Annotated in this window: 81 protein-coding genes and 1 tRNA gene (1 of these 82 running past the window's edge); 46 read left to right on the top strand and 36 right to left on the bottom strand. The window is 70.2% G+C overall.

Translation table 11 applies throughout. The features are described 5' to 3' along the window. Positions 1-130 precede the first annotated feature (130 nt). Positions 131-2,311, bottom strand: coding sequence for an Hsp70 family protein (locus ACZ60M_RS09155; protein WP_465416297.1), 2,181 nt, complete (start codon positions 2,309-2,311; stop codon positions 131-133). A gap of 102 nt (positions 2,312-2,413) precedes the next feature. Between ACZ60M_RS09155 and ACZ60M_RS09160 the strand changes: the two genes are divergently transcribed. Beyond that, positions 2,414-4,867, top strand: a complete 2,454-nt coding sequence (locus ACZ60M_RS09160) for an Hsp70 family protein (RefSeq protein WP_465416299.1) — start codon at positions 2,414-2,416, stop codon at positions 4,865-4,867. Between the two features lie 75 nt (positions 4,868-4,942). Here the strand turns inward: ACZ60M_RS09160 and ACZ60M_RS09165 are convergent, their stop codons facing one another. Then, positions 4,943-5,362 carry an SgcJ/EcaC family oxidoreductase gene (locus ACZ60M_RS09165; protein ID WP_465416301.1) on the bottom strand — a complete coding sequence of 140 codons (420 nt, stop codon included), beginning with the start codon at positions 5,360-5,362 and terminating at the stop codon, positions 4,943-4,945. A gap of 181 nt (positions 5,363-5,543) precedes the next feature. On the opposite strand from ACZ60M_RS09165, the gene ACZ60M_RS09170 reads away from it, so the two are divergent. Then, positions 5,544-6,587, top strand: a complete 1,044-nt coding sequence (locus ACZ60M_RS09170; protein WP_465416303.1) for a sigma-70 family RNA polymerase sigma factor — start codon at positions 5,544-5,546, stop codon at positions 6,585-6,587. 83 nt (positions 6,588-6,670) lie between these two features. Here the strand turns inward: ACZ60M_RS09170 and ACZ60M_RS09175 are convergent, their stop codons facing one another. From ACZ60M_RS09175 to ACZ60M_RS09205, 7 genes are all read right to left on the bottom strand, one after another. Then, positions 6,671-8,569: a beta-propeller domain-containing protein gene (locus tag ACZ60M_RS09175; RefSeq protein ID WP_465416305.1), complete on the bottom strand. Its 1,899-nt coding sequence runs from the start codon at positions 8,567-8,569 to the stop codon at positions 6,671-6,673. 131 nt (positions 8,570-8,700) lie between these two features. Beyond that, positions 8,701-9,543: a carbohydrate ABC transporter permease gene (locus tag ACZ60M_RS09180; RefSeq protein WP_465416307.1), complete on the bottom strand. Its 843-nt coding sequence runs from the start codon at positions 9,541-9,543 to the stop codon at positions 8,701-8,703. After that, positions 9,540-10,508 carry a carbohydrate ABC transporter permease gene (locus ACZ60M_RS09185; RefSeq protein ID WP_465416309.1) on the bottom strand — a complete coding sequence of 323 codons (969 nt, stop codon included), beginning with the start codon at positions 10,506-10,508 and terminating at the stop codon, positions 9,540-9,542. Before ACZ60M_RS09185 ends, ACZ60M_RS09180 begins: the two co-directional genes overlap by 4 nt. 5 nt (positions 10,509-10,513) lie before the next feature. After that, positions 10,514-11,794, bottom strand: coding sequence for an extracellular solute-binding protein (locus ACZ60M_RS09190; protein WP_465416310.1), 1,281 nt, complete (start codon positions 11,792-11,794; stop codon positions 10,514-10,516). Between the two features lie 219 nt (positions 11,795-12,013). Then, a tRNA-Gly gene (locus ACZ60M_RS09195) sits at positions 12,014-12,087 on the bottom strand. A 129-nt stretch (positions 12,088-12,216) separates the two neighbouring features. After that, on the bottom strand, positions 12,217-13,056 hold the full coding sequence (locus ACZ60M_RS09200; RefSeq protein WP_465416312.1) for a S1 family peptidase: 840 nt from the start codon (positions 13,054-13,056) through the stop codon (positions 12,217-12,219). Positions 13,057-13,259: 203 nt separating this feature from the next. Beyond that, positions 13,260-13,730: a GNAT family N-acetyltransferase gene (locus ACZ60M_RS09205; protein ID WP_465416314.1), complete on the bottom strand. Its 471-nt coding sequence runs from the start codon at positions 13,728-13,730 to the stop codon at positions 13,260-13,262. 457 nt (positions 13,731-14,187) lie between these two features. Between ACZ60M_RS09205 and ACZ60M_RS09210 the strand changes: the two genes are divergently transcribed. After that, on the top strand, positions 14,188-15,267 hold the full coding sequence (locus tag ACZ60M_RS09210; protein WP_465416316.1) for a PP2C family protein-serine/threonine phosphatase: 1,080 nt from the start codon (positions 14,188-14,190) through the stop codon (positions 15,265-15,267). A gap of 99 nt (positions 15,268-15,366) precedes the next feature. Here ACZ60M_RS09210 and ACZ60M_RS09215 read toward each other — a convergent pair whose 3' ends face one another. Further along, positions 15,367-15,510, bottom strand: coding sequence for a hypothetical protein (locus ACZ60M_RS09215; RefSeq protein WP_465416318.1), 144 nt, complete (start codon positions 15,508-15,510; stop codon positions 15,367-15,369). A 256-nt stretch (positions 15,511-15,766) separates the two neighbouring features. Here ACZ60M_RS09215 and ACZ60M_RS09220 point away from each other — a divergent pair, with 256 nt between their 5' ends. Then, positions 15,767-17,605, top strand: coding sequence for an acyl-CoA dehydrogenase (locus ACZ60M_RS09220; protein WP_465416319.1), 1,839 nt, complete (start codon positions 15,767-15,769; stop codon positions 17,603-17,605). A gap of 56 nt (positions 17,606-17,661) precedes the next feature. Here the strand turns inward: ACZ60M_RS09220 and ACZ60M_RS09225 are convergent, their stop codons facing one another. Continuing rightward, positions 17,662-21,585 (bottom strand): CHAT domain-containing protein, encoded by a 3,924-nt coding sequence (locus ACZ60M_RS09225; RefSeq protein ID WP_465416321.1) that lies wholly within the window; start codon positions 21,583-21,585, stop codon positions 17,662-17,664. A 129-nt stretch (positions 21,586-21,714) separates the two neighbouring features. On the opposite strand from ACZ60M_RS09225, the gene ACZ60M_RS09230 reads away from it, so the two are divergent. From ACZ60M_RS09230 to ACZ60M_RS09240, 3 genes are all read left to right on the top strand, one after another. Further along, positions 21,715-22,140 carry a hypothetical protein gene (locus ACZ60M_RS09230; RefSeq protein ID WP_465416323.1) on the top strand — a complete coding sequence of 142 codons (426 nt, stop codon included), beginning with the start codon at positions 21,715-21,717 and terminating at the stop codon, positions 22,138-22,140. Next, positions 22,137-22,934: a hypothetical protein gene (locus ACZ60M_RS09235; protein WP_465416325.1), complete on the top strand. Its 798-nt coding sequence runs from the start codon at positions 22,137-22,139 to the stop codon at positions 22,932-22,934. Before ACZ60M_RS09230 ends, ACZ60M_RS09235 begins: the two co-directional genes overlap by 4 nt. Before the next feature lie 160 nt (positions 22,935-23,094). Continuing rightward, entirely contained in the window at positions 23,095-23,409 is a 315-nt protein-coding gene (locus ACZ60M_RS09240) for a hypothetical protein (RefSeq protein WP_465416327.1), read from the top strand. Between the two features lie 93 nt (positions 23,410-23,502). Here the strand turns inward: ACZ60M_RS09240 and ACZ60M_RS09245 are convergent, their stop codons facing one another. Both ACZ60M_RS09245 and ACZ60M_RS09250 read right to left on the bottom strand, forming a co-directional pair. Then, positions 23,503-23,832, bottom strand: coding sequence for a hypothetical protein (locus ACZ60M_RS09245; protein ID WP_465416329.1), 330 nt, complete (start codon positions 23,830-23,832; stop codon positions 23,503-23,505). A gap of 18 nt (positions 23,833-23,850) precedes the next feature. Continuing rightward, entirely contained in the window at positions 23,851-25,389 is a 1,539-nt protein-coding gene (locus tag ACZ60M_RS09250; RefSeq protein ID WP_465416331.1) for a hypothetical protein, read from the bottom strand. A 204-nt stretch (positions 25,390-25,593) separates the two neighbouring features. Here ACZ60M_RS09250 and ACZ60M_RS09255 point away from each other — a divergent pair, with 204 nt between their 5' ends. Further along, complete coding sequence (locus ACZ60M_RS09255) at positions 25,594-25,917, top strand: hypothetical protein (protein WP_465416332.1); 324 nt, start codon at positions 25,594-25,596, stop codon at positions 25,915-25,917. A 9-nt stretch (positions 25,918-25,926) separates the two neighbouring features. Beyond that, positions 25,927-27,096 carry a hypothetical protein gene (locus tag ACZ60M_RS09260; protein ID WP_465416333.1) on the top strand — a complete coding sequence of 390 codons (1,170 nt, stop codon included), beginning with the start codon at positions 25,927-25,929 and terminating at the stop codon, positions 27,094-27,096. A 65-nt stretch (positions 27,097-27,161) separates the two neighbouring features. Here ACZ60M_RS09260 and ACZ60M_RS09265 read toward each other — a convergent pair whose 3' ends face one another. Beyond that, positions 27,162-28,637: an alpha/beta hydrolase gene (locus ACZ60M_RS09265; protein ID WP_465416335.1), complete on the bottom strand. Its 1,476-nt coding sequence runs from the start codon at positions 28,635-28,637 to the stop codon at positions 27,162-27,164. Positions 28,638-28,804: 167 nt separating this feature from the next. On the opposite strand from ACZ60M_RS09265, the gene ACZ60M_RS09270 reads away from it, so the two are divergent. Continuing rightward, positions 28,805-29,269, top strand: a complete 465-nt coding sequence (locus ACZ60M_RS09270) for a GNAT family N-acetyltransferase (protein WP_465416337.1) — start codon at positions 28,805-28,807, stop codon at positions 29,267-29,269. Positions 29,270-29,280: 11 nt separating this feature from the next. On the opposite strand, the gene ACZ60M_RS09275 is transcribed toward ACZ60M_RS09270, so the two are convergent. Continuing rightward, on the bottom strand, positions 29,281-29,979 hold the full coding sequence (locus tag ACZ60M_RS09275) for an NUDIX domain-containing protein (protein WP_465416339.1): 699 nt from the start codon (positions 29,977-29,979) through the stop codon (positions 29,281-29,283). 104 nt (positions 29,980-30,083) lie between these two features. On the opposite strand from ACZ60M_RS09275, the gene ACZ60M_RS09280 reads away from it, so the two are divergent. From ACZ60M_RS09280 to ACZ60M_RS09290, 3 genes are read left to right on the top strand one after another with little or no spacing between them, the layout of a single operon-like run. Then, positions 30,084-30,599 carry a DUF2975 domain-containing protein gene (locus ACZ60M_RS09280; RefSeq protein ID WP_465416344.1) on the top strand — a complete coding sequence of 172 codons (516 nt, stop codon included), beginning with the start codon at positions 30,084-30,086 and terminating at the stop codon, positions 30,597-30,599. Then, positions 30,599-30,814, top strand: a complete 216-nt coding sequence (locus tag ACZ60M_RS09285; RefSeq protein WP_465416345.1) for a helix-turn-helix domain-containing protein — start codon at positions 30,599-30,601, stop codon at positions 30,812-30,814. Before ACZ60M_RS09280 ends, ACZ60M_RS09285 begins: the two co-directional genes overlap by 1 nt. Before the next feature lie 21 nt (positions 30,815-30,835). Then, the gene (locus ACZ60M_RS09290) at positions 30,836-31,135 is read left to right on the top strand and encodes a hypothetical protein (protein WP_465416347.1); all 300 of its coding nucleotides are present in this window, start codon (positions 30,836-30,838) and stop codon (positions 31,133-31,135) included. Here the strand turns inward: ACZ60M_RS09290 and ACZ60M_RS09295 are convergent. After that, positions 31,132-32,763, bottom strand: coding sequence for a hypothetical protein (locus ACZ60M_RS09295; RefSeq protein WP_465416348.1), 1,632 nt, complete (start codon positions 32,761-32,763; stop codon positions 31,132-31,134). The two genes, ACZ60M_RS09290 and ACZ60M_RS09295, sit on opposite strands and share 4 nt — an antisense overlap. Beyond that, the gene (locus tag ACZ60M_RS09300) at positions 32,760-33,428 is read right to left on the bottom strand and encodes a hypothetical protein (RefSeq protein ID WP_465416349.1); all 669 of its coding nucleotides are present in this window, start codon (positions 33,426-33,428) and stop codon (positions 32,760-32,762) included. The genes ACZ60M_RS09295 and ACZ60M_RS09300 overlap by 4 nt, the downstream gene beginning before the upstream one ends. Before the next feature lie 168 nt (positions 33,429-33,596). Between ACZ60M_RS09300 and ACZ60M_RS09305 the strand changes: the two genes are divergently transcribed. Further along, positions 33,597-36,401, top strand: coding sequence for an AfsR/SARP family transcriptional regulator (locus tag ACZ60M_RS09305; protein ID WP_465416351.1), 2,805 nt, complete (start codon positions 33,597-33,599; stop codon positions 36,399-36,401). Positions 36,402-36,507: 106 nt separating this feature from the next. On the opposite strand, the gene ACZ60M_RS09310 is transcribed toward ACZ60M_RS09305, so the two are convergent. The 8 genes from ACZ60M_RS09310 to mqnB form a co-directional block, all read right to left on the bottom strand. Next, the gene (locus tag ACZ60M_RS09310) at positions 36,508-37,506 is read right to left on the bottom strand and encodes a hypothetical protein (RefSeq protein WP_465416353.1); all 999 of its coding nucleotides are present in this window, start codon (positions 37,504-37,506) and stop codon (positions 36,508-36,510) included. Positions 37,507-37,672: 166 nt separating this feature from the next. Further along, positions 37,673-43,321: a pullulanase-type alpha-1,6-glucosidase gene (gene pulA / locus ACZ60M_RS09315; protein WP_465416355.1), complete on the bottom strand. Its 5,649-nt coding sequence runs from the start codon at positions 43,319-43,321 to the stop codon at positions 37,673-37,675. Positions 43,322-43,635: 314 nt separating this feature from the next. After that, positions 43,636-43,863: a hypothetical protein gene (locus ACZ60M_RS09320; RefSeq protein ID WP_465416357.1), complete on the bottom strand. Its 228-nt coding sequence runs from the start codon at positions 43,861-43,863 to the stop codon at positions 43,636-43,638. 10 nt (positions 43,864-43,873) lie between these two features. Further along, entirely contained in the window at positions 43,874-44,179 is a 306-nt protein-coding gene (yidD, locus tag ACZ60M_RS09325; RefSeq protein ID WP_465416359.1) for a membrane protein insertion efficiency factor YidD, read from the bottom strand. Positions 44,180-44,484: 305 nt separating this feature from the next. Then, positions 44,485-45,351 carry an ATP-dependent sacrificial sulfur transferase LarE gene (gene larE, locus ACZ60M_RS09330; RefSeq protein WP_465416361.1) on the bottom strand — a complete coding sequence of 289 codons (867 nt, stop codon included), beginning with the start codon at positions 45,349-45,351 and terminating at the stop codon, positions 44,485-44,487. Positions 45,352-45,387: 36 nt separating this feature from the next. After that, positions 45,388-45,786 carry a cold-shock protein gene (locus ACZ60M_RS09335; RefSeq protein WP_465416363.1) on the bottom strand — a complete coding sequence of 133 codons (399 nt, stop codon included), beginning with the start codon at positions 45,784-45,786 and terminating at the stop codon, positions 45,388-45,390. A 112-nt stretch (positions 45,787-45,898) separates the two neighbouring features. Further along, positions 45,899-46,717, bottom strand: coding sequence for a 1,4-dihydroxy-6-naphthoate synthase (locus tag ACZ60M_RS09340; protein ID WP_465416467.1), 819 nt, complete (start codon positions 46,715-46,717; stop codon positions 45,899-45,901). A 47-nt stretch (positions 46,718-46,764) separates the two neighbouring features. Next, positions 46,765-47,379, bottom strand: a complete 615-nt coding sequence (gene mqnB / locus ACZ60M_RS09345) for a futalosine hydrolase (protein ID WP_465416365.1) — start codon at positions 47,377-47,379, stop codon at positions 46,765-46,767. A gap of 118 nt (positions 47,380-47,497) precedes the next feature. On the opposite strand from mqnB, the gene ACZ60M_RS09350 reads away from it, so the two are divergent. Beyond that, complete coding sequence (locus ACZ60M_RS09350; RefSeq protein WP_465416367.1) at positions 47,498-48,277, top strand: DUF3027 domain-containing protein; 780 nt, start codon at positions 47,498-47,500, stop codon at positions 48,275-48,277. Positions 48,278-48,294: 17 nt separating this feature from the next. On the opposite strand, the gene ACZ60M_RS09355 is transcribed toward ACZ60M_RS09350, so the two are convergent. Continuing rightward, complete coding sequence (locus ACZ60M_RS09355; protein WP_465416368.1) at positions 48,295-48,624, bottom strand: DUF2530 domain-containing protein; 330 nt, start codon at positions 48,622-48,624, stop codon at positions 48,295-48,297. Positions 48,625-48,844: 220 nt separating this feature from the next. Between ACZ60M_RS09355 and sepH the strand changes: the two genes are divergently transcribed. The 8 genes from sepH (at position 48,845) to ACZ60M_RS09395 (ending at position 60,240) form a co-directional block, all read left to right on the top strand. After that, entirely contained in the window at positions 48,845-49,867 is a 1,023-nt protein-coding gene (gene sepH, locus ACZ60M_RS09360) for a septation protein SepH (protein ID WP_465416370.1), read from the top strand. A 257-nt stretch (positions 49,868-50,124) separates the two neighbouring features. Continuing rightward, a complete protein-coding gene (locus ACZ60M_RS09365; protein ID WP_465416372.1) occupies positions 50,125-51,420 on the top strand; it encodes an MFS transporter in 1,296 nt (431 codons plus the stop codon). A 313-nt stretch (positions 51,421-51,733) separates the two neighbouring features. Beyond that, positions 51,734-52,393 (top strand): RNA 2',3'-cyclic phosphodiesterase, encoded by a 660-nt coding sequence (gene thpR, locus ACZ60M_RS09370; RefSeq protein ID WP_465416374.1) that lies wholly within the window; start codon positions 51,734-51,736, stop codon positions 52,391-52,393. Positions 52,394-52,519: 126 nt separating this feature from the next. Beyond that, a complete protein-coding gene (locus tag ACZ60M_RS09375) occupies positions 52,520-54,439 on the top strand; it encodes an outer membrane protein assembly factor BamB family protein (protein WP_465416375.1) in 1,920 nt (639 codons plus the stop codon). Between the two features lie 183 nt (positions 54,440-54,622). Next, complete coding sequence (gene glmS / locus ACZ60M_RS09380; protein ID WP_465416377.1) at positions 54,623-56,491, top strand: glutamine--fructose-6-phosphate transaminase (isomerizing); 1,869 nt, start codon at positions 54,623-54,625, stop codon at positions 56,489-56,491. Between the two features lie 146 nt (positions 56,492-56,637). Continuing rightward, a complete protein-coding gene (gene dacB / locus ACZ60M_RS09385) occupies positions 56,638-58,245 on the top strand; it encodes a D-alanyl-D-alanine carboxypeptidase/D-alanyl-D-alanine endopeptidase (RefSeq protein ID WP_465416379.1) in 1,608 nt (535 codons plus the stop codon). A gap of 137 nt (positions 58,246-58,382) precedes the next feature. Next, complete coding sequence (locus ACZ60M_RS09390; RefSeq protein WP_270115441.1) at positions 58,383-58,754, top strand: holo-ACP synthase; 372 nt, start codon at positions 58,383-58,385, stop codon at positions 58,752-58,754. Between the two features lie 28 nt (positions 58,755-58,782). After that, positions 58,783-60,240, top strand: coding sequence for an NAD(P)H-hydrate dehydratase (locus tag ACZ60M_RS09395; RefSeq protein WP_465416381.1), 1,458 nt, complete (start codon positions 58,783-58,785; stop codon positions 60,238-60,240). Here ACZ60M_RS09395 and ACZ60M_RS09400 read toward each other — a convergent pair. Beyond that, positions 60,215-60,706, bottom strand: coding sequence for a cysteine dioxygenase (locus tag ACZ60M_RS09400; protein ID WP_465416383.1), 492 nt, complete (start codon positions 60,704-60,706; stop codon positions 60,215-60,217). The genes ACZ60M_RS09395 and ACZ60M_RS09400 overlap by 26 nt on opposite strands. Before the next feature lie 341 nt (positions 60,707-61,047). Here ACZ60M_RS09400 and ACZ60M_RS09405 point away from each other — a divergent pair, with 341 nt between their 5' ends. Continuing rightward, positions 61,048-62,004, top strand: coding sequence for a C40 family peptidase (locus tag ACZ60M_RS09405; protein WP_465416385.1), 957 nt, complete (start codon positions 61,048-61,050; stop codon positions 62,002-62,004). A 53-nt stretch (positions 62,005-62,057) separates the two neighbouring features. On the opposite strand, the gene ACZ60M_RS09410 is transcribed toward ACZ60M_RS09405, so the two are convergent. Together ACZ60M_RS09410 and ACZ60M_RS09415 are read right to left on the bottom strand one after the other, a co-directional pair. Further along, entirely contained in the window at positions 62,058-64,085 is a 2,028-nt protein-coding gene (locus ACZ60M_RS09410) for a SpoIIE family protein phosphatase (RefSeq protein ID WP_465416386.1), read from the bottom strand. Positions 64,086-64,275: 190 nt separating this feature from the next. After that, entirely contained in the window at positions 64,276-65,559 is a 1,284-nt protein-coding gene (locus tag ACZ60M_RS09415; protein ID WP_465416388.1) for an LPXTG cell wall anchor domain-containing protein, read from the bottom strand. A gap of 255 nt (positions 65,560-65,814) precedes the next feature. On the opposite strand from ACZ60M_RS09415, the gene ACZ60M_RS09420 reads away from it, so the two are divergent. The 6 genes from ACZ60M_RS09420 to ACZ60M_RS09445 all read left to right on the top strand — a co-directional run bounded on the left by ACZ60M_RS09420 (position 65,815) and on the right by ACZ60M_RS09445 (position 74,337). Then, positions 65,815-70,284, top strand: coding sequence for a HAMP domain-containing protein (locus ACZ60M_RS09420; RefSeq protein ID WP_465416389.1), 4,470 nt, complete (start codon positions 65,815-65,817; stop codon positions 70,282-70,284). Continuing rightward, on the top strand, positions 70,281-70,835 hold the full coding sequence (locus ACZ60M_RS09425) for a response regulator (protein WP_465416391.1): 555 nt from the start codon (positions 70,281-70,283) through the stop codon (positions 70,833-70,835). Before ACZ60M_RS09420 ends, ACZ60M_RS09425 begins: the two co-directional genes overlap by 4 nt. A gap of 184 nt (positions 70,836-71,019) precedes the next feature. Further along, complete coding sequence (locus tag ACZ60M_RS09430; RefSeq protein WP_465416393.1) at positions 71,020-71,481, top strand: STAS domain-containing protein; 462 nt, start codon at positions 71,020-71,022, stop codon at positions 71,479-71,481. Further along, positions 71,478-72,830, top strand: a complete 1,353-nt coding sequence (locus ACZ60M_RS09435; protein WP_465416395.1) for a PrsW family intramembrane metalloprotease — start codon at positions 71,478-71,480, stop codon at positions 72,828-72,830. The genes ACZ60M_RS09430 and ACZ60M_RS09435 overlap by 4 nt, the downstream gene beginning before the upstream one ends. Positions 72,831-73,302: 472 nt before the next feature. Then, positions 73,303-73,809 carry a tRNA adenosine deaminase-associated protein gene (locus tag ACZ60M_RS09440; protein WP_392959860.1) on the top strand — a complete coding sequence of 169 codons (507 nt, stop codon included), beginning with the start codon at positions 73,303-73,305 and terminating at the stop codon, positions 73,807-73,809. Between the two features lie 12 nt (positions 73,810-73,821). After that, complete coding sequence (locus ACZ60M_RS09445; protein ID WP_465416397.1) at positions 73,822-74,337, top strand: nucleoside deaminase; 516 nt, start codon at positions 73,822-73,824, stop codon at positions 74,335-74,337. Between the two features lie 171 nt (positions 74,338-74,508). Here the strand turns inward: ACZ60M_RS09445 and ACZ60M_RS09450 are convergent, their stop codons facing one another. Continuing rightward, complete coding sequence (locus ACZ60M_RS09450) at positions 74,509-76,656, bottom strand: (Fe-S)-binding protein (protein WP_465416399.1); 2,148 nt, start codon at positions 76,654-76,656, stop codon at positions 74,509-74,511. A 241-nt stretch (positions 76,657-76,897) separates the two neighbouring features. On the opposite strand from ACZ60M_RS09450, the gene ACZ60M_RS09455 reads away from it, so the two are divergent. From ACZ60M_RS09455 to ACZ60M_RS09475, 5 genes are all read left to right on the top strand, one after another. Next, positions 76,898-79,933: an FG-GAP repeat domain-containing protein gene (locus ACZ60M_RS09455; protein ID WP_465416401.1), complete on the top strand. Its 3,036-nt coding sequence runs from the start codon at positions 76,898-76,900 to the stop codon at positions 79,931-79,933. A 166-nt stretch (positions 79,934-80,099) separates the two neighbouring features. Then, positions 80,100-83,735, top strand: a complete 3,636-nt coding sequence (locus tag ACZ60M_RS09460; protein ID WP_465416403.1) for an FG-GAP repeat domain-containing protein — start codon at positions 80,100-80,102, stop codon at positions 83,733-83,735. A gap of 203 nt (positions 83,736-83,938) precedes the next feature. Next, positions 83,939-87,007 (top strand): FG-GAP-like repeat-containing protein, encoded by a 3,069-nt coding sequence (locus tag ACZ60M_RS09465; RefSeq protein WP_465416405.1) that lies wholly within the window; start codon positions 83,939-83,941, stop codon positions 87,005-87,007. Between the two features lie 178 nt (positions 87,008-87,185). Then, the gene (locus ACZ60M_RS09470; protein WP_465416407.1) at positions 87,186-90,746 is read left to right on the top strand and encodes an FG-GAP-like repeat-containing protein; all 3,561 of its coding nucleotides are present in this window, start codon (positions 87,186-87,188) and stop codon (positions 90,744-90,746) included. A gap of 217 nt (positions 90,747-90,963) precedes the next feature. Beyond that, positions 90,964-94,569: an FG-GAP repeat domain-containing protein gene (locus ACZ60M_RS09475; RefSeq protein WP_465416409.1), complete on the top strand. Its 3,606-nt coding sequence runs from the start codon at positions 90,964-90,966 to the stop codon at positions 94,567-94,569. Between the two features lie 56 nt (positions 94,570-94,625). Here ACZ60M_RS09475 and ACZ60M_RS09480 read toward each other — a convergent pair whose 3' ends face one another. The 5 genes from ACZ60M_RS09480 to ACZ60M_RS09500 form a co-directional block, all read right to left on the bottom strand. After that, positions 94,626-95,699, bottom strand: coding sequence for a LacI family DNA-binding transcriptional regulator (locus ACZ60M_RS09480; protein WP_465416411.1), 1,074 nt, complete (start codon positions 95,697-95,699; stop codon positions 94,626-94,628). Between the two features lie 32 nt (positions 95,700-95,731). Continuing rightward, on the bottom strand, positions 95,732-97,156 hold the full coding sequence (locus tag ACZ60M_RS09485) for a GH1 family beta-glucosidase (protein WP_465416413.1): 1,425 nt from the start codon (positions 97,154-97,156) through the stop codon (positions 95,732-95,734). After that, positions 97,153-98,085 carry a carbohydrate ABC transporter permease gene (locus ACZ60M_RS09490; RefSeq protein ID WP_465416415.1) on the bottom strand — a complete coding sequence of 311 codons (933 nt, stop codon included), beginning with the start codon at positions 98,083-98,085 and terminating at the stop codon, positions 97,153-97,155. Before ACZ60M_RS09490 ends, ACZ60M_RS09485 begins: the two co-directional genes overlap by 4 nt. After that, the gene (locus tag ACZ60M_RS09495) at positions 98,082-99,023 is read right to left on the bottom strand and encodes a carbohydrate ABC transporter permease (protein WP_465416417.1); all 942 of its coding nucleotides are present in this window, start codon (positions 99,021-99,023) and stop codon (positions 98,082-98,084) included. Before ACZ60M_RS09495 ends, ACZ60M_RS09490 begins: the two co-directional genes overlap by 4 nt. Positions 99,024-99,277: 254 nt before the next feature. Further along, complete coding sequence (locus ACZ60M_RS09500) at positions 99,278-100,621, bottom strand: ABC transporter substrate-binding protein (protein ID WP_465416419.1); 1,344 nt, start codon at positions 100,619-100,621, stop codon at positions 99,278-99,280. Between the two features lie 518 nt (positions 100,622-101,139). Here ACZ60M_RS09500 and ACZ60M_RS09505 point away from each other — a divergent pair. Continuing rightward, the gene (locus ACZ60M_RS09505) at positions 101,140-103,752 is read left to right on the top strand and encodes a glycoside hydrolase family 48 protein (protein ID WP_465416421.1); all 2,613 of its coding nucleotides are present in this window, start codon (positions 101,140-101,142) and stop codon (positions 103,750-103,752) included. 298 nt (positions 103,753-104,050) lie between these two features. On the opposite strand, the gene ACZ60M_RS09510 is transcribed toward ACZ60M_RS09505, so the two are convergent. After that, positions 104,051-104,542, bottom strand: coding sequence for a DUF1349 domain-containing protein (locus ACZ60M_RS09510; RefSeq protein ID WP_465416423.1), 492 nt, complete (start codon positions 104,540-104,542; stop codon positions 104,051-104,053). Positions 104,543-105,047: 505 nt separating this feature from the next. Between ACZ60M_RS09510 and ACZ60M_RS09515 the strand changes: the two genes are divergently transcribed. From ACZ60M_RS09515 to ACZ60M_RS09560, 10 genes are all read left to right on the top strand, one after another. Continuing rightward, the gene (locus ACZ60M_RS09515; protein ID WP_465416425.1) at positions 105,048-105,479 is read left to right on the top strand and encodes a hypothetical protein; all 432 of its coding nucleotides are present in this window, start codon (positions 105,048-105,050) and stop codon (positions 105,477-105,479) included. 272 nt (positions 105,480-105,751) lie between these two features. Continuing rightward, the gene (dnaK, locus tag ACZ60M_RS09520) at positions 105,752-107,596 is read left to right on the top strand and encodes a molecular chaperone DnaK (protein WP_465416427.1); all 1,845 of its coding nucleotides are present in this window, start codon (positions 105,752-105,754) and stop codon (positions 107,594-107,596) included. Beyond that, positions 107,593-108,357, top strand: a complete 765-nt coding sequence (gene grpE, locus ACZ60M_RS09525) for a nucleotide exchange factor GrpE (RefSeq protein WP_465416429.1) — start codon at positions 107,593-107,595, stop codon at positions 108,355-108,357. Before dnaK ends, grpE begins: the two co-directional genes overlap by 4 nt. A gap of 40 nt (positions 108,358-108,397) precedes the next feature. After that, positions 108,398-109,528: a molecular chaperone DnaJ gene (dnaJ, locus tag ACZ60M_RS09530; RefSeq protein ID WP_465416431.1), complete on the top strand. Its 1,131-nt coding sequence runs from the start codon at positions 108,398-108,400 to the stop codon at positions 109,526-109,528. Between the two features lie 145 nt (positions 109,529-109,673). Further along, positions 109,674-109,967 carry a hypothetical protein gene (locus ACZ60M_RS09535; protein ID WP_465416432.1) on the top strand — a complete coding sequence of 98 codons (294 nt, stop codon included), beginning with the start codon at positions 109,674-109,676 and terminating at the stop codon, positions 109,965-109,967. A gap of 101 nt (positions 109,968-110,068) precedes the next feature. After that, positions 110,069-110,530, top strand: coding sequence for a heat shock protein transcriptional repressor HspR (locus tag ACZ60M_RS09540; protein WP_465416469.1), 462 nt, complete (start codon positions 110,069-110,071; stop codon positions 110,528-110,530). A 179-nt stretch (positions 110,531-110,709) separates the two neighbouring features. After that, on the top strand, positions 110,710-112,107 hold the full coding sequence (locus ACZ60M_RS09545) for a hemolysin family protein (protein WP_465416434.1): 1,398 nt from the start codon (positions 110,710-110,712) through the stop codon (positions 112,105-112,107). Next, positions 112,104-113,123 (top strand): hemolysin family protein, encoded by a 1,020-nt coding sequence (locus tag ACZ60M_RS09550; RefSeq protein WP_465416435.1) that lies wholly within the window; start codon positions 112,104-112,106, stop codon positions 113,121-113,123. Before ACZ60M_RS09545 ends, ACZ60M_RS09550 begins: the two co-directional genes overlap by 4 nt. 199 nt (positions 113,124-113,322) lie before the next feature. Next, entirely contained in the window at positions 113,323-114,675 is a 1,353-nt protein-coding gene (locus tag ACZ60M_RS09555) for a cell division protein DivIVA (RefSeq protein ID WP_465416437.1), read from the top strand. A gap of 215 nt (positions 114,676-114,890) precedes the next feature. Beyond that, positions 114,891-115,343 carry the 5' end (the start) of a beta-N-acetylhexosaminidase gene (locus ACZ60M_RS09560; protein ID WP_465416439.1) on the top strand. Its footprint extends 1,176 nt past the window's final position, so only the first 453 of its 1,629 coding nucleotides appear in the window; its start codon is at positions 114,891-114,893; the stop codon falls past the right edge of the window.

Genomic DNA, 115,343 nt, shown 5'->3' on the forward strand with positions numbered 1-115,343 from the left:
GACGGGGACCCACACCACGAAAAATGGTCCAGAGCAGGGCACCGCGGGAGAAAAAGAGGAAAAAAAAAAAAAAAAAAAAAAAAAAGGACACCCCCCCCCCCCCCCCCCCCTCCCCCCCCCCCCCCCGGAACTAGACGAAGTCCGCCAGGACCGTCGCGGTCTGGAGCAGCAGGTCGTCGCGGACCGCCTCCATGTCCTCGGCGCCGTGCTCCGACGGCGTCGCCAAGACCCAGACCTCGACCTCCATGCGGCCGATGGCGACCTCGGCGTGGAACTCCTGAGGTCCGTCGTTCCACGTGTCCCGCCGGTACGAGAACCCGACGCTCCCTTCATGCGGGAAGTCGTAGTCCTCCACCGACCCGAGCAGCCCGGGCACGAACTCGGACCTTCCGTTGTTGATGCGCGTGATGGCCTCGGACGCGGTGGGCCGAAGGTCGATGCTGACCGTCATGGAAATGTCGCCCGGGTAGTCCTCCGGCGGGCTCGCCGACCAGTAGCAGCCCAGTGTCGGGTGCGGGTTGTCCGGCTCGAACAGCGTGCCGTCGCCGACGTAGGCACTGGTCGACGCGGGATCGACGGCGGCGATGGCGCTCTCGAACAGCGCGACGCTGAAGTCATCGCAGTACGCCTCGACCAGCTCAGGCGCCGGCCCGCTGCTGGACGGCGTCGCCGAAGGCGTGCTGGAGGTTGTCGACGCCGAGTTCGGCTCAGTGTTCGACGTGGTCGTCGCGGGCTGGTCGCCGCCGGAGAGAAGCCTGTTGTCGAAGCCGGAGAAGATCGTGTAGGCGACGGCCGCGAGCAGCAGCAGGACGATGACGATGAGCGCCAGGCTCTCCTCTTTGAAGCGGCGGCGGCGCAGCGGGGCGAACTCGGCCGTCTCGGTTCCGAGAGGCTCAGCCGGGCCGGCTTCCAGGTCCGGTGGCGTCGGTACGCCTTCGGGCCCTTCCGGTTCCGGTTCCGGCTCGGGCAGGGCGGAGGGCGGCGGGGCGGTGACCGGCGCGGTCGCCGGTTCGGAGGCGGCCGGTGGTGTCACGACCGGCGGCAGCGCGCGGGTCGGGTCGGCATCCGGTACGGGAGGCGTCGGTGGAGCGACCGGACCGGGAGCCGACGCGGGCGGCGTCGGGATGTGCGGCGGTGTGGTCGCCGCCGGGGGTTCGGTCGAGTAGGGCGGCGCTGGCGAGTACCCCTGTGCGGGCGGTGTCACCTGCGGAGCCGCGACCGTGTCTACTCGGGCGGCCTCCGGCTCCTCCCATAGGACGCTCCCCTCCGCGACGGCCGTCTCCGGCTGCTCGATCGCGGTGGGCGGCACGCCGATCGCACGGTGCAGGAGGCTCGCGACGAGCGGCATCCGGCTCGCGCCGCCGACGAGGAACACCTCGGCGGGCGCATCCGCGACCCCGACGACCTTGAGCACGGCCTTCGTCAGCCGCACGGTCCGCTCCAGGATCGGGGCGGCCACGCGGTCGAGCTCCCCGCGAGTCAGGTGCGCCTCGATCTCCAGGAGCGGCACCGTGAAGTCGGCCTGCTGGTGCCGCGACAGGTGCTCCTTGGCGGCCCGGATCTCCTGCTGGAACTCCCTGAGCGCCCGCCGCTCGTCGAGCGTCTGCGGGCGCGTCAGGCGATCCCAGCCGTCCCGTTCGCCGTAGACGCCGCCGAAGTACTCGATGATCGCGGCGTCGAGGTCCAAGCCGCCCAGGTCGTTCCGGCCGTCGACCGCGACGGTCTCCAGCCCGGTCGCGGTCCGCCGGACCACGCTCACGTCGCACGTGCCCGCGCCCAGGTCGTAGACGACGATGGCCGCGCCCGGCTCCAGCCGGTGCCGCAGGGCCTCGCTGTAGAACGTCGCGGCGGCGACCGGCTCGGGCACCAGCCGCGCCTGCGGCAGCCCCGCGAGTTCCGCCGCTTCCTGCAGCACGAGTCGGCGGGCCGGGCCCCAGTCGGCGGGAACGGTCAAGGTCACGCGCCCCGGCGGGCCTGCGACGAGTTCCGCTTCGGCGAGCACCGCCCCGAGCACGGCCGCGATGAGCGCGGTGACCGCGTACTCCTCCTCCCCGAGCAGGATCGCCTCCGCGTCCACGTGCCGTTTCGGGTTGGCCTCCAAGCGCTCCGGACGCCACCGGCCGCGCTGGAGAGCGGTCTGCCCGCACACGACCTCCCCGGACTCGGTAGCGAACACCGCCGACGGCAGCAGCGGGGTCCCGCCGAACAGCAGCGGACGGGTCCGGCCGTCGCCGTGCCGGAGCACCGCGACCGTGTGCGAGGTGCCGAAGTCGATGCCCAATGCGGTTGTCGGCGTGAGGGGTACGCGCATAGTCAGATCGTAACGGCCGGTGACCGCCTCCGGGCCGGTGCGGCGCCGCGCTGTCCGTTTTCGCTCTCCCCCTTGCGGTCCTGCGTCGATATAGTGGGCTCCGTGACCCCTCGCCACCTCCTCGGGGTGGACTTCGGCACCTCCCATGTGGTCGCCGCGCTCCGCACCCCCGACGGGCGCACCCGCCCGCTCCTGTTCGACGGCTCCCCGCTCCTGCCCTCCGCTGTGTTCCTCGACGTCGCGGGGGAGACCCACATCGGCCGCGATGCCCTGCGCCTCGCGGTCGGCGCGCCCGACCGGTTCGAGCCGAACCCGAAGCGGCACGTCGGCGACGCCTCGATCCTCCTCGGCGACACCGAGATCGAGATGAGCGCCGTCCTCGCGGCGGTCTTCGCCAAGGTGCTGCGGGCGTCAGCGGAGGAGGCGCCGGTCCCGCCGCCGGTCGTCCTCACCCACCCCTCCACCTGGGGCGAGCGGAAAATCGGCCTGCTCCGCGACGCCGCCGCTACCGCCGGGTTCCCCTCCGTCGAGACGGTCAGCGAGCCGGTGGCCGCCGCCTGCTACTACGAACGCGAACTCGGCCAGCGGATCGGGACGGGCGAAGCCCTCGCCGTTATCGACCTCGGCGGCGGCACTGTGGACATCGCCGTCCTCGCCAGGCAGGGCGTCGGGCCGCCCGCTGTCGTTGTCGAAGGCGGACTCAGCGGCTTCGGCGGCATCGACATCGACGAGGCCGTTGTCGACCACCTGCGCAGCACCGCCCCCGAGAGCGAGGCCGCCTTCTGGGCGGGCGTCGACCAGCCCGAGACCGATCGCCAACGGCGCGAACGCAACCAGGTCTGGACGGAGGCCCGCGAAGCCAAGGAGATGCTTTCGCGCGCTTCCACCGCGCCCATCGCCCTCCCCGGCCGCGACACGACCGCTCACCTCACCCGCACCGAGCTCGAGGCCATCGCCGCACCGCTGCTGGTGCCCGTCACGGCCGAACTCGCCCGGGTTCGTGAGCGAGCTGCATCGGGCGGACACGAACTCGCCGCGATCTTCCTCGTCGGCGGCGCGGCCCGGATGCCTTTGGCCGCCAGCGTCATCCACCGGTCCTCGGGGATCGCCCCGGTCCTGATCGAACGCCCCGAGCTTGTGGTGGCCGACGGCGCGGCCCGATTCGGCGACTCGGACCCGGCCGTCGAACGCCCCGAGCTCGGAGCGACCACGGCCTCGGTTGGAGGCACGACCACCGCCCCGGCCGGGCATGGCGCGATCGGCACGGGCGCGGGCGCGATCGGCGCGGGCGTGGACACTGGCGCGGCGACCGCGCTGAACGGAGCGGCCTCGACCGGCTCCGACGGGGCGACTGCGAACGGCGCGGCCCTGACCGACCCCGGCGAGACCACCGCCCCGGACCCCGGAACCCCCGGACCGGTCACGCCCCTGAACCTCAGCCTCACCCCGCCTTCCACTGGGGCGCAACCGATCCTGCCCGCCCACCCCCAACGCCCACGCAGACGCCTCGCCATCGCGCCCGCCGCAATCGCGGCCCTCGCCCTCCTCGCGGCCGGCATCTACCTCCCCAACAGCCGCTTCTGGCCAGGCGCCGAACAGGGGCCGGTCTCGGGCGCCATAAGCACCACCGCGGGCACGGTCTGCGACGAGGCGGTCCCGGCCTTCCCCGAAGGCGCGACCGGCCTCCTGCGCGGCCCCCACTTCGAACTGCGGCCCTCCTGCGCCGGAACCCTCACACCCACCGAGGCCGAGGCGCTGGCCTGGCTCATCGAGGACCTCCCCGTGCTCGAACCCGACCAGCGCCTGGCCGTCGTCCACTTCGAAGCCGCCGAGCAGACGCTCGACCTGCCCGCCGACAGCGTGTACGAGGTCGTCACCGAGATCGTGATCGGCGACCGCACTTGGCAACTCGACGGCGTTCCCGCCGAGGACACCCTCTACTACGGCGTCATCCCCGACGGCGCCCCCGCCGCCGTGACGGTCACCGACGCGGACCGCGCGCAAACCGTCGACCTCGACACCGCTGAAGTCGGGAGCCCGATCCTCGCCTACTACAACGGAGTGTTCGGCGAGCGCCAGTTCACCGTCAAATGGGAGTACGAAGTGGAGTCCGAGGACGGCGAGTGGATCGACGGCAGATGGGATGCCGACGATCCCGCGACCATTACCCGGCAGGCCTTCGACGAGGACCGGGGTTGGCTCTGCGAACCCGAAACGGTGCTGGTGACCGCCGTGTTCGAGGTGCTTCTCGATGACACGGTCGACGAAATGCGATCGGAATTCGATGCGCAACAGCAGTTCTGGATCGTCACGGAGAACGGGCCGCTCCGCCCTGCGCACGTTGACACCGAAGAGCAGTTTCGCGAGCACCAGGACGACGGCTCCGAGGGCAACGTCGCGACCTACACCGCCGAGTTCGAGGTCCCGGCGGACATGACCGTGCTGGAATTCGCCTATGAACCGTCAGAGGCCGTCGAGTTCTACCGCGAAGGCGTATGGCTCTATCCGGTCGGAGGAGTCGATGTCCATTACTACACAGTGGACTACTCGGCCTAGGTCGGCGGCGCCGTCGACAGCCCCGCCCCTCGGCGCGAGGCGCCGGGGGCGGGGAGGGGCGGTGCGGCCGCCTGATCAGGCCATGGTCAGCTCGGCCGGGGTGTTCTGGTAGGCCTCGGCCAGCCAGGTGTCGTTGCGGCGCACCATGATCCAGGTCGCGATCACGAGCCGGTCGGACGGCACCTCGGTCTCGCCGGGGAACAGGATGCCCGACTCGGTGTAGACGATCGCGGTGTCGTCGCCCGGGAACCGGACGTTCAGCACCTTGTTCACAGTGGACGTGCCCTTCAGCGGACCGCCGAAGGCGGCCGACATGCTCTCGCGGATCTCCTCGCGCGAGCGCCGGTAGGAACCGGCCATGATCGCGGTGGCGTCCTCGGTGTAGTGGCCGGTGACGAACGCGTCGGCGTCGCCCGCCTCCCAGGCGTCGTAGACGCCCTTGAGCACCTGGAGGATCGCGGTCTCGTCGGCGGAGTTTGTCTGGTTCGCGCTCATGGTGTTCCTCGTTTCACGGGTTCACGGACCGCCGCTGTCTGCGGCGTCGGGGATACATACCGGCAGCGGGGCCCGAACTCATCGCGGCGGCGAAGATTTTCTGAGCGACTTTTTGAGCAGTGCCGTGTCGCACCCCCGCGGTACGGTCCAACGCGAGCCAACGGAGGGGAGGCGGGGCGGCATGGCGAAGACGAAGGTGCAGTCGGAGGATTTCGAAACGCCTGGTGGAGTGACCGGCGGGCAGTCCGGCAGCGTGCCCGGCCCGGAGCTGACGGCGGACTTCGACCGCGAGGCCGAGCCGTACCGGCCCGAACTGCTGGCCCACTGCTACCGGATGCTCGGCTCGGTCCAGGACGCCGAAGACCTCGTGCAGGAGACCTATCTGCGGGCGTGGCGCGCCCGCGAGCGCTACGACCGGACACGTAGTTCGCTGCGGACCTGGCTGTACCGCATCGCGACCAACGCCTGCCTTACCGCGTTGGAGGGCCGCAGCCGCAGGCCGCTGCCTTCGGGGACCGTGCCTGAGCGACGGCCGCTCGACCCGTTCGTCCACGGCGGCGACGCCACCTGGCTGCAGCCGATCCCCGATTCGATGCTGCGCCTTGACGACCCGGCCGGGGCGGCCATCGACCGCGGCAGTCTGCGCTTGGCGTTCGTCGCCGCGATCCAGCACCTGTCGGCGCGCGAGAGGGCGACTTTGATCCTGCGGGAAGTGCTCGACTTCTCGGCCGCTGAGACTGCGGATGTTCTCGGTATGACTACCGCTTCGGTGAACAGCGCGCTGCAGCGGGCGAGAGTGCGGTTGCGCCAGGCGGGGGTGCTGGAGGACGAGGTCGCTGAACCTTCGCGGGCTGACCAGCGGGACTTCGTCGAGCGGTACATGCGGGCCTTCGAACGGGCGGACCTCGTGGGGCTCAAGCGGCTTCTAGCGGACGACGTCATCATGGAGATGCCCCCGATGCTCAACTGGTTCACCGGCCGCGAGAACTATGGACAGTTCATGGACTGGATCTTCGACATCCCCGGAGTGCAGTGGCGGCTTGTCCCTATCGCGGCGAACGGCCAGCCGGGTTTCGCTGCTTACTGGGACGGTGAGGGTGTTGCCTTCCAGCTGCACACGGTCCAGTTCTGCACCGTTGGTGCGGTGGGCATCAGCCGTACCACTGTGTTTCAGGGCGCCGAGGTCTTCGCGGCGCTAGGTCTGCCCGACCGAATCGAACCCTGATTTCGCGCGAGAACCCAGGGGCCGCGCAGAGGGCCCGCACCGCCACCCGAAAGCAGTGCGGGCCCTGTCTGTGGGGGCGGGGCCTACCAGCCGACCCAGGCGGTGGACTCGTAGCCGCCGCCCAGGGTGTTGGCCTGGAGGCCCGCGTTCGAGAAGGTCCAGAGCTGATCGCCGATCACGACCGTGCGCATGATCTGCGTGTTGTACGGGTCGGCGCCAGCATCGCCGTGGTCGATCCAGGCGGCCTCGGTGAGGGTGTCGGCGCCGATCGCCAGGACCACCACGCCCGAGCCGTACTCCATGTCCCAGTCAGAGACCGGGAGGACCGCGATCGAGGCGTCCGCCCAATAGAGGAACGCGTGCGGGTCCCATTGGACCCGGGAGTCCGCGCCCTCGCGGTGGTACTGGTCCAGCACCGCCGCCTCGCTTGCGGCAGTGTCGAACAGGCTCACCTGGAGGCCCGTGGTCTGGCCCTCCGGCGTCGCCTCCTGGCCGACCCCGAGGAGCCGGTCCGGGCCGACCGGGTGCAGGTACCCGGAGTAGCCGGTGATCTTGAGTTCGCCGGTCACCACCGGGTTCGCCGGGTCGGAGAGGTCGATCGTGTACAGCGGGTCGGTCTGGCGGAAGGTCACGACATAACCGGTGTCGCCGATGAAGCGGACCGCGTAGATCTGCTCGTCCACACCGAGATCGGTCACCGAACCGGTCTCCTCCAGAGAATCGTCGCCGACCGCGAACACCGTCACCGTCGACTTCGACGGCTCGCTCGGCTCGTCCGGCGCGACCTCCCAAGCGCAGTCGTTCCAGAAACCGCAGTTCCCGCCCGTGGACTGCTCGGTCGTCGCCACCCGCAGGTGCCCGTCGAACTCGCTCAGCGAGTACTGGTTCAGCAGCGTCCCCGGGACGGCCGCCTCGCCGACCAGGCGCGCCTCGCCGCCGTCGAACACGAACCGGTAGATCTCGGTCTCGGCCGTCGCCTCGTTCGCGCCCTCGCCGGCCCACGGGTAGTCGTAGTGCGCCAGGTACAGGCTCTCGGCAGTGCCGTGGACCGTCTCGCCGTCGACCATCACCGTCTGCGGCGACGCCTCGGTCCAGTCCCCGTCGGCGGGCAGCGCGAGCACGCTCACCGAGGACCCGGTGAACCGCTCGGGGTGCGCGATCCGGGTGCAGTCGAGGTCCTGCGACTCGCCGTTCACCGAGAACGACGGCAGCCAGTCCTCAAGCTCGGTGTCCCGGAAGGCCTCCAGGATCTCGCCGTCACCGGCGCTGCCGGACGACAGCCGCTCCCACACCGGCTGGATCTGCGGCGCGGAACCGACCGCCAAACGCACCTCGCCGTCCACCAGCCGGGCGTCCACCATGGACCCTTCCATCGTGAAGATGTCGAGTACGTCAAGGGAGGTCGGGTCGAGCCTTTCGAGGCGGAACTCGCTCACCCACTCGCCGCCGCGCTCCGTCGACAGCGCCGACATCAGCAGCAGCTCGTCGTCGCCGAGGAACAGCTGGTGGTTCCACGCCTCCTCCTGGACCGGCCGCTCCGCCACGACCTCGCCCGAACGCGTGTCCACGACCCGCAGCGCGTCGTAGTCCACCACGGTGTAGATGAACGTCCCGTCGGTCTTCACGATGTCCGGTTCGTCAACGCCTGCAACGGCATTGTTCGTCCCTGAGAACGCGTCGTCACCGGCGGCCTGCGATCCGCCCGACTCTGAACTGGTCGCCCCCGCGTCGGCGGCGAGCTCCTCGCCGCCCCGGGTGAGCATGTCGAAGTCCTGGTTGCCGAGCGCGGTGACCGCCGCGTCCTGAATGCTCTGGAGGGCATCCTCGCAGTCGTCGAACGCGGTCAGCTGCGCGGACACGGGAACCCAAGGGGGCGTGGCGATGTGGATGTCGCCGTTGTCTGGCGGCGAGGAAGAGGTGCACGCGCTGGCGGCGGCGAGGGCCGCGGCCGCGGCGGAGGCGATGAGGAGTCTGGTCTTCATGTCCTTCGGACGCCGCGCCCCTCGGATCGGTTCCCGCCGATATGCGACGGGCCCGCGGGCGTCCAGTCACGGCGAAGCTTGCGAGCCGTAAATTGGCAGAGCGCCCCCGGGCCCGTCTGGAATCGGTCGGTTCACCCCTTGGTGCCGCCCGAGGTCAGGCCGCTGATGAGCTGGCGTTCGGCGAACGCGTAGAAGATCAGCGCGGGGAGCATGGCGAGCATGACGAACGCCAGGACCTTCGCGGTCTCGGTCGCGTACTCGCCCTGGAACTGGGTGACGCCGAGCGGCAGCGTCTGCCAGGTCGGTTTGCTGAGCACGACGAGCGGCAGCAGGTAGGAGTTCCAGGACCCGACGAGCGCGAGCACGGACACGGTGGCGAGCACCGGCCGCGACATCGGCAGGAGGATCTGGAGGAAGAACCGCCAGGGCCCGGCCCCGTCGATCGTCGCGGCCTCTTCGACCTCGGCGGGGATCTGCCGGAAGAAGCTGCGCAGGATGATGATGGTGAGCGGCAGGCCGAACGCGGCCTGCGGGAGGATCACGCCGAACGGGCTGTTGAGCATCTCGAAGGTGCGCAGGATGATGAACAGCGGCAGCACGGCCACCGCGAACGGGAACATCATGCCCGCCGCGAACAGCGTGAAGAGCCCTTCGCGGCCCCGGAACTGGAAGCGCGCGAACACGTACGCGACGGCAGCGGCGGCAGCCACGACGATGAACGTGGAGGCGACTGCGATGAACACGGAGTTGCCGAGCTGGCGCCAGAACGAGCTGTCGACCATGACGTCGGTGTAGTTCTGCCAGTTCCAGGGGTTCGGCAGCCCGAGCGAGTTCTCGCGCAGCTGCTGGTTGTCCTTGAAGCCGCCGAGGAGCGCGAAGAGGATCGGCGTGGCGACGAAGACCGCGCCCGCGAACGCGGCGATGTAGAAACCGGTGTTGCGCAGGAGTCTCCCGCGTCGGGTGTTGACGCTCATGCGCGGCCTCCGTTCGTGATGGAGCCCTGGAGGTCCCGGCCCAGCACGTACCGCTGGTAGATGAGGGCGAAGACGAGGCTGACGAGGAACATGGCGATCGACAGGGCCGAGGCGTAGCCGATCTGGTTGCGCACGAAGCCCTGCTCGTACATGGTGATCGCGAGCGTCTCGGAGGCGTGGAACGGTCCGCCCTTGGTGAGCACGTAGACGAGGTCGAAGAGCTGGACGGTGCCGATCACCGAGAGGAACACGGTGATGCGGATGGTGGGTCCCATGAGCGGCAGGGTGATGTGGCGGAAGAGCTGCTTCCCGGTGGCACCGTCCACTTTGGCGGCCTCGTAGAGCTCTTCGGGGATGTTCTGGCGCCCGGCCAAGTACAGGATCATGTGGAAGCCGAAGAACTTCCAGGTGAGAATCCCGAAGATCACGAAGATGACGATGGCGCGGTCGGAGAGCCAGCCGATGCGGTCGTCGAAGCCGAGCCCGGCGAGCAGGGAGTCGGCGAAGCCGCGCCGCGGCGAGAAGATCAGTCCGAAGAGGACGGCGGTGACGGCCTCGGTGAGGATGTACGGCACGAAGAACAGGAGCCGGAACGCGGTGCGGCCGGGGAAGTTCTGGTGCAGGAGCATCGCGAGGCCGAACGCGAGCGGGAGCTGCACGGCGATCGAGAGGATCGTGATGAGCGCGATCCGCCACATGTCGCCGAGGAACACCTCGTCGCCGAGCAGGGTCTTGAAGTTCTCCAGGCCGATGAACTCGGTGGGGAGCCCGCCGAGCCCGTTCCAGCGGAAGAACGCGGTGTAGGCCGCGAACAGGACCGGGAAGAGCACGAAGAGCGCGAACAGGATCAGGGCCGGAGCGATGAACACCGTCAGCGTCCCGGCGCTCGGCCTGCGGCCGTGCCGCTTCGTGCGGGGAGCGCCCCCGGCGCCGGTGGTCACCGGCGCCGGGGGCTTGGTGCCCACTGCTGTCACTGCTCGGCCGCCCAGGCCGCGTTGACCATGTCGACGAACTCCTGGGGGGTGAGTTCGCCGAGGATGAGGCCCTGCGAGGCGTCGTTGATGGTGGAGCCGATCGACGGCGGGTAGGCCTGGTCGAGGTACAGCTGCGTGTCGGTGGCGGTGGCCATCGCGTCGATCACGGCCTGCTGCTCGGCGTTCGGCTCGGGCAGCACCGCTTCAGGATTCGCGGCCACTGTGGACATGTTGCCGTCCTTGACCGAGCGCGCCTGGTTCTCCTCTTCGAGGAGGTAGCACATGAACTCCTCGATCTCCTCGGGCGCTTCGGCACCGGCGGCGAAACCGCCGCCGCCGCCGAGGAACTCGGTGGCCGCACCCGGAGCGCCCTCAACGGACGGGAACGGGAAGAAGCCGAGGCTGTCGCCGATGCCCTCGGTGCCGGAGGCGTCGCGCTGGACCTGCGGGCCCCACTGGCCCATGAGCTCCATCGCGGCGATGCCCTCGCCCATGTGCGCGGCCTGGCCGTCGGCCTCGCCGTACGTCGCGGACTCGTGGCCCTCCTGGAAGGGCTCCATGGCGGCGAGGTCGGCGAGCATCTGCCCGGCCTGGACGAACGCCGGGTCGGAGAAGTCCCCGGCCTCGGCCGCGGCGGCGAGGCCGTCGAGGCCAGCCAGGCGCATCACGAGGTACGTCCAGTAGTAGTGGATCGGCCACTTGTCGCCGCCGCCGAGCGCGATCGGGGTGATCCCGGCTTCCTTGAGCGCCTGGACGGCAGCGGTGAACTCGGTCCAGGTCGTCGGGGTCGCGGTGATCCCGGCCTGCGCGAAGAGGTCCTTGTTGTACCAGAACCCGACGACGCCCTGGTCGAACGGGATCGCGTACAGCTTCCCGTCGATCGTGTAAGCCTCCAAGGCGACCGGGTTGACGAGGTCGAGGCAGGAGAGCCCCGAGATGTCGCGCACGAGCCCCGCCTCGACCTGCTCGGCGAGCACGCCGCCGCCCCAGGTGTTGTAGAGGTCGGGGAGGTCCCCGGCCTGGGTCTGGGTGGCGAGGCGGGTCTTGAAGTCCTCGACCTCGATGGCGGAGGTCTCGACGGTGAGGCCGGACTCCTCGCTCCACTCGTCGGCCATCGCGGCCCAGGTGGATTTCATGGGGTCTTCGTTCTGGATGTGCCAGAAGGTGACGTCGGCGTCGCTCTCGCCGCTGTCGCCGCACGCGGCGGTGCCCAGCGCAAGCATGGCGGCCGTGCCGGCGGCCACCAGGGCCCGCGGCCGGAGCAGGGGATTTCGCATCGTTGCTCGTCCTATCGATGGATGAAGGGTGCTCCGAAACTTTCGGGGAAAGTATCGGAAATTATCGATGCGGTCATACTACCCGTGACCAGTCCGAATGTGAAGAGGGTCTCTGTTACCGCTCGCCTTTGCGGCACAAGGAACATCGATGCAGGTCAATGACGTGAGGGCGCGTGGAATGCGAAACGGCCGCCCGTGAACCGGACGGCCGTGAACTTCTGGAGCGGGTGACGAGAATCGAACTCGCCTCTCAACCTTGGGAAGGTCGCATTCTACCAATGAACTACACCCGCGAACTCTGGCGAACAGAGCCGCTCGAAGTATACAAGGCCGCGGCGGCGGAGCCCGGAGGCCCCGCCGCCGCGGCGTTCAACCAGTGAGACCCGCGGGCCGCCTGCTCTGCGGCCCTGGGCGTCTCGCCGCTACTCCCAACCGGCGATGACCTCGTCGATCGCGTCGTTGAAGTCGGCGACCTCGCCGTACACGCCCGGCTGGTTGGGCTCGGCGCAGCCGTAGCCCCAGCTGACGATGCCCACGAGGACCTGCTCGTCACCGGCGGGGGTCATGATCGGCCCGCCCGAGTCGCCCTGGCAGGAGTCCACCCCGCCGTTCTCCAGGTCGCCCGCGCACAGCATGGTCTGCGCGTCGACCTCATCCGGGTAGGCCGCCTCGCAGTCGGCGTCGCTGACGAACGGCACCTCGACCCACTGCGCGGTGGTCGGGAAGCCGTCGCCGGTGTCGCCCCAGCCGGCGGTCTCGAGGACGTCGTACTCCTCGGGTTCGGTGGCGAGCGCGATCGGCTCGACGTCGAGCGCCTCGTCGAGCTTGAGCAGCGCCCAGTCGTTCGACATCGCGATCGGGTCGTTGTAGTCCTCGGCGACGTGGACGGCCGCGACGGAGGTCTCGACGACGTCCTCGGACTCGAGGTCGATCGCGCCGGAGAAGACCACGAGCTCCTCGGGGTCGGTGACGTCCTCGACGCAGTGCGCGGCGGTGAGGACGATGTCCTCGGCGATCACCGTGCCGCCGCAGAACTGCCGCTCGTACGCGGTGCCGTCGCCGGGGGAGCCGAGGCCGACGAGCCAGGGGTACTGGCCGTCGGTGACGTCGCCGCCGCCGATGATCTGGGCTTCGAAGTCGCCCTTGGGTTCGGCGGGCTCCTCCGCGTTGGCGGCGACGCCCGCCCATGCGATGGCGGCCGCGCCGAGACCTGCGGCGACGCCGGCGCCGAGACGGATCAGGTGCTTCCTCTTTCTGTCCACTGTGCATCCTTTCGGGGTGGATGTGAGGGTTGGGCCGTTTGGCCGTCCTAGACCGAAAGACGCAATGAGTCAGATTCACGGTTGCGTGCGGCTAAAAGAACTTTTTTCACTGAATAGTGGCAAAGGTCGCTCAGGGATACGGGAACGGCCGGACAGGCGAACGCCTGTCCGGCCGCGGGCCGACACTTTTCTCTCTTGCTCGTCTACTGCTCGGCGGAACCGAGCTCCTTGCCGAGGTGGATCGAGCCCTCGGTGCACGCGTAGTGCCCGAACGGGGTGACGGGCGCGTACCCGAGCACGCCGTACATCGCGACGGCCTCGGGCTGGCGCGGCCCGGTCTCGAGGATGACCCGCTTGCATCCGGCCTCGGCCGCGGACGCCTCGACGGCGGCCACGAGGAGGCTCGCGAGGCCCTGCCTGCGGGCGTGCTCGCGCACGTACACCCGCTTCATTTCGGCATCGTCCTCGTGGGCGCGCCAGCCGCCGCAACCGGCGGGCTCGCCGGCCTCGTCGTAGGCGACGATGAAATCGCCGTTCGGCGGGTGGAAGTCGTCCTCGCCCAGCTGGGTCTCGTCGCCGCCGCCGTAGCGGCGGACGTACTCCTCCTGGATCTCGGCGCAGAGCAATTGCGCCACAGGGCTGTCGAACCGGGTCCTCGAAAGCGTGTACTGCACGCGTCCAATGCTGACATGGCGCCCTCAAGCGCGCCAGCGCTGTTGATCACGCGCACGGCCTGCGCAAACCCGCCGGAAACCGGCCGATCGGACGAGGTGTAGGAGGCCCGTTCGGCGGCGCGGGCCGACCGAACGCACAGACTTCGCGCTCACCCGCAAGGCGGCGTCCTCCACGGCCGGTATCGCGTTCGCGACCATTACGATCTTCACATCGGCGATGTGAAGACCAGTCCGGCGTCCCGGGCACTCCGTCGCCTCCGAACGCACGCGGGCGCGCGCATCCCTCCGGTTCCGGCCGGGCGCTCCCGGCGGCGCGGGCCCTGCCCGCGCCCGAACCCCCGTGCTGTCCGGAGCTTCCGCGTGCGGAGCTTTTTCGATCGTGCGGGAGACCCGGCCGCGATCCGGTAGGAAGGAGGCATTCACCCATATGCGCACTATGCAGCGACGGAGGCCGCAGATGGCCCGCGCTGACCGCTGGAACGGCTGGTCGGCGCCCTCGGTGCGGACGGCGTTCACCGCCGCGTTCGCGGTCGTGGTGGTCCTGGTGGGCCTGCGCCTGACCGTGCGCGACGACTCGCACGCGGTCTCGTGGCTGGCGCTGCCTCCCCTCGCGGCCTCGGCGTTCCTGCCGTGGCGCTGGGTGGCCGGGGTCGGGCTGGCGAGCATGGCGGCGGCCTTCGCCTACCTCTGGATTCTGTACGACTTCGCGATGGACGGCGTGGCCTCGCACGGCGTGGACTTCCTGGTCGTGGCCGTGGCGGTGGTGATCTCGGCGGCGGTGGCGATCGTCCGCGAACGCGACGACGAGCGCATGAAGCGGCTGACGCAGCTCGCCTCGGTGGTGCAGCAGGCGATCCTGCGGCCGATCGGGGAGCGCTTGGGGCCGTTCGACATCGCGGCGCGGTACGTCTCGGCGCGGTCGGGCGCGGAGATCGGCGGCGACCTGTACGAGGCGCTGAACACCGACTACGGGGTGCGGATCATCATCGGGGACGTGCGCGGGAAGGGCCTGGACGCGGTGCGGCTCTCGTCCACCGTCCTCGGCTCGTACCGGCATGTGGCGTTCGAGCGGTCGGACCAGCGGTGCATGGTGAACGACCTGGACCACGCGGTGGCGCGCAACGCGGGGGACGAGGACTTCGTGACGGCGATCCTCATGCAGGAGCGCGGCGGGACCCTGGAGATCATGAACTGCGGTCACCCGCCGCCGATGCTGGTGCGCGACGGCGTGGCCACCTATCTGGAGCCGGAGTCGATGGCGCCGCCCCTGGGGCTCAGCCCTTCGGCGCGCGAGCTGACGGTGCGGCTGCAGCCGGGGGACCGGATCTTCCTGTACACCGACGGCCTGGCGGAGGCCCGCAAGGACGGGGAGTTCTTCCCGATCCGCGAGCGGGCCTGGAGCCTCATCGGGCACGGCAACGTGGGCGACGGCCTGGCGTCCCTGGAGTCGGCGCTGCGCCGCTGGGTGGGCGGCCCGCTGACCGACGACATCGCGCTGCTCCTCTTGGACTACCGGCCCGACAGCGCCGGGAAGTAGCTCACTCGGGCCGGGAGAGGCGGCACCGGCGCAGGTGCCGCATCCGCGAGATCGACTTGCGGCGCTTGGTGAGGCGGACGGGCAGGTGGCGGCGGAACCTCACTGCGCCCCCTCCTCGGCGGGCAGGGCGAGCGGCATGGGGACGCGGAAGACGCGGTGCAGGACGGGCCTGGCGCGGCGGTGGCGGCCGATGTAGGCGGGCCGCGTGCGCGCGGCGAGGCGGTCGGCGACGGCTCGGATCATGGGGTGCTCCTGGTGGGTTCGCACAGGCGGTCGTTCACCGGGTTCAACGAAGCACGGGTGCGCAGGTTACGGCGGAAGGGCCGGGCGGCGGCGACGATCACCCGATCGAATGAGTGCCGCGTACCGGACCAGTCGGAAACCGGACTGGATTTTCCTGGTGAGACCACTTTTCTCGCGGGCTTCGGCGCGGCATACTTGAGCTAGCTACTGACGGGTAATATGATCAGGGTTACCACCGAGTAATGGAGGACCCGCAATGACGCACTTCCGCCACAACCTTCGAGACCTGGAGTTCAATCTCTTCGAGGTCTTCGGAGCGGACAAGATTCTCGACAACCCGGCCTTCGCGGACCTGGACGAGGCGACCGCCCGCGAGATCCTGGCCGAGCTGGCGCGCCTTTCCCAGGAGGAGCTGTCCTCCGGCTGGGTCGAGGGCGACCGCAACCCGCCCGTGTTCGACCCGGCGAGCCACTCGGTGACGCTGCCCGAGTCGTTCAAGAAGGCCTACAAGGCGTTCATCGACGCCGAGTACTGGCGCCTGGACCTCCCCGAGGTCCTCGGCGGCACCTCCGCCCCGCGCATCCTCTGGTGGTCCCTGGCCGAACTCGTGCTCGGCGCCAACCCGGCGCTGTGGATGTACGCCGCGGGCTCCTCCTTCGCGCACTCCGCCTACATCGAGGGCACCCCCGAGCAGCAGGAGTGGGCGAAGCTCTTCATCGAGAAGGGCTGGGGCGCGACCATGGTCCTCACCGAGCCCGACGCGGGCTCCGACGTCGGCGCGGGCACCACGAAGGCCTACAAGCAGGCCGACGGCTCCTGGCACATCGAGGGCGTCAAGCGGTTCATCACCTCGGGCGACCAGGACATGACCGAGAACATCATCCACTACGTGCTCGCCCGCCCCGTGGGCGAAGAGGGCGTCGGCGGGCCGGGCACCAAGGGCCTGAGCCTGTTCGTCGTACCGAAGTTCCTGTTCGACCCGGCCACCGGGGAGCTCGGCGAGCGCAACGGCGTGAACGTCACCAACATCGAGCACAAGATGGGCCTCAAGGTCTCGGCGACCGCCGAGCTCACCTTCGGCGAGAAGTCCCCCGCGAAGGGCTGGCTCCTCGGCGAGAAGCACGAGGGCATCCGGCAGATGTTCCTCATCATCGAGTACGCGCGGATGATGGTGGGCACCAAGGCCATCGCGACGCTCTCCACCGGCTACCTGAACGCGCTCGACTACGCGAAGAGCCGCATCCAGGGCGCGGACCTGCTCAAGTCCATGGACAAGACCGCGCCCCGCGTGCCGATCATCAAGCACCCGGACGTGCGCCGCTCCCTGCTCATGCAGAAGAGCTACGCCGAGGGCCTGCGCGCGCTCGTCGCCTACACCGCGTCCTGGCAGGACAAGTCCCGCCTGGCCGAGCTCGACGGCGACGAGGACGCGGCCGAGACCGCGAAGAAGGTCAACGACCTGCTGCTCCCGATCGTCAAGGGCTGCGGCTCGGAGCGGGCCTACGAGCTGCTGAGCAGCGAGTCGCTGCAGGTCTTCGGCGGCTCGGGCTTCCTCCAGGACTACCCGCTCGAGCAGTACGTGCGCGACGCCAAGATCGACACGCTGTACGAGGGCACGACCGCGATCCAGAGCCTCGACTTCCTGTTCCGCAAGATCATCAAGGACAACGGCGAGTCGCTCATGGTCGTCGCGGGCGAGATCATGGAGTCCACCCAGGACGGCCACCCGGCGCTCGAAGCGGTGCGCGGCAAGGTGCTGCGCGCGCTCGGCGACGTCCAGGGCATCCTCGAGGCGCTCCAGCCCGCGCTCATGGCCGCGATGGGCGACGAGCCCCGCGAGCTGTACAAGGCCGGCCTGCACTCGCGCCGCCTGCTGCTGGCCGTCGGCGACCTCATGGTCGGCTGGCTGCTGTTGCGCCAGGCCGAGATCGCCCAGGCCAAGCTCGACGCTGGAGCGGACGACGACTTCTACCGCGGGAAGGTCGCGGCCGCGACGTTCTTCGCGAAGGAAGTCCTGCCGCGCCTCACCGCCGACCGCAAGATCGTCGAGGCCGCGGACCTGACCGCGATGGACCTCCCCGACGAGGCCTTCTAGCCGCACTGCCTACGGCGGCCGCTCTCCCGAGGGCGGCCGCCGTTTCCATGTCTTCCTCAGGCGCCGTAGTGGATCCAGGACGCCCACATGTGCGGCGCCCGGCCCAGGCCCTGGGCGCGCAGGCCCGCCTGCGCTGCGTGGACCGCCCGCGCCGACTCGCCGAGGTCACCGTCGAGGGCCGTGTAGAACCGCTCCGCGAACTCCGGCGAGTGGCTGTCGAGGACCGGCCACAGGGTGCCGACCGCGTACGGGAAGCCCGCGACCTGGCACGCGGCGGCCAGGTGCAGCGACTCGTCGAGGAGGGTCCCCTCGGTCGCCTGCGCGGTGCGGCACGCCGAGAGGTACGCGAGGCGCCGCCGCTCCAGGCGCAGCTGCGACAGGTCGCCGACGGTGAGCGGCGCGGTGGCGTGGTCGTGGAGCACGAACCCGCTCGCGGCCGGGTTCTGGGCGTCGTTGTGCGCGTGGCACACGAAATGCGCGATGTCGCTGCGGCCCAGCAGCTCCAGGACGTTAATGCGGTTGGCTTCAGCGCCTGAGAGGACGTCTTCGAAGACGCCCGGCGCGGCCCGATGGAGCCGCGCGACCTCGTCCCGGGCGTACGGCAGCGGCGGGAACCCTTTCGCGTGCTCGACCGCCGCCACGAATCCTTGCAGCCCTGCGGCTCCGGTCTTCGCGGCCTGGGACCGCGAGTGCAGCAGGTGCCGGATCGTCGGCGTGTACGAGGACACGACCCGGTCGGCGGTGAGGACCGGTTCGGGCGCACCGTAGTCGGCGGCAGCGTGCAGCGGCAGCAGCCCGAGCATCCCGCCGGGCGCCCACCACAGGCGCGGGCAGTCCGCCGCTTCCGTTGGGCTGTAACCGAGGTGGTCGAGGACCGGGCCGGTGACGGCCTTGTGCAGCCAGGTGAGCGAAGCGAGCGCGGCCTGCTGGAACTGGTCGGCCTTGTCGAAGTCCTCCGCTTCGGGCCCGTAGAGCCCGTTCACCGCCTGCACGAACGCGTTGACGGCGAGGGTCGCGCCCGCGAGGGTCGCCTCGGGCAGGTGCAGCCGCTCGATGCCCCCGGGCCGGGCGATGAGGGCGTGGCTGCCGAACCGGCTGAGGTTCAGGGCCACGATCGGCCCCTCGGCGGCGGCCGCCCGCATCTGCTCCGCAGTCGGCGGGTCGCCGAACCCTTCGAAGCCCTCCACCGCTTTGACCTGCGCCGTAATGGCTTTCAGCTCCTCGGCGGCCTGGTGCCGCCACTCCCGGTCGGTCGCCGACGACCCCGCGGCGTCGTCGGCGGCGAGCGTCGCGGTCAGCTCCTCATAGCGGGCCGCCAGTTCCGGTGCGGCGCTGTGCAAGTCCGTGAGTTCCCGCCGGGAGTCGATGATCTGGTTCTGCAGCACCGAACGCCCGCCCTCAAGCAGCCGCAGCGCGTACTCGTCCACTGCGGCGCCCTCCTTCTCGGTGAGCGCCAAAGCGACCGCGTCAGCGGTGATCCCGCTGAACTGCTGCAGGTACTCCATGCGCCGGTCCGGCCGGACGTGCCGCGACGCCGCCGACGGCACGAGCCCCACCGCGATCGCCAGGAACGGCCGGGCCGCCGCCGGTCGGCGTGCCGCCTTCAGGAGGTCGACGGCGGTGAGCGCCGCCCTGATCCGCGTCGCGGGCGACAGCGACTCGTCGCCGATCGTCTCGAGCTGGCCCGCCAGTTGCGGTGCGAGGGAGGCGACCTGGGTGGCGTGCGCCTCCTGGTCGCCGTCGCGTTCGGCCATGATGAGCAGCATCGCCTGCGCCCGCGCCATCAGCAGCCGCAACGGGTGCTTGACGTTCGCGGGCAGACCGTCGTCTTCGAGCGCCGCACGGCCCCGCTCGATGAATTTCGCGATCTGCTCGGCGTCCTCGACCATCGAAGCCCGATGCCCTTCAAGAACCAGCTTCGCGAGCATCGTCAACCGGTGTGCGTACTCGCCCGCAGGGAGCAGCCGCTCCTGGCGTTCCAGCTCCGCGATGCCCTCGTCGATCCGCCGTGTATCGCCCGCCAGCGCCGCAGCCGGGTCGGCTTGCGCCAGCAGGAACGCATCGACGACGCCCTTGGGGATCATGCCGAGCCTTGCGACCGTCGCCTCGTCGGGCGCCTGCTCGGCGAGACCGGCCAACGCGCGCGCCCCCTCGAGCATCGAGAGGAGTTCGGCGATGGTCTGCCCGGTGGTCGACCCCGCGTCGAACCGGCTCGGCTGGGCGATGACCTCGGGAGGCGGCACCCGCTCGGCGGTGAGCGCTTCGAGCCGCTCCCGGATCTCCGCGGCGGTCGGCGCGGCGTCGAGGAGACCGGCGCCCGTGTCAGTCGGGAACTCGCGGCCGAGCGCCGCAGCATGGTCGAGGTCGGCCGGGTTGCCTATCCTGTTGTAGCGGAAGGTCAGCAGCAGCGCGAGCCGGGCGGCGGCCCGCCGCGCGTCCTCGGGTGCGGTTGCCAGCGACATCGCCTGGCCGAGCAGCGAGATCGACTCGTTGAGGATCTCGAACCGGGTCTCGTCCTCGGCGAACTTGAACGACAGGAGCTCGCCGAGCTCGATGAGCGTCCCGACCCGCATCTCGGCGTCGAACGCCTCGGATTCGAGACTGGAGCGCAGGAGCGCCTCCAACTGGGCCATCGCCGCCTCGGGATCGGGCTCCTCCATGACGCCGCGCATCTGCTCGAAACCGTCGATGAAGCCGCGCAGCTCCGGCACTATCTCCGCCAGCTCCGGGTCGCCTTCGGCCATGCCGATCAGCTCCGACATCAGATCACCCATGTGCTGGAAGTCGTCCTGCTCAGGGACGGTTTTCGAGGTCTGTACTGCGAACCGCTGCGCCTCCGCGAGCCGCACCAGCAGGCGCAGCCGCCCCCGCAACTCCTCGTCGAGCTCGGGGAGGCCGACGACCCGCTCGGCGAACGCCGCGAACGGGCCGACGGCCGCCGCGTCGTCTTCGGCGGACGCGGCGAGGACCGCGACCAGCTGCTCGACCGTCCCCCGGATCACCTCGGGCACCGCCGGGGCATCGCTGCCGGAAAGCAGCTCGAGCTCACCGGGGAGCGCCGCCAACGCCGCCTCGTCGCCGCCGGAAGCCAGCAGCGCCAAGGCGATCACCAACTGCTCCCGCAGCCGACGCGGCGGATCGAACTCCGCCGACGACTCGACCTCCCGGAACAACCGGACCGCCTCCGCCGCATCCGACACCGACTCCGCGTGCTGCGCACGGAAACTCAAAGCGGCAGCCAGCGCCGCCACGGCACGGTGCCGCTGCTTCGAACCCTCCGGTGCGTACTCGACAGCCTCACGGGCCCAGGAGACCGCCGTGTCGAGGTCCCCGTCCTGCGCGGTCCCCTCATGGAACCGCTGCGTCACGGCACCGCCCGCGAGCGCCAGCACCGCCGCCCGGCCCGGATTGTCCGGCGTCAGCGCGGCGACCGCCCCCGCCGCCACGGCCACGAGCGTGTCGAGCAACTGCGGATCGCCCGACTGCGCGAACGCCTCCTTGAGCGCGTCGCGGGCCGCGACCAGCCGCGGCAGGAAATTCGGCGAGAGCGGCGGCGTCACCTCCATCATCCGCAGGTGAACGGCCGCAAGCGCACGCGGATCGGACTCGTCCACCGGCACCCCGAACTCACGCCGCACCTCGACCGGATCGGCAATGCGCTCGGCGAGCAGCGACAGGGCCGCCGCAGGCAAAGCGCTGATGTCATCCGCCAACAGCAAGCAGGGCAGCAGCACCTGCGCCATGGCCACGAAATCGGCGTCACGATCCCCTTCAGCCCCTTGCGGCATCGTGCACACCCGCAGCCAATACCGCCATGCCAGCGCCGTCAGCGCCTCCATATCCTCCGACGAAAACTCGAGAAGGCTGAGCAGCCGCTCCGCCTCCCCGTCCGACCCGGAATCATTGGCGGCGGCGGCAATGCGCGCCGACTCGGCCCGCAAAGCAGCGGCGATCCTGTCGCGTTCAAGCGAGGAGTCCATCGAACCAACATAGCGGCGAGACACACGCGGCACAGTCCCCGGTAGGGCGAAACAAATTGGTGCGCAACCCATTCGCGACACACCGCTAAGATGATCAAGGATGCCCCTGTCTCCGGAATGCGAGCGCGCATGAGCGACAACGACGAACTGCTGCCCAAACAACTCGGATACGTCTGCGGAAACGCCGCCAAAATGAGCCGAAGACTCACCGAGAAAGGCGCCGAAGACTGGATCGCGAAATACCGCGAAGGCGCCATCGAACTCGAACCGATGCTGCAGCGCATCGGACACGACCTCGCACTCCACACCCATACGGCCTGGACCGGCAGCGGCAGCCGCGGACCCGCCGACACAAGCCCCGAAGCTATGGGCGGCTTCCCCCGAGGTACCGAATCGGGCCGCATGGAACCGCATTTCAACTGCCCCCGCCCCGAAGGCAGACAATGCACCCGCTCGGAACCGATGCGGTCTAAAAGCGACGGCGACCGGCCCCGATGCGCCCTCGCCGACACCGAGATGCGCTGGGGCGGAAACTTCGGACCGGTCCGGCCATGACGACCTTCCTCGGCGACCTCGCAGGCCGCATGAGCGAACGCTGGGTCACCACCGCGACCCTCCCCGGCCTGGCCTTCCTGGCCGCAGCGGCGACCGCGTTCGCCATGGGCCACCGCCTCGACGCGGCCGCCCTCCGCACCCGGATCGAAGCGCTCTCCCGACTCGAGCACCTGAGCGCCGGCGCGGCCGTCGTCCTCATCGCGGCGGTCCTCGGCGCCGCGCTGGCGGCCGGGGCGTGCGCGCTCGCGATCGGGCGGGCGCTCGAGCGGCGCTGGTTCGCGGGGAAGGCGCGGTTCCGTTGGCTGCCACGGCGTTGCAAGGCGGCGGTGCGGAGGCTGCTGCCGAGGTACGTGCCGCTGGTGCGGGTGTTCGATGCGGCTTGCGTCCGGCTCGAACGGGAGCGGGGCGTGATCCTGGCGCACGTGTGGCCGGTCCTGTGGCTGTCGCTCCCCGATACGGCGCGCGGCGAGGTCGTGCTGGCGCGGGGCAGCCTGCGCGGCGGTGCGGTCGCGCTCGGCTGGGGCCTCCTGTACTTGGTGCTCGGTGTCTTCTGGTGGCCCGCGCTGCTTATCGCGTCGGCCCTGTGGTGGATCGGCATTGTGCGCAGCCGAAGCGGCATGGCCGACTATCTGCGTGCGATCAACGCCGCGGTGGTGCTGCATTCGCCGGAGCTCATCGAGAAGTTCGGGTTGGGTCCGAGCGCGCCGCCCACTCGGGAGAGCTATGCGCGGCTCACTGCGTTCGTGCAGGAAGGATTCGCCTGGGAATGGGTGAACCGCGACCCGGAAAAGTGATCATGGAACAGTCCCGGCCAATTCATTTCCAGCGGGGATGAATGTGTGAGCGGCGGTTGCACGATCCTTTCGACACCGCCGGGAACGGGGACGGGCCCCCGACTCCGATAGCGCGATCCGGCGGACCGTCCGCATTCATTCGCGCGCGGAAAGGACCGTCATGAACCTCCGTGGCAAGCATTTCCTCATGGGCGTCACCGCTTTCGCCCTGATCGCCCTCGCCCTCCTCGGCCTCGCGGGAACCGGCGCCGCCCCGGCCGGCTCCGCCTGCGAACCGTCCGATGCGACGTGCGTTGACTGGACCGAAGCGTCCGACGTCGAAGCGCGCCGGGGCGGCTCGAACACCGACTCGGACACGGACTCGCGCGGCGGCGGGGTCGTCGTGGTCTTCGGCGTCGGCTGCGTCGGGCTCGTCATCCTGCTGATCATCATCGCGATCGTCAACGCGGCCTCGAACCCCGAACGCCGCGACTAGACCCGGCCGCGAGGAAAGCCTCCCACCGCTGATGCGGTGGGAGGCTTCCTCTTTGGCGTGCGGCCGGTTCTCGTACCGCCCGGCCGCCGCCGTCTAGGCGGTGCCCGCCGAAGGGTCGACCGTCCCGAAGTCGAAGTAGACGGCCGCGGCGTCGTCGCCGCTGGTCGTCTCGGCGAGCGCCGCGTCCAGGCCGTACAGGGTCCCGCGCAGGTACTGCAGGTTCCGCCACATCGCGGCGTGGAACTCCAGGTACTGGCCGAGCGCGTTCTCGGCCGCGCCGGGCGCGGTGCCGAACGCGGGGGCGCGGCTCAGGGTGCCGGTCGCCATGACCGGCAGCAGCTCGTTCTCGAGCTCCTCGATCAGCTCCACCAGGAACTGCCGGTACTCGCCGATCGCCTCGGGGTCGAACACGCGGTCCGCCATGATCTCGCCTTCCCTCGCCTAGTTGTAGGGGTCTTCGTTGGGTTTGACGTAGCCCCAGACGTTCCCGGTCTCGCGGCGGGCCAGGTCCTGCGGCTTGTCGTCGTCCTTCTCGCCGTCCTGCTTCTTGTCGGAGTCCGAACGCTCCGAGCCCTTCCCGGACCGGTTCGATGTCGAGCCCGCGGCCTGGCTCTGCTGGAAGAGCCCGCCGCCGCCACCGCCGCGTGCACCGCTGGTGGAGGCCGTCGTCGCCGTTGTGGTGGGAGTCGTGACGGCCGGCCCGAACAGCCCCTGCGGCACCGCGTTCCCGGTCGTCGGCAGCACGCCGCCGCCCGGGCGCCCGCCGCCGCCCGCCCCGAACGAACCGCCGCCGGTCCCGCCCCCGAGCCCGGAGCCGCCGCTCGCCAGACCGCCCGAAGGACCGTCCTCCTCCTCGGCTTCCTCAGCCTCCCAAGGGGTCTCTTCGGTTTTGACGGTTCCGTCGCCGCCCGGGGGCACCGGGCTCGGGTCCTGCGTCGTCTGCGGCTCCACGGGAGTCGCGGGCTGCTCCGCCTCAGGCACCGTCAAATCCATATAGGACGAATCGGCGCTGCTCGGGTACGGACGGTCCGCACCAGTCGTCTGCACCGCTGACAACTCCGCGCTCTGCCCGTCCCGCTTCTCCGCGATCGACTCGTCGATCGCCGCCTGCCGCTCCACGTACGCCGCCAACTCGGCCGCCACCCGCTCCGAGAAGACCTCCTTCGCCTCCTCGCCCACCAGCGCCCGCACGTCCGCGACCAGCGCACCCAGGCCCGACAGCTGCTGGCCCACGCGCTCCTCGATGAACTCCCGCACCTCCGTCGCCAGACCCGTGTCGGCGCCCGCCAGCTCCAAGGCCTTCTCGGCCTCCTCGCACGTCATCGTGATGCAGTCCCCGTGCCACCACGCCGGACGCACATGCAGCGCAACGAGACTCGACCACTCGCCCTCCGTCCCGACCAGCGGCGCCGGAAACGGGATCTCGCCCGAGTCCCCGCCCTGCAGCGTATAGATCGCCGACTCCCGGCCCGCCAGCTCGCCCACGGTCGCTTCGATATCGTCGAGCGCACCCTCCACAAGGGCCCGAGCCTCCCCGGCCTGCACCGCGAACGCGTCGAAATCCTCACCGGCCCAGTGCTCCGACAGCGCCGCCAGCTTCGACTTGAACCGCTGCGGCCACGTCCCGAGCCGCGACCCCACCTCCTCCGACCAACCGGTACGCAAGCGCTGCAACGAGAACGCGTCCGCATCCTCCGGCCGCACCGCCGACACCGCCGCCCGGAAATCCTCCTCCGTCGGATACGCCATGCCCTCGCAGCGCGGCTTGAACCGGTCCCGCTGCCCCTCCACCGGCACCGCCGACGCCAACTGCACCCACGCCTCCTCCGCCGGATGCGCCACCGGATGCGGACACGCCGCCGACGAACACCCGGCACGGTCCCCCGACGCCAGCGCCGACGTGTCGCCGAACGCGATCGTGAACTCGAACGACGGCAGCTCCAGAGAACCGTCCCCGTCCGCGAAAAGCCCATCGGTCATCGGCGGCGCACCTCCTCACGTGACGGCCCGGTCTCCGGGCCTCGATTGCGTGTGCGGCCCATACAAAACGCAGACATCACGAATCCGTCATGGGTTGATCAAGCCCGCGCCGGGACCGACCCGTGACGGGCCGCGCGACAGTACTCCTGACGCCGCCGGGCGTCCGCCCGCGAGGGCGTCGACACCTCGGAGAAGGAGGAGCCCATGACCGTGCACATGGACGTTGACGATGTGCGAACGGGCGGTACCGGCCTGCGCGGCCTGGCCCCGAACAGCCAGGCCGCGTCCAGGCGGGTCGAGCGCCCGGCGGCGACCGCAGCCGAGAACAACACCGGCTTCGCCACCGGCGAGGCCGGCCGCCGCTGGCAGACCGCGCTCGCCGCCGTCGCCACCGGCGTCGAGCGCCGCCTCACCTGGCAGGGCGACCAGGTCATCGGCAGCGCCGACGACCTCGACGCCGCCGACAAGGAGATGAGCGCCCGCTTCGGCGGCATCCAGAACCAGCTCAACACCACGCCGAAGGCCTAGGAGGACCCCATGCCCAGTTACCAGGACGCGCTCTCGGCGCACCCCTCGGAGTTCCTCACGTACGCCTCCGAGATGACCGCCGCCGCAACGGATCTCGCCACTCAGCAGACCGACTACGGCACCAAGGTCGCTGAGATCAACAGCCACTGGCGCGACACCGCGAACGACGCCTTCAACGGCGAGGTCGGCAACGTCAACGCCCACATCACCCAGGTCATCGGCGAAGTCACCGCGACCGCGAGCGGCCTCGCCGGGACCGCCGCGCAGATGCTCCTCGAATGCACCGGCCTCAAAGCCGCCGACGCCGCGCTCAAAGCCGTCGGGTTCAACATCCAGCCCGCCCCGATGGTGACCCTCGGCCCGGCGCAGCGCACCGCGATCGCGATGGCCGGCCCGTTCGGCGGCATCCTCGAAGCGGCCCTCCAGGCCCAGGCGGCGGCGGGGACGTTCGGGCTCCAGACCCTCACGTCCCTCATCAACGCCGCCGACGCTACGGCCGGAGCGGCCCTCACGCAGGCCGCCGAGCTCCTCAAGCCCCTGGAGGACAAGTCGAGCGGCGGCAAGGACATGGAGAACCACCAGGCCGCCGAGGACCACTCCACCAGCGGTACAGGCGGAGAGAACGAAGAAGCATCCTCCGAAGAAGACAAGAAGGAGGAGGAAGAGGAAAAGACCGAAGGAGAACAGAACCAAGACGAACAAGACCAGCAGCAGCAGGACCAGGCCCAGTCCCAGGACCAGCAGCAGCCGACAATGCCCGAGACCCCCTCCGGCATGGAGGACATGGCGCAGCCTGAGGTCCCCGAACTCGACAACCCCTGGGACGCTTCCGAACTTGAAGACCCCGAAGACCTCTCCGGCGGTCTCGCCTCCGGCGGAGGCGGCCTCGGCGGTGGCGGCATGGGCGGCGGCGCGGGCGGGCTCGGCTCAGGCCTCCCCGCGGGCGGCGCCCCCACCGGCGGAGGCATGGGCACCGCGACGATGCTCGGCGCCCCGGCCGGAGGCACCGCGACCGGCGCCGGCGCCAAGGCGGCAGGCGGCGGCATGATGGGCGGTGGCGGCGGCCGCGGCGCCGGAGGCAACCAGGACAACGAGGTCGAGCGGGAATCGTTCCTCACCGAAGACCCGGACGATGACGTCTGGGGCATCGGCAAGGAAGACGACAACCCCTACACCTAACAGCAACCCGCCCGTGGTCGACGGTTTTGAGGGTGTCGACCACGGGCGGCCCCTAAGCGTTCGCTTCAGCGCTCTACGCCAGCGCAGCTGAGACCGGCTGCCGGAACCTCCAAGTCAATGAAGTAGGCGTCGACGGCCTCGTCCAGGCACGGTGTCTTGAGCCCGTAGGCCGTGTGGCCGTAGCCCTCGTAGGTGACCAGGGCGCCGCCGGTCTGCGCGGCGACGCTCTCCGACCACGGGTACACGGTCGCGTAGTCGTGAACGGTCCCGACCAGCACGATCGGGGGCGCGCCCTCGATGTCCAGCGGCCCTTGGGGGTTCGTCGGCTCGATGCCCGAGCCCGAGCAGAACAGGGGCAGCCCGGCGTACGGGCTCCACTCGGTCACGGGGTACTCGTCCGCCAGGCGGTTCATCATCGACTCCCACTCGGCGAACTCGTCGATGCGGAAGTCCCAGTCCTGGCAGAACATCGGCATCTCCGGGAACTGCCGCACGGCGCCCGCGGCGGTGCCGGCCGAGTCGGTGAGCGCCGTGGAGGCGGGGGTTCCGTCGCGCATCGCCTTCAGCCCTTCGGCCAGGGAGGACCAGGCGGCGGGTTGGTTGGCGGCGAAGGCGACACGGGAGAGGCCGAAGAAGTCGAGCGGCGCGCCGCTGCCGGGGTCGGTCAGGTCGCCTGCCCGGGCCCGGTCCTGCAGTTCCTTGTAGACCTCGACCGTGCCGGACCCGTGGAGTGCGCAGGCCTCAGTGGTGTCGCACCACTCAGCGAACTCGCCGAAGTTCCGTTCGAACGCGGCGGTGCTGGCGCTGATGAACTCCCACATCGTCTCCTGGCTGTGGTCCTGGTTCCCGTCCAGCACCATCGTGCGGATGCGCTCGGGGTACCGCTCGGCGTACTGCTGGCCCATCAAGGTGCCGTAGGAGAAGCCGAGGTAGTTCAGGTCGCCTTCGCCGATGGCGCGCCGGATGCGTTCGATGTCCTCGACGACGTGCAGGTTGTCGGCGTGGTCGAAGAGCGGGCCGGTGAGCTCGCGGCAGGATTCGGCTGTGGCTTCGCTGCGGTCCAGCCAGGTCTGGAATGAAGACTCGGTCGTCGGAACCGGGGTGGCCTCGAATGCGGCCACGAGTTCGGCGTCGCAGTCGATCGGGGTGCTGTCACCGACGCCGCGCGGGTCGAAGCCGATGAAGTCGAAACGCTCGGCCGCGTCCTCGGCCAGTGCGTACTCGCCGTTGATGACGTCTTGCACGCCTGAGCCGCCGGGGCCCCCGGGGTCCATGAGGATCGTGCCGATGCGCTCGTCGGGGTTGGTGGCGAGGCGGCGGGCGAGGGCGATCTCGATCTGCTCGCCTCGGGGATCGGCGTAGTCGAGTGGCACTTCGATGGTGGCGCAGTCGAACTCGGGGGCTTCCGCGCACGGCTGCCAGTCGATGGACGGCCGCTTTCCGGTCCCGCCGGTCTCGGCGAGTGCCGCGCTCGGGAAGAGCGCGAGCGCTGTAGCGGCCGCGGTGCCCGCGGCGATAAGGAATCTGTTGGAATTTCGCATAGTTTGGAAGCTATGCCGGTCCAGTGCCCGGCGCATTGCGGCTAGCCCTACCAATCCTGTTGGTGCACACCGGAAAAGGCCTGGGTGTGCCGGAGACCGGCCGCCGCGTCGTCGGCGCCCGGGCGGGGTGGGTCACGCTGTGTGTCGGCTTCCGTAGACTTCGGTTGGTGGACATCGAGTTTCGTGCTGCTCGTGCCGATGAGGCGCCGGTGGTTTCAGCGTTGGCGATGCGGTCGAAGGCGTACTGGGGTTACAGCGAGGAGTTCCTGGCGGCGATTCGCGAGGAGTTGACGTACTCGCCGGAGGTGTGCGCGTCGGGGATGCTGGTGGTGGCCGAGGGGGCGGGCGGGCTGGTGGGGTTCTACCGCCTGGTCGAGGGTGTCCCGGAGGCCCGGCTCGAGTCGCTGTTCGTCGACCCGCCCGCGATCGGGACCGGTGTGGGGAAGGCGTTGCTGCAGCGGGCGCTGCTCGCTGCGGAAGCGCTTGGGGCCCAGACGGTCACGTTGGAGGCCGACCCGAATGCGGAGTCGTTCTACGCCAGGTTCGGGTTCATGCGGTCGGGGGAGTTCCCGAGCGAGTCGATTCCCGGGCGGATGCTGCCGCACATGACGTTCCACATCCCCCGGGGCTGAGCTCGGCGGGCCTACGCGAGCCTGTCGGCGAGGAGCGGGCCCGCTATGCGGAGGCTTTCGTTGCGGGTCAGATGGATTCGTGCTTCGGGGGCGATGGGCCCGCCTGCTGCGATCGTCGCGCCGGTGGCGGTGAGGGACGCGAAGGTCGCGCCTTCCCCGAGGAGGGGCCCTGATTTGAGCGGCATCCAGACCAGGGCGGCGATGTCGGGGTCGTCGGGCTCGAACCGGTCCGGTTCGCCGATGAACTCGGCGAGGAACATGCAGAAGTAGGTGAACGGCCCGGAGGGGAGGTCGGGCCGGAACGGCCTGGTCGGGTCGGGGTTGGGCGAGCGGTGGACGATGAACGGGGCCGGGGTGTCGCCGGTGCGGGCTTCGCGCAGCGTGTCGGTGTCGATGTCGTGCAGGAAGGTTCGCTCCGCCGCTACGAGCCGCACTTCCACGCCGAGTTCTTCACGGGCCTCGCGCAGGGCGCACTCCCAGGGGTCTTCGCCGGGTTCCTGGCCGCCGCCGACACCGCCGACGTACCAGTCGGTGCCGTCCGCGTCCGCCGCGTCGATGCCGTCGGCGCTCAGGGTCGTGAGGACGTTGCCGTCGCGGACGAGCAGGACGCCTGCGCAGAACGGCCGCCCGGCGGTGAGCCTGCGGATCTCGGCGGTTCCCGTGTCGGCCTCCTGCCAGAGCCGGTGTTCGGGCGAGTCGGTGTGCGTCATCGCGTTGCCTCCCTTGTCGAGTCATGCCGACCTTACCCTCCCGGGTTCGTGCCAACACTCCCTGATCTATTGATTTTCGATAGCTATCGATCGATAATCGATGCATGAATCGTTTTTCGGCAATCCTGCTGCAGCTCGCCATCGCCGCCGCCTTCCTCGCCGGTCTCTTCGGGCAGATCGTGGTCGCCCCCGGCGCCGTCCAGGAGGGCATGGCGCAGGCGGTCGAGGGCTCCTACGTCGAGATGCGCCCGTTCGTCATGGCCTACACCGCGATCGCGATCCTCGGGATCGCGTGCGTCCAGGTCGCGCTGTTCGCACTGTGGCGGCTGCTCGCGATGATCAAGTCCGGCGCCATCTTCTCGCTCAAGGCCTTCCGCTGGCTCGACGCGATCATCGGTGCCGCCCTCGGCGCGACCGCCCTCGCCTTCGGCGTCTTCCTGCATCTCACCTCCGGCGCCATGCCCTTCAGGCAGGACGCCAGTATGGACGAGCTGAGCCTCTGGGGCGGCGCGGTCGTCTGCGTCGGGGTCGGCCTCGCGTTCGCCACCCTCATGGTCGTCATGCGCGGCCTGCTCCGCAAGGCCACCGACCTCGAAACCGAGATGGCCGAGGTCGTCTGATGCCCATCATCGTCGACCTCGATGTCCTCCTCGCCCAGCGCGGCATGTCGGTCGGCGAGTTCGCCGCGGCCGTGGGGATCTCGCCCGCGAACGTCGCGGTGCTCAAGAACGGCAGGGCGAAAGCGGTCCGCTTCACCACCCTCGAGGCGATGTGCCGGGTCCTGGACTGCCAGCCCGGCGACCTCCTCCGCCGGGTCCCCGACGACGAGGACTGACGCGCGGGGATCATGGACGCCATGGCCGACACTCCGATCGAACTGTGCTGCCTCCTCCGCGCCCTCCCCGGCGCGGAGGAGGCCATGACCGCCTACGAGGACAAGGTGACCGCGCTCGTCCCCGAGCACGGCGGCGAGCTCGTCTCCCGCGCGGTCGGCGACGGCGCCGACGGCAGCCCGCACGAGGTCCACGTCTACCGCTTCCCCGGCCAGGCCGCCATCGACGCCTACATGGCCGACCCCCGCCGCCTCGCCCTCGCGGCCGAGCGCGACAGCACCGTGGCGAGCACCGTCCTCTTCCCGGTCCGCATCAAGTCCTAATAGGTCTCGATGTAGTAGCACTCCTTGTAGGCCGTGCCCGAGTCGAGGTCCCACACGCCGTAGTACGGGGTCACGTACGGGTCGGTGGCCTTGACGACCATCTCGTACTCGCCCGCCGGGAGCGACACGGTCTCCCACACCGCCCAGCCGTCGCCGCACTGGCCCGTGCAGTCGCTGCAACCTCCGATCGTGAAGCTCCCGGTCTCGGGCCCGTCGTAGAGGATCTCCAGCGTGTAGCCGGATGCGTTGCCGATCTCGAGCTCCATCGAGCCGCCGGTCCAGCCGTTCTCCTGCGGGTCGGCGAGGTTGTCGCCGCCGCTGCTCGCGTCGGCGATCTCGTCGCGGATCTCCTGGAGGCGCGCCTCCTCGGCGGCCTCCTCCGCCTCGCGCTGCCGCTCGGCCTCCGCTTCCTCCTGCCGCTGCCGCTCCTCCTCGGCCTCGCGGGCCTCCGCCGCGGTGATCGCGTCGAGGATGCCTTGCGCGTCAGCGAGGTTCGGGTCCTCGGACGCGTATGCGATGAGCCATGTCAGCAGCGACTTCGCGGTCGCGCGGTCGCCGCCCTCGTAAGCCTGACGGCCGCAGTCGAACAGCATCCCCGGGAGCTTCGCGGCGGCGTCCTCGCGGGCGGCCGCGGTCAACTCGTCGGCGACATCGGCGTACTCGGTCTCGGTGGTCCAGTCGCGCCCCTCGAAGTAGTCGAGCACCTCGATCTGCTCGCAGTGCCCGGCCGCTGCCGCGTCCGCCAACGCGTCGTCGTAGATCGCCTGCACTGCACCGGGTGCGGATGCAGCTGCTTCGGTGCCGTCGAACTCGGCGGTCAGGAGCGCGTAGATCCCGATGGCCTCGGAGTAGCCGGTGAGGACTGCGGCGGCTGGATCGGCTTCGGCCGTGGCGGCCTGCGCCCGGGCACGGTGGACGTCGGCGAGTTCATTGCGGGCGAGGTCTTCGGCGGGAGGGTCGGTGAGGTCGAGGTACGTGCCGTACGCCTCGACGGTGGCCGCGTAGTCGCCCGCTTCGGCGGTGGCGCGGGCCGAAGTCAGCAGTCCGCACTGCGCGCGGTCGCGTTCGGCGAGCGGCAGAGCGCCGCTGAAGGACAGCTGGTAGCGCAGGTCGAGCCGGTCGTAGTGGCCTTCGGCCGCAACGCAGTCCCCGGCCTCGTGCGCGGCCTGCGCCGCCTCGAGTTCGCCGTTCGCGGCGCCGCGCATGGCGCTGACGCCGACCACGAGCGCGGCGAGGAGCACCGCGCCGACCGCCGTTGCCGTCCATGAAGGACGCCGCTCGGGCGGTGCCGGTTCGGTCAGTTCGAGCGAGTCCTTGCTGATCCGGCCGAGCAGCGACTGCTCGATGTCCTCGACCGACCCGGGCTCGGGGCGCGGCTCTACCTCGCCGATCCGGTAGGCGTGCACCGCCATCCAGGCCAGCCACGCCACGGCCACCCCGAGCCAGACACCGGGGTTCCCGGCGACCGCCCCGGCGGCGAGGACCCACACCAGGGCCGCCGTGACCAGCAGGTGCACGAGCCCGCGCCGCCACCGGCGCAGGTGGAAGAAGCCGAGGCTCAGCCCGGAGAGGTTGAGCAGGGCGGCGTTCCAGCGCCGCCCCGGGCCGAGCCGGAGGCGGGCGTTCATCGGCCCGAGAGCAGTTCGGTGAGGCGGTCCACGGCTTTCCCCTGGGCGGCTTGGATGGTGGCGGTGGCCTGGACGGAGAGCTCTTCGCACTCGGTGTCGAGGGTGGCGTTGGGGACGAGGAACTTGAACTCCGTCAGCCGTCCCTCCACATTGACCTCGGCGGAGCACAGGTCGTCGTCCGTCGTGTGCTCGAACCGCTCGTGGGAGGCGCGGGCGATGCGGTCGCGCAGTTCGTCGCCGCTACGGTCGGGGACGCGGGCGGCCAGCATGTCGGCGTGCGCGCGTTCCAGGACCAGCACGTACTCGGAGCGGGCCGCCTCAGCGGCGGTCCATGCGGCCTGGATCGCGTCGGCCACAGCCGGGTTGCTCAACCGGTCGATGGTCGGGCTCAACGCGAGGGACTGCAGCCGCCCCAGGTAGTCCAGGCGCAGCCACGCGACCCGGTCGGCGTCGGTGCCGTCGAAGCCGCGCGCGGTCAGCTCCCCGGTGAGCGCCTCGGCCCGGTCGGCGAGGTCGGCGGCCTGCTCGTACCGTTCCCGGGAGGGCGCGGCGTCGAGGGCGCGGTCGACCCCTTCGCGCACGTCGCCGGCGGGGAGCCGCGCGGCGGCGTGGCGTCCGGCGGCCAGGCGGTCCTCGTAGTCCTCGGGGATCTCGATCCGGTGCATCAGTCTGCCTCCTCAAACGCTGTGGAACGGCATCGTCTCGGGTGCGCTCACGGATCGGTCACCGATCGGTCATGCCCCGGCCGCGGCCGCTTTGAGGAATGCGTCACTTATGGCGTTGTGGGACACTGGGTGTCCCCCTGTCCCGTCCCGGATCGAAGGCGGAACCACATGCCCCACCTCGACGTGCGCCTGCTTGGGCCCCTTGAACTCCGCGTCGACGGCGCGCCCGTCGCGGTCCCGCGCGGCAACACCGCGACGGTGCTCGCGATCCTCCTCGACGAGGCGAACAGCGTGGTCCCGCTCGACAGCATCGTGCGCGCCGTCTACGGCGTCGACATCCCGCAGGACCCTGAGACGCAGGTGCAGAACACGGTCGGGGTGCTGCGCCGCAAGCTCGGTGCCGCCCGCGACCGGGTCGAGACCGTCGGCCGCGCCTACCGGCTGCGCATCGACACGGCCGAGCTGGACACGCTGCGCTGCAGGGCGAACGAGGACCGGGCGCGCGCCCTGCGCAACGAGGGCCGCCTCGACGAGGCCGTCGCCGCCCTCAGGGAGGCCCTCGGCGAGTGGCGCGGGCCCGCGCTCGCGAACCTCTCCGGACTCACCGTGGACGCGGTCCGCCGCCGCTACGACGAGCACCGCCTCGCGCTCCTGGAGCGCCGCATCGACCTCGACCTGGAGCTGGGCCGCGCCGCGGAGGTCGTGGACGAGCTGCGGCAGATCGTCGCCGTCCACGGCACCCGCCAGAGGTTCACCGCCCTGCTCATGCGCGCCCTGCACCTCGGCGGGCGCACCGCCGAAGCGCTCGAAGCGTATGCGGCCCTGAAGGAACGCCTCGCCGACGAGCTCGGCGCCGACCCCGACCAGGGCCTGCGCGACCTCCACACCGCGATCCTCCGCGACGGCCCGCCGTCCCCGGGCCCGGCCGCGCCGCCCGCCCCGGAGGCGCCGTTCCCGCGCCGCGTCCCCGCGATGCTCCCGCGCGCCAACACCCGCTTCACCGGGCGCGGCAGCGAGATCGGCATGCTCGACCGGTTCCTCGACGAAGCCCAAGGCGCGGCCGGGCTCGCCGTCGTCACCGGCATGGGCGGCGTCGGCAAGACCGCGCTCGCCGTGTCCTGGGCGCAGCGCGTCGCCCACCGCTTCCCCGACGGGCAGCTGTACTTCAACCTGCGCGGCTTCGACCCGCTCGCGCCCGGCGTCGACCCGAGCGCGGTCCTCGGCGAGGCCCTGGTCGCCCTCGGCGTCGAATCCCACCAGCTCCCGGCGGGCGTCAACGAGCGGATCGGCCTCTACCGGACGCTCCTGTCGCAGCGGAGCGTCCTCGTCGTCCTCGACAACGCCAGGGACGCGGCGCAGGTGCGCCCGCTCCTGCCCGTCGCGCCGGGATCGTTCACGCTCGTGACGAGCCGCGACCGCCTCACCGGGCTCGACGCGACCGAAGGCGCCGAGACCGTCCCGCTCGACCTCCTCGCCGACGCCGACGCGTGGGCGCTCCTGGTGCGCCGCATCGGCATGGACCGGGCCCTCGACGAGGAACGCGCGGTCCTGCGCATCGTCGCCTCCTGCGGGCGGCTCCCCTTGGCGCTCACCCTCATCGGCGCGTGGGCCGCCGCCCACCCGCAGTTCTCCCTCGCCTCGCTCGCCGACCGGCTCGACACGACCACGAACGTGTTCCGGGTCCTCTCCGCCGCCGACCCGGCCGCCGACCCGCGCTCGGTGTTCGCCTGCTCCTACCAGGCCCTCGGTTCCCGCGCCGCCCGCGCGTTCCGGCTCTTCGGCCTCCACCCCGGCCCCGACCTCACCGTCCCGGCGATGGCCAGCCTCATGGGCGCCCCGCCCGCCGACGCCGAAGCGGCCCTGCAGGAACTCGCCGACGTGCACCTGGTCGACCAGCACCGCGAAGGCCGCTACACCATGCACGACCTCCTGCGCTCCTATGCGGCCGAACGCTTCCAGCAGGAAGTCGCGGAGCCCGAACGCGAGGCCGCGACCCGCCGGATGATCGAGCACTACCTCTTCACGGCCGCCGACGCGGAGAAGCTCCTCGACACCAGCGTCGAACGGTTCGACCTCGGCGCGGCCGCCCCGGGCGTCTCCGTCGAACCGGTCCGCGACGCGGTCGAGGCCACGGCCTGGCTCGACACCGAGGACGAGATCCTGCACGGCCTGGTCCGCCTGGAGCCAGCCTGGCCCGAACTGGAGGTCCGCATCTGGCAGCTCGGCTGGTGCCTGACCGAGTTCCTCGTCGACCGCTACCGCAAGATGCACCGCTCCGAGACCGCCGCCGAGGCCTTCGCCGCGACCGAACGCGTCGGCGGCGTCCTCGGCCGCATGACCTCACGCGGCTACCTGTCGGGCCCGATGCTCCTGGCGAGCACCGAGACCTTCGTCCGGGACGAGCTCACCCGGGTCCTCGAGTCGGCGGGCAGGGAGCGGAACCCGGGGGCGAAGGCGATCGTCAGCTACGTGCTCACCATCGGATCGGGCGCCGAGGACCGCGACAGCGAAGCGCTCGGCTATGCCCAGCAGGGTTTCGAGTACTTCGTCGAACACGGCAACCACTACTGGGCGAACCGCCTGCGGTACGCGGTCGGCTGGCACAGCGCCCGGCTCGGCGACCTCGACAGGGCCTTCGCGTGCTACACGCAGGTGCTGGCGGCGGCTCAGGAGCCGTGGCGGCTGCTCGCCAAGGCGAACACCGACATCGGCTTCGGGTACATCGCGTACGCCAGCGGGCGATTCGACGCGGCGATCGGCCACTACCTCGAGGCGCTCGACTGGTACGAGGCCAGCAACCTGGACGTGAGCGCCGCGTTCGCCCGCGAGCACCTGGGCGACGCCCGGCTCTCCCGGGGCGAGGAAGCGGCGGCGAAGGAGGAGTGGACCGCCGCGTCCTCGGTGTACGGCGCCTACCGCCTCGGGGCCGAGATCGAGCGGGTCCGCGCGAAACTCGCCGCGCTGGCGGCGTGACCCCCGACCCCGGCGACGCCCCGGACACGCGAAAGGCCGCTCCCTCCGGCCCGGGAACGGGAAACGGGCCGCGCCCGAAGGCGCGGCCCGCTGGAAACCTTGCGGCTCAGGCGGACTCGGCCCCGAAGTCCGTGGCCAGCAGCGCCTCGATCGCGGGCGCGTACATCGCCGTGCCCGACTCGGACACGGACGCGACCCCGATGAACCCGTTCACGCCGTCCACGTCCACGACCAGGATCGCCGTGTCCTCGTAGAGGTCGGTCGTGTCCGGCGACGCCGTCCACGAGTTCCGCCACTCCGCGAGCACGCCCGGCCGCCCGTCGACCTCGACCTCGGTGTACTTGATCTCGCCCTGCTGGTAGCCCTCCACAGTGGAGAACCCGTCGCCGAGCCACACCTCCGACGCGCTCAGCGCGCTGGCGGGCAGGTCGGCCGGGTCGAACACGGCCGCCGCGCCCGAGTAGAGGCCGACTGCGAACAGCGATACCCAGGACTCGGTGTGGTTGACCTGGTAGATCTCGGCGTCGGCGAGCGGTTCGGAGGAGACGCCCGGCCCGGCCGTGTACGTCCATTCGGCGCCGGGGATCGGCGTGACCGACCCGAGCGAGGTCACTGTCAGGTGCGTGCCCGAAGGCAGCGGCGCCTCCTCGGACTCCTCGCCGCCCTCGTCACCGCCCTCTTCCTCGCCGTCCCCGCCGCCGGGCGTGTTCTCGACCGTCGCGTCGTCGTCCCCGGCGTTCAGGGTCCCGCTGTCGTCGTTGTTCCCGCCGAGGAAGTAGTAGCCGCCGAACGCGCCGAGCGCCATGAGCAGGACCACGCCGATCACGAGGATCGCGGTGCCCGCGCTGCTTTTCGTGGTGGGCTGCACCGGCGGCGGTCCGTACTGGGCGTAGGGGACCTGGTAGCCGCTCGCCGGGTCGTACTGCGCGTACTGGGCCTGCGGGTCGGGCTGGCCCGGGTACTGGCCGGGGAGCTGCGTGGTCGCGTACGTCTCGGCACCGGCCTGTCCGGGGGCGTAGCCTCCCGCGGGCGGCTGCGCGCCGGGCTGGGAGGGCCCGTACTGGCCGCCGGGCTGCGCGGCGGGGTCTTGCGGGGGGTACGTCATGCAGCGATCGTATCCGGCACCCGCAGGGCCTGTCCCCCTCAGGTTTCTTGAGAAAACATTAAACCGGGACGGGTGCCGCACCCGTCCCGGCTTCAGGGATCCGAAACTAATCCCTAGTATTCCCGCCCTGTCAAGAGCGGTTTCGTTAGCGGATCGCTACGTCGGCTCAGCTCGTGAACACCGCCACGGTCCGGCCCGGGACGGTGAACGTCCCCGTCGCGTCCTCGAATGAGGCTTCGGCGAACGCGGGGTCGGCGGAGTCCTGGAGCACCGGGTGGAGCATTGAGCCCGAACCGGCCGCCTCGGCCACGGTCTGCGTGACCGCGTCCGGGCTCGCGTTGAACACCACCGTGACCGACTCGAACGCATCGTTCTTGCAAGCGCCGTCGAGGCCGCCCAGGTCGATGTGCATGGTGATCACGCCCGGCGTCTCGGCGTCAGTGCCCGAGAGCGGGAACGAGACCCGCGCCGCCACTTCGTCGGCGTCGCCGAGGTTGAACGCGCACGTCGACGCCGAGATCCGCAGCAGCTCCAGGTACCGCTGGTTCGCCAGCTCGATGTCCGCGCAGCTCGGCTGGTCGACCGCTGCGATCGCGTCCTCCGCGTACGGCCACTTGGCCTCCGAGGTCCACTGCGGCGGCAGGCCCGCCCCGAACCCGTTGCTGGACGACCCGAAGCCCTCGGTGCCCTCGCAGTTCCAGCGGATGGCGTTGAACCAGTCGCCGGAGTCGTACGAGTCGCGGTCCAGCGACTTCGACCGGAGCAGTTCCGAACCGGCCGTGGAGAACCCGGTGCCCTGGCTGAGCACCGCCGTCGCCATCGAGAGCACCTGCATCTGCGCGCGCTCGGTCCCGGTAACGTCGCCCAGCTTGTACGCCAGAGCATCGAACAGGATCTCGTTGTCATGGGCGTCCACATAGTTCACCGCTTCGCCGGGCTGGGCCGTGTAACCGGCGCCGGTCCCGTTGTAGTCCAGCTCGGCGCCCGTGGTCGCCGTGCCGTCCGAGGCCGTGAACTCGTAGTCGGCGAGGTTGCCGACCAGGCCCAGCTTCGTCAGATCCTGGGCGTGCAGCAGCGCCGCCAGTTCCGCATCCGTCGCAGTGCCGTCGTTGTCGTCCGTCCACGCGCCCGAGCCGAAGCCCTGCGTGGTCGGGTCCCCGTCGAACGGGCCGCCGCCGCGCACGGCGTCGCGCATCCGGTCGTTGAACGTCCCGATCCCGGTGCCCGCCATGTTCACCTGCGTGGCCTGCTCGAACAGGGCGTCGTTCGCGACCTCCCCGAAGTTCCAGCCCTCGCCGTACAAGAGCATGTCCTCGTCCAGGGCCGCCTGCACCGCAAGGAGGTTCGACTTCGGGTGGTGGCCCATGAGGTCGAAGCGGAAGCCGTCCACGTGGTAGGCGTCCTGCCACAGCTCGGTCGACTCGACGATGAACTTGTCGAACATCGGCCGCTCAGTCGCGGTGTTCGCGCAGCACGTCGACGTGTAGACCTCGCCGTCCGCGTCCAGGCGGTGGTAGTAGCCCGGCACGATCCGGTCGAGCACCGACTTGTCGGCGGTACCCGAAGCGGCCGTGTGGTTGTAGACCACGTCGTTCACCACGCGCAGACCCAGCTCGTGCATGGCCTGCACCATCTCCCGGTACTCCAGGATGCGCTGCGCCCCATCGGGATCGGTCGCATAGGAGCCCTCAGGCGTGTTGAAGTGCAGCGGGTCGTAGCCCCAGTTGAACGCGTCCTCGGAGCGCACCGCCCCGACGCACGCCTGCTGCTCGGTCGAGTTCGCCGCCATCAGGTCCAGGTCGCAGTCCACAGTGGCCTGACCGGTCTCCGGGATCGACGCGATGTCGAACGTCGGCAGCAGGTGCACGTGGGTGAGCCCGGCCTCGGCCAGCTCCGCCAAGTGCTGCACCGAAGTCGAGTCCTCCTGCGTGAACGCCGCATACGTGCCGCGCAGCGACTCGTCCATCGACTCGTCGGCGATCGAGAAGTCCCTGACGTGCAGCTCCCACACCTGCGCCGCGGCCGGATCGCGCGAGGCAGGCGCCTCCTCCTCGTCCCAGCCCTCAGGTTCGAGGTCCGAGGCGTCGAGGTTCACGATCTGGCTGTGCGTCGAGTCCGCCGCCAGCGACAGCGAGTACGGGTCGGTCACCGAGTACGACTCCACCGCTTGCGAAGCCGGGTGCCACACCTCCAGCGCGAACCGGTAGTACTTGCGGTCCCAGTCCTTCGCGCCCTTCACCGACCACACGCCCGTGCGCTCGGAGAACTGCATCTCGTGCACCGCAGGCTCAGTGTCCTCCGGCGAATCGAACAGCTCCAGCCGCACCGACTTCGCCGTGGGCGCCCACAGCGACACCGTCGGCTTCTTGCCCTTCCAGGTCACGCCCAGATCGATATGCAATGCGTCGTCGTAGACCGCGTCGATCACCCCGGCCGTCTGCACGCCCGTCGCGTACCAGGCCGCCCCGGTGTGGTCGCGTTCGACCGCGACGAGCTGCCCGCGCAGCGCCTCCCGGATCGCATCGCCGTCCGCGTTCACCTTGAACGCCTTATAACCCCAGTACTGCGGCCACGCCTGACGCTGCGCCTCGGTGAGACCCCCGGCCGCCGTCAGCGAGATCGTCTCGAAGCTCCCGGTCAGCGCCCCGTCCTGGGCCGCAATCGACCCGTCGGCGCTGGCGAGGAGTTCGAAGATCTTCCCGTCGGTCGCGTCGACGTCCATGGCGACGGTGTCGCCGTCGAGCCAGACCGCCTGCTCCGCAGCGAGGTCGAGCTCCAGCGAGCGGCCCGTGGAGGCCCCGGCCGGGCGCACGTAGCCCGGGGTCGCGGCGGTGATCCACACTTCCTGGCCGTACTCGGCGAAGTCGAGGCGTTGGTCGGTCGGGAGGTCCTTCTCGTCGCCGCGGTGGAGGATGTACGACAGCGCTTCAGCGCCATCGGCAAGCGGCACTTCGTACACCGAGCCGAAGGCGTCGGTGCGCACCGGCTGCAAGCCGTTGTTCCAGTCGGTCGGGGCAGCTGCGCCCTCCCAGGTGTGGAGGGTCCAGTCGTCGAGGTCCCCGTCGGGACGCTGGTAGTGGATGACGGCCTTGCCGTCGGCGGCGGCCTGCGAGGCGTGCGCACCGGAGGCGTTCACCCAGGTCTCGCCCATAGAAGCGGGCTTGAGGAGGATGTCCGAGCCGTACAGCTTCGTGTCTCCTGAGTGGACGATCATGCCCATGTCGGCGTTCACGTCGTCGACGGGCACGTGCCAGTACTTGCCCCAGGCGTCGGTCCCGTCGGGCGCGCGGGCCGCGTCCCATTGCGTCGCAACGCCATCGGAGAGCGCGTCGCCCCAGAGGTGCAGGCCCCAGTCGGTCCCGTCATCCGGCGCGTGCACGGTGACGTACCCGTTGGCCTCGGCCAGCGAGTACGCGACGTCCCCGGTCCCGGCGCTCAGCCAGATCTCGGGCGTGGCGTTCGGGTCGAACGTCCGGTCGGAGGCGTAGTCCTTGTTGCCGTCCCCGTCGATCACCAGGTACCCCACCGAACTCGCGTCCTCGGCGAGCCGCAGCGAAGCGAACGACCCGTAGGAGTCCTCGCCCGCGAACGCGTTCGAGTCGGGCCAGGTGGTCTGCGAGGACTCGGCGATGTCGCCCCACGCGTACACGCCCCACTTGGAGGCGTCCCCGTCGTAGTGGACTTGGGCCCAGTCGAGGGACCCGCCCGCCTGGTCGGGGGTGGCCACGGTGGTCGTCGCGAGCGCGGAGGCGGTGCGCCCGCCGCGGTCGACGACGACGGCTTTGAACTCGACCGACTTGCCGCCCGCGAGGCCGTCCAGGTCGTAGGCGATGCGGTGGTCCGGGCCGGGCGAGGTGCCCGCGTAGGTCCACTCGCCGCCGTCCACGGACACCGCGAAGGCAACGCGCGCAAGCGGATCACCCGAGACGTCAGCGGAGACGTAGGCGGTGGTCGCCGACTCCTCATCGACGTGGAGGCTCACGGAAGGAGCGGCCCCGCCGTCAATGGCATTGTCGGCCTTGAACACCACGGCCGACAGCGGCGGCACAGTGATCTGGGCAGTCCCGTCGGAGGCCTCGATTGAGCCGTCGCCGTACACCGGGGTGAACGTGTCGGAGTACGTCTCCACCGCGACCGTCTGCGCCTCGGTCGAGTTCGACACGGCCACAAGGTATTCCACGCCCTCAGCGCTCTCGATGCGCGAGAAGGCGAAGACGCCGCTCTCGGTCGAGCGCGTCACCTGGGTGCCGGTGGCGAGCGCCGGGTGCGCTTCGCGCAGCTGCGAGAGCTCGGCGATGGCCTGGTAGATCGGGTGGGAGGTGTCGTAGTTGTCGTCGGCGTGGGTCGCGTCGGTGCCGATCAGGTCGTCGTCGAGGTAGTCGCCCACCTGGGACGCGAACATGGTCTGGCGCGAGTAGTCGTCGCCGCCGGAGCCGGTGAAGCCCTGCTCGTCGCCGTAGTAGACGACGGGCTGGCCGCGGGTGAGGAACATGAGCTGCTGGGCGAGGATCGCCCGGTCGGTCCAGGTCGACTCGTCCGCGGTCTCGACGATGGTGCGGCCGACGCGGCCGATGTCGTGGTTCGAGACGAACGTGGGCATCGACAGGGCGTCGGTCCCGTCCGTGGTGAACAGGGCGTCCGAGTCGTAGAGGTTCGCGAGGCCGTCGGCCCCGGCGGTGCCGGACGCGAAGCCCGTTGCGGCGCCGTGGAACCCGAAGTCGAGGACGGCGTCGAGGTCGCCCTGGCGCACGTACTCGCTCGTCACGTTCGGGTCGCCGGAGTAGACCTCGCCGAACGCGAAGAAGTCGATGCCCTTCGCATCGGAGGCTTCGCGGATGCCTGCAAGAAATTGCGGCCAGAACTCGAGATTGACGTGCTTGACGGTGTCCATGCGGAAGCCGTCGACGCCGGACTCGGCGATCCACTCCGAGTAGACGTCGATCCAGCCGTCCACGACCTCGGGGCGCTCGGTCCACAGGTCGTCGAGGCCGGAGAAGTCGCCGTACGTCGAGGACTCGCCGGTGTAGGTCGAGTCGCCGCGGTTGTGGTACATCGTCGGGTCGTTGAGCCACTCGGGGGACTTCAGCGCGGCCTCGTCGTCCTCGAGCACCGGCGTGTAAGCCGACGAGGACGCGTCGACCTGGGGAAACTCGTCGGACTCGGCGTAGTTCGCGTCCTCGAAGGACCGCCCCTCCACGTCCGTGTAAGGCGAGTCCTCCTTCTCCACATACGTGTTCGAGCCCTCGGCGTACTCGACCGCGTCGGCCGTGTGGTTCACGACGATGTCGAGGTAGATCTCGATGCCCCGGTCGTGCGCGGCGTCGATGAGGCTCTGGAGCTGGGCGTCGTCGCCGAGGTGGGGGTCGACGGCGGTGAAGTCGGTGCCCCAGTAGCCGTGGTAGCCGGCGCCGGTCCAGTTGTCGGTGACCTGCACGGGCTGGTTGACGACGACGGGGGTCAGCCAGATCGCGGTCGTGCCGAGGCCCTCGATGTAGTCGAGCTGCTGCTCGACCCCGGCGAGGTCGCCGCCCTGGTAGAACATGCGCTTCGTGGGGTCGTAGCCAGTGGTGAGCGCGTCGCCTTCCAGGCCGCCGGTGTTGTTCGCGGCGTCGCCGTCGGCGAAGCGGTCGGTCATGACGAAGTAGAACTGCTCGGCCTCTTCGGCCGTGCCCTGGGCGAGGGACGCCAGTTGCGAATCGGTCGGCTCGTCGGTCCACGAGCCGCCGTCGCCAGGCGGTTGATCAGGGGATTCGCAGGCGGTCAGTAGCAGGGCGGAGCCCAGCACTCCCGCCGCGATGCGGGCGGTACGCGGCATTGCGCTTCTTCCTCCGGGGTTGAACGGGGGGACGGGGCGCGCGCCGCGGCGTGACGAGTGCACGACGAGACGCACACCCCGTGTGCGCAAGAACATACCACCTATGAAATTTTCTTACAACGTCTTGGTAATCCGTTGCTGCCCGGCGGGCTAGGGGGTGTTGAAGCATCCCTGACGGCCGCTATCCGGCCCGTTCGCCCGCTCGCTGCGTTGTCGGGGCTTTTGCATACAACACCGGTATGCAAAGGCCCCTCCGCCTTGCGAGCGAACGAACGGACTCGGATATCGACTCGCCACGGATGCTTCAACACCCCCTAGTGGCGCTCGTCCTCCAGGACGCGCGTCTCGACCTGGCCGGTGTTCTCGTAGTACACGGTGTTCGCGGGCAGCGGGAACGAGGCGGTGCCGAAGGGCGAGGAGGCGCCGATGTGGCCGGAGGTGAACTCACCGACCTCCAGGTGGCCGGGCTTGACGGCGCGGCTGCGGGTCTTGGGCGCGCTGTGGTCCAGGTTGTCGGACGTGGCGATGTTCGAGTCACTCATGCGCTGGATTTTAACGGTCGCGTCTGCGACCGGGCACCGGATCATGCGTGCCGGGTGTCACCCCGGGGCGGCAGCGCAGCACCCGCCCCAGCGCGAGCCGCCCGCCCGTCCACAGGCCGTACCGGGACACCGCCCGGTACCCGAAACCCGAGCAGCTCGGCACGAACCGGCACTCCACCTGCACGCGCGGCGACAGCCACCGCCGGTAGGCCGCGATGGCCCGCAGCCCGAACCGCCGCGGCCCGGGCCGGTGCCCGGCCCGCGCGGCCGCCAGCCGCTCCGGCGTCAACCGCCCGAAACCCAAGTGCCCCAGCATGGGCGAATGATACGGCCCCGCATCGCAGAACCGGCCGCCCGAGTGTCGATTGGGGATAATTCCGAGGCATCCGCCACATAAGACGCACACTGCCTGTTGTAAGGCGAACACTGCTATATCAGGGAACTGCCAGGGTCGGTTCAGGGCGCGCTCAGGCTCATGTCCCACGGTGGGGGCCTCGGGGAATGAGGGGTTCCCGAGGGGTTATGGACCCGGTGAGGCGGATCTTCGGACTCATCCTCCACTGACGATCGCCGCTGACCCGTCTCACCGGGCACTCTCCACCGCCAGGCGGGCCTTTCGGCTCAGCGGTAGCGCTCGGGGTTCGGCAGGAGCTCGTTCATCGCCCCGGACCGGAAGCCCTGCTCGTCCAGCCGCACTTCCGCGAAGCCCTCGACCGCCGCGAGCACGTCGGGCCGCCCCGCCACGGCCGCCACCAGTTCGGCGTCGATCTCGACCTTCGCCGCGTCGCCGCCCATGTCCCGCACCCGCAGGTTCCGCACCGGGATCGCCGCCTCGGCCAGCGCGCGCCGCAGCGCGTGCTCCGCGTCGGCGACCCGCTCGAGCCCGCCCGCGGTCACTTCGACGCCGTACGCGATGCGGCTCGCGAGGCAGGCCGCCGCGGGCTTGTCCCAAGTGGGCAGGCCCCACGCCAGCGACGCGGCCCGGATCTCGGACTTGCTGAGCCCCGCGTCGGCCAGCGGCGTGATCGCGCCCGCGTCCGCGGCGGCGCGGATGCCGGGCCGGAACCCGGCGCGGAGGTCGTCGGCGTTGGTGCCGGTCGCGACGGCGGCGATGCCGCGCTCGGCGGCGAGCGGCCCGACGACGCTCATCAGCTCGGTCTTGCAGAAGAAGCAGCGGTCCCCGGCGTTGGCGCGGTAGCCCTCGCGCGAGAGCTCGTCGGTGGCCGGGGCGTGGTGGGCGACGCCGAGTCCGGCCGCGAACTCGCGGGCGCGTTCGAGTTCGATGCGCGGCAGCGAGGGGGAGACGGCGGTCGCGGCCTCGACCCGGTTCGGGCCGAGCGCCCGCACGGCGGCCGCGAGCAGGAACGCCGAGTCGGCGCCGCCGGAGAACGCCACCATGAGCGACGGGAGCGACGAGAGCCGTTCGAGCAGCGCCGAGGCGGTGGCAGTGGATGCGTCGGTAGCCGGGGGAGTCGCCTGGGAGGTCACCTCTCAGAGACTATCCCGGTCGCCGCGCGCGGCCGCTTATTCGAGGTCGCCGGCGACGGCCCGGAGCATCTCGGCGATCTTCGCGCCGGTCTTGCGGTCCGGGCGGCGGCCGCGGGAGAGCGGCGGCATGACCTGCTGCTCGAGGACGCCGATCATGTCCTGCAGCAGGCTGTTCAGCTCCTCGGGCGAGCGCTTCGGCACCTCGGCCGCCGGGGCCGCGCCGGCCTGCGGGGCGGCCACGACGTGCAGGCCCATCGCCTGGACCCCGCGGCGCGTGTCGATGATGCTGTACTCGACCTTCGTGCCCTTGGCGAGTTCTTCGACGCCCTCGGGCAGCGCGTCGCGGTGCACGAACACGTCCTTGCCGCCGTCATCGCGGGAGACGAATCCGAATCCCTTCTCGGCGTCGAACCATTTCACTCGACCACTGGGCACCGCTGAACCTCGAACTTCTCGTCTGCAGGGAACTGATGAGTCCGTCAAGCCTAGCGTGGCATGAACCGGACGGCATGGACGCGCGGGTGACCGGACGGCTACGCGGGTCGCCCTACGGGACCGCGATCCGCAGTTCCGGGACCAGCCCGAGCTCGGCCGCGCCGCCCAGCAGCCGCTCGACCGCCGCGCGGCCCTCGGTGCCGAGGTCGCGCGAGAACTCGTTCACGTACAGGTCGATGTGCATGCGGCACACCTCGTCCGACATCTCCTGCGCGTGCTCGGCCACATAGGCGCGGCTCGCCTCCGGGTGCGCCCACGCGTGGTCGAGCGAGGCCCGGATCGCGTCGGTGACCGCGTCGGTGTCCAGATGGGACTTCGCGACGATCGCGCCGAGCGGGATCGGGCAGCCGGTGCTCCCCTCCCACCATTCGCCGAGGTCGACCAGCGACTGGAGCCCGTACTCGCGGTAGGTGAACCGGGCTTCGTGGATGACGAGCCCGGCGTCGAACCGGCCGCCCTGCACGGCGGGCATGATCTGGTCGAACGGCACGACCTCCCATGCCACCTCGGGTGAACCGAGGTCGCGCAGCCACAGGTTGAACAGCATGAACGCGGTGCTGCGGTCCGAGGGCACGGCCACGCGCTTCCCCGCGAGGTCGCCGATGCCCGTGCCGCCCTTGGTGAGCACGAGCGGACCGCACCCGCGGCCGAGCGCGCCGCCCGCGGGGAGCAGCCGCCACTCGTCGCCGAGGTACGGCAGGGCCGCGTACGAGACCTTCGCGACGTCGAACTCGCCTCGCGCGCAAGCGGTGTTGGTGACGTCGATGTCGGCGAACGTCAGCCGAGTCGCGGGGGCGCCGTCGATGAGGCCCGAGGTCCACGCGTGGTAGATGAACGTGTCGTTCGGGCACGGCGAATGCGCCAGGTGCAGGGCGCCACCCGGATCGACATCGAACGGAATGCCGAGTGCGGCCATACCTACAGCTCCCTGATCCCGGTCGTGAGCGTCTTCAGCGCGGCGGTCCAGTCCCAGTTCTGGACGTCGCGGTCGCCGATGTAGTTGGAGACGGCGCGGATCTCGGCGAACGGCAGCCCGGCCTGCTGCGCGGCCGTGGCGACCCCGAAGCCCTCCATGGCCTCCCCGATCGCGCCGGGGTAGCGGGCGGCGAGGTTCGCGGCGAGTTCGTCGGAGCCGGTGATCGAGGCGAGGGTGAGGATCTCGCCGCGCACGCCCTCGACGGCGACGGTGAGGACCGTGTTGCACCCGATCCGGTTGGTGCCGAAGCCGATCTCGTCGATCGGCTGGAACCGCTCCGGGAGGGCGACGCCGAGCTCGGCGGCGACCGAGTCGGTGGCGATGAGGAGGTCGCCGACGCGGGCCCTGCCGCGGAACGCGCCGCAGATGCCCGCGTTCACGACGACGTCGTAGGCGCGGCCCATCTGGCTGTTCTCGGCGATGGTCCGGGCGGTGGCGGCCGCGGCGGCGGCCGGTCCGACACCGCAGACGAGGACGTCCAGCTCGTGGCGGAGTGAGCGCCCGGCCTCGATGGCCTGGGCTTCCTCGGCGACCGCGCACACGACGAGTATTCGCATGGCGTCAAAGCTACCGGGCCGTTCCCGGCCCGTTCAGCTGCGGAGTGTGGTGTATTCCGCTTCCCACCCGGTGCACCGTCCGCCGGGTGCGGCCCCGAGCTGACCTATGCTTGAAAGCGTGCCTGACACCTCTACCGCCGCCGCCAAGACCCGCAGCCGCAAACCGCGCCTGGACCGGGTCCTCGCCGACGCCCTCGACCTGGCCCGCGAAGCCGCCGAGGAAGCGGGCGACGGGATCGGCGAGCACCTGGGCGTCGAGGCCGAGACCGAGCGGGTCGTCACCCACTACTTCGAGTGCACCCTGCCCGGGTACCGCGGCTGGCGCTGGGCCGTCGTGCTCACCCGCGCGCCGCGCGCCCGCGTCGCCACCGTGTCGGAGTCGGCGCTGCTGCCCGGCCAGGACGCGCTGCGCTCGCCGGCGTGGGTCCCGTGGGCCGACCGCCTCCAGGGCGGCGAGGTCGGCACCGGCGAAGTCCTCCCGACCGAGGACGACGACGACCGCCTCATGCCCGCCTACCAGCTCTCCGACGACGACGCCGTCGAGGACATCACCTTCGAGCTCGGCCTCGGCCGCGAACGCGTGATGAACCGCGAGGGCCGCGCCGAGACCGCGCAGCGCTGGTACGACGGCGACCGCGGCCCGACCGCCCCGATCGCCGAGGCCGCCCCGGCGCCCGCGCGCTGCGGCACCTGCGGGTTCTTCCTGCCGCTGGCCGGTTCGATGCGCCTGGCGTTCGGCGCCTGCGCGAACCTGTACTCGTCGGAGGACGCCCGCGTCGTCTCCGCCGACCACGGCTGCGGCGCCCACTCCCAGATCAGCGAGTTCGTCGACACGACCCCGCAGGGCGTCGAGAAGTCCGAGGTCGTCTACGACGACGAGGGCTCCGAGCTCCTCTAACCGGAAGCGGCCGGGCTTCAGCCCTGGACCTGTTTCGTCTTACCGAAGTGCCTCTTGTCGGCGAACGCCATCCCGGCGGTGCCGAGGAGGCCGATGATCACGCCGGCGAGCGCGCAGGCGCCCCACCATTCGCGGCCCGAGTCGGCCAGCTCGTCGCGGAAGATCTGCGTCAGCACGAGCGCGACCGCCCACAGTAGAGTGCCGATCGCGGCGATGGGCGTCATGCGCATCTTCACGGCCTCGGGGGCGGGCAGCTCCGGGGTCCGCTTGACGCGCTGGTACGCCTCGCGAGGGGACGCCGACGAGCCGGACGAGGCCGGTGGCTGCGAAGTTCCGTCGGTGGGCACGGTGCCAATGTACGCTGCGTCAGTGCCTGCGACAATCGGTCACGCCGACATGAAACGTCGTCGCGTCGGCGCGGGCGGGCCGGGACGCCGCGGGACTCCTTGGAGCGAAGGCGATCCGTTATCGGCACCCCGCCGGTTGTGGTCCGCCGGTAGGGTTGGGCGTACGCTCGGATGAGCTGGCGAAGCGGCGCTGACACACGAACGCGAGGGGTGGAAAGGCATGAGGCCGGTACGGTTCGTAGCCCTCTCAGAGGACGGTCATGCGCTGGTGCTCGCCGACGAACTCGGGAGGCTGCTCGCGCTGCCGATCGACGAGCGTGTCGCGGCCGTGGTCGACGTCCCCGAGGACGGCAAGGCCCTCCGGGCCAAAGTAGAGGGTGGGCCGAGCCGGCCCGAGTCCTCGCGCCGCCCGGTGCCGCAGCGCCCCGCCGCCGTCAGCCTCTCCCCCCGCGACATCCAGACCCGCATCCGCGCCGGTGAGAGCGCCGAGGACATCGCAGCGTCCGCGCAGGTCGCGGTCGACCGGGTCCTGCGCTACGCCGGTCCGGTGCTCCAGGAGCGCGCGATGCTCGCCCAGGCCGCCCGGCGTTCGAGGCTGGCGACCTCGGAGCGCGGCGAGCGCATGTCCAATGTGGTCGACGTGAAGCTCGGAACGCACGGGGTCGACCCCGAGGCGGTCTCGTGGGACGCCTGGCGCACCGAGGACGGCTCGTGGCTCGTGCAGGCCTCGTGGTCGTCGGGCAAGACGACCGCGCGTGCGCGCTGGAAGATGGACCGGGCCCGCCAGACGGTGACGCCGGACGACGAGATGGCGCAGTTCCTCTCGACGCCGCTGCCGCAGCAGGTGCCCGGCCACCATGAGACGGTCTCCGACCTCGGGGTGCGCCCCGGCGACCCGGTGCGGCCTTCGCGCGACCCGATGCACGGGCTGCGCGACCGCGACGACGACGGTTCGCACCCGGACCCGCTGCGGCGCGACCGCCTGCGGGAGGTGCTGGAGCGCCCGCTCGAGGACATGGGCGGACGCGGGAAGCGGACTTCGCAGCTGGGCCTGCCGGGCACGTCCGCGCCGGAGCAGCGCGAGACGCCGGAGGTGCCTTCGCTCGCGGTGCTGCGCCCGGGCAAGCGCTCGGCGGCCGAGGACGACATGAACACGCCGCCGCTCGCCGCCGCCGGATCGAAGCCCCGCAACCAGCTCCCGGGCTGGGACGACGTCCTGTTCGGCTCCGCCGACAAGAAGTAGAGCGGCTCCGCCGACAAGAAGTAGAAAACCTGAGCAAGGCCCGCATTCTGTTCGAATGCGGGCCTTTGTCGTACCCGTATGGGACGGTGTCCTTTTCACTGGTAGTGGTGAAGGTGGGACTGGGCGGGTACCCGGGGCCTCCCGTACGCCCGCGCGGCGCCGCCGCGCCGCCCGCCCCGCTCGGCCCCTCCCGGGATTGCGAGAAGTCGGTCACGGTTACTGGCTAGCCGACCGGTAAGTAAGTAGCCTTGCATGCGATGTCCCCGGTCATTCTCAGTCAGCTGCACCGCACCTTCCGTGCGCTCGCCTACCCCGGCTTCCGCGTCTACGCCGCCGGGCAGCTGCTGGGCACCCTCGCCTTCTGGCTCCAGACCACCGCCGTCAGCTGGCTCGTGCTCGAACTCTCCGGCAACTCCGGCACCGCCCTCGGCTGGACCCTCGCCCTCCAGTTCGGCCCCTACCTCCTCTTCGCCCTCCAAGGCGGCAAGATCGCCGACAGCTTCGACAAGCGCCGCGTCCTCCTCCTGTGCTCCCTCGGCTCCGCCGCGGTCACCGCCGGACTCGCCACTGTCGTGCTCACCGGGCGCATCGAACTCTGGATGGTCTACGTCGGCATGTTCGCCTTCGGCTCCGTCGCCGTCGTCGAAGGCCCCGCCCGCCAGGCCTTCTACTCCGAACTCGTCGACCGCGACGCCCTCCCCAACGCCGTCGGCCTCGGCAGCGCCATCTTCAACATGAGCCGCATCGCCGGGCCCGCGCTCGCCGGACTCCTCATCGCGCTCACCTCCACCGGGACCGTCATCGTCGTGTGCGCCTTCGCGTTCCTCGGCCCGGCCCTGTCCTGCGCGGTCCTGCTGCGCCGCAGCCTCTCCAACCCCGTACGCCGCGACGCCGCCAACGGCGGCATCCGCGACGCCCTGCGCTACGCCGCCGCCCGCCCCGACATCATCGCCGTCCTCATCGTCTCGCTCCTGGTCTCCGGGTTCACGTTCAACTTCGCGCTCACCCTCTCGATGCTCGCCCGCACCGAGTTCAACACCGGCGCCGACTCCTACGGCCTCCTGCTCACCGCGCTCGCCGTCGGCGCGCTCGCCGGGTCCCTCGCCTCCGGGCGCCGCTCGACCCGCCCGAGCCTGAACACGATGCTCGCCTCCTCGGCCCTCCTCGGCGTCGGCACGCTCCTCGTCGGCTTCGCGCCCTCCATCTGGTCGGCCATGGCGCTCCTCGCCCCCACCGGGTTCGCGATGGTCTACTACGCCCAGGCCGCCAACCAGCGCGTCCAGATGGGCGTCCGCGCCGACTTCCGCGGCCGCGTCCTGAGCCTGTACATGCTGGTCTTCCTCGGCTCCACCGCCGTGTTCGCGCCGATCGTCGGCGTGTTCATGGAGATGTACGGAGCCCGCGCGGGGTTGTGGCTCGGCGGTATCGTCGGCATCGCGACGCCCGCCGCGCTGGCCCTCGCCAAGCGCGCGCAGCTGAAGCGCCGCGCGGCCGCCCTCACCGGCAAAGCTGCGCCGATTTACGGCTCGCAAGCGTCGCCGAGCGGGCCCTAAACAGGACCTGACTTTTCATTCACTGTTGTCCGGTGATTCCCACTCCCTGAACGCAAGGGGTGCCGCCGTCGCCGCGAATCGTCCGAGTGCTCCCGCCATACCCGGAACCTCCTGCGCCTCCGCTGCATCAGGCGTCAACAGGAGTGTTACCCCGACGAAATTACTGTCCCGTCCCGTGGGATTTCACTGAATTAAGCGTTGGCGAAGCTGCGAGGATAGGTCACATCGTGACAGCCCCGACCACGCCGCGTCGATACACCTCTCGCCGCAGCGCGTGTCACTGACCCCGAGTAGAGCCCCTGGAGGGAATCCAGTGAGTGCCTCCGCCACCGCGGTCCCGCAGGCCGCGACCCAAGTGCGCACCGAGCGCCTTTTCGCCGCGCTCCCGCTGCCGGACAACGCCGTCGCCGACCTCGCCGAGGTCGTCGCCGACCTGAACATCGCCCGCCGCGGCGCTCCCAGCCGCCCCGGCGCGACCGGCCGCCGCACGCCCTCGACGCGGCTCGTCCGCTCCGAGAACTGGCACCTGACCCTTTCCTTCCTCGGGGACGTCCCCGTCGAACGCTGCGCCGAGACCGCCGAGGTCATCGCCGCCGCCGCGCGCGAGTCCGCGCCGATGCGGCTGTGCGTCTCCGGCGGCGGCCGGTTCGGCCGCGGCCGCTACTCCGTGGTCTACGCCGGGCTGGACGGCGACGTCGAGCCCCTCGTCGACCTCGTGCACCGCGTCCGCGCGGGGCTCCTCGCAGTCGGCCTGCCGGTGGACCAGAAGCAGTACCGCCCGCACGTGACCCTCGCCCGTCCCGGCGACCGCGTCACGAACCAGCAGGCCGCGCAGGACCTCCTGACGCTCCGCCGCTACTACGGTCCGAGCTGGACCGCGAACGAGGTCGTGCTCTACCGCTCGGACTTCGGCAAGGGCCCGGTGGGCGCGCAGCCGCTCTACACGCCGGTCGCCTCCGCGCCGCTCGGCTGAGCCCGGCGGGCCGGTCGCTGCCGCCCGGTGACACCGGGGCCCAAGCGTTCGGGCCCAAGGGAGAAACCGCCTCGCGATCTGCGCGAAAGCACCGCTCTGGGCAACGGTGACCGGTAGAAAGAGGGCATGTCCCACAGCGCCACCGGCACCGGCCGTTCCAATACCGCGACCCCGGGCGGGGAACCGACCCGGTTCGGCCGACCGCTCGCGCGGGTCTTCCTGCGCGCGGCCGGGATCACGGCCCTGGTGTGCTGGGCGGTGCTGCTCGTGTGGGCCTCGTTCGGGACGGGCGCGAGCTCGGGCTCCTCGGGTGTCTACATGATCATCGGGACCGTCGGGTCGGTCCTGCTCGTGGCCGTCGTCATCGCCACGGCCGCCACGCACGCGGGCCTGCGCACGATCATCGCCGCCCTGTTCACGGCCGTGTTCGCGGCCGGGGCCGGGTGGGCCGTCTACTCCTCGATGCCCGACGCCGGGCCGGGGCAGTTCATCACGCACCGCGCGGGCGTCGCGGCCCTCGCGTACGTGTTCGGCGTGGTCGGCGGCGGCCTGCTGGCGCTCTCGGAGTTCGTCGTCGAGGGCTACTCGGGCGGGCGCGTGCCCGCCCCGAAGCAGTTGCGGCGCAAGGTGGGCGTGCTCGCGACGGCGATCATCGTGATGATCGCGGCGGCGCTCGCGCCCGCGATGCAGCGCTGGGCCGAGCTGGCGAACCAGGACGTGCTCGTCGGCGACGCGGCCGCCACAGGCAGCATCACCGACCCCGGGCTCGACAGCCTCGCCGACCTCGCCGGGGTCGAGCGGTTCACCGACACCCCGTTCGGGCTGCTGCGCACCGACCACCCCGCCGACCCGACACCGCAGGCCGTGACCATGCTCGACCCGGCCACGGGCGCGGCCGTCTGGTACCACCGCCGCTGGAACTGGCTGGCCTCGCAGCCGCCGGTCCTCTCGCAGGCCCAGGACCTGGTGGCGCTCACCGGGCCCCGCGCGGACAACAACGGCGACTTCCAGACCCGGGTCCTGAACGCCCGCGACGGCGGCGAGGTCGCCACCGCGGACTTCGACGGCTCGCCGGGCGTGCTGCTCGCGCTCGCCGAGGACCGGCTCTTGTTCACGAAGGACAAGAGCGAGACGTTCACCGTGTACGACTTCGGCGGCGGCCGCGTGTGGGAGGCCGCGATGCCCGACGGCTGCGAGGGCACCGCCGCGCAGCTCGCGGGCGGGCGCGCGCTCGTGCTCGCCGACTGCGTGCCCGCGCCCGACCGGTCCGTGGCCCGCGATATCGTGCTCGCCTTCAACCTGGACGACGGCGCGGCCGCCTGGCAGCAGGAGATCGACAGGAGCGCCGTGGTCGTCCCCGAGTCGTTCCTGGTCACCGAGGACACGATCGTGCTCGACAGCCGCATCGAGCACCGCGTGACCGACGGGCCGTTCTCCGCGCGCCGCTTCGAGCACCAGCTGATCGCCTACGCGATCGCGGACGGCACCGAGCACTGGCGGGCGAGCGACCAGACGTTCGGTTCGACGAACTCCTCGGCGTGCGGCGGGACCCTGCACCTGTCGCAGCCGACGGACGCGGCGGCCTCGGGCGTCGCGGCGGGCGGGGAGTCGAAGGCGCAGGCCCCGGCGGCCGACCGGCGCACGGTGCAGATCATCGAGTGCTTCACCGCGAAGGACCGCGAGGGCTCCTGGCTGGGGGTCATGGCGTACGACGCGGACACCGGGGACCGCCTGTACCGCAAGGCGGTGCGGCTCGGTTTCACGCCGCTGGACCCGGAGGTCGCGCGCGGCTGGGCGACGGTGCTGCCGGACAACCGGGCGGTGCTCGCGGCCGACCTGTCGCTGGACCCGAACCGCCCCGAGTGCCGCCTGTACGAGATCGCGAACGGCACGGCCGCCGAGGTCCCGTTCGCGGAGGAGACGGCCGACGGCGAGCCGGTCCCGGCGAACTGGTGCCACGACGCGCAGCTCAGCCCGGTCGGCACCGGCGCGGCCGTGAGCTTCGTGGACGAGGACGGGACCCGCGGCATCGCGGTCGTCGAATGAGCGCTGCCGTGGCATAGCGCCGCGGTGCTGCCGAAGCCGTGGCGTGAGTGCTCCTCATGCTGCGCGAACACCCGGTGACGCGGTGGTGAACGGGCCGCGAACGGCAAGAATGATCAAACGGTGTGATCAGTACTAGGTCATCCGCGCATGAGTGATGCGCGAAACTGCTGTAGGGTTCTTCGCATGTGTGGAATCGTTGGATACGTCGGGGCGCGCAGCGTCGTCGACGTCGTGATCGACGGCCTGCGCCGTCTGGAGTACCGCGGCTACGACTCGGCGGGCGTCGCCCTCGTCTACGACCCCGAAGGCGCCGACCCCTATCTGGAGTTCGACAAGAAGGCCGGGAAGCTCGCCAATCTCGAGGCCGTCCTCGCCGAGCAGGACCGCCCGCTCGGGGCCGCCTGCGGCATCGGGCACACCCGCTGGGCCACCCACGGCGTCCCCTCCGACCGCAACGCCCACCCCCACCTCTCCGCGGACGGGCGCATCGCGCTCATCCACAACGGCATCATCGAGAACTTCGGGCAGCTGCGCGCCGAGCTCGAGGCCGCCGGGATCGAGTTCCAGTCCGACACGGACTCCGAGACAGCCGCGCACCTCCTCGCCCGCGAGTACGCCGTCGACGGCGACCTCACCGAGGCCATGACCCGCGTCTGCGCGCGTCTCGAAGGCGCGTTCACGCTCCTGGCCGTCGCGGCCGACGACCCCGACACCGTGGTCGGCGCCCGCCGCAACTCCCCGCTCGTGGTCGGCCTCGGCGACGGCGAGTACTTCATGGCCTCCGACGTCGCGGCGTTCATCGCCTACACGACCGAGGCGATCGAGCTGGGCCAGGACCAGATCGTCACCATCAACCGCGAGAGCGGCATCACCGTGCGCGGCTTCGACGGGCAGCCGTCCGAAGGCAAGCCGTTCTCCGTGGACTGGGACATCGCCGCCGCCGAGAAGGGCGGCTTCGACACGTTCATGGCCAAGGAGATCCACGAGCAGCCGCAGGCGGTCGCCGACACGCTGCGCGGGCGCATCGACGAGACCGGCCAGATCGTCCTCGACGAGGTCCGCATGTCCGACCAGGACTTCCGCGACATCGACAAGGTCTTCATCGTCGCGTGCGGCACCTCCTACCACGCCGGGCTCGTCACCAAGTACGCCATCGAGCACTGGACGCGCATCCCCTGCGAGGTCGAGCTCGCCTCGGAGTTCCGCTACCGCGACCCGGTGCTCGACCGCTCCACGCTGGTCGTCGTCATCTCCCAGTCCGGCGAGACCATGGACACGCTCATGGCCCTGCGCCACGCGAAGGACCAGAAGGCCCGCGTCCTCGCCATCTCCAACACCGTCGGGTCCACGATCCCGCGCGAGTCCGACGCCGTGCTCTACACGCGCGCCGGGATCGAGGTCGCGGTCGCGTCCACGAAGGCGTTCCTGACCCAGCTCGCCGCCTGCTACCTGGTGGGCCTGCACCTCGCGCAGGTGCGCGGCATCAAGTACGCCGACGAGGTCTCGGCGATCCTCGACGAGCTCGTGGCCTCGCCCGGGAAGATCGCGAAGGTCATCGAGAACCTGGAACCGGTGCGGCAGATGGCCCGCGAGAGCGTCGGGAAGGACCGCGTCCTGTTCATCGGCCGCCACGTCGGCTACCCGGTCGCGCTCGAAGGCGCGCTGAAGCTCAAGGAGCTCGCGTACCTGCACGCGGAGGGCTTCGCGGCGGGCGAGCTCAAGCACGGCCCGATCTCGCTCATCGAGGACGGGACCCCCGTGGTCGCGATCGTGCCGAGCCCGCGCGGCCGCTCGCTGCTGCACGACAAGATCATCTCCAACATCCAGGAGGTCAAGGCGCGCGGCGCGAAGGTCATCGCGATCTGCGAAGAAGGCGACGCGATCACCGCCTCGCACGCGGACTTCGTGATCGAGACGCCCGCGACGCCGACCCTGCTGGCCCCGCTGCTGACCACGGTCCCGCTGCAGGAGTACGCGATCGAGCTCGCCACGGCCCTGGGCCGCGACATCGACCAGCCGCGCAACCTCGCCAAATCGGTGACGGTCGAGTAGGACGTTCGCAATGACGGCGTGCGCGGTGCACCGCGCACGCCGTACGCGTACCTGCGACGACCCGGTTGCTCTGCGTCCCTTTAAGATTCACCACTAGCCACCCGTATCGGGCACCGTTACGCGATCGACACGCCTAGACTCGCGGCGTGAGAAAACGCACCCTGATCTCGAGCGCCGTGGCGATCACCGCCGCAGGCGCCATCACCATCGCGGGCACCGTTGTCGCCCAAGCACAGGAGACCGGCGACGAGGCGCTCGCCGCCGCGATCGACGCGATCCTGACCGACAAGCGCCTCACCGACTCGCAGATCGGCGTCACCGTCGCCGACGCGAACACCGGCGAGGTCCTGTACGAGCGGGGCGGCGCCAAACGCGCCATCCCCGGCTCCAACGACAAACTGACCACCACCGCCGCCGCCCTCCAGAACCTCGGCGGCGACTACACCTACACCACCGAGGTCGCGGGCGACCGCCCCGCGGACGGCGTCGTCGCGGGCGACCTCTACCTGCGCGGCTTCGGCGACCCGACCATCCTCGAAGCCGACTACGACCAGATGGCGAAGGACCTCGCCGCCCAAGGCGTGTCCACGGTCGACGGCGACCTCGTCGCCGACGACACCGCGTTCGACTCGGTCCGCTCCGGCACCGAATGGGGCTGGGCCGACCTCCAGTACACGTACGCCGCCGAGGTCTCCGCGCTCACCGTCGCCTCCGGCAGCGACTACAACGCCGGTTCCGTGCGCGTGTTCATCAAGCCCGGCGCGGCCGCGGGCGACCCCGCCCAGATCAGCATGGCCCCCGCGAACGACTACGTCGAGATCGTCAACAACGCCACCACCGGCACCGCCACGAGCATCGTCGCCGACCGCGACCCGCACGACAACGTGATCCGCATCAGCGGCACCGTGAAAGCGGGCACCTCCGGCACCTACGCGACCCGCTCGGTCATCGAACCGACGCAGCTCGCCGCCGACGTCTTCGCCGACTCCCTCGCGGAAGCGGGCATCACCGTCAACGGCGACGTGCGCTTCGGCGAGGCGACCCCGCAGGGCCTGGAGACCCTCGCGTCCCACCAGTCGATGACCCTCACCCAGCTCACGAGCGTGATCCTCAAGCCCTCCAACGCCTCCGTCGCCGAAGCCCTGTTCAAGACCCTCGGCTACGAGGCGACCGGCAAGGGCACCTTCGCAAGCGGCAAGGCCGCCACGTACGCCGGGATCGAGCAGTACGGCGTCGACACCGGGCCCATCCGCCAGGTCGACGGCTCCGGCATCTCCCGCCACAACATGATGACGTCGAACATGCTCACCGACCTCCTCGTCGGCGCCAAGAAGGCCCCCTGGTTCGACACCTGGTACGGCTCGCTGCCGGTCGCCTGCACCGACGGCACCCTCGCCAGCCGCATGTGCGGCACCCCCGCCGCCGCGAACGTGCGCGCCAAGACCGGCTCGATGACCAGCGTCTCGGCCCTCTCCGGATACGTCACCGACGCCGACGGCCGCGAACTCGTCTTCGGCATCGTCGTCAACGACTTCCTCTGGTCCACCGTGAAGGACATCGAGGACAAGATCGCGGTCGCCGTCGCCTCGCACAGCACCGCGACGACCGAAGCCGAGATCAGCACCTTCTCCTCCGAGATCGACACGCCCGACTTCGCGGAACTCGAAGCCGAAGCCGAGGAAGCGGCGTTCCCGGCCGAGGGCGAGATGCCCGCAAGCCTCGAATGCACCTGGTACGAACCCGCCATCTGCTAAAACGGCTGCAGCGCAACCGAACACACGACGAGGGCCCGGCCGGGCAACGGCCGGGCCCTCACCCGCGCTCCGTCACCCGTGGCGGTGAACCTTCAGATGCGGGGGCGGTACGCCCGATCCCGTGGCACTCTTGGGGGGTGATCGTCGCCGTAGGCATAGACGTAGTGGCAGTGGACCGGTTCGAGCGCGTGCTCGAACGGACCCCGCACGTCGCCGAGAAGCTCTTCACCGAAGCCGAACGCCGCACCCCCGACGGGCACGCCCGCCGCACCGAGTCCCTCGCCGCCCGCTTCGCTGCCAAAGAAGCCGTCGCCAAAGCACTCGGCGCCCCCGGCGGCATGCACTGGGCCGACTGCCAAGTCCTCTCCCTCCCCGACGGCCGCCCCACATTGACCATCACCGGAACGGTGGCTGCAGCAGCCGAGCAGCGTGGCGTCTCACGCTGGCACGTCTCGCTGTCGCATGATGGCGGTATCGCTACAGCGGTGGTGATCGCCGAAACGGCATGACGGCCCAACAGGCCTGAGAGGGAACACCATGGACGGTGCCTGGTCAGCAGCGGCAGTACGCCGCGCCGAAGCCCAGCTGATGGCCCAGCTCCCGCCGGGCACCCTCATGCAGCGCGCCGCCGCCGGACTCGCCGTCGAATGCGCCCGCATTCTCAAGCGGCGCAAGCACGGCGGCGTCTACGGCTCCACCGTCACCGTCCTCGCCGGACCCGGCGACAACGGCGGCGACGCCCTCTTCGCCGCGGCCCGCCTCGCCAAGCGCGGCGCCCGCGTCTTCGCCGTCCCGGTCATGGGCGAACGCGTCCACCCCGTCGCCGCCGCCGCACTCACCAGGGCCGGAGGCCGACTCGTCGCCCGCCCGCCCCGCCACTGCGACCTCCTCCTCGACGGCGTCCTCGGCATCGGCGGCCGACCCGGCCTCCCCGGCCGCGCCATCGACGCGCTCGCCGCCATCGACGCCGGGGTCATCGTCGCCGTCGACGTCCCCTCCGGAGTGGACGTCGACACCGGCGCCGTCCCCGGCAGCGCCGTCACCGCCGACGTCACCGTCGCCTTCGGATCGCGCAAACCCTGCCACGTCCTCGGCCGCGCCGCACTCCTCGTCGGCCGCCTCGTCCTCGTCGACATCGGACTCGGCCCCTACCTCGACCCGCACCCGGCCGTGCGCGTCGCGCGCGACGAGGACCTCTCGGATTGGTGGCGCGAGCCCGGCCCCGACGACGACAAGTACACGCGCGGCGTCGTCGGCGTCGCAGCCGGCTCGGAGCAGTACCCGGGCGCGGCCGTCCTCGCCGCCTCCGGCGCCCTCGCCGGGCCCGCCGGGTACGTCCGCTACGCAGGGACCGCCGCCGAGCACGTCCGCCGCCGCCACCCCGAAGTGGTGTGCACGCAGGAGGTCAAAGAGGCCGGACGCGTCCAGGCCTGGCTCGCCGGACCCGGCTTCGGCACCGACGAGGCCGCACTGGCGGAGCTGCGGCACGTCCTCGAATCGCCTGCGCCCGTGGTGCTCGACGCGGACGCTTTGACGCTCATCGGCGAGTACCCGTCGGTGCTGTCGCAGCGGGAGGCGCCGGTGGTCCTCACGCCGCACGACCGCGAATACGAGCGGCTGTACGGCTCGCCGCCCGCCGAGGACCGGGGCGCGGCGGCTGCCGCGCTGGCGAAGCGGTTGAACTGCACGGTGCTGCTGAAGGGGCACCACACGGTGGTCGCCTCGAGCGACGGCGAAGTGTGGGCGAACCCGACCGGGCGGCCGCAACTGGCGACGGCCGGATCGGGCGACGTGCTGGCTGGCTTCATGGCCTCGCTGCTCGCCTCGGGCATGTCGGGAGTGAAGGCCGCGGTCGCCGCTTCGTACCTGCACGGCCGGGCGGGAGGCATCGCCGCAGCGGGCCACCGCACCGTAACGGCGTCAGACGTAGCGAGGGCCCTCCCGCAAGCGGTAGGCGAGACGCTGTCGGCTACCAGTCCTCGCCCGCGCGCATGATCTTCGACGGCGCGAGGCCGGTCTCGTCGAGCAGGTAGGTCCGCATCGCCTCGAGCCCGGGCGAGTACACGTGGAGGCTCACGGCCGGGGCGTCGGAGAGGTTCCGCATCCCGTGCACCGTGCGGTCGTCGACCACCGACACCGCGCCCTTGCCGAGCGTCGTCCGCTTCAGGCCCGGGAAGTCGCCCGGCTGCACGGTGAACTCGGTCAGCTCGCCCGACACCACCGCGACCGCCGCAGCGGCGGGGCGTGCGACGCCGCCGTGGTCGTGGAGGTCGGTGCCCTGGCCGGGCAGCCAGGCGAGGAGCCACGCCTCATGGCCGGGCCCGGCGAGCACCTTCCGTGCCCACCGGCTGCCTTTCGTGAAGCGCGGGTTGAGGTGGAGGTTCGCGGCGTAGAACGCGGCGAGCGACTCGAGGCGCTCGGTGGCGAGGGCGGCGGGCGGCAGCAGCAGACTGGAGCTCATCTGGGTGAATCGTCTTTCGATGCGTCGGAACGGTTGTCGGCGAGGACGCGCCGAGCGGCACGGGGCGCTCAGCGCTGGTGACAGCGGCGACAGGGACACATCGGGGAGGTCATGCGGGCAATGGTACCAATTCCCAGCCAACTCACAGGAGCGACACACCATCGGTGGAATGCTCGTTACGCTGCGAATTTGTCACTCCCTGGGGCTACCCGCCCGTAATCTCGCGCGCTAGGCTCATGTTCGGCCTCCCGGCGGCGCCCCCAGCGCCGTGCATCCGACGGGCGGCCCCGTGCGTGTTTTGAGTGCACCCCGTCTTCCCATCCCGAAGGAGCGCCCTCCTCGTGAAGCAGTCGCCTGTTCGACGCAAGTGGATGTCCGCCGCCGTTGCCGGTGGCCTGCTGGTCACCGTCGGTTCGGGGCCCGCCTGGGCACAGGACTCGCCTGAGGACATCAACGCCGAGATCGAGGACCTGGACGTCGACCTCGCGGCGGCCGTCGAGGAGTACAACCAGCTCGCGTCCGAGGTGGACGACAACCGGGAGCTCATCGAGGAGACCGAGGCGAACCTCCAGACCGCCGAGGCCGACCTCGACGTGCTGCGCGACGAGCTCGCCGACTTCATCGGCGAGACCTATGTGGACCAAGGGGTCGGGGACGCGGCGCTGCTGCTCGAATCGGGCACGCCCGACGCGTTCGTCGAGCGCATGGACCGGCTGAACTCGGCCAACCTCTACAACTTCGACCTCATGGACGACCTCCGCGTCGCGACCGAGGAGTACGCGACCCAGCGCGACCTGCTCACCGACCTCCAGGCCGACCTGGAGGCCGAGCAGGCGAACCTGCAGAAGGCGGCCGACGACCTCACCGCGCGCATGGACGACCTCGAAGAGGAGTGGAAGACCGCCGCGGGCGAAGAGGTCCTCGAGTACGACCTGCCGCGCATGAGCGACGACCAGTGGGCCGTCGTGGACTTCGCGCTCGACCAGATCGGCGAGCCGTACGTGTGGGGTTCGGCCGGCCCGGACTCGTGGGACTGCTCGGGCCTCCTGCTCGGCGCCTACGACCAGATCGGGATCGGCCTGCCGCACAACGCGGCCGCGCAGTGGGACATGGTCGCGCACATCAGCGAGGACGAGCTGCAGCCGGGCGACTTCGTGTTCTACAACGGCCTCGCGCACGTGGGCATGTACATCGGCAACGGCCTGGTCGTGCACGCCCCGAACTCGACCACCGTGGTGAAGGTCGTCGACCTCCACCACGGCAACAGCTACTACGGCGCGGGCACGCTCCTGCACTAAGGCAACGGAAAAGGGCCCCGCGAGTCGACTCGCGGGGCCCTTTTCCGTTGCTGTTACCGGGGATCGCAGCGGACGACGAGGATGGCGATGTCGTCGCGCGGGGATTCGGGGGAGAACGCCTCGACGGCCTCCAGCAGGGCCGTGGCGATCTGCCTGGCGCCCTTGCCCGCCGCGTCCCGCACGGCCCGCTCGATGCGTTCGTGGCCGAACATGGCGGCGCCGTCGCGGCGCTCGGTGACGCCGTCGGTGAAGAACACGAGGGCGTCCCCGGCGTCGAGGCGGACCTCCTCGGGGTTGACCTTGACGTCGGGGAAGAGCCCGACGGCGGTGCCCTCGCGCCCGACCCAGGCGGTCTCTCCGTCGGCGCGCAGCAGCAGCGGCTTCTCGTGGCCCGAGAGGCACAGGGTCGCGTTCAGGGTGCCGTCGCGGCGCGGGTCCAGGAGCGCGGACGCGATGGTCGCGTACCGCATGTCGCCGGGCTGCTCCAGGAGCGTGGCGTTGAGCAGTTCGAGGGCGCGCGGCAGCGGGCGGCCGTCGCGGGCCATGACCCGCAGGACGTCGCGCACGACGCCGGTGACGGCCGCGGCCTGCGCGCCCTTGCCGCACACGTCGCCGATCGCGACCCACAGGCGGTGGTCGGCGAGCTCGGTCGCGTCGTAGAAGTCGCCGCCGACCTCGGTGCCCGAAACCGGGCCCGGCCCGGACCCGGGCAGGCGGCGCGCGGTCGCGGGCAGGTACTCGGCGGCGAACGACACGCCGGCGACGTCAGGCAGCGAGCCGGGCATGAGCGCGGCCTGCAGCTCGTTGGCGACGGCCTGGCGCTCGGCGTGGATGCGGGCGTTGTCGAGGGCGAGTGCGCTGCGCTTGGCGAGGTCGGCGACGACCGCGCGCTCCTCTGAGGAGTGCTGGCGGTCGAGGTGCTTGCCGACGGTGAGGACGCCGATCGTGGCGCCGCGCGCCGAGAGCGGCACGGCGATGCCGTCGAGGCCGCGCGGCACCGGCAGCTCCATGCCCGTCCAGCCGTCGGTGGCGAGCGCGGCGGCGAGCGCCGGGGCCGCGGTGTCGAGCTTGGCCCGCAGGTGCTCCAGCTCGCCTTCCTCGGCGTGCGTGAGGGAGGCGAGGCGCAGGTCGGGGCCGTCGCCGGTGAGGTGGACGGCGGCCCAGCGGCCGAGCTGCGGGACGACGAGCTGCGGGATGAGCGCTACCGTGAGGTGCTCTTCGAGGGAGTGGGCGAGGAGCTCCCCGGCTTCGGCGAGGTAGGTGAGCCAGCCGGAGCGGCGCTGCTCGTCGGTGCGCATCCGGTCGATCTGGATGGCGAGCGCGATGCGTTCGGCGACGAGTTCTGCCAGGGGCCGCCAGGACGGCTCGGGGTCTCCGGCGAGCATGAGCTTGCCGGTCGCGGGGGCGGTGAGCGGCAGGGGGACGGCGACGGAGACGGTGCCGACGTCGCCGAACTTGGCGAGGATCTGCGCCCCGGCCCCGTCCCCGGCGTCGTACTCGATGGCGCCGCCCGCGGCGGCGGTCGCGTCGTGGCAGCGGGCGAGGAGCTCGGTGACGATCTGGTCCACGGGCAGTCGCGACTGGATCGCGGGGGCGACGGTGAGGAGCGCGGCGAGCTGGCTGAGGTCGGGCAGGCGGGTCTCGGTGTCGGCGTCCGGGTCGGGGCGGGTGGCCGGGCGGGCGTCGGGGTCGCGGTCGATGCGGAACCAGATCGACTTGCCGGTCTGGTCGTGGGTGGTGCCCCAGGAGGACGCGAACCGGTCGACGAGGAGGAGGCCGCGGCCGCCTTCGGCGGTGACCTCGGGCATGGCGGCGTCGATCGGGTCGATGCCGCCGGAGCGGTAGTCGGTGACGGTGACGCGCACGCCGATGGGGTCGGCCGCGACCGTGAGGTTGATGTCGGTGCCGGCGTGGACGACGCCGTTGGTCGCCAGTTCGGTGGTGAGCAGCAGGGTCTCGTCGAGCAGCTCGGTGAGCCCGGCTTCGGTGAGCACCGCGCGGACGGCGGCGCGGGCGGCGGCGGGGGAGCGGTCGTCGGCCGGGAGCCGGAGGCGCCGGGCGAACCTCTCGGGGTACGTCACGGGCCCAAGTCTATGCCGGTCCGGTAACGGTGCGGGGGACCGTGTCGCCGCGTCGGGCCCGTCTGTCGGGCGGTGTTCGGATACGTTGCGGGGCAGGGGAAATGCGAAACGGCGGCCGTCCGGGAGGGCGGCCGCCGTTCAAGCGGAGTCGGTCAGGGTTCTCTCGTACCTCGGCAGACCCCTTAGGGATCTACTCCCAGGTGGTCGCGGCCTTGCGGCGGCGCAGCATGAAGAACACGACCGCACCGGCGAGCAGCGCGGCGGCGGCCGAGCTGATCAGGATGATCGAGGAGTTGCCGGTGGTCGGCAGCTGGCCGGAGCCGGAGGCGTCGGTCTCGACCACTTCGACTTCGGTGTCGCCGGGCAGTTCCTCTTCGCCGCCGAGTACGTCGGCGGTGAACAGCGCCATGCCGTAGCCGGTGCTGAGGTATTCCTCGTCGGCGGCTTGGTCGACCTCGACGAGCTCGAACTGGTTGTCGCTGGTGAGGTCAATGAAGCGTCGCTCGAGGTCGAGCGTGGCCTCGTTGAGGTCCCAGGCGCTGTAGTAAGCCCCGCCGAAGTCGGCGAGGTCGCCGTTGACGAGGTAGTCGACGGGCGTGTCGGGGCTGGCCTCGAACACGGTGCCCGCACCGGGGGTGAAGTCCTCGATGATGCACTTCACGCCGCCGATGTAGTCGATGCAGTTGTCGTACTCGGCGATCGCCTCGATGTCGTCGGTGTACTCCACGGTGCCCGCTTCGCTGAACCAGGTGTCGAGGTCGACCGAGTCCGAGAAGAACACCGCGGTGGCCGCGAACTCGTCGCCGAACTCGGAGTCGGTCTCGACGCGGAACTGCGGGGCCGCGGGGAGCACGGAGCCGGCGGTGGCGCCCTCATAGAGGTAGTTCAGGTGCGAGGCCTGGAAGGCGCCCTTGGCGCCGATCTCGGCCACGGGCTCCCCGCCGGGGAGCTCGACGGGGTCTTCGCCGCCGTCCTCGCCGGACCCGAAGTCCTCGCTGACGGTGATCTCGCCTTCCCAGTCGAGCTCTTCCGTGCCGTTGACCTTGACCTTCGCGAAGTAGAACGCGGTGTCGCCGGGCGTGCCGGCTTCGCCGAGCCCGAGTTCGAGGCTGAAGAAGTTGCCTGCGAGGTCGGCGGTCCCGTCGTCGACGCAGGTGAGGATGTTGCCGGTGAACTCGCATCGCTCGTCGTACGCGGCGGCCACCGTCACGATGCCGGCGGAGTCGGAGAGGTCGACGGTGACCTCGACGACGTCGCCTTGGAGGGGGTCGGGCCCTTCGACCGCGATGTAGGCCTCCTGGCCTTCGTACTCGAGCGTGCCGACCGCTTCGTTGGTGTCGACGAGGTTGAACCAGGCGTCGACGTACTCGTAGTCGGTCTGCGCGAAGGCCGGGGCCGCCGCCGCGAGCGTCAGAGCCGCTGCGGCAGTGCCGGCGCCCGCGATGCGGAGGCCGGTCTTACTGGGGGTAGACATGCGTCTCCTATGAAGGTGTCTTCGGTTTGGGGGGTGCGGCGCTCTCGCGGGCTCCACTGGCGCGTGACCGGCCCGCGGGGGCGCTGCGATAGATCACACGCACCACAGGAGACACCGGTTGCGAAATTCTGTCAGTTTTCTTTCCCTAACGTCGAGTGACCGAACACAATGCCCTGAGTAACCTGCCTTCACGTTTGCCGCCTTCATGTGACAACCTGGTACGGACGCCTGTCTCCGCAGCTGAGGAACCACGCCATGACGGACACCGTTTCCCGTACAGCGAGCCCGATCGACGAGTCGGACCTGCTCCGCAGCCTGGCCGACGCGCTCGGCGCCGTCGAGCGGGGCGACTTCTCGGTGCGGCTCCCGCGCGGCGAGGGCCTCGCCGGGGAGGTCGTCGACCGGTTCAACGCCGTGGTCGAGCAGGCCGACCGGCAGACCCGGGACCTCGCGCTCATCGCCCGCGCCGTCGGCCAGGAGGGCTCCTGGAACCACCGGCTCGTCATCGAGCACCTCGACGGCGGCTGGTCCGAAGGCGCCGCCAGCGTGAACCGCCTGGTCGAGGAGCTGGTGCGCCCCACCATCGAGCTCGGCCGCGTCCTCGAGGCGGTCGCCGCGGGCGACCTCACCCAGGAGGCCGTGCTCGAGATCGAGGGCAGGCAGCTCCGCGGCGAGTTCCGCCGCCTCGGCGAGACCGTGAACCAGATGGTCGGGCTGCTGCGCTCCTTCGCGGGCGAGGTCACGCGCGTGGCCCGGGAAGTGGGCACCGAAGGCCAGCTCGGAGGGCAGGCCGACGTCCAGGGCGTCTCCGGCACCTGGCGGTCGCTGACGGACGCCGTGAACACCATGGCCTCCAACCTGACCGAGCAGGTCCGCTCCATCTCGACGGTGACCAGGGCGATCGCCGCCGGTGACCTGAACCAGAAGATCACCGTCAAGGCCTCCGGCGAGATCGCCGAGCTCGCCGACACCATCAACTCCCTCACCGCGACCCTGCAGGTCTTCGCGGGCGAGGTCACGCGTGTCGCCCGCGAGGTCGGCACGGAGGGCCGCCTCGGCGGCCAGGCCGAGGTCCCAGCCGTCTCCGGCACCTGGAAGGACCTCACCGACTCGGTGAACGACATGGCCGCGAGCCTCACCGACCAGGTGCGCGACATCGCCAAGGTCACCAGCGCGGTCGCGCGCGGCGACCTGACGCAGAAGATCGCCGTCCCCGCGCAGGGCGAGATCCTCGAGGTCAAGACCACCGTCAACACGATGGTCGACCAGCTCTCCAGCTTCGCCGACGAGGTCACGCGCGTGGCGCGCGAAGTGGGCACGGAGGGCCGCCTCGGCGGCCAGGCCCAGGTGTTCGGCGTCTCCGGCACCTGGCGCGACCTGACGCAGAACGTGAACCAGCTCGCCTCCAACCTCACCGAACAGGTCCGCTCCATCTCCACCGTCACCGCGGCCGTCGCGCGCGGCGACCTGACGCAGAAGATCGCCGTCGACGCCCAGGGCGAGATCCTCGAGGTCAAGACCACGGTGAACATCATGGTCGACCAGCTCTCCAGCTTCGCCGACGAAGTGACCCGCGTGGCCCGCGAGGTCGGCAGCGAGGGCCGCCTCGGCGGCCAGGCGAACGTGCAGGGCGTCTCGGGCACCTGGAAGGACCTCACCGAGAACGTGAACCTGATGGCGTCGAACCTGACCGCCCAGGTCCGCAACATCTCCTCCGTCGCCACCGCGGTCGCCACCGGCGACCTGTCGCGTCAGATCACCGTCGACGCGCGCGGCGAGATGCTCGAACTGAAGTCGACGATGAACTCGATGGTCGCGCAGCTGTCCCAGTTCGCCGACGAAGTGACCCGCGTGGCCCGCGAAGTGGGCACCGACGGCCGCCTCGGCGGCCAGGCGAACGTGCAGGGCGTCTCCGGCATCTGGGAGGCCCTCACCGACAACGTGAACTCCATGGCCTCCAACCTGACCGCCCAGGTCCGCAACATCTCCTCCGTCGCCACCGCCGTCGCCCGAGGCGACCTCAACCGGCAGATCACCGTCGACGCGCAAGGCGAGATGCTCGAACTGAAGACCACCATGAACACGATGGTCGCCCAGCTCTCCCAGTTCGCCGACGAGGTCACCCGCGTCGCCCGCGAGGTGGGCACCGACGGCGTCCTCGGCGGGCAGGCCAACGTCCAGGGCGTCTCCGGCACCTGGAAGGACCTCACCGAGAACGTCAACTCGATGGCCTCCAGCCTCACCAGCCAGGTCCGCGACATCGCCTCCGTCACCACGGCCGTCGCGCGAGGCGACCTGACCCAGAAGGTCACCGTCGACGTCCAAGGCGAGATGCTCGAACTCAAGACCACCGTGAACACCATGGTCGAGCAGCTCTCCAGCTTCGCCACCGAGGTCACCCGCGTCGCCCGCGAGGTCGGCGTCGAAGGCAACCTCGGCGGCCAGGCGGAAGTCGCGGGCGTCTCCGGCACGTGGCTCGCCTTGACCCGCAACGTGAACTCGCTCGCCGCGACGCTCACACTCCAGCTGCGCGCCATCGCGAACGTCGCCCACGCCGTCGCCCGAGGCGACCTCACCCAGTCCGTCGACTTCGAGGCCGCCGGTGAGATCGCCGACCTCACCGAGTCGATCAACCAGATGATCACCGCCCTGCGCGACAAGACCCGCCAGAACACCGACGCGGACTGGCTCAACTCCAACCTCGCCCGCATCTCCTCGCTCCTGCAGGGCCGCAGGGGCGTCGAAGAGGTCACCCGCATGGTCCTCGACGAGGTCACGCCCCTCATCGACGCGCAGACCTCCACGTTCTACGTCCGCCACGAGGACGTCTCCGGGCACGTCACCTACCGGCTCAACGCCGTCTACGGCCACCCCAACCCCGGCGAGAAGAAGCTCATCGAGGACAACGAGGGCATGGTCGGCCAGGCCGCCGCGTCCAAGCGCACCATCCACCTGCACGACATCCCCGAGGGCTACCTGGAGATCTCCTCGGGCCTCGGCCAGGCCACCCCGACCGACCTGATCATCCTGCCCGTCCAGTTCGGCGACAAGGTCAGAGGCGTCATCGAGTTCGCCTCGTTCAACACCTATTCGGGACTGCACAAGCGGTTCCTGGACGCGCTGGCCCCGAACGTCGGCGTCACGCTCGCCACGATCGAGGGCAACGCGCGCACCGAGGTGCTGCTGCGCGAGTCCCAGCGGATGGCGCAGGAGCTGCGGGCGCAGTCGAACCGGTTGCAGGAGACCAACGTCGAGCTGGAGGAGAAGGCGCAGCTGCTCTCGGCGCAGAACAAGGCGATCGAGCTGAAGAACGAAGAGGTCGAGACCGCCCGCAAGGACATCGAGGAGAAGGCCGAGCAGCTCGCGCAGGCCTCGAAGTACAAGTCGGAGTTCCTCGCGAACGTCTCGCACGAGCTGCGTACGCCGCTGAACTCGCTGCTGCTGCTCGCCCGGCTCCTGTCGGAGAACTCGGACGGGAACCTCTCGGAGCGCCAGATCGAGTTCGCGCGCACCATCTACAACGCGGGCACCGACCTGCTCACGCTCATCGACGACATCCTCGACCTGTCGAAGATCGAGGCCGGGCGCATGGACGTGTCCGTCCACCCGGTGGACCTCGCCGAGATCCTCGGCGACATCGAGGCGGCGTTCCGGCCGCAGGCCGAGGACAAGGGCCTGGACTTCAAGGTCGACGTGGGTGCCGGTGTGCCGCAGCTGATGCAGACCGACGGCCAGAAGTTCCAGCAGGTCCTGCGCAACCTCCTGTCGAACGCCGTCAAGTTCACGCGGGTCGGGTCGGTGACGCTCGCGGTGCGGCGCGTCCCGGCGGACCTGCGCTTCGACGCCCCGCACCTGAACGCGGCGGGCGAGCGGCTCGCGTTCAGCGTCGTCGACACCGGTATCGGTGTGGCCGAAGGCAAGAAGGGCATCATCTTCGAGCCGTTCCAGCAGGCCGACGGCACCACGCGGCGCACGTTCGGCGGCACCGGGCTGGGCCTGTCGATCTCGAAGTCCCTGTCGCTCATGCTCGGCGGCGACGTGTTCATCGAGCACACCGGCGACGCCGGGTCGAAGTTCACGTTCGTCGTACCGGTCGAGATCGACGCCGACGGCGACTACACGCCCGTCCGCTCCGAGCTCCCGGCCGTGCGCGAGCCCTCCCCCGGCATCCTCACGGGCGCACCGGAGACGCCCTCGTCCTCGGCCGCGGCCCAGCACCTCGAAGGCGCCACCGTCCTCATCGTCGACGACGACATCCGCAACGTCTTCGCGCTCACCGCCGCGCTCGAGCTGCACGGCATCGACGTTCACTACGCCGAGAACGGCGCGGACGGCATCGACGCGCTCCAGCACCACCCGGGCATCGACATGGTGCTCATGGACTCGATGATGCCGGGCATGGACGGCAACGAGACCACGCGCGTCATCCGCCGCATGCCGCAGTTCGCGGACCTGCCGATCGTGTTCCTCACCGCGCAGGCCCTCGCCGAGCAGCGCGAGAAGTCCGTCGAGGCCGGCGCGAGCGCGTACCTGACCAAGCCCGTGGACCTCGACCTGCTGCTGGACACCATGTCGCAGTGGATCGTCACGGCCCCGGGAGGGAACGGGCGCCACGCTGCGCGAGGCGGCGCACACGAGGCGGCCCCCACGGGCGGGCGGGCCGCGTCCGAACGCGACAATCCCGTTCGCGACAATGACGGACCGACCGTTGGAGGCACCGCATGAGCACCGCCCGCGTCCTGCTCGTTGACGACCGTTCCGAGAACCTCCTCGCACTGGAAGCCATTCTCCAAGGGTTGCCGGTGAACACGATCGCGGTCACGTCCGGCGAGGAGGCGCTGAAGCGGCTCCTGTCGGAGGACTACGCGGCGATCCTGCTGGACGCCCAGATGCCCGGCATGGACGGGTTCGAGACGGCGCGGCACATCAAGCAGCGCGAGAAGACCCGGCACACGCCGATCATCTTCCTGACCGCGGCCGACCGGGACGCGCACCTGGCGATGCGCGGGTACTCGGTGGGCGCGGTCGACTACATCACGAAGCCGTTCGACCCGTGGATGCTGCGCACCAAGGTGAAGGTGTTCATCGACCTGTGGGCGCAGGGGCAGGCGCTGCGGCAGACCTCGGAGCGGACCAGGGACCTGCGCGAGCGCGAGGGGCACCTGACGCGCCGCCTCGACCAGGCCCGCGACGCCCTCGCCGCCTGGCAGGACGGCCGCGACGCCGACCCCGAGATCGCCCGCATCCTGGGCCTCCTGGAGCCGGGTCAGGCTTAGCGGGCACGCTGAAGAGGTTCGACCGCGGATTGGGCCCCCCGTCTCAACCCTGACATGTGGGTGAGACACCGGGGCCTCACCCGCTGGTCGAACCGAGGACTCGAACCCCAACTCCGACAAGGTTTCGCGTTCTATCCGGCGCCGGAGGTCCTCCTTTCGTGGGAAACCGGTTAGGGTTGTCCTCGTGACGCACCAGAAGCTCGACATCTCGGTACACCGCGAGGCGAACGAGACGATCGTGGTGCTGACCGGCGAAATCGACCTGCACACCGCGCCGCGGCTCTCCGCGGCCGTCGACGCCGCCCTCGTGGACGACCCCGTGCGCGTCGTCCTCGACATGCGGGGCGTGACCTTCTGCGACTCGCGCGGACTGGGCACGCTCGTCATCGTCGCGCGCGCCGCCGCCCGCGCCCGCGCGGTGCTCGTCCTCGCCAACCTCGGCGACTTCCTCAAGCGCCTCCTCGCCGTCTCCGGCATCGGCGAGCACTTCGTCATCCGCGAGCCCGCCCCCGAGGCCGAGAGCCCCGTGCTGGGCCTCAGCGACATCGAGGAGACCGGCACCGACTCGGGCCAGACCCTCGGCCGCCCCGGCCCCGCACCGCACCCCGGCGCCCAGTCCGACCCCGGCCAGGAGCCCCCGCGATGAACCTCACGACCACGGCGCAGGCGATCCTCGGCGCCGCCGCCATCCTCGCGCTCGGCGGCATCGCGCTCGCCTGGATCGGCCTGGCCCGCAAGGCCAAGGGCGTCCTCGCCTCCGGCGTCGCCCTGCTCTTCGCGGGCGGCGCCACGGTCCTCGCCTGGGCCATCGTCGAAGGCGCCGGCGCCCAGGCCTTCGCGGTCGGCCTCGCCGCCGCCGTCGTGCCCGCGCCCCTGCTCGTCGGCACGTTCCTGTGGCTCGGCCGCTACCGGCGCCGCCCCTGGCTCGTGCTCGCGTTCTGCTTCGGCTGGGGCGCGTGCGTCGCGACCGCGATCTCCCTGGTCGTCAATACCGGCGCCTCGATCCTCCTGGAACGCAACGACCTCGACCCGAATCTCGCGGCCGTCGTCTCCGCCCCCGTGATCGAGGAGATCTCCAAGCTCCTCGGCCCGCTCCTGGTCTACTGGACCGCCCGCCGCCACCTCACCGGCACCCTCGACGCCCTCGTCTACTGCGGACTCGCCGGGGCCGGGTTCGCCGTCGCCGAGAACGTCCTCTACGCCTCCGGCGCGTACCTGTACGGCGCCGAGTCCCTCGACGCCGCCGCCGGGATCGCGCAGGTCACCATCCTCGTCGCAGTGCGCGGCCTCGCCACCATGTTCGCCCACCCGCTCATGACCGGCCTCTCCGCGATCGGCCTCGGCAAGGCCGCCCGCAGGCCCGGCCGCAAGGGCCTGCAAACGGTCTGGATCATCGGGATGCTCCTGTGCGGCATGGGCCTCCACGCCCTGTGGAACGGCTCCTCCGTCCTCGGCGTGAACCTCGACATGCCCGCGCTGTGGTTCGCGCTCTACCCGGCGTTCCTGGCGCCCCTGTTCTTCACGATGGTCGGCGCAGCCCTGTGGCTGCGCGCCGCCGACGCCCGCCGCACCCAGACCTCGCTCGCCCCCATGGTGGCCGCCGGGCAGGTCTCGCCGCCCGAGCTGGCGTCCCTCGCGACGTTCTCGCGCCGCGCCGCCGCCCGCGCCTGGGCCCACCGCCACCGCGGCAAGCCCGGCGAGAGCGCCATGAAGGACTTCCAAAGGGCCGCCTCCGATCTCGCCGAGCAGTACGACCTGGCCTCCATCGGCAGGCCCTGGGACGAGCGGCGCATCGAGCACGCCGTCCACACCATGCACGCCGCCCGCGCCGTATACGCCGGGGCCGACCCGCAGACGCCCCCCGCGCTCTGGGACGGCCGCCGGTACCACGTGACCTTCCCCGACGGCCAGGTCCGCCCCGTCGAGCCGCCCCCGCAGCCGGTGATGCCGCTACCGCTGGCGCCCCTTCCTGCGTACCCTGTCCCGTATGCATGAGGGACCCATCGGGCCCACCTCCTGGGCCAGTCCCGAGGCGCACCCGCCGCGCTCGGGGCGGCCGCGCTGGAGGGAGCCCCACCAAGTCCGCGTCGGGCCCGTAGCGGCCGGCTCGGCCCTGTCCGGGCTGTGGGTGCTCCTGTGGCTCTTGGCATACGCCAGGAGCACCGGCGAGGCCCTGCCCACAGGGGCGGGCTTCGCCTGGGTGACTTTGGCCGCGAGTACGATCGGAGCGGTCGCCGCCGCGCTGCTGGCGCGCTACGGTGACCGCGGGGCAGCGGTCGGCGTAGCGGCGGTCGCAGGGACGGCCGCTGGCGTCACGGGGCTCTCATGCGAGCTGTATCTTTTGCTGACCGGCGACTGGATCCTGTGGTTACATCAACCGCGGGTCGCCACATCCTTCAGTAGGTCGTATCGAACGGCTGCCCAATCGGGCCGCAGGTTCCATTGAATGAGAAGACGGGGACGGATCGTGTCGTATTTCGCTGTGGCTGTGGGCCGCGAGGGCGACGAGTGGGAGGCCGCGGAGGTCGACCTCGACGCTGTTGCCGACGTCGAGGACGCGGCTGAGGCCATGCGTGAGGCTTTCCCTGACGCCGACTTGACGCTGCTGTTCGTCGACGCCGACGACGAGTACCTGACGGTGATGCGCCTCGACAACGGTGACGACCTGCGCACCTTCGGCTCCGACGCCGAGTACGCGTCGCAGTCGCGCCTGGGCGAGGCCCTCCTGGGAGACCTCGAACCCGAGGACACCGAGGAGATCGACACCGAGGACGAGGAGTCCATCTCGGCCCGCCCGACCGAGCTCGACGCCGAGCCCGTCGGCGAGGCGGACGTGCTGGGCGACCTGGGCGTGCCCGGTTCGACCCTGCTGGCCCTGTGCGCCAAGGAAGGCATGATGCCCTCCGACGTGGTCGCCGAGGTCGCCAAGACCATCGGCTTCGCCGAGGCCCTGGAAGACGCCACCGGCTCCTAGAGCCGCAGCCCCATGCAGTCCCGCCGCGAGGTCCACGAGCACTGGATGCGCCGCGCCCTCGAGATCGCGCGCACCGGAGGCCTCCCGGCGGACCGGCAGCCCCAAGCCGACACCCCGAACCCCGAACCCGCCGCGCCTCGCGGCGACCTCCCGGTGGGGGCGTTGGTCATCGGCCCGGACGGGCGCGAACTGGCGGCCGCCTCGAACGCCCGCGAGGCCCTGGGCGACCCGACCGCGCACGCGGAAGTGCTGGCGCTCAGGGAGGCCGCTGCGGCCCACGGCGACGGGTGGCGGCTCGAGGACTGCACCCTCGTGGTGACTCTGGAGCCGTGCACGATGTGCGCCGGGGCGGCGGTGCTCGCCCGGGTGGGTGAAATCGTGTTCGGCGCTTGGGAACCGAAGACGGGCGCGGTCGGCTCCCTCTGGGACGTCGTCCGCGATCCCCGCCTCAACCACAACCCGGACGTCTACGGCGGCATCCTGGAAGCCGAGTCGGCGGCACTGCTGCGGCGGTATTTCGGGCGCTAGCCTTCAAATCGGACACCCGGGGACCCCCCAATTTCCATGCTCCCACGGGGGTCCGACATCGCTTGGAGCGCTGGGCGTTTCCCGGCGTCAGCCTTCAAAACGGACATGCGAAGGACCCCCGATACCTAGGGTGGCACGGGGGTCCGACATCGTTCCTGACCTGGTCGGCCGCTATTCCGCAGCGACCGCCTTCTCCTGGCGCTTCTCCTGCGTCCTCGCGAGCAGCTGCGCGATGTCGATGACCTCGACATCTTCCCGGCCCGCGTCGGCGACGCCGTCGCGCAGCATCGTGGAGCAGAACGGGCAGCCGACCGCCACCGTCTTCGCGCCGGTCGCGACGGCCTCGTCGGCCCGTTCCCGGTTGACGCGCTTGCCGAGCGGCTCTTCGAGCCACATCCGCGCACCGCCGGCGCCGCAGCAGAACGAGCGCTCCTCGGTGCGCGGCATCTCGGTGACCTCTGCGAACGAACCGAGCAGTTCCCTTGGCGGCGTGAAGATCCGGTTGTGCCGTCCCAGGTAGCACGGGTCGTGGTAGGTCAGCTTGCCCTCGTGCTCCTCGACCGGCGTGATCTTCCCGGCGTTCACGAGGTCGTTCAAGAGCTCCGTGTGGTGCACGACCTCGTAGTTGCCGCCGAGTTCCTTGTACTCGTTGCCGACGGTGTTGAGGCAGTGCGGGCAGGTCGCGACGATCTTCACGGCGCCGACCTCGTTGAGCGTCTCGACGTTCTGCTCGGCGAGCATCTGGAACATGAACTCGTGCCCGATGCGCCGCGCCGAGTCGCCCGTGCACGTCTCGGCCTCGCCGAGGACCGCGAACTTCACGCCCGCGTCGTGCAGGAGCGTCGCGACCGCGCGGGAGGTCTTCTGCGCCTTGGGGTCGTAGGCGCCCGCGCAGCCGACCCAGTACAGGTACTCGAAGTCCCCGCCCGCTTCGGCGATCGGCACCTCGAAGTCGAGCGGTTCGGCCCACTTGAGGCGGTGGGCGGGGTTCTCGCCCCACGGGTTGCCCTTGTTCTCGAGGTTGCGGAGCATGGTCTGCGCCTCGTCGGGGAAGTCCGACTCGATCATGACCATGTTGCGGCGCAGGTCGAGGATGTGGTCGACGTGCTCGATGTCGACGGGGCACTGCTCGACGCAGGCGCCGCAGGTGGTGCACGACCACAGGACGTCGGGGTCGATCACGTTGCCGATGATGTTGATCTTCTGGTGCGGGTCCTCGCCGCCGCGCTCGGCCGCGATCGCCGCCGCCTTGAGGTACGGGGCCTGCTCGTACAGGTGGTCGCGCAGGTCCGTGATGAGCTTCTTGGGCGACAGGGGCTTGCCGGTGTTCCATGCGGGGCACTGGGACTGGCAGCGCCCGCACTCGGTGCACGTGGAGAAGTCGAGGAGGCCCTTCCACGAGAAGTCGGCGATCGTGGCGACGCCGAACGGCTGCGTCTCGGGGTCGGCGGTCTCGAAGTCGGCGGGTTCGCCGTCGATGAGCATGGGCTTGGCGGCGCCGAGGCTGGCCGCGCCGTCGGCGCTGCGCTTGAAGTAGATGTTGAAGAACGCGGTGACGCGGTGCCAGCCGATGCCCATGGACGGGATGAGCGCGAGCATGAGGAAGAACGTCCAGGAGACGAGGATGTCGAGCCCGGCGACGAGGGTGACGGCGGTGTGGAGGGACTCTGGGGAGGCGCCGCCCCACAGGTCCGCGATGAGCACCGAGACCGGCGAGGTCCATTCGTGGTCGATCTCGCCGAGCGCGACCTTGAACGAGCGGATCGCCATGTGCGACACGACGATCGTGAAGATCGTCGCTTCGATGTAGAAGGCCATCCACTGCCGGGAGCCCTCGAACCGCGACGACGACCGACGCTGCCCGTCCTCAGACGCGGTGCCCTGCGGCTCCACCCGGTGCGTGCGGGGCTGCCTGGCGAGGCGGATCGCGAACAGGGTGACGATGGCGAGGCCGGTGAGCACGGTCAGGATCTCCGAGCCGAGCAGCCACAGGCTCCAGTGCCCCACGATCGGCAGGCTCAGCTCGGGGTTGATCACCTCGAAGTAGGACTGCAGCAGGGCCGGGAACAGCAGGAAGAACCCGAAGAACACCGCCCAGTGGGCCAGGCCGACCCAGGTCCACTTGAGCATCTTGGTGTGCCCCAGCGTCTCCCGCAGCATGGTCTTGATGCGCGCGTCGCGTTCGCCCTTCCGGGTCTTGTCGGCCGAGCCGAGCCTGATGAGCTCGAGCATCCCGAGCCCGGCGCGGACGAACAGCCCGATGGCGACCGCGGTGTACGCGAACGCGACCGTGGCCGTGACGATTTGGACGACTCCCATGGCGACCTCTCGACGTGCTGTCTTCACGACAGTGCGGTGTTCCCGATCACGATACATGTTACTGATCAGTAGCCACCCGGTCCAGGCGGCCCCGCCGTAGCAGTCCTGCCGGACCCGCACGTGAGGTGGCGCTCAGGTGGATTCGGTTGCAACCGGTCTCCATCAATGCGCGTGTAGTCAGCACCGGACCCTCCCGGTCCCCATAACCCCCAGCTCAACGGCTAACTGAACAAGGAGCCCCATGTCCCCTGATTCCCCCAGGGCCCGCCGGGCAGGCCTCCGCCTGCTCGCCGCGACAGCGGCGGGAGCCACCGCGGCAGCCGCCTTCGCGGCCCCAGGTGCGGCGGCAGATATCCCCGGCATCTACGGCGACCCGGTCGCCGCGGTCTCGCTCTCGCCAGACCTCGACAACACCGAGATGGCCCCGAGCTCGATGACCGTGGACTACACCTACGCCGTCACCGGCGACACCACGACCCACACGGTCGTCACCGAGCTCGCCTTCGACGACCCCTACGGCGTCCTCGACATCACCACCGCCGACCCGGCCTGCGACGTCTCCACCCCCTCGAAGATCGTCTGCTCCGCCGACGCCGGGGAGCACACCGAGTTCCTCTTCGAGGTCGTCCCCGCCGCCAGTGCAGAGGACGAGGTCTTCGACTACACGTTCAAGGCCACGGTCGACGGCTACGACGTCCCGGGCAGCACCGGCGGCTTCGGCGTCGCTGCCGACTACGACGTCCACAACCCCTATGCCCACGGCGACTTCGTGCAGACCAACGTCGTCGAGGACGACAACATCCTGGTGAAGCCGGTCTTCTATCAGGCCTTCGACCTGGCCCCCACCACCGAGGCCGTCGTCGTCCGCTTCGCCGACCCGGTCTCCGGCGCCGAGCTCGACACCACCGGGCTCGCATCCGTGAGGGACCTATACGACAACTGCAGGGCCACGATCGACGCCGCCGGCGCCACCGGACTCGAGTGCGTCATCACCGACTTCTCCGATGCCAAGGGCCAGTTCCTGACCCTCAGCGCGGGGGTCGCCTACAAGATCGCTTCGGACGTAGTCGGACCGCTCGACGTGTGCGGCTGCCAGTACAGCGTCGAGACGATCAACGCCGCCACGCTCGCCGAGGAGTACGACAACCTCTCCTGGGCCACCGGCAACGGCACCTCGGTCGGCCTCGCCACCGCGCCCGAAGGCTGGACCGGCGCGGAGGAGTCCAAGGCCTACTACTGGGGCGGCGTCACCCTCACCACCGCGGCGAACGACTACGACCTGGCCGTCGAGGAGATCTTCCTCGAAGGCGGCCTGAACGCCACGACGACGGTCACCACCACGGTCACCAACGGCGGCCCGGCCGCGGCCGACGACCTCTACCCGGCCGACGGCTCCTACCTGGTCCGCGCGCAGCTGCCCCAGGGCACCGAGCTCGTGCGCGTCGACAGCGACGGCAACGGGACCTGGGACTGCTACGGCGCCGACTCGCTCGACGCCGTCTACGCGCAGACGACCGGCACCGCTCTCGAATGGTTCGACTTCGCCTGTGCCATCGACGGGTTCGAGCCCGGCGAGTCCGCGGACCTCACCCTCACCGTGAAGCTCACCGATACCACTTCGTACCAAGGCGCGATCGAGATCGGCGCGGTCTACGGCGAGGGCGAGTACGAAGGCGACTTCGCCAGCGACTTCCGGCTCATCTACAACGAGGCCGTCGAGTACCGGTACGACTACAACCGGGACGGCTACGAGGACCTCCTCGTGATCCGCAAGTCCGACGGCGCACTGCGCTTCTACGCGGGGCACAGCGGCGGGGCCTACAACGCCGCCGTCACCGTCGGCACCGGCTGGGGCCACATGGACATCGTCATGGGCGGCGACCTCACCGGCGACGACGTGCCCGACTTCGTCGCCCGCGACAACAAGACCGGCATCCTCTACACCTACCCGGGCAACGGCGAGGGCGGCCACGGCGCCCGTATCTCGAACGGTCTCGGCTGGGGCAAGCTCGGACAGATCTCCGTCGGCCAGTACGACGGCGACGGCAGCCCCGATATCGTCGCGACCTCGTTCACCGACGGGAACATGTACCTCTACGAGGGGCTCGGCAACGGCAAGTTCGGCGCCCGAGTGCTCTTCGGCACCGAGTGGGACGGATACGACGTCATCACCTCGGTCGGCGACCTCGACGCTGACGGCATGGACGAGTTCCTGACGCGCTGGAACACCACGGGGATGCACTACATCCTCACGTCCCAGGGCGAGGTCCACGAGTTCAAGCAGGACCTGGAGGAGTACCCCTACAGCACCGACCGCCGCTTCGAGCAGGTCGTCGGTGTCGGCGACTTGAAGCGCGACGGCAAGAACGACATCGCCGCCGTCGACGTCAGGAACGGGCAGCTGGTGGCGCGCACCTTCGACCCGGCGCAGGGCCCCACGGTCGACACCAGGGTCCTCGGCAGCAGCGGCTGGAACACCGTCCGCCTGCCCGTGGTCATGCTTGACCGGACCTACGACTATGACGGCGACGGCTTCAGCGACTTCATCGCCCAGCGCAAGTCCGACGGCGACGTCCGCCTCTACTACGGCACCGGCAAGGGCCACGCCACGCCCTGGAACTTCTGCGAGGACTGCGACGGCATCACCGCGATGGCCGCGGGCGGCGACTACACCTCTGACGGCCGAATCGACCTGGTGTACCGCAGTTACGACGGCGGGCTGTACGTGATCCACGGGATCGACGACGGCGTCCACTACGGCTTCGACGGCGAAGACGTCTACGTCGGCTCCGGCTGGAACGGCATGAGCGACATCAGCGGCGGGCACGACTACACCAGCGACGGCAGGGACGACCTCGTCGCCCGCCACACCTCGACCGGTGTCCTGTACGTGTACCCGGGCAAGGGCGACGGGACCTTCGGCGCTCGCATCAAGGTCGGCACCGGCTGGAGCGGCATGCGCGAGACCAACGCGGTCGGCGACCTCGACCACGACGGCCACGCCGACCTGCTCTCGATCGCGAAGTCCGACAGCTGCCTGTACCTCTACAAGGGCAACGGCAACGGCACCTTCAAGTCCCGCGTGCAGGTCAGCTGCGGCTGGAAGTCCTACGAGGCCATCACCGGCGTCGGCGACTTCAACCGCGACGGCCACGCGGACTTCCTCTCCCGCCGGGTCACCGACGGCATCCTGTTCCTCTACCCGGGCAACGGGGCGGGCGGCCACGGCTCGCGCGTCCAGATCGGGACCGGCTGGAACGCGATGAACATCGCCTAACGGCGCGGTTCTGCAACAGCAGTGAATGAGGGGAGCCCCGCCGGTACGGGGCTCCCCTTCTCCTTTTCGGACCGAGGATGCAACCGGTTCCACATGAGGCGCGTGTAACCGGAGCCGGTACCCGGCCTAACAACTCAAACCCCCTAACACCCCCCAGGACTTCTGCATGAACGACGCTCCCCGCGAGAAGCCCCGCCGCCGCGGTCCCGCCCGACTCGCTGCCGTCACCGCGGCCGCGCTCGGTGCGACCCTGCTGGCATATCCAGGCGCCGCAACCGCCCAGACCGGCGTCGACTGCGACGCACTCGGCGACAACCCCATGGAAAGCGGGCTCTCCGACACGCTGGACGCCGCGGTCGAATGCGGCGTCGAAGTGCGGCTCGCTTCGCGCGCCTGGCCCTACGCCACCGTGTATGTGACACCGCAGGGCCAGCTCCACCTGGTCGCGACTGCCGATGCGGTGCAGGAGTACCAGGACTACGGGGTCCCGGACCCGACACTCGTCGATTACGAGGGGTATCCCGCCCAGGCGAACTCTCCTTGGGGCTTTCACCCCGCTGGCGACCCGCTGGAGCCGCTCATCTGGGGCGTCAATGCCGGTCTCCACTTCACCGGCGACAACCCGGCGCCGACCTATGAAGGCACTGTCGCCCAATACGACGGGATCGCACCCGGGCTCGACTTCAGCGTCGACGCCGGGGTCGCTACCTCGAGCCTCCTCTTCACCGCCGCTGATGCGACTGCCTGGGAGTCGCTCGCGACCGGACTGACGGTCGTGACCGACAACGGGGCCAGGGGCGAGATCGTCGACGGGGCACTGCGATTCGACGACGGGGAGGACACCCTCCACGCCTCCGAGTGGACCACCCCGTTCATCGCGCGCGACGCGGCAGGCCAGGTGACGCCGCTGACGATGTCCAGCGCCGGGGGCAGCGCACTGACGCTGAGCCTTCCCGACGGTGCCCTCGAAACGGCGGCGTTCCCGATGGAGGTCTCCGCGCAGTGGGCACTTCGCCAGTACGGGATTAGTGAATGGGGGGCGGTCACCTCGGCCGAACCGGACCTCGCGGCGTACCGCGGCGAAGCCGGGCTCGACAAGCCGTACTTCGAAGCCGCAGGCGAGCAGGGCGACGCGCTGGTCGGCGCCTTCTGCGACGGACTGGCGGCACCCGACTGCGCCGTCCAGAGCGAGTCGGAGGCGTTCTGGAAGTTCCAGTGGCCGGAACTCCAGACCTACGGGGTCAGGCCGTCCTCGGAGTTCACGTTCGATTACCCGGTCACGTCGGCCTCCTTCCAGGTCGACGCGGCCGATGGAACCGGCTGCGTAGCACCGGAACTGCAGCTTACGGGCGAATACACTCCGGCATCGACCTGGAACCAGCGCCCCGCCGTCATCGCCCCAGCCGCGACCGGGTCCTGCACCGACGGCACCGCGTCCTACGACGTCACCGAGACGATGCGGGACGTCTGGTACGAGCAGCGCGACCCGCAGGCAGTCACCTTCGGCATGACCGAGAGCGACACGACCGCCCGGTTCGACGGCGGCACCGCCAGGCTCGACGTCTACATGGACATCGTCGGATACAGCTACACGCGGCCGTCGTCGGAGCTGTGCGAGCACTGGACCTACGGCACGGTCCCGACGTTCGCCGACGCGACGCCCACTTACGGCGGCTTCCTGTTCGACACGTGGCGACCCGAGGTACTCGACCACGGCATCACCTGGACCGCGGCCTTCCTCGAAGGCGCCTTCACCGAGGACTTGCCGCAGGGGGACCTCGTCACGCAGACCGCGCCCCGCCCGGTCGCCCTCGGATCCAGCCCCGTGTACAGCCTGAGCGAGCCGCTCCCGGACGACTTCTACGACTTGAGCTACCAGTTCACTTCCGCGAACGGGGCGTTCGAACTGCAGCGTTCGTGGTGCAGCCTGGCGGTCGACACCTCCAAGCCCGAATTCCGCGACGTCGCGGTCGAAAGCGGCCCGCTCGAAGTCGGCGATCTCGCCACCATGACGTTCACCATCGCGGACGGCGACTTCCCCGCCCCCCTCAGCAACCTCGTCCTCGAATGCCTGGGCGGCGCCGTCTGCGGCGACGGCGGGCCCGTCTCCCTGCACTCCACCGAGGTCACCTACGACCTGCGGTTGACGAAGCGCACCGAGCAGGTGGTGTTCATGCTCACCGACGCCGCCGGAAACACCGCCGCCACCGCGACCGTCACGATCCAGGCGACGGCCGCCCGCAGCGACTTCGACAGCGACGGCCGCAACGACATCGTGGCGGTCTACACGCGCGACGACATGCTGACGCTCAACATGGGCCAGAGCGACGGGACCTTCCTCTTCGAGACCGGGTGGAGTCCGGGCTGGGGCCGCCTGGACCTCGCGCTGGGCGGCGACCTCAACGGAGACGGCAAGGCCGACCTGCTCGCCCGCGACCCCAGGACCGGAACGCTCTACACCTACCCCGGCGACGGCAAGGGCGGCCTGCTCCCACGCATCACCGTCGGCACCGGATGGAACGGCATCGGCGCGTTCACCTCCGCGGGCGACTTCAACGGCGACCGCAAGACCGACCTCTACGCCATCAGCAAAGCGGACGGGAATCTGTACCTCTACCCCGGGCTGGGCAACGGGAAGTTCGGCGCCCGCGTCGCAGTCGGCTCCGGCTGGGGTTCCATCGACGCCCTCGTCGCCGTCGGCGATCTCGACGACGACGGGAACGCCGACCTCCTCGCCCACGATTCGCGCACCGGCCAGTACAACCTGTACAAGGGCGACGGCACCGGCACGCCCGGCGGCCGCATCACGGTCCCGGCGTCGCTGGACGGCTCCGGTTCCGACCGGTACAGCCAGATCATGGCCGTCGGCCACGTGGACGGCGACGGCAAGGACGACTTCGTCGCCCTGAACGCGCGCACCGGGGTCCTGGAGCTGCACTCCCTCGACGGCGACGGCATACCGGTGCACCGAGGGCTCCCCGTCGAGAACCGCTGGGACGGAACCTGGGGCGGCTACCGCCTCGCGGCCGTCAACGAGCAGCGCACCTACGACTACAACGGCGACGGCGCCACCGACGTCGTCGCGCGCAACTCCGACGGCGCGACCTACCTGTACCCGGGGACGGGCACCGGCACCTACGGGACCCGCGCCTCGTGGGGCACGGCATTGAAGGACATGACCCTCATCGCGACGGCGGGGGACATGACCAACGACGGCTTCGACGACGTCCTCGCCCGCACCTCGGACGGCACGCTGTACCTCTACCCGGGCACCGGATCCGGCGGGCTGAACACCGCGGCCCGCGTCAGCATCGGCGCCGGCTGGAACGCGATGAGCTCGATCACCGGCGGCCACGACTACAACTCCGACGGGAAGGCCGACGTCATCGCTGTCGCCTCCAATGGCACCCTCTGGCTCTATCCCGGTCTGGGCGACGGCAAAGTCGGCGCGCGCAAGTCGATCGGCACGGGCTGGACCTCGATGAAGGAGGTCACCGCCACCGGCGACCTCGACCACGACGGCCACGCTGACATGGTCGCGGTCAGGAACGCCGACGGCTGCCTGTACTTCTACGGCGGCTACGGCGACGGCACGTTCAAACCGCTCGTGAAGATCGGATGCGGGTGGGGCGCCATGGACGCCATCACCGGAGTCGGCGACTTCAACCGCGACGGCCACGTCGACTGGATGGCCCGCCGCAAGTCCGACGGCGCGCTCTTCCTCTACCCGGGTAGCGGGACCGGGAACCACAGCGCTGCCAAGCTGGTCGGCACCGGCTGGAACGCCATGACCATCGCCTGACAAACGCCTGCGAGCCGAGGCCGCGACCGGATTCCGGTCGCGGCCTCGGCCGTCCTCCAGGAACGCTGACTTACTCCCGAAGTCTCAGTGGTGGTGCCCCTATTCGCTCAGGCGCGGTGCAACCGGTTACTGACGGTGCGCGTGTAGCTCAAGCCGGTCCCCGCCGGCGACCCCTCCCCGTCCCCAACTCCATAAGGAGCGCAATGCCCCCCGAAGCCACACCGCCGCGGCGGCTCGGCGCCAGGTTGGCCGCCGCCGCGACGATCGGCCTGCTGGCCGCCGGTGCCGTGGCGGCCCCTGCGTCGGCCGAGATCATCGGAATCGCGGACTCGTACACCAACCCCGTCATGCCGTACTCGGTCACCCGGGGCGAGGCGCCCGCCGAGGCGACCGTCGAGATCGGGTACACCCCGAGCGCCGGGTACGAGCACTTCGACCACATGGTCTCGATGGACCTCGCATTCGAGACGAACGCGTTCGATATCGTGCCCGGCGACGGCTGCGAGGTCTTCGCCGGTTCACACGTCACCTGCAACGAGCCCTCTTTCACGGACTACTGGCGGTTCGACGTGGATCTCTCCGCGTCCGCGGAGGACTCCGACTCGGCGGGCACCGTCGGCTACACGCTGTCCGTCGCCATCGACGGCGAGGAGATCGCCCGCGAGACCGGCGCCGTCTACCTCCTCGACGATGGCTACACCAACGATCCGTTCCTGCACGGCGGGCTTGAATTCACCGACATCGCCCCTGGCAGTACCGTCGCGGTCAATCCGACGTTCTACCAGCAGGAGAACCTCGTCCCTGGTACCGCTGCGCTCGTCGCGACCTTCACCGACTCGTTCTCCCGGATCGGCCTTCACCAGGAGGGCGCGAAGGCGACTGCGGCATACGACAACTGCGTCGCGGCGCCCGAAGACTCCATTCAGGGCGGCGTCACGTGCGTTATCACCGACTTCACCGACCGGCCCGCGACCGCGCTGACCTTCACCGACCCGATCAGCCTCGCGATCGGCGCCGACACGCTCGGACCGTTCCAGATCTGCGAGTGCGTCTACTACGTCGACCCGGTCAGCGCCGCCACCCTCGAATCCGAGTTCGGCGACCTGACATGGGACCCGACCTCCACCAACCTCCTCGGCGTGACCACCGCCGACTCGTGGACCGAGCCCGCTGACCCTGAACTGAGCCGCTACGGAGCGGACATCAACGTCACCACCTCGGCGAACCCCGCCGACCTCACCGTCACCGGCACCGCGCTGGAAGGCTTCACCGGGACGAAGGACTCGGCCACGGTCACCGTCGCGAACAACGGCCCGGCCACGGTCTACAACCGCGCTGACGACTACGGCAGCATCTCGATCCGGGCCGAGCTGCCCTCGGGCACCACGGTCGCCTCCGTCCCGGCCTCGGGCTCCGGCTGGTCCTGCCTGAACAAGGCCTCCCTTGCGATGGAGTACTCCCGGACCACCACCACCCTGAGCCGGTACGACCTCTACTGCTTCCTCATGACGCCCCTCGCCGCCGGCGAGTCGGTCGACTTCGCGTTCACCGCGAACCTCGTCGACGATCTCGGCGGCCTCGGCAAGATCGAGATCGCGACCCTCACCACCGGACCGAACGGCGAATCCCTCGAATCGACGCTCGACAACAACGTCGGCACCGTCGAGAACCGGGCAGAGGAGAATCCGAACCCGGCGATCAAGGCCCGCAACGACTTCAACGGCGACGGACGCGAAGACCTCATGGCGGTCCGCGCCTCCGACGGCACCTTGGTCTTCTACCAGGGCAAAGGCGACGGGACCTTCGCCGCGGGCGTCGCCAAGGGCACCGGCTGGGGCCGCATGGACGTCGTCATGGCGGGCGACCTGACTGGTGACGGCAAGACCGACCTCCTCGCCCGCGACACCAAGACCGGGACGCTGTACACCTACCCGGGCACCGGCTCGGGCGGGCTCGGCACCCGCATCACCGTCGGCACCGGCTGGAACGCCATGGGCCCGTTCACTTCCGGCACGGACTACAACGCCGACGGCAGAGCCGACCTCTATGCCGTGGGCAATGCCGACGGCAAGCTCTACTTCTATCCGGGACAGGGGAACGGCACGTTCGGGGCCCGTACGGCGATCGGCACCGGCTGGGCCGGCATCGACGCCCTCGCGTCGGTCGGCGACCTGAACGCCGACGGCAAGGCCGACCTCCTCGCCCACGACTCCCGCACCGGCCAGTACCACCTGTACCCGGGTGACGGCACCGGAAAGCTCGGCGGCCGCGTCGCCGTCGCAGCCTCGCTCGACGGCACCGGCGCCGACCGCTTCAGCCAGATCGCCGCAGCGGGCGACCTCGACGGCGACCGCAGGGAAGACCTCGTCGCCGTCGACTCCCGTACCGGCGAGCTCGAACTGCACTCGCTCAACGGGAACGGCACCCCCGTCCGCGAAGGCAGGGTCGTCGCGACCGGCTGGGGCGGCAACCGCCTTGCGGCCGTCAACGAGGAGCGGACCTACGACTACGACGGGAACGGCACCTCGGACTGGATCGCCCGCCGCGCCTCGGATGGGACGCTCCGGTTCTACCCGGGCAACGGCTCCTCCGGGCACGGCACCAGCACGCAGATGGGCACCGGCTGGGCCGGCATGGGCGTCATCGCCACCGCCGGCGACATGAACGGCGACGGCTTCGCAGACCTCCTGGCGCGCAAGGACTCCACCGGGGAGCTGTTCCTCTACCCGGGCGATGGCAAGGGCGGTTACGTCCTCTCGGCGCGGGTCCTCATCGGCCCCGGCTGGAACGCCATGAGCACGATCGTCGGCGGACACGACCACAACTCCGACGGCAAGGCCGACGTCATCGCGGTCCACGCCTCGACCGGGAGCCTCTACCTGTACCCGGGCAAGGGCGACGGCACCCTCGGGGCCCGCATCACCATTGGTTCGAGCGGCTGGAACGCGATGCGTGAAGTGACGACGGTCGGGGACCTCGACCACGACGGCCACGCTGACCTCCTGGCCATCGGCAAGTCGGACGGCTGCCTGTACCTGTACGGCGGCACCGGAACCGGTGCGCTCAAGAGCCGCGTCAAGGTCGGCTGCGGCTGGGGCGCCATGGACGCCGTCACGGGCGTCGGCGACTTCAACCGCGACGGTCACGTCGACTGGATGGCCCGCCGCAAGTCCGACGGCACCCTGTTCCTATACCCGGGCAACGGGGCCGGGAACCACACGTCGAGCAAGTCGATCGGCACCGGTTGGAACGCGATGAACGCAATCGCCTGACGCACGCCGAACACCGAGGGGCCCGTCTCAACAGAGACGGGCCCCTCGGCCGTATGGTCCCCGATCGATCGGCAAGGTTTCCTTGCGGTGCCTGCGCAACCGATCGCACACGGTAAGCGTTTTACTCACGGCGCTGCTGTGCCCATAGCCCGAACCCCTTGAAACCCAGGACATCTGAATGAACCGAAGCCCCCGCATGGGAGTCCCCCTCAAACGGATCGCCGCCGCGACCGCGGTCGCCGTTTGCGCCGCGCTCCTCGCCGCACCCGGCGCCGCCACCGCCCAGGACTCCGCAACGGACGTCGACTGCGCCTCATTGGGCGGCAATCCGATCGCCGCCGGGCTCGAGGCCGCGCTGGAAGCCGCCATGACCTGTGGCGTCGAAGTGCGCATCGAGAACCGCAGCACCCCCTACACCACTCTCGCCGCCACTCCGGACGGTCGTCTCCACTACATCGGGACCGCGTCGCCGAGCCAGGACAACGGCAGCTCGGGCGCCGCCGACCCCGCACTCGTCGAATCAGGGGGCACCCTCGTCCAGGGGAACACGGCGTGGCCGTTCACGGTGAGCTACACCGACACCGCCGAGCCGCTCGTCCAGGCCGCGCGGACCTCGATCGACTGGGCCGGCGAGAAGCCGGTGCCGACCCACTCCGGCAACGAAGCCGTCTACGACGACCTGGCCCCGGGCCTCGACCTCGCCGTCGAAACCGAAATCGCGACCGCCGACCTGACGTTCACGATCGACGGCCCCGACGCCTGGACAGCACTGTCGACCGGCCTGACCTTTCAAGCCGATACGGCTGTTACAAAGGGCCGCAACATGATCGGCATAGGCTCCAATTCCACCGGCAGTGCGGAGCGGTCAGGTGCCTTCACCGTGCGGGACGCCGCCGGAGCGCTGACACTCGCCTCGCCGACGATCACTGGCGGCGCACTCACCCTGACCCTCCCGGCCGAGACGCTCGCGGCCGCCGAGTTCCCCCTGACGCTGACGACTGCCTGGCATTACCTCGACCGCAACGTGACCAACCAGGCGTCGATCACCTCCGCCTCCCCGAACCTCTCCATCGTCCGGGGCGACGGCGGCCTCGACCAGCCTTACTTCGAGGCGGCCGGCGAGACCGGGACCGCTCTGGCAGGCGCGTACTGCGACCGCCTCGTCGATCCCGAATGCGAGACGGAGCACCAAGCCGTCTCATACTGGGCGTTCTGGAATCCGGGAGTAACCGGGCTCACGCCGAGCGACGCTCCCTGGCTGACCTATCCGATTGAATCAGCGGTCCTCCAGATCGACGCCGCGGAAGGGACCTCTTGCGTCCCCGCCGCCGCCTACTACGGCCAGTACGGCCTGTTGCCCGATTCGAGCTGGAACCTTCCGGTGAACTACGGCTCCAGCCCCATCGCGGGCACGTGCACCGGGGACACGGCCGCATACGACGTCACGTCCGCGCTCAAGAGCGGCTGGAAGTCGAACGTGCCCTTCAGCATCCCCGGCGGTACGGAGACCGTGCGCTTCGACGGCGACTCCGCGCGGCTCGACGCCTACTTCGACATCGCCAACTACCGCCTTACCCGGGACTGCCCATCGGAGTACCGGACGCCGCTCGACGAGCCGGTGCTCAGGTACGGTCAGTTCTCCGCCGATGTGTGGCGCGGCGACCTCATCGACCCGGGCCTCACCTGGACCACCAATGTCCGACGCGGCGAGGCGGGAGCCGTCCTCGCGTCGACGAACCCCGCTCCGGTCGTCGACGGCGGCACCACGGCGCTGACGCTTAGCGGCGTCGCCGACGGGTACTACCAGGAGTATCTGCGAATCCTCAGGGCCGATGGCACGCAAGCCCAATACTTTGAATGTTCGACCCTGATCGACACCGTCGCCCCCACGGTCGACGTCACGATCCCCGACGGACCCCATTACGTCGGCGACAAAGTCGACATCGGCGTCACCGTCGACGACGGCGACTGGATTGATGCGACCGTCACCTGCGCCAACTACCCGGGCTGCTCCCCGCGGACCGAATATCTCTACGAACAACGCGAGACGAGCTTCAACATCCCGTTGAACTCGACCTCCAACACGGCGGAGATCACCGTCGAGGACAGGGCCGGGCACGCAGCCGTCCAGCAGATCGACATTCCCGCCACCCACTCCCGCAACGACTTCGACGGCGACCGGAACCAGGACCTGCTCACGATCCGCCGCACCGACGGCGCCCTGGTGTTCTACGGGGGCAAGGGCGACGGCACGTTCAAACGGGGGGTCACCATCGATACCGGATGGGGCGGCAGGGACATCGCCATGGCCGGCGACCTCACCTCGGACGGCGATGCCGACCTCCTGGTCCGCGACACGAAGACCGGGACGATGTACACCTACCCCGGCTTCGGGTACACCGGCCTCGAGTACGCGGTCTTCGGCACGCCGATCAAGGTCGGCGACGGTTGGAACGCCATACGCCTCTTCACGTCCGCCGGGGACTTCAACCGTGACGGCAAGCTCGACATGGCCGCGGTCAAGCAGGACACGCTCTACTTCTACCCTGGTGACGGCAAGGGCAAGTTCGGCTCCCGCACCGCCTCCGGCACCGGATGGGCCGACATCAGCTCGCTCAGTTCCATCGGCGACCACAACAAGGACGGATGCGACGACCTCCTGGCGACAGAGGCCCGCGGTTTCGGCTACATGCTCTACGCTGGCGAGTGCGACGGCACCTTCGGCAACTACCGTTCGATCACCTCGAACCTGTACTCGGGGGGAGACGACACGATCTACGGCCAGGTCGCCGGGGCAGGCGACCTGAACAGCGACGGGTACGTCGACCTTCTCGCGATCAACCAGGCGACAGGCATCCTGACCCTGCGCACGTTCGACTACCAGGCACTCGGCCTCGATGAGTACCAGACCGTGGGTTCCGGCTGGCAGAACATGCAGCTCCCCGCCGTCGTAGACGCCAACGCCTACGACCACGATGCGAACGGCACCTCCGACATCATCGCCCGCAACGCGGCGTCCGGCTACTACTACCTGTACAAGGGCGACGGAGCAGGCCACCTGTCGACCCGCACGCTCTTCGACAGCGACTCCTTCATGGTCGGCATGAACCTCGTCGAATCCGCCGGCGACTTCGACGGCGACGGCGCCGCCGACCTGTTCGCCCGCAACGCCTCCGGGGTTCTCTACCTCGTGCCCGGCTACGGCAGCCTCCGCCCCGACAACGACTGGTCGCTGGTCCGGATCGGCTCCGGCTGGAACGCCATGAGCGCGATCCTCGGCGGCCAGGACTACAACGGCGACGGCAAGCCCGACATCATCGCCCGCGAGAAGTCCACCGGCTACCTGTGGTTCTACCCGGGCACCGGAGAGGGCGGCCACGGCACCCGCGTCAAGATCGGCACGGGCTGGAACGGGATGCGGGAGATCACGACCGTGGGCGACCTCAACCACGACGGGCTCGCCGACATGGTCGCGATCAGGAACGCCGACAGCTGCCTCTACTTCTACGGCGGCAAAGGCAACGGCACGTTCGAACCCCTGGTGAAGATCGGCTGCGGCTGGAAGGACTACGACCAGCTCACCGCCGTGGGCGACTTCAACGGCGACGGTCGGACCGACTGGGTCGCCCGCCGCAAGACCGACGGCATCCTGTTCCTCTACCCGGGCAACGGCGCCGCCAGCCACGGCACGCGCGCCCAGCTCGGCACGGGCTGGAACTCGATCGCCTACCTCGCGTAGCGGCCTACCGCACAGGCCCGCCCGACGTTTCGCGTCGGGCGGGCCTGTGCGGTAGATGTCTCGTGAACGTTGCTCAATTGCGGCCGAATCCGCTGTGGACTAGTCGCGCTGAACTGCCTATACTCCATAACGCGACGAATCTTTCACAGAACGTGCGCCGTTTATGCCCCAATATGCCCTATCGCCCGATCCCCGTTAACACCCACAGGACACCTGAATGAACCGCAACCCCGCCCGGGGCCGCCTCCTCAAGCGGATCGCCGCCGCCACCACCGTGGTCTTCGGCGCCGCACTCATCGCGTACCCCGGCGCGGCCGGAGCGCAGGACGCCCCGGCGACCGGCACCGACTGCGCCGCCCTCGACGCGGACCCGATCGCAGGCGGGCTCGAAGCCGCCCTCGAAACCGCGGTCGCCTGCGGCGTCGAGGTCCGCATCGAGAGCCGCGCCACCCCATTCGCAACGGTGTACGCCACCCCCGAAGGGCAGCTTCACTACGTCGGGACCGCCGACCCCTCGCAGGCCAACGGCTCGCAAGGTCCCGTAGACGCGAACCTCGTCCCGTCAGGCGGCACCCTCGCCCCTGCCAACACCTCTTGGCCTATCGCCCTGAGCGGCAGCGACACCGCAGCGCCGCTCCTGCGGACCGAAGCCGCATTCGTGGACTGGAGCGGCGCCCAACCGGTTCCGGCCCACACCGGAGGCACCGCTGAGTACAGTGAGCTCGCGCCCGGTCTTGGCCTCACCGCCGAGTCCACCGCCACGGCCGTCGATCTCACGTTCACCATCGCAGACGCCGCGGCTTGGGACGCCTTCGACACAGGGCTGACGGTGACCCGCCGAGGAGCGACAAAACCGCAGATCGGGCAGGACACGATCCTCGCCTACGAGACCGACGATGACGGAAAACTGACCGGCTACGACCGCTCCTCGCCGTTCATGGTTCGCGACGCCACCGGCACCGACTTCCGAGCGGCCCTCGCGCTCGGCGAAGACGGCGCACTGACGGTGAGTCTTCCCGAAGGCGCGCTCGTCGCCGCCGCGTACCCGCTTACCCTCACGACCGCCTTCACCGATCTCGGGCCGGGCACGGTGAACTGGGGATCGGTCACCTCCGCCTACCCTGATCTCTCGCTCTACCGCGGCGAAGCCGGACTCGACCAGCCGTACTTCACGGCCGCTGGCCAGTCGGCCACCGCTGTGGCAGGCGACTACTGCGACACCCTCGCCGATCCTTCCTGCACGGGCACTGCCCAGGCAGCCTCCTACTGGTCGCTCTGGTCGCCGCTGCTCAGACAACTCACCCCGACTGACGCTTCCTGGCTCGCCTACACCGCGGAATCGGCGACTTTCCGCGTCAACGCGGCCGCCGGCGCCACATGCGTCGCGCCGGACCTGTACCGCGGATCGTCGACGTACAACCCGGGGCACTCCTGGAACAACCAGGTGCCCGTGAGCTCCGACGCGATTGCAGGGACCTGCCAGGACGGGACCGCCGTGTACGACGTGTCAGGCGCCGCCACGACATGGGACCAGTTCCTGACGCTCGCGATGCCCGACAGCGCCGAGACCGCCCGCTTCGACGGCGGTTCCGCCCGCCTCGATGCGTACTTCACTGTCACCAATGTTCGGTTGCCCGCGCACCACTGCAACACCAGCGCGACCGCCCCTGCTTTCACCCGCACCGCGAGCCTCTCCTACGGCGGCTTCACCGCTGGAGTCTGGCGCCCCGACCTGTTCAGCCACACCATCACTTGGGCGACCACGATCTTCAACCGCGACACGGGCGAGACCGTGGCCGCGACCGGTCCGACCGACCTCACCAGTACCCCCGTCCCATCGACGAACGTCTCCGGTCTGCCGGACGGACACTATGAGACACGCCTCGAATTCGTGTCCTCGATACCGGCTCTGAGCAGTTACAAGACCTGCCACACCGTCATTGATAGGACCACTCCCGACCTGCTCGACGTGTCGACCGTTTCCGGCACCAGCTACATCGGCAAAACGGCCACCGTCGAAGTCGCCGTGTCCGACGCGGGCTTCCCCGACGGCGTGAACGCGCTGACCGTCGTCGTCGAGCACTGGGAAGGCACGACGAACCTGTCAGAGACGATCACCGAAGGAAGCATCGCCACCTTCGAGATCCCGATGCAGGACCTGCAGACCCGGATCGATGTGAGAGTCCAGGACAAGGCCGGCAACATCACCTCCAGGGAGGCCCACTACATCGAGGCCACCCACTCCCGCAACGACTACGACGGCGACGGCCACCAGGACCTCATGGCGGTGCGCAAGACTGACGGGCACCTGATGTTCTACGCCGGCAACGGCAACGGCAGCTTCAAGACCGCGGTCTCCCTCGGCTACGGCTGGGGCCGGATGGACATCGTCATGGCCGGCGACCTCACCGGCGACGGCAAAGCCGATCTGCTCGCCCGTGACGCGAGGACCGGAGTCATGTACACCTACCCGGGCAACGGCACCGGGGGCCTCGGTGCCCGCATCTCGGTCGGCCCCGGCTGGAGCAGCATGATCTCCTTCGCCTCCGCGGGCGACTACAACGAGGACGGCAAGATCGACCTCATGGCGCTGCGCTCCTCAGACCGGAGGATCCTCTTCTACCCCGGCCGCGGCGACGGCACCTTCGGCGCCCGCTCGGCCCCCGCCTTCAACTGGATGCAGATGTGGGACACCCACGACGCCATCACCACGTTCGGCGACATCAACCGCGACGGCCACGACGACCTCCTCGGGCACAGTCCCGGAGACGGCGCGTACTCGGTGTACCTGGGCGACGGCAAGGGCGGATTCGACCTCGACGACAGCGCGCACCTCGGCTGGAACCTCGCGGACACCGATGTCAGCCTCCGCTTCGACCAGGTCGCCGGAACCGGCGACTTCGACAGCGACGGCTACTGGGACCTTTTGGCGCTCAACGGAAAGACCCGCAACCTCGAAGTCAGGTCGTTCAACCCTGTGAACACCGACCTCAACGCGCGGACCGTGGTCGGCGGCGGCTGGAACACGATGCGGCTGCCCGTCGTCATCGACGACTGGACCTACGACATCGACGGCAACGGCAGCTCCGAGGTCGTGGTCCGCAACCCCGCTACAAACACCGTCCGCACCTACTACATCGGCGACACCGGCAAGCTCGACGGCGCCTGGGAGAGCCCGATGAGCGGCTCCGGCTGGAACCTCCTGGAGACGGCCGGGGATCTCACCGGCGACGGCTACAGCGACCTCCTCGCCCGCCAGGCCTCTACTGGCGTCCTCTACGTGTATCCCGGCTACGGGAACTTCGGAGACCTGCCGCGAATCAAGGTCGGTACCGGCTGGAACGCCATGAGCGCCATCGCCTCCGGGCACGACTACAACAGCGACGACGAAGTCGACCTCTTCGCCAGGGAGAAGTCCACCGGGTACCTGTGGTTCTATCCCGGCCGGGGAGACGGGACCTTCGGCACCCGGCTCAAGGTCGGTTCCGGCTGGAACGCTATGCGGGACATCATCGCGCCCGGCGACCTCGACCATGACGGGCAGGCGGACCTCCTCGCGGTCCGCAGCTCCGACAACTGCCTCTACTTCTACGGCGGCCGCGGCAACGGCACGTTGAAGTCCGGGGTCAAGATGAGCTGCGGCTGGGCGCCCTACGACGCGCTGGCCGCGGTCGGCGACTACGACCACGACGGGCACGAGGACTGGATCGCGCGCCGCAAGACCGACGGAGCCCTGTTCCTGTACCGGGGCAACGGTGCGGGCGGCTACTCGTCCCGCCCGCAGATCGGTTCGTCAGGCTGGAACGCGATGTACATCGCCTGACAGGCAATGGGAAAGGGCCCGGCTTCGAACGAAGCCGGGCCCTTTCCGTATGGGTCTTAAGCGGATTCGCGGACCACGATTCTCGTTCCCAGGATGGTGACGAGGGGGCCGGCCTCTTCGCCGCGGATGCGGCCGCAGAGGAGGCGGGCCATTTCGCGGCCCATGGTCTCGGTGGGCTGGTGGACGGTGGTGAGGGGCGGTTCGGCGACTTCGGCGAGGGGGGAGTCGTCGAAGCCGACGAGGGCGAGGTCCTCGGGGACGCGGATGCCGCGTTCGCGGGCGACGCGGAGCGTCGCGATCGCGAGGGGGTCGGAGTGGGCGAAGACCGCGTCGAGGTCGCCTGCGGTGTCGAAGAGGTGGCGGGCGGCCTTGATGCCGCTGGCCTCGTCGAAGCCTTCGGCGACCGAGACGAGGGCCTCCTCGACGGGGAGGCGGTGGCCGCGGAGGCCGTCGCGGTACCCGTTGAGGCGGTCGACGCCGACGGCCATGTCCTGCGGCCCGGCGATGAGGCCGATCCGCTTGTGGCCCTTGCCCGCCAGGTACTCCACTGCTTGGCGCGCGCCGGAGCGGTTGTCGCAGTCGACGTACGCGACGGGCCGGAACCCGGCGGGCGTGCCGCAGAGGACGATCGGGATGCCGGCGTCCTCCAGGAGTTCGGGCAGCGGGTCGCCGGAGTGGCTGGAGACCATCATGACGCCGTCGACGTGCTGCCCGAGCAGGTACGACTCGAGGTCGGCCCGGCTGCCGTCGCGCGGGGCGAAGGTGAGCATGAGCCGCATGTTCTCCTCGGCGAGCTGCTCGGTGATACCGCGCAGCACGCCGGCGAAGAACGGCTCCGACCACAGCCACTCCTGCGACTCGGTCACCACCAGTGCCACGGTGTCCGTGCGCTGGGTGACGAGGGTCCTGGCCGCCTGGTTGGGGACGTACCCCAGTTCCTTGATCGCGGCCAGGACCGCCGCCCTGGTGTCCTCGGCGACTTTCGGGGAGCCGTTGATGACGCGCGAGACCGTGCCCCGGCCGACGCCCGCGTGGCGGGCGACGGTGTCGAGGGTCGGCCGACCGCCGGAGCGGCGGCGGCGTTCGCTCTTCAAGGGCTCGCCGGGCGCCTCAAGCTGGGTCTCGGTCATCGTGCATCACCTCGGGCAACGTTTGTGTGGATCTATTCTGCCTCACGGTTCGCACGGGCCCGCCGCACCAGGTCGCCGTACCAGCGCCCGGAGTCCTTGACCGTGCGCTCACCGGTCTCGAAGTCGACGTACACCAGTCCGAACCGTTTCGTGTAACCCCAGGCCCACTCGAAGTTGTCCGCGAGCGACCAGGCGAAATACCCGACGAGCGGGACGCCCGAGGCGACGGCGTCGGCGCACGCGGCCAGGTGGGCGCGCGCGTAGTCGAGCCGCTCGGGGTCGTGGATCTCGCCGTCCTCGATCTTGTCGGGGAACGCCGAGCCGTTCTCGGTGACGGCGAGGGCGACCTCGGGGTAGGTCGAGGCGAGGCGCCGCAGCGTCTCGGTGAGCCCGGCCGGGTCGATCTCCCAGCCCATGTCGGTGACGGGCAGCCCGGAGGAGACGAACCCGATGTGCTCGTTGGCCGGCCACGCCGATCCGGCGCCCGTGGGGGCGGCGGAGGCCGAGGTCGCGCCCCCGTTACCGGTAACTGTGAACCGGCTGTAGTAGTTCACCGAGAGCACGTCGACGGGCGCGTTGATGGTCTCCATGTCGCCGTCCTCGACGAACGCGAAGTCGCTGATCGCCTTGAAGTCCTCGACGATGTCCTCGGGGTAGGCTCCGCGCAGGGCCGCGTCGGTGAACCAGCGGTTCTGGACGCCGTCGACGCGGCGGGCCGCGTCGAGGTCGACGGGGGTCTCGGTGGCGGCGTGGATCGGGTAGAAGTTCAGCCCGACGCTGACGGTGGCCTCGGGGTCGGCGGCCTTGATGGCGCGCGCGGCGAGGCCGTGCCCGAGCATGAGGTGGTGCGCTGCGGCGATGGACGCGGCCGGCTCGCGCCGCCCGGGGGCGTGCTCGCCGGAGGCGTAGCCCAGGAACGCGGCGCACCAGGGCTCGTTGACGGTGATCCAGTGCTTGACGCGGTCGCCGAGCGCCGCGTGGGCGATCGAGGCGAACTCGCCGAAGCGCTCGGCGGTGGCCCGCACGGGCCACCCGCCGGCGTCTTCGAGGGCTTGCGGGAGGTCCCAGTGGTAGAGCGTGATCCAGGGGGTGATGCCCTCGGCGAGGAGGGCGTCGACGAGGTCGGAGTAGTAGGCGAGGCCCGCCTCGTTGACGCGGCTGTCGCCGTCGGGGCAGATCCGGGGCCACGACAGGGAGAACCGGTAGGCGTTGAGGCCGAGGGCCTTGATGGTGGCGACGTCCTCGGGGATGGAGCGGTAGGAGTCGATCGCGGTGTCGCCGTTGGAGCCGTCGACAACCCGGCCGGGTTCGTTGACGAACGCGTCCCAGATGGACGGCCCGCGGCCGTCCGCGCCGGTCGACCCCTCCACCTGGTAGGAGGAGGTGGCCGCGCCCCAGGTGAACCCTGCCGGGAACCGCGCCGCGAGCGCGGCTGCTTCGTTTTCGTTGGTTGTCACTTGCCAGAACCTTCCATGATGCCGTGCACGATCTGCCGTCCGAACACGACGAACAGGATCGCAATGGGAATGATCGAGATCAGGGTGCAGGTGAACACCATCGACATGTCCGCGGCGAACATGGCCGTCGACGCCTGCTGGATCGCGAGCTGGATCGTGGGGTTCTGCTCGCTCAGGACCATGAAGGGCCAGAGGAACTCGTTCCAGTTCAGCATGAACGTGAGGAGGCCGAGGACGACCATGGCCGGGCGCAGCGCCGGCATGACGATCCGCCACCAGATCCCGATCGTGCTGGCGCCGTCGATGCGGGCGGCCTCGATGATCTCGTCGGGGACGGCCTGCTCCACGTACTGGCGCATGAGGAAGATCCCGAAGCCGTTGATGAGGAACGGCAGGATCACGGCCTGGAGGGTGTCGAGCCATTCGAGCTCGACCATGATCATGTACAGCGGCACGATGCCCAGCTGCTGGAGCGGCACCATCATGGAGAACAGGACGGTGCCCATGAGGATCTTCGAGCCGCGGAACTTCAGCTTGGCGAACGCGAACCCGCCGAGGGTGGAGATGAGCACGACCGAGAGCGTGACGGTGCCGGTGATGATGAACGAGTTGCGCAGGCCCAGCAGCAGGTCGGCCTCGGGGTGGGCGAACGCGGCCTGGATGTGCTCGCCGAGGTTGCCGCCGGGCAGGAGCGCGGGCGGGAACCCGGCGGCGTCGGCGGTGCTGCGGGAGGCGATGACGACCATCCAGTACAGCGGGAAGACCGACAGGACCGAGACGCCGATGAGCCCGATGCGGGTCATCATGGTGGGGGCGAAGACACCCGCTGACTCGTTGTGGCCCTGGTGCTTCCGTTTGCGCGGCGGCTTGGCCGGGCTGGCCTTCGGGGACGCCGGGACGGTGCCGCGCGGCGCGGTGGCGGTGCTCATTTGTTCCCCTGGATGCGGTTGACGACGAGGAAGTTGACGGCGGCGACGATCCCGATGACGAGGAACAGCAGCCAGCCGGCCGCCGAGGAGATGCCGTAGTTGCCGTGGGTGCGCAGGATGTCGACCAGGACCATCGCGGTGGTCTGGAACTGGCCGGTGGTGCCGCCGCCGAGCGCGCCGGTGCCGGGGGCGAACATGAGGGGTTCGACGAAGAGGGTCATGCCGCCGACGGAGGAGACGAAGACGGTGAAGATGAGGATCGGCTTGAGCTGGGGGACGGTGATCTTCCAGAACTGCTGCCGGGGCGAGGCGCCGTCCACGGTGGCCGCCTCGTAGAGGCTCTTGGGGATGGTCTGCATGGCGGCCAGGAAGATCAGGGCGTTGTACCCCATCCAGCGCCAGTCGACCATGGAGGAGATGGCGAGCCAGGACTCCAGCCGCCCGCCCTGCCAGTTGACCGATTCGAGGCCGATGAGCTCGAGGGCGCCGTTCACCATGCCGTACTCGTTGCCCCAGATGCGGGCGAAGATGACGCCGACGGCGACCACGGAGGTGACGATGGGGGCGAGGATGAGCATGCGCCACAGGAGGGGCCGCTTGAGGCGCTTGTTCAGGGCGTTGGCGACCATCATGGCGCACACGATCTGCGGCACCGTGGCCATGACGAACATGCCGAGGGTGTTGACCACGGACCAGTTGAACCGGTCGTACTCGGTGAGCAGGAACGTGTAGTTGTCGAGCCCGACGAAGGTGCGCTCGGGGTTGCCGATCTTCCACTGGTGGAGGGACGCGTACAGCGTGTAGCCCATGGGGAAGACGCCGAAGACGGCGAAGAGGATGAAGTACGGCGACACCAGCGCGTACGGCATGGCCTTCACGTCGGCGCGGGTCAACCGCTCGCGCCAGGTCAGGCGCGGGGCGGTGTTCTGGGTGGTCATTGGGTGCCTTCCTGGCCGCGGGGCGGGACGGTGGGGGGAGCCGGCCCGCCGCGGGTTGGGGCGCGGCGGGCCGACACGGTGCCGCCTGGAGGGACCGGGTCCTGGGGGGTTCGCGCCGAACGGATGCTGGGAGGCGTTCGGCGCCGGTCCCTCGCTGGGCGGCACTGGATCCGGGGGAGCGCCCGGCGAGGGCGGGTCCGGACCTTCGGCCCGGCCCGGCGGAGGCAGGTTCCGCCGGGCCGGGCCGCCGGGGGCTACATGCCGGCGCCGGCCAGGGCGATCGCTTCTTCAGCGGCCGTCTTGATGGCGTCGCGGGCATCGGCGGCGGGGATGGAGCCGTCGACGATGCCGTTGATGGTGGTCTCGACCGCGCCCTTCACCGGCGGGTGGAAGTACGAGTACTCCAGGGCCGGGAACGACTGGATCGAGGCGGAGAGGATGGCGCCGACGGGAGCGTCGCTGAAGTAGGCGCTGGTCTTGTCGGCGACCCGCGGGTCCGCCTGCGCGGCGGGCGAGGACGGGAAGTTGCCGACGGCTTCGTAGACGAGGATCTGCTGCTCGGGCTGGGTCAGCCAGTCGGCGAGCGCGGCGGCCTCCTCGGGGTGCGGGCCCGCGGCGGGGACGGCCAGGAACGAGCCGCCCCAGTTGCCGGCCACGCCGGGCGCGGCGGCCATGTCCCACTTGCCGGCGTTGTCCGGGCCGGAGGTGGGCTCGATGATGGCCGAGGCCATCCAGCCCGGGCACGGCATGACGGCGAAGCCGCCGTCGGCCATGGCCGCGTTCCACTCCTCGCCCCAGGTCGGGAAGTTGCCGACGGCGCCCATCTCGTTGAGTTCGAGGACGAGGTCGAGCGACTGGGTCGCGGCGGCGGAGTCGAGGGTGAGGTTGCCGTCGTTGTCGACGTACATGGCGCCGTCGCCGAGGCCGGCGAACTGGCTCAGCAGCACGTTCTGCAGCTGGGTGCCGTTGTCGATGAAGGCGGTGCCGGTGTCGGCGTCGACGTACTGCTGGGCGAGGGCCTTGAAGCCGTCCCAGTCGGCCCACGCCGCGGCGACCGCTTCGCGGTCGGTCGGGAGTCCGGCGGCCTCGAACAGGTCGGAGCGGTAGCACATGGCCATGCCGCCGATGTCGGTGCCGAGGCCGACGAGCTTGTCGTCGGGGGTGTGGCCGAGGTTCCAGGTGTTCTCGGTGTAGTCCGCCGAGCGGGACTCGTAGGCGCTCAGGTCGTAGAAGAGGTCGCCGTTCTGGAAGAGCTGCGGCGTGGCCTGCTCGTCCATGGCGACGACGTCGCCGAAGCCGGAGCCGGCGTCGAGCGCGGTCTCCAGGGCGGGGCGGTACACGTCGTCGAAGCCCACGCCGTCGCCTTCGAAGACGACGTCGATGTTCGGGTTGGCGTCTTCGTAGATCTTCTCGAAGCCGGCCTGGACGTAGCCGAAGGTGTTGAACGTGGAGACGGTGAGCTGGATCTTGCCGTCGGCGTTGGTGCCGTCGTCGCCGCCGTCGCCGTCGCCGCCGCAGGCGGCGGTGCTGAGCGCGAGGGCCCCGGCCGCGGCAGCCGCGAGGGCCACCTTGCCGTGCCTGCGATTGAGGAGATGCATCTTTGCTGGTTCCTTCCGAGCGCCTCGGCGGCGCCTTGCGTTTCCAGAGGGGTTGAGGGACTCGTCTTGCCTTGGCGCCCTAGGCGGGGGAGGTGCGGGCCGCCGTGGGTGCACGGCGGCCCGCGACTGAAACCGCCGAGGCGATCGCCCTTGGGAGCGATACCAGAACGATACGGGAGCGTGTTCCACAACGCAAGCCCGGATGTGAGGGTCGTTACTCGGTTGTTACAGCTTCGCCCACGGCCAGGAAATCGAAGATCGCAGATCTATAACTGTGACTCTTGGGAGACGAGCCCGTGAACTGGCAAAATATTGGCAAAGCGGAGGTGTATGCCCCGGTCCAGGTAGAAATTTAGAGATGTCAATGTATTGACATTTGGGTCCGAAACTTGGCAGCATGACTTGGGAGCGCTTCCGCAAACCGGTCCGTTTCGTTCCACTCGTGCGGTTCGAAGGCGACCATCCCGGCATGAGCGCTCCCACGGAAAACGGACACACCACCCACAGGAGTAAGCCAAATGGATCTCGACAACCTGGCCCCGCCGCGGCGGACGAAGCGCCGATGGCGCCGCGCCGCCGCGGTGACGCTGCCGGTCGCCCTCGTGGGCACCCTCGCCGCGGTGGCCGCCCCCCAGGCCTTCGCCAACCCGACCTGCGGCGGCTTCGAATACAACGTCGTCTCGACCTGGGGCGGCGGCTTCCAGGCCAACGTGTCCCTGACCGGCGGCACCGCCGGGCTCAACGGCTGGGACCTCCAATGGCAGTTCCCCGCCGGGACCACGGTCTCCAGCGCGTGGAACGTCGACTGGAGCCAGAGCGGCACCACCTTCACCGGCAGCGACGTCGGCTGGAACGGCACCGTCGCCTCGGGTCAGGAGCGCGAGGTCTTCGGCTTCATCGGCTCCGGCTCGGCCACCGCCCCCACCGGCGTCACGGTCAACGGCGAGACCTGCGGCGCGGTCACCCCCGTCGAACCCGAGCTCGAGGTCTCGCGCACGAACGTCGTGCTCGACCCCGGCGGCACCGCCGGGATCGACGTCGGCTTCTCGGCCGCGACCACCGCCGCGGCCACCGTCACCACCGCGCGCACCGCGGGCTCCACGGCCATCTCGGTGGCCTCGGGCGGCACGCTCAACTTCACCGCGGGCGACACCACCGACAAGCCGGTCACGTTCGCCGCCACCGCGGCCGCGGCCCCCGGCGACTCGGCGACGTTCACCGTCTCGGCCCCCGGCTTCGACCCCATCCAGGTGGTCGTCACCATCGCCGACATCGGCGAGGTCACCGAGAACGAGGAACGCTTCCTCACCATGTACGACCAGCTCGCAGGCGCGGACTCCCCGTACCTGCACCAGACGGGCGTCCCCTACCACTCGGTGGAGGAGCTCATCGTCGAGGCGCCGGACTACGGCCACGAGACCACCTCCGAGGCCCTGAGCTACCAGATGTGGCTCGAAGCGGCCTACGGCCAGGTCACGGGCGACTGGTCCGGGTACAACCAGGCCTGGGAGACCGCCGAGACCTACGCGATCCCCGACCTCAACCCGACCAACTACAACCCCAGCTCCCCGGCCTCGTACGCGCCCGAATCGGACGACGTCACGGACTACCCGACGCAGCTGGACTTCAACGCCCCCGTGGGCGACGACCCGCTCGGTGCGGAACTGCGCAACACCTACGGCAACAACCAGGTGTACGGCATGCACTGGATTCTCGACGTCGACAACGCGTACGGCTTCGGCGAATGCGGCGACGGCACCACCGAGCCCGCCTACATGAACACGTTCCAGCGCGGCTCGCAGGAGTCGACGTGGGAGACCGTGGCGCACCCGTCGTGCGAGACCTTCGACTTCGGCGGTCCGAACGGCTACCTCGACCTGTTCGTGGGCGACTCGCAGTACTCCCAGCAGGAGCGGTACACCGACGCCCCCGACGCCGACGCGCGCGCCGTCCAGGTCGCGTGGATGGCCCAGAAGTGGGCCACCGAGCAGGGCGCCCAGAACCAGATCTCCGGGTCGCTGGACAACGCGTCCAAGATGGGCGACTACCTGCGGTACGCCTTCGCGGACAAGTACTTCAAGCAGATCGCGGGCGACTGCATCGGCATCAGCACCTGTCCCGACGGCTCGGGCAAGTCCTCGTTCCACTACCTGCTCTCCTGGTACTACTCCTGGGGCGCGGGCATGAACGGCGACTGGTCGTTCCGCATCGGCGGTTCCGGTGTCCACCAGGGCTACCAGAACCTGATGGCCGCGTACGCCCTCTCCGAGGGCGGCCTCCAGCCGAACTCGCCCACCGCGGCGAGCGACTGGGCCAAGAGCCTCGACGCCCAGCTGGACTTCCTGGAGTGGCTCCAGGTCCCGGCCGGGTCGCAGGGCGCCGGCGCCATCGCGGGCGGCGCGACCAACAACTGGGGCGGCAACTACGGCAACCCCACCACCACCGCCGAGCACAACGGCCTGTACTACGACGAGCAGCCCGTGTGGCACGACCCGCCGTCGAACCGCTGGTTCGGCTTCCAGGTCTGGGGCATGGACCGCGTCGCGCAGTACTGCTACGAGACCGGCGAGGCCCGCTCGTGCGCCATGCTCGACAAGTGGGTCGACTGGGCGCTCTCGGAGTCCGAGATCAGCGCGACCGACTACAGCCTGCCGGGCGACCTGGAGTGGAACGGCGAGCCGGGGGCGGGCCTGTCCGCCTCGGTGCTGACCATGTCCAAGGACCCGGGTGTGGCCGGCGCGTTCGCCAAGATCCTGTCGTACCACGCCGCGGCCAGCGGCGACACGGCCTCGCAGACGGCGGCCGCGAACCTGCTCGACGGGCTCTGGGCGGTCAACGACGGCATCGGCGTGACGCAGACCGAGGGCCGGGCGGACTACTGCCGCTTCGGCGACGAGGTCTACATCCCCGAGGGCTGGACGGGCACCATGCCCAACGGCGACGTCCTGGAGAACGGGGTCACGTTCATCGAGACCCGCTCGTTCATGCGGGACTTCGAGGGCTGGGACCAGGTCCAGGCGTACATCGACGGCGGCTGCACCGGCCCCGCGCCGGAGTTCGACTACCACCGGTACTGGCACCAGGTCGAGGTCGCGACGGCCTTCCAGACCTACGCCGCGCTCTTCGAATAGAACAATGAGCGGCCTCGGCTGCACAAATTTATGGCTCGCAAGCTTCGCCAAGGGGGCTTGCGAGCCGTAAATGAGCGGCGCCCGGTGACCAAACCGGGCGCCGCACCCCTCAATACGCAGTGAACGGCGCGATCGGTTGCACCAGCAGCCGGTCGCGCCGTCGTTCATGTCGTTATGCTTGCGCCCGTTGGGGTCTCAAGCTGAGCACACAGGTCGGGTCCGAGGGGATCGCCACCGGGCCCGACCTCTATGCTCAGCGCTCCCTGGCCCCCACCGCCAGTGCGCTGCAAGCAGACCGCTAGTCGACGTCGATGTCGAGGTCCTGCGCGGCGTCCCAGAAGCTCTCGGAGACGGGGCGCGCGCTGGCGATGCCGGCCATGACCGGGACGCCGCCGGGGAGGTAGGTGGAGGCGATGGTGGTGTAGTCGACGCCGTCGTCGGCGTGGGCGACGGTGACGGTGCCCCCGGCGCGGATGAGCCGAAGCCAGATCTCGTCGGCCTCGGTGTCCACAGGAGACAGCGACCAGTTGGTGTGCTCGCGCGTGGTGACCGTGGAGACGAGGTGCTGGCCCCCAAGGTATTCGGCGCCGGTCTTGATCCAGTTGGACTCGTCGACGCGGATGGTGATCGAGGCCTCGGCATGCTGGTGCCGGTGCTCGGGACGGAAACGCATGGCGATCTCGCCGTCGCCGTCGAGTTCGAGGCCGTAGATGTAGACGTGCTCGGTCAGCCGCTCTGATCCGGCGCTGCGGTTGAACGTGGTCTTGATCTCGAAGTAAGGGGTGATCAATCCACCGTCAACCGTCCATTGTACTTCTTCTGAAGGAGACTGCATAATCCCATGATGCCACACGTGATCGGGGCGTTTTCGGGCAAAACGGGCATGGTAACCCAAAGTTAATCCAGTCTTCGGGTCCGTCACAAGCCTGTAATGCCAGCTCAATCAGGATATGCGCCGCTACGTGCGGCTTCCGTTACGTTTCTTGGAGAGCGCGGTCCGAGCCCTCCGGCCGTCAACCGAAACGCCTGCCGCCCAATGAATCGCGTGCCGCGCGATTCCCGGGACGATGCGCCCCACGTTAACTCCCGCACCGCGAGAATGCAAACGCCGAAACGGAAGTGAATTTCGTGTTGCATGTGATCCGGAATGTCTCGCGAGTTCGCCTCTGTACGCATCTGCTTCAGGCGGACTAGAGTGCCGAGTGCTCATACCCGTGTCCTCGCGGCGGGCTCGACCGTTAATCCGGTAAGAGGCGTACGCAGTGCACGGAAGCGAAGGCGAATGAGGGGATAGCGTGAGCATGCAGCATTCAGCGAGGCAGGCGCCGCACGACGCCGACGCGCCGGAGACGGGCCGCGGCCTGCCGCGCCAGGAGCGCACCGCGCCGCCCCGCCGCTCGCGCCACACCGCCGAGGCCGCACCGGTCGACTCGGCCTCGATGGTGGTGCCGATCCCGGCCCGCTCGCGCCGCTCCCGCCGCGAGGGCCCCTCGAAGCTCTTCTCCCTCGAACAGCCCCCGCCTCTCGAAGCGCCCCTGGGGATCACCGAGATCACCGGCTGGTCGCTCGCGTCGGCGATGTGGCGCGACCACCTGCCCGAGCAGCTGCTGGGCATCGACTGCGCCTCGTGCAAGCAGGCATGGCCGTGCGACACGTGGAAGATCGCGGACGACCTGCTCACCGAGTGCTGCGAAGCCGCAGGCGAAGCCCCCGCCGGGGCGCGGTAGCGCGCATTTCAGCAGCGCGGCCCGCTCGCCCCACCAGCCGCAAAGTTGAGCCGACCCGACTCAACTTTCGTGCGGTTCATCACAATTCCTGAGATCGGCTTGACAGCCGATGCCTGTAGTTCGAACATTGAGTCTATCCGGCTCAACTTGGTTCGGGGTTCCCGCCCGGCCGCTTGAGACTGCGGCTTCGGCGAACGCTGGCGGAGCCGTAAATGTGCAGAGACTCGTCTCCGATCCCGGAGACATCTGTTCGACTACGTCAGGAGATCAACATGGCACGTGCGGTCGGTATCGACCTCGGCACGACGAACTCCGTGGTCAGCGTCCTCGAAGGCGGGGAGGCCACGGTCATCACCAACGCTGAGGGGGCGCGGACGACCCCGTCCATCGTCGCTTTCGCGAAGAACGGTGAAGTGCTGGTCGGCGAAGTGGCCAAGCGCCAGGCGGTCACGAACCCTGACCGCACCATCCGCTCCGTCAAGCGCTACATGGGCACCGACTGGACCGTCGACATCGACGGCAAGTCGTACACCGCGCAGGAGATCAGCGCGCGCATCCTCATGAAGCTCAAGCGCGACGCCGAGGCCTACCTGGGCGAGAACGTGACCGACGCGGTCGTCACCGTCCCGGCCTACTTCTCGGACGCGCAGCGCACCGCCACCAAGGAGGCGGGCGAGATCGCGGGGCTGAACGTCCTGCGCATCATCAACGAGCCCACCTCGGCGGCGCTCTCCTACGGCCTGGACAAGGGCGAGGAAGAGCAGACCATCCTCGTCTTCGACCTCGGCGGCGGCACCTTCGACGTGTCCCTGCTGGAGATCGCCGACGGCGTCATCCAGGTCAAGGCCACCTCGGGCGACAACCACCTCGGCGGCGACGACTGGGACGACCGGGTCATCCAGCACCTGGTCAAGACCTTCAACGGCCAGTACGGCGTGGACCTGTCCAAGGACAAGATGGCCATGCAGCGCCTCAAGGAGGCCGCCGAGAAGGCCAAGATCGAGCTGTCGTCCGCGATGAACACCTCGATCAACCTGCCGTACATCACCGCGGGCCCCGACGGGCCGCTGCACCTGGACGTCTCGCTCTCGCGCGCCGAGTTCGAGCAGATGACCTCCGACCTCCTCGACCGCTGCAAGAAGCCGTTCGAGCAGGCCGTGAAGGACGCCGGGATCAACGTCTCCGAGGTCGACCACGTCATCCTCGTCGGCGGTTCGACCCGCATGCCGGCCGTCTCCGACCTGGTCAAGCGCCTCATCGGCCGTGACGCGCACAAGGGCGTCAACCCCGACGAGGTCGTTGCGATCGGCGCGACCCTCCAGGCCGGCGTCCTCAAGGGCGAGGTCAAGGACGTGCTGCTCCTCGACGTCACGCCGCTGTCGCTCGGCATCGAGACCAAGGGCGGGATCTTCACCAAGCTCATCGAGCGCAACACCACGATCCCGACGAAGCGCTCGGAGGTCTTCACGACCGCCGACGACAACCAGCCGTCGGTGCTCATCCAGGTGTTCCAGGGCGAGCGCGAGATCGCGGCCTACAACAAGAAGCTCGGCACCTTCGAGCTCACCGGCCTGCCCCCGGCGCCGCGCGGCGTCCCGCAGATCGAGGTCACCTTCGACATCGACGCGAACGGCATCGTGAACGTCTCCGCGAAGGACTCCGCGACGGGCAAGGCCCAGTCGATGACCATCTCGGGCGGTTCGAGCCTGGCGCAGGACGACATCCAGCGGATGATGGCCGAGGCCCAGGAGCACGCCGAGGAGGACCGGCAGCGCAAGGAGGAGGCCGAGGCCCGCAACATGGGCGAGTCGCTGGTCTACCAGACCGAGAAGCTGCTGGCCGAGAACGGCGACAAGATCCCGGACGACCTCAAGGGCCGCATCAACGACGCCACCGGCACCCTCAAGGGCGCCCTGGGCGGCGCCGACATCGAGGCGATCAAGACCGCCACCGAGGAGCTGTCCAAGGTCAGCCAGGAGGCCGGGCAGGCCATGTACGCGGCCGCGCAGGCCGAACAGGGCACGCAGGCCCCGTCCGCGCCGACGGCTGACGCCTCCTCCGACTCCGAGACGATCGTCGACGCCGAGATCGTCGACGACGACAAGGACCAGAAGTGACGGACGAAGGCAACAAGGACGCCGACGACCGTCAGCCCGACGACGCCGAGAACGGCGAGGCCGAGCTGACCGTGGACGACATCCTCGCGGCCGCTTCGGACGACGGGCAGGCCGCCGACGACGCGGTGGCCGTCCTCCAGTCCACGGTCGAGGAGCGCACACGGGACCTCCAGCGGATCACCGCCGAGTTCCAGAACTACCGCAAGCGCGTCGAGCGGGACAAGGCCCGCTCCGGCGAGCTGGCCACGGCCGCGGTGCTGCAGAGCCTGCTGCCGGTGCTCGACGACATGGACCGGGCGCGGGACCACGGGGACCTCAACGGCCCCTTCGGTGCCGTGGCCGAGCAGCTGCACAGCGCGCTCGCCAAGCACGGCCTGGAGTCCTTCGGCACCAAGGGCGACGCGTTCGACCCGCAGGTCCATGAGGCCGTCGCGCACATGCAGATGCCGGGCGTCGACGGGCCTACCTGCATCGACGTGATGCGCTCGGGCTACCGCCTCGGCGACAAGCTCCTGCGCCCCGCCCTCGTGGCGGTCGCGGAGCCTCACGACGACGCTGAACCCGTTGCGGCCGAAGCCGAGCCGGAGCCGGAGCCCGAGGCCGTCGAGGCCGAAGCGCCGGAAGCGGACGAGGAAGCGGGCGAGGCAGCGGAGACCGCCGAGTCGGCGGAAGCCGCTGCGGCCGAGACCGAAGCGCCCGAGGGCGACGAGGCCGAAGCCAAGGCTAAGAAGAAGAAAGACAAGGGCGACAAGGACTCCTAGAGTCGGCCGCCCGAACGATAAGCAGTGAAGGAGGCGTCCCGTGGCATCGCAGGAATGGCTTGAGAAGGACTTCTACGCCATACTCGGCGTGCCGCAGGACGCCTCCAAGAAGGACATCGAGCGGGCGTACCGCAAGCTCGCGAGGGAGCTCCACCCCGACCACAACCCGGACCCGGCCGCCGAGGAGCGCTTCAAAGGCGTCTCGGAGGCCTACTCGGTGCTCCACGACGACAAGGCCCGCAAGGAGTACGACCAGATCCAGCTGATGAAGTCCGGTCGCGGCGGCTTCGGGGGCGGCATGCCGGGCGGCGGGGGCGTCAACCTCGAGGACCTGTTCGGCAACCAGGGCGGCTCGGGCGGGTTCGGCGACCTCTTCGGCGACCTGTTCCGCGGCTCGGGCGGCGGCGCGCACCGGCGCCGCAGCGGCGCCCAGCGCGGCAACGACCTGCGCACCCACATCACGCTCGACTTCGCCGACGCGGTGAAGGGCACCACGACCGAGATCCGGATGCGCGCGCCGGGCGAGTGCGAGACCTGCCACGGCTCGGGCGCGAAGCCCGGCACGGCACCCAGCACCTGCCCCCGCTGCAGCGGCCGGGGCCTGGTCACCGAGAACCAGGGCGCGTTCAGCTTCGCCCAGCCCTGCCCCGAATGCGAGGGCACTGGCACCGTCGTCACCGACCCGTGCGCCGACTGCGGCGGCACGGGCGCGACCACGAAGGACCGCATCATCACCGTGCGCGTCCCGGTGGGCATCGGCGACGGCCAGTCGATCCGCCTGGCCGGGCGCGGCGCCCCGGGTGAGCGCGGCGGGCCCGCGGGCGACCTCCTCGTGAAAGTCGCCGTGCGCACGCACCCGCTGTTCGCCCGCGACGGCGACAACGTGACGGTGCGCCTGCCCGTCTCCTTCCCGGAGGCCGCGATGGGCGCGAAGGTGAAGGTCCCCACCTTGGACGGCCCCGTGACCCTGAAGATCCCCGAGGGGACCCCGACCGGCCGGGTGCTGCGCGTCAAGGGCCGCGGCGTCCCCGGCAAGGGCGACCTGCTGGTGACGGTGGACGTTGAAGTGCCCCATGCGCTCTCGGCCGAGGCCCGCGAGGCCCTGGAGAAGTACGCGGCCGCCTCCCCGGCAGCCGACCGCTCGAAGCTGGAAGAGCTGACGGGCCAATGACCTCCGCACGCGACACCGCGACCCGCACGCCGGCGCCCCCGCGCCGGGCAGTGCGGCGTGCGGTGCGCCCGGCGGCGCCGCGAGGGCGCCGCCGGAGTGCGCGCGCCGCGAACGGTGCCGCGAAGCCGGAAGAGTTGGCGGCCCGATGATGTTGCACCCGGTGATGATGCAGAAGGTCCGCTTCCGACTCGCCCGTCTCCCGTGGACGGCCGAGACGCCCGCGCCCGGAGACGACCGGGCCGCCGCGAACGGCGGCCAGGGCGGAACGACCGGCGGGGCCGATCCCGGCGCGAGCCGGGTCGAAGCCGCCGATGGGGACCGGGCCGCAGCGTCCGGCGCCCGCTCCGGCAGGCCGCGCGCTGGCGGGCTCCGCCCCGGCAACCGCCGGGACCCCGCAGCGGCGCGGAAGGCGAGAACCGAGCGAGGGAGGGAACCGTGACCGCTTCGGACTACACCGGCCCCGGGCCGCGCGACACCGACCGCACGGCCGCGCGCTCCGGCGAGCCCGCCGCCGACCGCGCGTCAGGCCGCCCCGCCGACATGAGCGCCCGCCACCAGGTGCGCATCGAGATCGCCTACCACCAGCGCCTCCCCGGCGGCGGCAGCGACCAGATCGACTACGACGCCAAGATCCTCGCGATCTCGGCCGCCGCCGAGATGGCCGGGATGCACCCGCAGACCCTCCGCCAGTACGACCGGCTCGGCCTCGTCGAACCCGCCCGCACGCCCGGCGGCGGCCGCCGCTACTCCGTCCGCGACGTCACGCGCCTGCGCGAGATCCAGCGCCTCTCCCAGGACGAGGGCGTGAACCTCGCCGGGATCAAGCGCATCATGGACCTCGAACGCGAAGTCCAGGCCGTGCGCGCCGAAGCCGGCGCCGCCGTCGAGGAGCTCGCCCGCGAACTCCAGCGCGCCCGCGCCCAGCTCGCCGAACTCCAGGCCATGGCCGGGCCGTTCGGCCGCTCCACCGACATCGTCTTGTGGCGCGGCGAACAGCGATGACCGCTTGCCGCTCTTCTCCGTCCCGTTAAGATCGGGCCCATGCGACGCAAACGACGACGCTCGATCGCGGCCGGCAAGCCGCGCAGAGCACGACATCGAAGTCCCCGGCCCGGCGGCGGCGACCCGCTCCGGGCAACGGAATCGAACGGTGCCGCCGCACGGCACCAGGGGCGTGAGCAATGCTCATAGCCGTCGGACTGGTCATCATCCTGGCCGTCACCGCCGCCACGGGCTTCTTCGTGGCGCTCGAATTCGCCTACACCGCCGTCGACCGGGCCAAGCTCCACGACATCGCCGACGGCCCTGACGCCCGCCGCGCCTCCCGCGCCCGCCGGGCCCTCCAGATCTGCTCCCAGCTCTCCTTCGTCCTCTCCGGCGCGCAGCTGGGCATCACCGTCACCGCCCTGTTCGTCGGTTTCTTCGCCGAACCGTATCTGGGCCAAGGCCTCGCGGACCTCCTCGGCGTCGCCGGGGTCCCCGCCGCGCTCTCGGTCACCATCGGCGTCACCATCGCGTTCGTGTTCGCCAACGTCGTCCAGATGATCCTCGGCGAACTCGGGCCCAAGAACCTCGCGATCGCCCGCACCGAAGCGCTCGCACTCGCCCTCGCCGCCCCCACCAGCGTCTACATGACCGTGTTTGGGCCGATCATCCGCTTCTTCGACGTCACCTCCGTGAAGCTCCTCAAGATGATCGGCATCCACGCCGTCGAAGAGCTCGAGCACAACGCCACCCCCGAGGACCTGCACCGCATCATCGACGTCTCCCGCGACGAAGGCGCCCTCGACCAGGGCCTCTCCGACCTCCTCGACCGCGGCCTCGACTTCTCCGAAACCGTGGCCGACCAGGCCATGACCCCGCGCGTCAACGTCCAGACCCTCCCGGCCGACGCCACCGTCGCCGCCGCCGTCGAAGCGCTCGCCGGGGGCCACTCGCGCTTCCCGGTCGTCGGCGACGACGTCGACGACCTGCGCGGCGTGGTCGGCATCAGCCAGATCATCGGCGTCCCCCGCGAGGACCGCGCCACCGTGACCGTGGGCCAGGTCGCCGACCCGGCCCTGCTCGTCCCCTCCTCCCTGCCGCTCCCGACCTTGTTGGAGCGCATGCGAAGCCAACACCGCCAGCTCGCATGCGTCGTCGACGAGTTCGGCGGCTTCGCCGGGATCGTCACCCTCGAAGACCTCGCCGAAGAGCTCGTCGGCGAGATCCGCGACGAGCAGGACCGCTTCGAGGCCGTCCCGGTCTCGCTCGCGGGCGGCGCCTGGCTCATCCCCGGGCGCTGGCGCATCGACGAGGTCGCCGACGCCACCGGCATCGAACTCCCCGAAGGCGAGCACTACGAGACGATCGCAGGGCTGGTCATGGCCCTGCTCGGCCGTATCGCGCACCCGGGCGACACGGTCGAAGTGGACACGGTCGCGGGCGACCGCATCTACGACGCGGACGGCGACGGCCTGGCCGACCCGGCCCCGCGCAGCGTGAAACTCGTGGTCGTCTCGTGCGCACGCCATGTGCCGCAGGCGATCGAGCTCCGGCCGGTCCCGGTCGGCGAAGCGGCGACGGAGGTGGACGCGTGAGCACCGGTCCCGCACTGCTGATCTCGATACTCCTGCTGGCCGCCAACGCGTTCTTCGTCGCCGCCGAGTTCGCCCTCGTGGCCTCCCGGCAGCACCGGCTCGAACAGGACGGCTCCCGCGCCGCCCGGGCCGCATTGCGCGGCACCAGGAACCTGTCGCTCATGCTCGCGGGCGCCCAGCTGGGCATCACCGCGTGCACCGTCGGCCTCGGCGCGCTCGCCGAACCGGCGCTGGCGCACGCGATCGAGGTCCCGCTCGAAGCGGTCGGCCTCGAAGGGGCGGCGCACCCGATCGCGTTCACGATCGCGCTGCTCATCGTGGTGTTCCTGCACATGGTCGTGGGCGAGATGATGCCCAAGTCGTGGGCGATCACCCACCCCGAGGCGTCGGCGATGGCGCTGATCTGGCCGTTCACCGGCTATGTGTGGCTGACGAAGCCGATCCTCTTGGGCCTCAACCACGGTGCGAACGCGATCCTGCGGGCGTTCAAGGTCGAGCCGGCGGACGAGAAGGCCCAGGCGCACTCGCCGGAGGAGCTGCGGTACCTGCTGCGGTCCTCGGCGGAGGCGGGCATGCTCGGCGAGCCGGAGCACCAGTTGCTCACGCACGCCATCGAAGTGCAGCGCCGACCGGTCCGCGAGCTGTCGATCCCGTGGCCGGAGGTCGTGACGATCGACGCCGGTTCCACTGCGGTGCAGGCGGAGGCGCGCAGCCGCGACACGGGCCGTTCGCGCCTGGTCGTGGTGGACGCGGAGGAGCGGCCGGTGGGCCTGGTCCACGTGCGCGAGGCCGTGCAGGCCGAGCCGGGCGCCGCGGTCGCCGACATGGCCGCCGCGCCGCTGCTGGTGAGCGCCGAGACGACCGTGGCCGCCGCGGTGGCGCTCATGCGCCGCCAGCGGGCGCAGCTGGCGCTCGTGACGGGCGCGGACCGCGAGGTCACCGGCCTGGTCGCCATGGAGGATCTGCTCGAGGAGATCATGGGCGACTTCTACGACGAGACCGATAAACTCCGCTAACGCTTCGAACACAGTAGAGGGCCTCAACTCTTGTTGAGGCCCTCTCTCGGCGAAGCTTGCGAGCCGTAAATTTGCTCAGCGCTTTCTCTGTTCTAGACGTTTTCTGCGCGACACGCGGCGCGGGCGTGTTCGTCGCCGGTTTCGGGTCCTTCAGGCGTGATCATGATTCATCAACCGTTTCCTGTGACTCTGGAAGACCATGTCGAAATTCTTCGAGGAAACCGGGCCCGAATTCGCTGTCGCCATGCGCGGCTACGACCGCAATCAGGTCGAAGAGTTCACTTCCCGGCTGTACCAGAACATCAAGACCCACGAGCAGCACCGCGACGAGGCGTCGCGGGCATTGGAGGCCGCCGAGACGCAGCTGCGCCGCGCCGAGGAGCGCATCAGTGCCCTGGAGCGCCGCGTCACCGACCGGGCCACGCAGATCGCCGAGGCCGAGGCCCCGACCCTGGCCGGGCTCGGCGCGCGCGTCGAGAAGATCCTGCGCGCCGCCGAGCAGGACGCGGGCGTCCAGAAGGCCGACGCGAAGCGCCTGGCCGCGTCGATGCTGAACGAGGCCCGCGCCGAGGCCGAGTCGATGATGCGCACGGCCCACTCCGAGGCCGCCGAGATCACCGCCACCACCGACCAGGACGTCACCGAGATCCGCGCCCGCGCGGTGAACGAGACGACCGAGCTGCGCGAGAACGCCCGCCGCAGCCACGACCTGGCCCTGGCCGACGCCCACCGCGAGGCGCAGACCGCGCAGGGCCAGTCGCGCGCCGAGGCCGAGAAGATGCGCTCGCACGCCGAACGGGAGATCGCGGTCCAGCGGGCCACGGCCGAACGCGAGGTCACCGAGCTCAAGTCCCATGCCGCCCGCGAGTCGGACGAGCAGCGCAACGCCGCGCAGCGGCTCCTGGCCGAGGCCGCCGAGCACCGCAAGAAGAAGACCCAGGAGCTCATCCTCACCGAGGCGGACCGGCGCGAGCGGGCCCAGAAGGAGGAGGCCGACCGGCACCAGCAGGCCATCGCGACCGCGCAGCGGATCGTCTCGGAGGCCGAGGACCGGCTCGCGCTCGCCGAGGAGCGGGCCCGCAGTTCCGAGAACCGCTCGGTGGAGCGGCGCGAGGAGGCCGACCAGCAGGCGAAGGACGCGCTGCAGCGCGCGTCCGAGCAGGCGAAGGTCGTCAAGGCCGACGCGGTGAAGGAAGCGGACCGCTTGCGCCGCAACGCGGACGAGCGTGCCGCCGAGCGCGTGCAGCCGCTCGCCGAAGAGGTCGAGGCGCTGTCCCGCCAGCGGGACAGCGCGGGCTCGAACCTGACGGACCTGCGCCGCCAGCTGGGCCTGGTCTCGGGCGAGGAGGAGCCGACGCTCGCGGGGTCGTCCGCCGGGTCGTCGTCGATGGGGTCGAGCGGATCGAGCTTCGACCTGCCGTCGGCGGGCAGCGGGTACGAGTCCCCGGCGGCGCTGGGGGTCTTCGAGTCCGAGTCGGCGCCGCTGCCGATCAACAAGCAGCGGGACGGTTCGGATATCGACCGGACCCAGCAGCTGCCGGTGGTCCGCTAGGCGGAACGCCCGAATCGAATAGCAAGGCCGCGCGCCGCGGTCGGCCGGGAAGGGAGCGAAAACGCTCTCAGCACTGGCCGACCGCGGCGCGGCCCTATATTATAAATAAACTGAACTAATTCGGTGGGGGCGCCGCACCGCCCCCGCCCACCCCCCACGGGCCCGCGAGCCGCGCGAGCCCAACAGCGCCACAACCAGCACAGGAGCCCCCGCACATGCAGCGCCGCATCTCGCTGATCCCGCAGCCGCAGCAGCTCACCGCCGCAGACGGCGACCTCGACCTGAGCATCCTCAGCGCCATCGCCGCCGACCCCGGGCTGCGCTCCCTGGCCTGGCTCCTCTCCGACCTCCTGGCCCGCGGCACCGGCCTGCGCCTCCCCGTCGTGCAGACCACCGCAAAGGACCCTGCCGGCGGCCGCGTCCTCCGGCTCGCCCTCGACGGCGACCGGCCCGAGGACTTCACGACCGCCGCCGAGGCCTACCGCCTCGCGATCACCGCCGACGGCGTCGACCTCACCGCCGCCCACCCCGCCGGGATCGCCCGCGGCATCGCCACTCTGCGGCAGCTCCTCCCCGCCGACGCCCTCCGCGAGGCCCCCGCCGCCGCGCCGGTAGTCCCGCTCGTGATGATCGAGGACGAGCCGCGTCTGCGCTGGCGCGGCGTCATG

The organism is Glycomyces sp. NPDC050141 (assembly GCF_055586545.1).

Excerpts from the sequence above, each read along its gene's own strand:
- ACZ60M_RS09155 (WP_465416297.1), bottom strand. The coding sequence starts at position 2,311 with ATGCGCGTACCCCTCACGCCGACAACCGCATTGGGCATCGACTTCGGC.
- ACZ60M_RS09165 (WP_465416301.1), bottom strand. The coding sequence starts at position 5,362 with ATGAGCGCGAACCAGACAAACTCCGCCGACGAGACCGCGATCCTCCAG.
- ACZ60M_RS09170 (WP_465416303.1), top strand. The coding sequence starts at position 5,544 with ATGGCGAAGACGAAGGTGCAGTCGGAGGATTTCGAAACGCCTGGTGGA.
- ACZ60M_RS09175 (WP_465416305.1), bottom strand. The coding sequence starts at position 8,569 with ATGAAGACCAGACTCCTCATCGCCTCCGCCGCGGCCGCGGCCCTCGCC.
- ACZ60M_RS09180 (WP_465416307.1), bottom strand. The coding sequence starts at position 9,543 with ATGAGCGTCAACACCCGACGCGGGAGACTCCTGCGCAACACCGGTTTC.
- ACZ60M_RS09190 (WP_465416310.1), bottom strand. The coding sequence starts at position 11,794 with ATGCGAAATCCCCTGCTCCGGCCGCGGGCCCTGGTGGCCGCCGGCACG.
- ACZ60M_RS09210 (WP_465416316.1), top strand. The coding sequence starts at position 14,188 with ATGGCCCGCGCTGACCGCTGGAACGGCTGGTCGGCGCCCTCGGTGCGG.
- ACZ60M_RS09215 (WP_465416318.1), bottom strand. The coding sequence starts at position 15,510 with ATGATCCGAGCCGTCGCCGACCGCCTCGCCGCGCGCACGCGGCCCGCC.
- ACZ60M_RS09220 (WP_465416319.1), top strand. The coding sequence starts at position 15,767 with ATGACGCACTTCCGCCACAACCTTCGAGACCTGGAGTTCAATCTCTTC.
- ACZ60M_RS09225 (WP_465416321.1), bottom strand. The coding sequence starts at position 21,585 with ATGGACTCCTCGCTTGAACGCGACAGGATCGCCGCTGCTTTGCGGGCC.
- ACZ60M_RS09230 (WP_465416323.1), top strand. The coding sequence starts at position 21,715 with ATGAGCGACAACGACGAACTGCTGCCCAAACAACTCGGATACGTCTGC.
- ACZ60M_RS09235 (WP_465416325.1), top strand. The coding sequence starts at position 22,137 with ATGACGACCTTCCTCGGCGACCTCGCAGGCCGCATGAGCGAACGCTGG.
- ACZ60M_RS09240 (WP_465416327.1), top strand. The coding sequence starts at position 23,095 with ATGAACCTCCGTGGCAAGCATTTCCTCATGGGCGTCACCGCTTTCGCC.
- ACZ60M_RS09245 (WP_465416329.1), bottom strand. The coding sequence starts at position 23,832 with ATGGCGGACCGCGTGTTCGACCCCGAGGCGATCGGCGAGTACCGGCAG.
- ACZ60M_RS09250 (WP_465416331.1), bottom strand. The coding sequence starts at position 25,389 with ATGACCGATGGGCTTTTCGCGGACGGGGACGGTTCTCTGGAGCTGCCG.
- ACZ60M_RS09255 (WP_465416332.1), top strand. The coding sequence starts at position 25,594 with ATGACCGTGCACATGGACGTTGACGATGTGCGAACGGGCGGTACCGGC.
- ACZ60M_RS09260 (WP_465416333.1), top strand. The coding sequence starts at position 25,927 with ATGCCCAGTTACCAGGACGCGCTCTCGGCGCACCCCTCGGAGTTCCTC.
- ACZ60M_RS09265 (WP_465416335.1), bottom strand. The coding sequence starts at position 28,637 with ATGCGAAATTCCAACAGATTCCTTATCGCCGCGGGCACCGCGGCCGCT.
- ACZ60M_RS09275 (WP_465416339.1), bottom strand. The coding sequence starts at position 29,979 with ATGACGCACACCGACTCGCCCGAACACCGGCTCTGGCAGGAGGCCGAC.
- ACZ60M_RS09280 (WP_465416344.1), top strand. The coding sequence starts at position 30,084 with ATGAATCGTTTTTCGGCAATCCTGCTGCAGCTCGCCATCGCCGCCGCC.
- ACZ60M_RS09285 (WP_465416345.1), top strand. The coding sequence starts at position 30,599 with ATGCCCATCATCGTCGACCTCGATGTCCTCCTCGCCCAGCGCGGCATG.
- ACZ60M_RS09290 (WP_465416347.1), top strand. The coding sequence starts at position 30,836 with ATGGCCGACACTCCGATCGAACTGTGCTGCCTCCTCCGCGCCCTCCCC.
- ACZ60M_RS09295 (WP_465416348.1), bottom strand. The coding sequence starts at position 32,763 with ATGAACGCCCGCCTCCGGCTCGGCCCGGGGCGGCGCTGGAACGCCGCC.
- ACZ60M_RS09300 (WP_465416349.1), bottom strand. The coding sequence starts at position 33,428 with ATGCACCGGATCGAGATCCCCGAGGACTACGAGGACCGCCTGGCCGCC.
- ACZ60M_RS09305 (WP_465416351.1), top strand. The coding sequence starts at position 33,597 with ATGCCCCACCTCGACGTGCGCCTGCTTGGGCCCCTTGAACTCCGCGTC.
- ACZ60M_RS09310 (WP_465416353.1), bottom strand. The coding sequence starts at position 37,506 with ATGACGTACCCCCCGCAAGACCCCGCCGCGCAGCCCGGCGGCCAGTAC.
- pulA (WP_465416355.1), bottom strand. The coding sequence starts at position 43,321 with ATGCCGCGTACCGCCCGCATCGCGGCGGGAGTGCTGGGCTCCGCCCTG.
- ACZ60M_RS09320 (WP_465416357.1), bottom strand. The coding sequence starts at position 43,863 with ATGAGTGACTCGAACATCGCCACGTCCGACAACCTGGACCACAGCGCG.
- yidD (WP_465416359.1), bottom strand. The coding sequence starts at position 44,179 with ATGCTGGGGCACTTGGGTTTCGGGCGGTTGACGCCGGAGCGGCTGGCG.
- mqnB (WP_465416365.1), bottom strand. The coding sequence starts at position 47,379 with ATGCGAATACTCGTCGTGTGCGCGGTCGCCGAGGAAGCCCAGGCCATC.
- sepH (WP_465416370.1), top strand. The coding sequence starts at position 48,845 with ATGAGGCCGGTACGGTTCGTAGCCCTCTCAGAGGACGGTCATGCGCTG.
- ACZ60M_RS09365 (WP_465416372.1), top strand. The coding sequence starts at position 50,125 with ATGTCCCCGGTCATTCTCAGTCAGCTGCACCGCACCTTCCGTGCGCTC.
- ACZ60M_RS09375 (WP_465416375.1), top strand. The coding sequence starts at position 52,520 with ATGTCCCACAGCGCCACCGGCACCGGCCGTTCCAATACCGCGACCCCG.
- glmS (WP_465416377.1), top strand. The coding sequence starts at position 54,623 with ATGTGTGGAATCGTTGGATACGTCGGGGCGCGCAGCGTCGTCGACGTC.
- ACZ60M_RS09395 (WP_465416381.1), top strand. The coding sequence starts at position 58,783 with ATGGACGGTGCCTGGTCAGCAGCGGCAGTACGCCGCGCCGAAGCCCAG.
- ACZ60M_RS09400 (WP_465416383.1), bottom strand. The coding sequence starts at position 60,706 with ATGAGCTCCAGTCTGCTGCTGCCGCCCGCCGCCCTCGCCACCGAGCGC.
- ACZ60M_RS09415 (WP_465416388.1), bottom strand. The coding sequence starts at position 65,559 with ATGTCTACCCCCAGTAAGACCGGCCTCCGCATCGCGGGCGCCGGCACT.
- ACZ60M_RS09420 (WP_465416389.1), top strand. The coding sequence starts at position 65,815 with ATGACGGACACCGTTTCCCGTACAGCGAGCCCGATCGACGAGTCGGAC.
- ACZ60M_RS09425 (WP_465416391.1), top strand. The coding sequence starts at position 70,281 with ATGAGCACCGCCCGCGTCCTGCTCGTTGACGACCGTTCCGAGAACCTC.
- ACZ60M_RS09435 (WP_465416395.1), top strand. The coding sequence starts at position 71,478 with ATGAACCTCACGACCACGGCGCAGGCGATCCTCGGCGCCGCCGCCATC.
- ACZ60M_RS09445 (WP_465416397.1), top strand. The coding sequence starts at position 73,822 with ATGCAGTCCCGCCGCGAGGTCCACGAGCACTGGATGCGCCGCGCCCTC.
- ACZ60M_RS09450 (WP_465416399.1), bottom strand. The coding sequence starts at position 76,656 with ATGGGAGTCGTCCAAATCGTCACGGCCACGGTCGCGTTCGCGTACACC.
- ACZ60M_RS09455 (WP_465416401.1), top strand. The coding sequence starts at position 76,898 with ATGTCCCCTGATTCCCCCAGGGCCCGCCGGGCAGGCCTCCGCCTGCTC.
- ACZ60M_RS09460 (WP_465416403.1), top strand. The coding sequence starts at position 80,100 with ATGAACGACGCTCCCCGCGAGAAGCCCCGCCGCCGCGGTCCCGCCCGA.
- ACZ60M_RS09465 (WP_465416405.1), top strand. The coding sequence starts at position 83,939 with ATGCCCCCCGAAGCCACACCGCCGCGGCGGCTCGGCGCCAGGTTGGCC.
- ACZ60M_RS09470 (WP_465416407.1), top strand. The coding sequence starts at position 87,186 with ATGAACCGAAGCCCCCGCATGGGAGTCCCCCTCAAACGGATCGCCGCC.
- ACZ60M_RS09475 (WP_465416409.1), top strand. The coding sequence starts at position 90,964 with ATGAACCGCAACCCCGCCCGGGGCCGCCTCCTCAAGCGGATCGCCGCC.
- ACZ60M_RS09480 (WP_465416411.1), bottom strand. The coding sequence starts at position 95,699 with ATGACCGAGACCCAGCTTGAGGCGCCCGGCGAGCCCTTGAAGAGCGAA.
- ACZ60M_RS09490 (WP_465416415.1), bottom strand. The coding sequence starts at position 98,085 with ATGAGCACCGCCACCGCGCCGCGCGGCACCGTCCCGGCGTCCCCGAAG.
- ACZ60M_RS09495 (WP_465416417.1), bottom strand. The coding sequence starts at position 99,023 with ATGACCACCCAGAACACCGCCCCGCGCCTGACCTGGCGCGAGCGGTTG.
- ACZ60M_RS09500 (WP_465416419.1), bottom strand. The coding sequence starts at position 100,621 with ATGCATCTCCTCAATCGCAGGCACGGCAAGGTGGCCCTCGCGGCTGCC.
- ACZ60M_RS09505 (WP_465416421.1), top strand. The coding sequence starts at position 101,140 with ATGGATCTCGACAACCTGGCCCCGCCGCGGCGGACGAAGCGCCGATGG.
- dnaK (WP_465416427.1), top strand. The coding sequence starts at position 105,752 with ATGGCACGTGCGGTCGGTATCGACCTCGGCACGACGAACTCCGTGGTC.
- ACZ60M_RS09535 (WP_465416432.1), top strand. The coding sequence starts at position 109,674 with ATGATGTTGCACCCGGTGATGATGCAGAAGGTCCGCTTCCGACTCGCC.
- ACZ60M_RS09540 (WP_465416469.1), top strand. The coding sequence starts at position 110,069 with ATGAGCGCCCGCCACCAGGTGCGCATCGAGATCGCCTACCACCAGCGC.
- ACZ60M_RS09545 (WP_465416434.1), top strand. The coding sequence starts at position 110,710 with ATGCTCATAGCCGTCGGACTGGTCATCATCCTGGCCGTCACCGCCGCC.
- ACZ60M_RS09555 (WP_465416437.1), top strand. The coding sequence starts at position 113,323 with ATGTCGAAATTCTTCGAGGAAACCGGGCCCGAATTCGCTGTCGCCATG.